At 59.4% G+C, this 115343-nt stretch carries 93 protein-coding genes, 4 tRNA genes, 2 pseudogenes and 1 other annotated feature (1 of these 100 running past the window's edge); of the genes and pseudogenes, 64 read left to right on the top strand and 35 right to left on the bottom strand.

The genetic code is table 11. The features are described 5' to 3' along the window. The first annotated feature begins 260 nt into the window (after positions 1-260). From GKQ23_RS20745 to GKQ23_RS24000, 8 genes are all read left to right on the top strand, one after another. Positions 261-416 (top strand): Hok/Gef family protein, encoded by a 156-nt coding sequence (locus GKQ23_RS20745; RefSeq protein WP_212409320.1) that lies wholly within the window; start codon positions 261-263, stop codon positions 414-416. Between the two features lie 113 nt (positions 417-529). Beyond that, on the top strand, positions 530-1576 hold the full coding sequence (locus GKQ23_RS20740) for a dipeptidase (RefSeq protein ID WP_212409319.1): 1047 nt from the start codon (positions 530-532) through the stop codon (positions 1574-1576). A gap of 181 nt (positions 1577-1757) precedes the next feature. After that, positions 1758-1829, top strand: coding sequence for a pyrroloquinoline quinone precursor peptide PqqA (gene pqqA / locus GKQ23_RS20735; RefSeq protein WP_072166356.1), 72 nt, complete (start codon positions 1758-1760; stop codon positions 1827-1829). 80 nt (positions 1830-1909) lie between these two features. Further along, positions 1910-2821 (top strand): pyrroloquinoline quinone biosynthesis protein PqqB, encoded by a 912-nt coding sequence (gene pqqB, locus GKQ23_RS20730; RefSeq protein ID WP_056235612.1) that lies wholly within the window; start codon positions 1910-1912, stop codon positions 2819-2821. Beyond that, positions 2818-3573: a pyrroloquinoline-quinone synthase PqqC gene (pqqC, locus tag GKQ23_RS20725; protein ID WP_212409318.1), complete on the top strand. Its 756-nt coding sequence runs from the start codon at positions 2818-2820 to the stop codon at positions 3571-3573. Before pqqB ends, pqqC begins: the two co-directional genes overlap by 4 nt. Further along, positions 3570-3851 (top strand): pyrroloquinoline quinone biosynthesis peptide chaperone PqqD, encoded by a 282-nt coding sequence (gene pqqD, locus GKQ23_RS20720; protein WP_056235618.1) that lies wholly within the window; start codon positions 3570-3572, stop codon positions 3849-3851. The genes pqqC and pqqD overlap by 4 nt, the downstream gene beginning before the upstream one ends. Further along, a complete protein-coding gene (gene pqqE / locus GKQ23_RS20715; RefSeq protein ID WP_101505459.1) occupies positions 3838-4986 on the top strand; it encodes a pyrroloquinoline quinone biosynthesis protein PqqE in 1149 nt (382 codons plus the stop codon). Before pqqD ends, pqqE begins: the two co-directional genes overlap by 14 nt. Positions 4987-5031: 45 nt before the next feature. After that, a complete protein-coding gene (locus tag GKQ23_RS24000; RefSeq protein ID WP_249168441.1) occupies positions 5032-8124 on the top strand; it encodes an insulinase family protein in 3093 nt (1030 codons plus the stop codon). Between the two features lie 170 nt (positions 8125-8294). Here GKQ23_RS24000 and GKQ23_RS20705 read toward each other — a convergent pair whose 3' ends face one another. Continuing rightward, positions 8295-9602: an MFS transporter gene (locus tag GKQ23_RS20705; protein WP_212409317.1), complete on the bottom strand. Its 1308-nt coding sequence runs from the start codon at positions 9600-9602 to the stop codon at positions 8295-8297. An 886-nt stretch (positions 9603-10488) separates the two neighbouring features. Here GKQ23_RS20705 and GKQ23_RS20700 point away from each other — a divergent pair. After that, positions 10489-10644: a Hok/Gef family protein gene (locus tag GKQ23_RS20700; protein WP_146005448.1), complete on the top strand. Its 156-nt coding sequence runs from the start codon at positions 10489-10491 to the stop codon at positions 10642-10644. Positions 10645-10834: 190 nt separating this feature from the next. On the opposite strand, the gene GKQ23_RS20695 is transcribed toward GKQ23_RS20700, so the two are convergent. Continuing rightward, positions 10835-11314: an Lrp/AsnC family transcriptional regulator gene (locus GKQ23_RS20695; protein WP_212409316.1), complete on the bottom strand. Its 480-nt coding sequence runs from the start codon at positions 11312-11314 to the stop codon at positions 10835-10837. A 145-nt stretch (positions 11315-11459) separates the two neighbouring features. Between GKQ23_RS20695 and rarD the strand changes: the two genes are divergently transcribed. The 3 genes from rarD to GKQ23_RS20680 all read left to right on the top strand — a co-directional run bounded on the left by rarD (position 11460) and on the right by GKQ23_RS20680 (position 13680). Further along, positions 11460-12362, top strand: coding sequence for an EamA family transporter RarD (gene rarD, locus GKQ23_RS20690; protein ID WP_212409315.1), 903 nt, complete (start codon positions 11460-11462; stop codon positions 12360-12362). Positions 12363-12655: 293 nt separating this feature from the next. Continuing rightward, positions 12656-13390: an AzlC family ABC transporter permease gene (locus GKQ23_RS20685; RefSeq protein WP_056235635.1), complete on the top strand. Its 735-nt coding sequence runs from the start codon at positions 12656-12658 to the stop codon at positions 13388-13390. Then, the gene (locus GKQ23_RS20680; RefSeq protein ID WP_056235637.1) at positions 13387-13680 is read left to right on the top strand and encodes an AzlD family protein; all 294 of its coding nucleotides are present in this window, start codon (positions 13387-13389) and stop codon (positions 13678-13680) included. The genes GKQ23_RS20685 and GKQ23_RS20680 overlap by 4 nt, the downstream gene beginning before the upstream one ends. A gap of 166 nt (positions 13681-13846) precedes the next feature. Here the strand turns inward: GKQ23_RS20680 and GKQ23_RS20675 are convergent, their stop codons facing one another. Next, a complete protein-coding gene (locus GKQ23_RS20675; RefSeq protein ID WP_056235641.1) occupies positions 13847-14311 on the bottom strand; it encodes an Lrp/AsnC family transcriptional regulator in 465 nt (154 codons plus the stop codon). A 342-nt stretch (positions 14312-14653) separates the two neighbouring features. On the opposite strand from GKQ23_RS20675, the gene GKQ23_RS20670 reads away from it, so the two are divergent. Beyond that, the gene (locus GKQ23_RS20670) at positions 14654-16237 is read left to right on the top strand and encodes a methyl-accepting chemotaxis protein (protein ID WP_249168440.1); all 1584 of its coding nucleotides are present in this window, start codon (positions 14654-14656) and stop codon (positions 16235-16237) included. 138 nt (positions 16238-16375) lie between these two features. Here GKQ23_RS20670 and GKQ23_RS20665 read toward each other — a convergent pair whose 3' ends face one another. Continuing rightward, positions 16376-16525 (bottom strand): hypothetical protein, encoded by a 150-nt coding sequence (locus tag GKQ23_RS20665; protein ID WP_212411976.1) that lies wholly within the window; start codon positions 16523-16525, stop codon positions 16376-16378. Here GKQ23_RS20665 and GKQ23_RS20660 point away from each other — a divergent pair. Next, positions 16482-17768: a Fic family protein gene (locus GKQ23_RS20660; RefSeq protein WP_212409313.1), complete on the top strand. Its 1287-nt coding sequence runs from the start codon at positions 16482-16484 to the stop codon at positions 17766-17768. The two genes, GKQ23_RS20665 and GKQ23_RS20660, sit on opposite strands and share 44 nt — an antisense overlap. Here the strand turns inward: GKQ23_RS20660 and GKQ23_RS20655 are convergent. From GKQ23_RS20655 to GKQ23_RS20630, 6 genes are all read right to left on the bottom strand, one after another. Next, positions 17753-18268 (bottom strand): GNAT family N-acetyltransferase, encoded by a 516-nt coding sequence (locus GKQ23_RS20655; protein ID WP_212409312.1) that lies wholly within the window; start codon positions 18266-18268, stop codon positions 17753-17755. The genes GKQ23_RS20660 and GKQ23_RS20655 overlap by 16 nt on opposite strands. Before the next feature lie 210 nt (positions 18269-18478). Continuing rightward, positions 18479-18637, bottom strand: coding sequence for a hypothetical protein (locus GKQ23_RS20650; protein WP_212409311.1), 159 nt, complete (start codon positions 18635-18637; stop codon positions 18479-18481). 118 nt (positions 18638-18755) lie between these two features. Next, positions 18756-21884: a DEAD/DEAH box helicase gene (locus GKQ23_RS20645; RefSeq protein WP_212409310.1), complete on the bottom strand. Its 3129-nt coding sequence runs from the start codon at positions 21882-21884 to the stop codon at positions 18756-18758. Further along, complete coding sequence (locus GKQ23_RS20640) at positions 21881-23212, bottom strand: EH signature domain-containing protein (protein WP_101505452.1); 1332 nt, start codon at positions 23210-23212, stop codon at positions 21881-21883. Before GKQ23_RS20640 ends, GKQ23_RS20645 begins: the two co-directional genes overlap by 4 nt. After that, the gene (locus GKQ23_RS20635) at positions 23209-24072 is read right to left on the bottom strand and encodes an OmpA family protein (RefSeq protein WP_101505451.1); all 864 of its coding nucleotides are present in this window, start codon (positions 24070-24072) and stop codon (positions 23209-23211) included. Before GKQ23_RS20635 ends, GKQ23_RS20640 begins: the two co-directional genes overlap by 4 nt. Next, complete coding sequence (locus tag GKQ23_RS20630; RefSeq protein ID WP_101505450.1) at positions 24069-26111, bottom strand: hypothetical protein; 2043 nt, start codon at positions 26109-26111, stop codon at positions 24069-24071. The genes GKQ23_RS20635 and GKQ23_RS20630 overlap by 4 nt, the downstream gene beginning before the upstream one ends. A gap of 254 nt (positions 26112-26365) precedes the next feature. On the opposite strand from GKQ23_RS20630, the gene GKQ23_RS20625 reads away from it, so the two are divergent. Further along, the gene (locus GKQ23_RS20625) at positions 26366-26545 is read left to right on the top strand and encodes a hypothetical protein (RefSeq protein ID WP_101505449.1); all 180 of its coding nucleotides are present in this window, start codon (positions 26366-26368) and stop codon (positions 26543-26545) included. Positions 26546-26689: 144 nt separating this feature from the next. Here GKQ23_RS20625 and GKQ23_RS20620 read toward each other — a convergent pair. Further along, positions 26690-26766: transfer RNA gene (locus GKQ23_RS20620), tRNA-Ile, on the bottom strand. 215 nt (positions 26767-26981) lie between these two features. Then, positions 26982-27794 (bottom strand): SDR family oxidoreductase, encoded by an 813-nt coding sequence (locus GKQ23_RS20615; RefSeq protein WP_212409309.1) that lies wholly within the window; start codon positions 27792-27794, stop codon positions 26982-26984. A 152-nt stretch (positions 27795-27946) separates the two neighbouring features. Here GKQ23_RS20615 and GKQ23_RS20610 point away from each other — a divergent pair, with 152 nt between their 5' ends. Continuing rightward, on the top strand, positions 27947-28531 hold the full coding sequence (locus GKQ23_RS20610) for a TetR/AcrR family transcriptional regulator (RefSeq protein ID WP_212409308.1): 585 nt from the start codon (positions 27947-27949) through the stop codon (positions 28529-28531). A 115-nt stretch (positions 28532-28646) separates the two neighbouring features. Here GKQ23_RS20610 and GKQ23_RS20605 read toward each other — a convergent pair whose 3' ends face one another. Continuing rightward, a complete protein-coding gene (locus GKQ23_RS20605; RefSeq protein ID WP_056235748.1) occupies positions 28647-29198 on the bottom strand; it encodes a histidine phosphatase family protein in 552 nt (183 codons plus the stop codon). Positions 29199-29859: 661 nt separating this feature from the next. Here GKQ23_RS20605 and GKQ23_RS20600 point away from each other — a divergent pair. The 3 genes from GKQ23_RS20600 to GKQ23_RS20590 all read left to right on the top strand — a co-directional run bounded on the left by GKQ23_RS20600 (position 29860) and on the right by GKQ23_RS20590 (position 33346). Further along, the gene (locus GKQ23_RS20600; RefSeq protein WP_212409307.1) at positions 29860-31251 is read left to right on the top strand and encodes an MFS transporter; all 1392 of its coding nucleotides are present in this window, start codon (positions 29860-29862) and stop codon (positions 31249-31251) included. A gap of 77 nt (positions 31252-31328) precedes the next feature. Continuing rightward, complete coding sequence (locus GKQ23_RS20595) at positions 31329-32363, top strand: LacI family DNA-binding transcriptional regulator (RefSeq protein WP_212409306.1); 1035 nt, start codon at positions 31329-31331, stop codon at positions 32361-32363. Further along, positions 32360-33346, top strand: coding sequence for a nucleoside hydrolase (locus tag GKQ23_RS20590; RefSeq protein ID WP_212409305.1), 987 nt, complete (start codon positions 32360-32362; stop codon positions 33344-33346). The genes GKQ23_RS20595 and GKQ23_RS20590 overlap by 4 nt, the downstream gene beginning before the upstream one ends. Before the next feature lie 93 nt (positions 33347-33439). Here the strand turns inward: GKQ23_RS20590 and GKQ23_RS20585 are convergent, their stop codons facing one another. Both GKQ23_RS20585 and GKQ23_RS23995 read right to left on the bottom strand, forming a co-directional pair. Beyond that, the gene (locus GKQ23_RS20585; protein ID WP_212409304.1) at positions 33440-34855 is read right to left on the bottom strand and encodes a PepSY domain-containing protein; all 1416 of its coding nucleotides are present in this window, start codon (positions 34853-34855) and stop codon (positions 33440-33442) included. A gap of 83 nt (positions 34856-34938) precedes the next feature. Then, complete coding sequence (locus GKQ23_RS23995) at positions 34939-35640, bottom strand: DUF2946 domain-containing protein (protein WP_249168438.1); 702 nt, start codon at positions 35638-35640, stop codon at positions 34939-34941. Positions 35641-36195: 555 nt separating this feature from the next. Here GKQ23_RS23995 and GKQ23_RS20575 point away from each other — a divergent pair. From GKQ23_RS20575 to GKQ23_RS20550, 6 genes are all read left to right on the top strand, one after another. Then, on the top strand, positions 36196-37908 hold the full coding sequence (locus GKQ23_RS20575) for a ShlB/FhaC/HecB family hemolysin secretion/activation protein (protein ID WP_056235763.1): 1713 nt from the start codon (positions 36196-36198) through the stop codon (positions 37906-37908). Positions 37909-37910: 2 nt separating this feature from the next. Beyond that, the gene (locus tag GKQ23_RS20570; RefSeq protein ID WP_056235765.1) at positions 37911-38429 is read left to right on the top strand and encodes a toxin-activating lysine-acyltransferase; all 519 of its coding nucleotides are present in this window, start codon (positions 37911-37913) and stop codon (positions 38427-38429) included. Positions 38430-38446: 17 nt separating this feature from the next. Continuing rightward, on the top strand, positions 38447-46636 hold the full coding sequence (locus tag GKQ23_RS20565) for a hemagglutinin repeat-containing protein (protein ID WP_212409303.1): 8190 nt from the start codon (positions 38447-38449) through the stop codon (positions 46634-46636). Beyond that, positions 46626-46916: a hypothetical protein gene (locus GKQ23_RS20560; protein ID WP_212409302.1), complete on the top strand. Its 291-nt coding sequence runs from the start codon at positions 46626-46628 to the stop codon at positions 46914-46916. Before GKQ23_RS20565 ends, GKQ23_RS20560 begins: the two co-directional genes overlap by 11 nt. Before the next feature lie 20 nt (positions 46917-46936). Beyond that, positions 46937-47509, top strand: a complete 573-nt coding sequence (locus tag GKQ23_RS20555; protein ID WP_101505440.1) for a hypothetical protein — start codon at positions 46937-46939, stop codon at positions 47507-47509. A 309-nt stretch (positions 47510-47818) separates the two neighbouring features. Next, on the top strand, positions 47819-49024 hold the full coding sequence (locus GKQ23_RS20550) for an MFS transporter (protein ID WP_101505439.1): 1206 nt from the start codon (positions 47819-47821) through the stop codon (positions 49022-49024). A 74-nt stretch (positions 49025-49098) separates the two neighbouring features. On the opposite strand, the gene GKQ23_RS20545 is transcribed toward GKQ23_RS20550, so the two are convergent. Beyond that, positions 49099-50193 (bottom strand): diguanylate cyclase, encoded by a 1095-nt coding sequence (locus GKQ23_RS20545; RefSeq protein WP_056235780.1) that lies wholly within the window; start codon positions 50191-50193, stop codon positions 49099-49101. A 295-nt stretch (positions 50194-50488) separates the two neighbouring features. Between GKQ23_RS20545 and GKQ23_RS20540 the strand changes: the two genes are divergently transcribed. Continuing rightward, positions 50489-50725, top strand: a complete 237-nt coding sequence (locus tag GKQ23_RS20540) for a DUF1435 domain-containing protein (protein WP_212411910.1) — start codon at positions 50489-50491, stop codon at positions 50723-50725. Positions 50726-51059: 334 nt separating this feature from the next. On the opposite strand, the gene GKQ23_RS20535 is transcribed toward GKQ23_RS20540, so the two are convergent. From GKQ23_RS20535 to rsmC, 4 genes are all read right to left on the bottom strand, one after another. Then, a tRNA-Leu gene (locus tag GKQ23_RS20535) sits at positions 51060-51146 on the bottom strand. Between the two features lie 31 nt (positions 51147-51177). Next, positions 51178-51264 (bottom strand) — tRNA-Leu (locus GKQ23_RS20530). A 35-nt stretch (positions 51265-51299) separates the two neighbouring features. Continuing rightward, positions 51300-51386: transfer RNA gene (locus GKQ23_RS20525), tRNA-Leu, on the bottom strand. Between the two features lie 169 nt (positions 51387-51555). Continuing rightward, complete coding sequence (rsmC, locus tag GKQ23_RS20520) at positions 51556-52587, bottom strand: 16S rRNA (guanine(1207)-N(2))-methyltransferase RsmC (protein WP_056235782.1); 1032 nt, start codon at positions 52585-52587, stop codon at positions 51556-51558. Between the two features lie 106 nt (positions 52588-52693). Here rsmC and GKQ23_RS20515 point away from each other — a divergent pair, with 106 nt between their 5' ends. The 3 genes from GKQ23_RS20515 to yjjG are packed head-to-tail and all read left to right on the top strand — an operon-like array spanning position 52694 to position 54215. Next, positions 52694-53113 (top strand): DNA polymerase III subunit psi, encoded by a 420-nt coding sequence (locus tag GKQ23_RS20515; protein WP_212411908.1) that lies wholly within the window; start codon positions 52694-52696, stop codon positions 53111-53113. Beyond that, complete coding sequence (gene rimI / locus GKQ23_RS20510; protein WP_056235786.1) at positions 53076-53516, top strand: ribosomal protein S18-alanine N-acetyltransferase; 441 nt, start codon at positions 53076-53078, stop codon at positions 53514-53516. The genes GKQ23_RS20515 and rimI overlap by 38 nt, the downstream gene beginning before the upstream one ends. An 18-nt stretch (positions 53517-53534) precedes the next feature. Next, positions 53535-54215, top strand: a complete 681-nt coding sequence (yjjG, locus tag GKQ23_RS20505) for a pyrimidine 5'-nucleotidase (RefSeq protein ID WP_056235789.1) — start codon at positions 53535-53537, stop codon at positions 54213-54215. A gap of 3 nt (positions 54216-54218) precedes the next feature. Here the strand turns inward: yjjG and yghU are convergent, their stop codons facing one another. Further along, positions 54219-55064, bottom strand: a complete 846-nt coding sequence (gene yghU / locus GKQ23_RS20500) for a glutathione-dependent disulfide-bond oxidoreductase (protein WP_056235792.1) — start codon at positions 55062-55064, stop codon at positions 54219-54221. Positions 55065-55308: 244 nt separating this feature from the next. Between yghU and GKQ23_RS20495 the strand changes: the two genes are divergently transcribed. The 11 genes and pseudogenes from GKQ23_RS20495 to GKQ23_RS23990 all read left to right on the top strand — a co-directional run. Beyond that, a complete protein-coding gene (locus tag GKQ23_RS20495; RefSeq protein WP_212409301.1) occupies positions 55309-55977 on the top strand; it encodes a DNA-3-methyladenine glycosylase I in 669 nt (222 codons plus the stop codon). 252 nt (positions 55978-56229) lie between these two features. Further along, positions 56230-57819 (top strand): peptide chain release factor 3, encoded by a 1590-nt coding sequence (prfC, locus tag GKQ23_RS20490; protein WP_212409300.1) that lies wholly within the window; start codon positions 56230-56232, stop codon positions 57817-57819. 185 nt (positions 57820-58004) lie between these two features. Further along, positions 58005-58613: a molecular chaperone OsmY gene (gene osmY / locus GKQ23_RS20485; protein WP_056235800.1), complete on the top strand. Its 609-nt coding sequence runs from the start codon at positions 58005-58007 to the stop codon at positions 58611-58613. A gap of 127 nt (positions 58614-58740) precedes the next feature. Further along, positions 58741-58902: a DUF1328 domain-containing protein gene (locus GKQ23_RS20480; RefSeq protein WP_072166347.1), complete on the top strand. Its 162-nt coding sequence runs from the start codon at positions 58741-58743 to the stop codon at positions 58900-58902. A 101-nt stretch (positions 58903-59003) separates the two neighbouring features. Continuing rightward, positions 59004-60365 carry a patatin family protein gene (locus GKQ23_RS20475; RefSeq protein ID WP_371820036.1) on the top strand — a complete coding sequence of 454 codons (1362 nt, stop codon included), beginning with the start codon at positions 59004-59006 and terminating at the stop codon, positions 60363-60365. Between the two features lie 18 nt (positions 60366-60383). Continuing rightward, on the top strand, positions 60384-61160 hold the full coding sequence (locus GKQ23_RS20470; RefSeq protein WP_212409299.1) for a TatD family hydrolase: 777 nt from the start codon (positions 60384-60386) through the stop codon (positions 61158-61160). Positions 61161-61442: 282 nt separating this feature from the next. Next, positions 61443-62222: a deoxyribose-phosphate aldolase gene (gene deoC / locus GKQ23_RS20465; RefSeq protein ID WP_056236381.1), complete on the top strand. Its 780-nt coding sequence runs from the start codon at positions 61443-61445 to the stop codon at positions 62220-62222. An 18-nt stretch (positions 62223-62240) separates the two neighbouring features. Next, entirely contained in the window at positions 62241-63563 is a 1323-nt protein-coding gene (deoA, locus tag GKQ23_RS20460) for a thymidine phosphorylase (protein ID WP_056236382.1), read from the top strand. A 63-nt stretch (positions 63564-63626) separates the two neighbouring features. Further along, the gene (gene deoB, locus GKQ23_RS20455; RefSeq protein WP_212409298.1) at positions 63627-64850 is read left to right on the top strand and encodes a phosphopentomutase; all 1224 of its coding nucleotides are present in this window, start codon (positions 63627-63629) and stop codon (positions 64848-64850) included. A 63-nt stretch (positions 64851-64913) separates the two neighbouring features. Next, the gene (gene deoD, locus GKQ23_RS20450) at positions 64914-65633 is read left to right on the top strand and encodes a purine-nucleoside phosphorylase (RefSeq protein ID WP_056235810.1); all 720 of its coding nucleotides are present in this window, start codon (positions 64914-64916) and stop codon (positions 65631-65633) included. Positions 65634-65880: 247 nt separating this feature from the next. Further along, positions 65881-65955: pseudogene (locus GKQ23_RS23990) on the top strand (hypothetical protein); the annotation flags it as partial. A gap of 351 nt (positions 65956-66306) precedes the next feature. On the opposite strand, the pseudogene GKQ23_RS20445 reads toward GKQ23_RS23990, so the two are convergent. Next, a pseudogene (locus GKQ23_RS20445) lies at positions 66307-66951 on the bottom strand (YtjB family periplasmic protein); the annotation flags it as partial. A 176-nt stretch (positions 66952-67127) separates the two neighbouring features. Here GKQ23_RS20445 and serB point away from each other — a divergent pair. From serB to nadR, 3 genes are all read left to right on the top strand, one after another. Beyond that, positions 67128-68105 (top strand): phosphoserine phosphatase, encoded by a 978-nt coding sequence (gene serB, locus GKQ23_RS20440; protein WP_056235817.1) that lies wholly within the window; start codon positions 67128-67130, stop codon positions 68103-68105. 9 nt (positions 68106-68114) lie between these two features. Beyond that, positions 68115-69500 carry a DNA repair protein RadA gene (gene radA, locus GKQ23_RS20435; protein ID WP_056235818.1) on the top strand — a complete coding sequence of 462 codons (1386 nt, stop codon included), beginning with the start codon at positions 68115-68117 and terminating at the stop codon, positions 69498-69500. A gap of 164 nt (positions 69501-69664) precedes the next feature. Then, positions 69665-70891 (top strand): multifunctional transcriptional regulator/nicotinamide-nucleotide adenylyltransferase/ribosylnicotinamide kinase NadR, encoded by a 1227-nt coding sequence (gene nadR / locus GKQ23_RS20430; protein ID WP_212409297.1) that lies wholly within the window; start codon positions 69665-69667, stop codon positions 70889-70891. Positions 70892-70927: 36 nt separating this feature from the next. Here the strand turns inward: nadR and GKQ23_RS20425 are convergent, their stop codons facing one another. Together GKQ23_RS20425 and GKQ23_RS20420 are read right to left on the bottom strand one after the other, a co-directional pair. Continuing rightward, a complete protein-coding gene (locus GKQ23_RS20425) occupies positions 70928-71806 on the bottom strand; it encodes a hypothetical protein (protein ID WP_249168437.1) in 879 nt (292 codons plus the stop codon). 833 nt (positions 71807-72639) lie between these two features. Further along, on the bottom strand, positions 72640-73641 hold the full coding sequence (locus tag GKQ23_RS20420; protein ID WP_212409295.1) for a zinc-binding alcohol dehydrogenase family protein: 1002 nt from the start codon (positions 73639-73641) through the stop codon (positions 72640-72642). A 95-nt stretch (positions 73642-73736) separates the two neighbouring features. Here GKQ23_RS20420 and GKQ23_RS20415 point away from each other — a divergent pair, with 95 nt between their 5' ends. From GKQ23_RS20415 to GKQ23_RS20405, 3 genes are all read left to right on the top strand, one after another. Beyond that, on the top strand, positions 73737-74633 hold the full coding sequence (locus GKQ23_RS20415) for a LysR family transcriptional regulator (RefSeq protein ID WP_056235825.1): 897 nt from the start codon (positions 73737-73739) through the stop codon (positions 74631-74633). Positions 74634-74758: 125 nt separating this feature from the next. Beyond that, positions 74759-75271, top strand: a complete 513-nt coding sequence (locus GKQ23_RS20410) for a fimbrial protein (protein WP_056235827.1) — start codon at positions 74759-74761, stop codon at positions 75269-75271. 37 nt (positions 75272-75308) lie between these two features. Further along, positions 75309-76355 (top strand): hypothetical protein, encoded by a 1047-nt coding sequence (locus tag GKQ23_RS20405; RefSeq protein ID WP_212409294.1) that lies wholly within the window; start codon positions 75309-75311, stop codon positions 76353-76355. Between the two features lie 54 nt (positions 76356-76409). On the opposite strand, the gene ettA is transcribed toward GKQ23_RS20405, so the two are convergent. The 3 genes from ettA to GKQ23_RS20390 form a co-directional block, all read right to left on the bottom strand. Continuing rightward, positions 76410-78077 carry an energy-dependent translational throttle protein EttA gene (ettA, locus tag GKQ23_RS20400; protein ID WP_072166348.1) on the bottom strand — a complete coding sequence of 556 codons (1668 nt, stop codon included), beginning with the start codon at positions 78075-78077 and terminating at the stop codon, positions 76410-76412. 246 nt (positions 78078-78323) lie between these two features. Continuing rightward, a complete protein-coding gene (gene deoR, locus GKQ23_RS20395) occupies positions 78324-79067 on the bottom strand; it encodes a DNA-binding transcriptional repressor DeoR (protein WP_212411906.1) in 744 nt (247 codons plus the stop codon). Between the two features lie 154 nt (positions 79068-79221). Next, positions 79222-83166 (bottom strand): non-ribosomal peptide synthetase, encoded by a 3945-nt coding sequence (locus tag GKQ23_RS20390; protein ID WP_212409293.1) that lies wholly within the window; start codon positions 83164-83166, stop codon positions 79222-79224. 389 nt (positions 83167-83555) lie between these two features. On the opposite strand from GKQ23_RS20390, the gene sltY reads away from it, so the two are divergent. Next, positions 83556-85478 carry a murein transglycosylase gene (gene sltY / locus GKQ23_RS20385; RefSeq protein WP_056235834.1) on the top strand — a complete coding sequence of 641 codons (1923 nt, stop codon included), beginning with the start codon at positions 83556-83558 and terminating at the stop codon, positions 85476-85478. Between the two features lie 89 nt (positions 85479-85567). Further along, the gene (gene trpR, locus GKQ23_RS20380) at positions 85568-85900 is read left to right on the top strand and encodes a trp operon repressor (RefSeq protein ID WP_056235836.1); all 333 of its coding nucleotides are present in this window, start codon (positions 85568-85570) and stop codon (positions 85898-85900) included. 4 nt (positions 85901-85904) lie between these two features. Here trpR and yjjX read toward each other — a convergent pair whose 3' ends face one another. Next, complete coding sequence (gene yjjX, locus GKQ23_RS20375; RefSeq protein ID WP_056235839.1) at positions 85905-86432, bottom strand: inosine/xanthosine triphosphatase; 528 nt, start codon at positions 86430-86432, stop codon at positions 85905-85907. Positions 86433-86482: 50 nt separating this feature from the next. Here yjjX and gpmB point away from each other — a divergent pair, with 50 nt between their 5' ends. Continuing rightward, positions 86483-87130, top strand: coding sequence for a 2,3-diphosphoglycerate-dependent phosphoglycerate mutase GpmB (gene gpmB / locus GKQ23_RS20370; RefSeq protein WP_056235842.1), 648 nt, complete (start codon positions 86483-86485; stop codon positions 87128-87130). Between the two features lie 41 nt (positions 87131-87171). On the opposite strand, the gene robA is transcribed toward gpmB, so the two are convergent. Then, entirely contained in the window at positions 87172-88050 is an 879-nt protein-coding gene (robA, locus tag GKQ23_RS20365; RefSeq protein WP_056235846.1) for an MDR efflux pump AcrAB transcriptional activator RobA, read from the bottom strand. A gap of 208 nt (positions 88051-88258) precedes the next feature. On the opposite strand from robA, the gene creA reads away from it, so the two are divergent. Then, a complete protein-coding gene (gene creA / locus GKQ23_RS20360; protein WP_056235849.1) occupies positions 88259-88732 on the top strand; it encodes a protein CreA in 474 nt (157 codons plus the stop codon). A gap of 48 nt (positions 88733-88780) precedes the next feature. Here creA and arcA read toward each other — a convergent pair whose 3' ends face one another. After that, positions 88781-89497, bottom strand: a complete 717-nt coding sequence (gene arcA / locus GKQ23_RS20355; RefSeq protein ID WP_056235850.1) for a two-component system response regulator ArcA — start codon at positions 89495-89497, stop codon at positions 88781-88783. 601 nt (positions 89498-90098) lie between these two features. Here arcA and GKQ23_RS20350 point away from each other — a divergent pair. The 5 genes from GKQ23_RS20350 to thrC all read left to right on the top strand — a co-directional run bounded on the left by GKQ23_RS20350 (position 90099) and on the right by thrC (position 95826). Continuing rightward, entirely contained in the window at positions 90099-90797 is a 699-nt protein-coding gene (locus GKQ23_RS20350) for a tRNA/rRNA methyltransferase (RefSeq protein WP_056235853.1), read from the top strand. Between the two features lie 189 nt (positions 90798-90986). Beyond that, positions 90987-91058: a thr operon leader peptide gene (gene thrL, locus GKQ23_RS20345; RefSeq protein WP_105594825.1), complete on the top strand. Its 72-nt coding sequence runs from the start codon at positions 90987-90989 to the stop codon at positions 91056-91058. Beyond that, positions 90994-91116 (top strand) — a sequence feature (Thr leader region). It overlaps the preceding gene by 65 nt. Positions 91117-91141: 25 nt before the next feature. Beyond that, the gene (gene thrA, locus GKQ23_RS20340; RefSeq protein ID WP_212409292.1) at positions 91142-93604 is read left to right on the top strand and encodes a bifunctional aspartate kinase/homoserine dehydrogenase I; all 2463 of its coding nucleotides are present in this window, start codon (positions 91142-91144) and stop codon (positions 93602-93604) included. 2 nt (positions 93605-93606) lie between these two features. Further along, the gene (gene thrB, locus GKQ23_RS20335) at positions 93607-94536 is read left to right on the top strand and encodes a homoserine kinase (protein ID WP_056235857.1); all 930 of its coding nucleotides are present in this window, start codon (positions 93607-93609) and stop codon (positions 94534-94536) included. Between the two features lie 3 nt (positions 94537-94539). Then, positions 94540-95826 carry a threonine synthase gene (gene thrC, locus GKQ23_RS20330; RefSeq protein ID WP_056235860.1) on the top strand — a complete coding sequence of 429 codons (1287 nt, stop codon included), beginning with the start codon at positions 94540-94542 and terminating at the stop codon, positions 95824-95826. Positions 95827-96029: 203 nt separating this feature from the next. On the opposite strand, the gene GKQ23_RS20325 is transcribed toward thrC, so the two are convergent. The 4 genes from GKQ23_RS20325 to yaaA all read right to left on the bottom strand — a co-directional run bounded on the left by GKQ23_RS20325 (position 96030) and on the right by yaaA (position 101905). Next, positions 96030-98663, bottom strand: coding sequence for an alpha-L-rhamnosidase (locus tag GKQ23_RS20325; RefSeq protein WP_212409291.1), 2634 nt, complete (start codon positions 98661-98663; stop codon positions 96030-96032). After that, positions 98650-99960 carry an MFS transporter gene (locus tag GKQ23_RS20320; RefSeq protein WP_212409290.1) on the bottom strand — a complete coding sequence of 437 codons (1311 nt, stop codon included), beginning with the start codon at positions 99958-99960 and terminating at the stop codon, positions 98650-98652. The genes GKQ23_RS20325 and GKQ23_RS20320 overlap by 14 nt, the downstream gene beginning before the upstream one ends. A 209-nt stretch (positions 99961-100169) precedes the next feature. After that, on the bottom strand, positions 100170-100988 hold the full coding sequence (locus tag GKQ23_RS20315) for a helix-turn-helix domain-containing protein (protein ID WP_212409289.1): 819 nt from the start codon (positions 100986-100988) through the stop codon (positions 100170-100172). Between the two features lie 143 nt (positions 100989-101131). Beyond that, a complete protein-coding gene (gene yaaA / locus GKQ23_RS20310) occupies positions 101132-101905 on the bottom strand; it encodes a peroxide stress protein YaaA (RefSeq protein ID WP_212409288.1) in 774 nt (257 codons plus the stop codon). Positions 101906-102163: 258 nt separating this feature from the next. Here yaaA and tal point away from each other — a divergent pair, with 258 nt between their 5' ends. The 6 genes from tal to nhaA all read left to right on the top strand — a co-directional run bounded on the left by tal (position 102164) and on the right by nhaA (position 110366). After that, on the top strand, positions 102164-103117 hold the full coding sequence (gene tal / locus GKQ23_RS20305; RefSeq protein WP_056235871.1) for a transaldolase: 954 nt from the start codon (positions 102164-102166) through the stop codon (positions 103115-103117). A 211-nt stretch (positions 103118-103328) separates the two neighbouring features. Next, complete coding sequence (mog, locus tag GKQ23_RS20300) at positions 103329-103916, top strand: molybdopterin adenylyltransferase (protein ID WP_056235874.1); 588 nt, start codon at positions 103329-103331, stop codon at positions 103914-103916. 122 nt (positions 103917-104038) lie between these two features. Further along, positions 104039-105343, top strand: coding sequence for an MFS transporter (locus GKQ23_RS20295; protein ID WP_212409287.1), 1305 nt, complete (start codon positions 104039-104041; stop codon positions 105341-105343). A 238-nt stretch (positions 105344-105581) separates the two neighbouring features. Continuing rightward, entirely contained in the window at positions 105582-107492 is a 1911-nt protein-coding gene (gene dnaK / locus GKQ23_RS20290; RefSeq protein WP_056235878.1) for a molecular chaperone DnaK, read from the top strand. Between the two features lie 252 nt (positions 107493-107744). Further along, on the top strand, positions 107745-108887 hold the full coding sequence (gene dnaJ, locus GKQ23_RS20285) for a molecular chaperone DnaJ (protein ID WP_056235881.1): 1143 nt from the start codon (positions 107745-107747) through the stop codon (positions 108885-108887). A gap of 318 nt (positions 108888-109205) precedes the next feature. Further along, positions 109206-110366, top strand: coding sequence for a Na+/H+ antiporter NhaA (gene nhaA, locus GKQ23_RS20280; RefSeq protein ID WP_200929782.1), 1161 nt, complete (start codon positions 109206-109208; stop codon positions 110364-110366). Positions 110367-110640: 274 nt separating this feature from the next. Here the strand turns inward: nhaA and rpsT are convergent, their stop codons facing one another. Further along, a complete protein-coding gene (rpsT, locus tag GKQ23_RS20275) occupies positions 110641-110904 on the bottom strand; it encodes a 30S ribosomal protein S20 (RefSeq protein ID WP_056235887.1) in 264 nt (87 codons plus the stop codon). A gap of 316 nt (positions 110905-111220) precedes the next feature. Between rpsT and ribF the strand changes: the two genes are divergently transcribed. The 3 genes in view from ribF to lspA are tightly spaced (at most 28 nt apart) and all read left to right on the top strand, a layout consistent with a single transcriptional unit that may run on beyond the window. Next, positions 111221-112159, top strand: coding sequence for a bifunctional riboflavin kinase/FAD synthetase (ribF, locus tag GKQ23_RS20270; protein ID WP_212409286.1), 939 nt, complete (start codon positions 111221-111223; stop codon positions 112157-112159). A 28-nt stretch (positions 112160-112187) separates the two neighbouring features. Beyond that, on the top strand, positions 112188-115007 hold the full coding sequence (gene ileS, locus GKQ23_RS20265; protein WP_212409285.1) for an isoleucine--tRNA ligase: 2820 nt from the start codon (positions 112188-112190) through the stop codon (positions 115005-115007). Beyond that, positions 115008-115343 carry the 5' portion of a signal peptidase II gene (gene lspA / locus GKQ23_RS20260; RefSeq protein WP_212409284.1) on the top strand. It continues 171 nt past the right edge of the window, so the window shows 336 of its 507 coding nt (coding positions 1-336); its start codon is at positions 115008-115010; the stop codon falls past the right edge of the window. It abuts the gene before it with no gap.

Here is a 115343-nt window from a genome sequence, read left to right as displayed (position 1 = left end):
TTCTAGAAAATTAATCGCTATCTCATTCGGTTGCAATAATTTAGGAATAAGTGCGTCAAAAAAACGGATTGCATGGCGGGTAAAGAAGAAGGGAGTACACTGCGCGACGGGTGCTCAGGATCTTTTGGTTCTGAGTATTGCCAGGGCCGAAAGAGAAAGAGCCCCACCGATATAGTCATTAACTATTGGTGAGGCCACTCTCATGCCTAGACAACATGACGGTAGCCTTTTACCTGCCGCGAGGCAAGGATAAGGAGGCCATGATGGCACAAAAGATGCTCGTTTTTGGGGTGATTGCACTCTTAATCGCACTGCTGGTGTTGATTGAGATCCCACGCGGTTCGTTGTGTGAACTGCAAATCAGCCAGGGCAGTTTACGGATTGTCGCCAGAATGGCCTGCGAGTCTGCAAGGTAAGGCAATCTGCGGCGGGAGCAATCCCGCCGGTTGCTGAAGGCAGGATCTGTGAGCACCCTTTTTTGTACAATGCGTTATGCTAATACGTCTGATTCCCCGAAGGATATTCCGCCATGTACGCCCCGCAACTTACGCCGGTGTATGACGGCCACAACGATCTGCTGCTGCAGCTGTGGCTTAAGCACCCGGAAAACCCCGCGCAGGCGTTTCTCAGCCAGCGCCTGAGCGGCCATCTCGATCTGGCCCGCATGCGTCAGGGCGGTTTTGCCGGTGGCCTGTTTGCGGTGTTTGTGCCGCCTTCTGATTACGTGGCGAAGTTCCACGGCCGCGATGCCGCCGCTGAAGCGCTCACTCACGATCCGCTGGCGATCACCGAACGGCAGATCGCCATCCTGCTGCAGATTGAAGCGCAGTCCGCCGGGCAGGCGAAAATCTGCCGCAGCGTCGGTGAAATTGAGCAGTGTATCGCGCAGGGCGTGCTGGCAATGGTGCTGCACATTGAAGGGGCAGAGGCGCTGGATGCCGATCTCAGCCAGCTGGAGGGCTGGGTGGCGGCCGGGCTGCGCAGCATCGGGCCGTTCTGGAACCTGCCCAACTGCTTTGGCAGCGGCGTTAACGGCAGCTTCCCCGGCTCGCCGGATACCGGCGATGGTCTGACGGATGCAGGGAAGCGACTGATCCGCGCCTGCAACCGGCACCGGCTGCTGATCGACCTGTCGCATATGAATGAGAAGGCCTTCTGGCAGACCGCCGAACTCAGCGATGCGCCGCTGGTGGCCACCCACTCCAACGTGCACGCGCTCTGCCCGCAGCCGCGCAACCTGACCGACGCACAGCTGGCGGCGATAGCGCAGAGCGACGGGCTGGTCGGGCTGAACTTCGGCACCGCCTTTCTGCGCCGCGACGGCCAGCGCGGCGCGGATATGCCGCTCAGCGTGATGGTGCAGCATCTCGATTACCTGCTGGAAAAGCTGGGCGAGGAGCGGGTGGCGTTCGGCTCCGACTTTGACGGCATTACCGTGGCGGAAGAGCTGGGCGATGTGACCGGCCTGCCGCGTCTGCTGGCGGCGCTGCGCGCGGCGGGTTACGGTGAAACGCTGATCGACAGGCTGACACGCGGCAACTGGCTGCGGGTGCTGAAAAAAATCTGGCGGCAATAACTCCTGTATTTTGAACCAAATAGTACATTGGTAGTGAAACCTTACACTATTCAGGGTTGATATCGTTTTAGCACAGGCGCAACATCTTAGCCGCCAAAAATCGTAAATCTGGTAACATGCGCGTGTTGCCAACGTTGGCAACGTTCGTTGTTGTTGTTTTGCCAAGCTTAAGGAGCTGACTATGTGGACTAAACCAACCTTTATTGATATGCGTCTGGGCTTAGAAGTAACCCTGTATATCTCTAACCGTTAATCCCTGCAGCCTGCGCGCCCACATCGTTCCGGCCTGCCGGGCGGGCGCGCAGGTTTTTCCGTTTTCTTACCGGTCTCCCCATGAAAATCAAAGTACTCGGCTCTGCGGCCGGCGGTGGTTTCCCGCAGTGGAACTGCAACTGCCGTAACTGCCAGGGCGTGCGTGACGGCAGCATTCCCGCCACCCCGCGCACCCAGTCCTCGATCGCGGTCAGCGACAACGGCACCGACTGGGTGTTGTGTAACGCCTCGCCGGATATCAGCCAGCAGATTGCCGCCAACCCGGAGCTGAACCGGCACGGTGTGCTGCGCGGTACCGCAATTGGCTCGATTATTCTCACCGACAGCCAGATTGACCACTGCACCGGCCTGCTCAATCTGCGCGAAGGCTGCCCGCACCACGTCTGGTGCACGCCGGAAGTACACGGCGACCTGACCAGCGGCTTCCCGATCTTTACCATGCTGTCGCACTGGAACGGCGGGTTGATCCACCATCCGATCGCGCCGGCCGAGCCGTTTTCCGTCGCCGTTTGTCCGGCGCTGCAGTTCACCGCCATCCCGATCCTCAGCAACGCGCCGCCGTACTCGCCGTATCGCGGGCGTCCGCTGCCCGGCCACAATATTGCGCTGATGATCGAAAACCGCGACAGCGGCGCTAAGCTGTTATACGCCCCGGGGCTGGGCGAACCGGATGCCGCACTGCTCGCGCTGATGGCCAGCGCCGACTGCCTGCTGATCGACGGCACGCTGTGGCAGGATAACGAGCTGGCGAATACCGGCGTCGGCCGCAATACCGGCCGTGATATGGGCCACCTGGCGCTGGGCGAAGAGCAGGGGCTGATGGGCGTACTGAGCCAGCTGCCGGTGAAACGCAAAATTCTGATCCATATTAATAACACCAACCCTATCCTTGATGAGTCATCGGCCGAGCGCGCAGCGCTGACCCGCCGGGGCATTGAGGTCAGCTACGACGGCATGAGTATTGAACTATGACCCAACCCGCACTGATGACGCCTGAGCAGTTCGAGCAGGCGCTGCGCGCCCGCGGCGCGTACTACCATATTCATCACCCGTACCATATCGCCATGCATAACGGCGAGGCGACCCGTGAACAGATCCAGGGCTGGGTAGCGAACCGCTTTTACTACCAGACTAATATCCCGCTGAAAGACGCGGCGATCATGGCCAACTGCCCGGATGCGCTGACGCGCCGCAAGTGGGTGCAGCGCATCCTCGATCACGACGGCCATGACGACAGCGACGGCGGCATTGAAGCCTGGCTGCGGCTGGGCGAAGCAGTGGGGCTGGAGCGTGACGTACTGCTCTCCGAGCGGCTGGTGCTGCCCGGCGTGCGCTTTGCGGTGGATGCCTATGTCAACTTTGCCCGCCGTGCGGTGTGGCAGGAAGCGGCCTGCAGCTCGCTAACCGAGCTGTTTGCCCCGGAGATCCACCAGTCGCGCCTCGACAGCTGGCCGCAGCACTACGGCTGGATCGAAGAGGAGGGCTACGGCTACTTCCGCGGCCGCCTGAGCCAGGCGCGGCGCGACGTGGAGCACGGGCTGCAGCTGGCGCTGGAGTACTGCAATACGGTGGAAAAACAGCAGCGCATGCTGGAGATCCTGCAGTTCAAGCTGGACATCCTGTGGACCATGCTGGACGCGATGACCATGGCCTACTCCCTGAACCGTGCGCCTTATCATACCGTTACCGACCAGCCGGTCTGGCATAAAGGAAAACTGCTGTGAGCAACCCGCAAACTATCCCGACGTTCCGCCGCGGCTACCGCCTGCAGTGGGAAGAGGTACAGAACTGCCATGTGATCCTCTACCCGGAAGGCATGGCGAAACTCAACGAGAGCGCGGCGATGATCCTCGAACTGGTCGACGGCAAACGCAGCCTGGCAGAGATTATTCAGGCGCTGAACACCCGTTTTCCGGAGGCGGGCGGCGTCGATGATGACGTGACCGATTTCTTCGCGGCGGCGCGTGAGCAGAAGTGGATTATTTTACGTGAAGCAGACTGATACCGGCGTAAAGCCGCCGCTGTGGCTGCTGGCCGAGCTGACCTATCGCTGCCCGCTGCAGTGCCCGTACTGCTCTAACCCGCTGGACTTCGCGCAGCAGGAAAAAGAGCTGACCACCGCCCAGTGGATCGAGGTGTTTAAACAGGCGCGGGCGATGGGCGCGGTGCAGATCGGCTTCTCCGGCGGTGAACCGCTGGTGCGTAAGGATCTGCCTGAGCTGATCCGCGCCGCCCGCGATCTCGGCTTCTATACCAACCTGATCACCTCCGGCATCGGCCTGACGCAGAAGAAGATCGACGCCTTTGCCGAAGCCGGGCTGGATCATATTCAGATCAGCTTCCAGGCCAGTGACGAAACGCTGAACGCCGCGCTGGCAGGATCAAAGAAAGCCTTCCAGCAGAAGCTGGAAATGGCGAAAGCGGTAAAGGCGCACGGCTACCCGATGGTGCTTAACTTTGTGCTGCACCGCCACAATATCGATCAGATCGACCGGATTATTGAGCTGTGCATCGAGCTGGAAGCAGATGACGTTGAGCTGGCCACCTGCCAGTTTTACGGCTGGGCGCAGCTTAACCGCGAAGGGCTGCTACCGACCCGCGATCAGCTGGAGCGTGCCGAAGCGGTGGTGCACCGCTACCGCGAGAAGATGGCGGCCAGCGACAACCTGGCCAACCTGCTGTTTGTGACGCCGGATTACTACGAAGAACGGCCGAAAGGCTGCATGGGCGGCTGGGGGGCAATCTTCCTCAGCGTCACGCCGGAAGGCACCGCGCTGCCGTGCCACAGCGCCCGCCAGCTGCCGGTGCAGTTCCCGTCGGTACTGGAGCAGAGCCTGGACGACATCTGGTTTAACTCGTTCGGCTTTAACCGCTATCGCGGCTTTGACTGGATGCCGGAGCCGTGCCGCTCCTGTTCAGAAAAAGAGAAGGATTTCGGCGGCTGCCGCTGCCAGGCCTTTATGCTGACCGGCAACGCCGATAACGCCGACCCGGTATGCAGCAAATCAGAGCATCACGGTAAAATTCTGGCGGCGCGCGAGCAGGCCAACTGCACCAACGTGCAGATTAACCAGCTGCAGTTCCGCAACCGGGCTAACTCTGAGCGGGTCAACTCGCAGCTGATCTTCAAGGTCTGACCGGTGGTGACGCAGCAGCGGCAGCTGGATAACGGATTGCGGATCGTGGTGATTCATGATCCGCAGGCGACCCGCGCTGCTGCGCTGCTGCGGGTGGACGCAGGCAGCCTGCATGAACCCGCTGAGTGGCCCGGGCTGGCCCATCTGCTGGAACACGTGCTGTTTGCCGGTAGCCAGAACTTCCGGTGCGACGAAAGGCTGATGGCGTGGCTGCCCGCCCGGGGCGGCAGGCTCAACGCCACCACCCGTGAAGCTGACACCGCTTTCTTCTTTGAGTGCGCGGCTTCGCTGCTGCCTGACGCGCTGCTGCGTATGAGCGATATGCTGGCCGTTCCCCTGCTTGAGCAGCAGGCCATCGCGCAGGAGGTGGCGACCATCGATGCCGAATGCCGCCTTCTGGCCGACCGCGCCGAAACCTTATGCGACGCTGCGCTGACTGCCGCCTTTGAAACGCACCCGTGGCAGCGCTTTCGCGTTGGCGATCGCGACCATTTTGGTGAAGATGCGGCCGTATTGCAGCAGGCGCTGCGGCAGTTCCACCGGGATCACTACAGGGCGGAGAACTGCACCCTGTGGCTACAGGGACCGCAGCCGCCGGATGAGTTATGGCAGCTGGCGCAGGATGCGGCCCGGCTGTTTTCTGCAAACGATATGCCGCCGGACGATCGGCCGCTTTCAGTACCCGGTGATGCGCTGCAAGGCGAACGCTTGCTTTCAGTACCTGGTGACGGGCTGCACGGCGATCGCTTGCTTTCAGCACCCGGTAATGTGCTCAACAGTCATTGGTTGCATTCAGTACCCGGTGATGCGCTGCACGGCGATCGTTTGCTTTCAGCACCTGACGAATCGCAGTGCAGCGAACCGCGTTTTTCAGCCGCTGGCGTTGCCGGGATATCGCCACTGCCCGGACTGCGGCTTAGCAGGCAGCGGCGTCTTACGCTACGGCTGCCTGCCGGCGAATGCCTGCGCTTCGCATTCCTTGTTGAAGGGCGGTTTGCAGAGGAAATGACCCTGCTGCGCCAGCTGCTGCTGGATGAGGCGGAAGGCGGCCTGATGGCCGCGCTGCGAGAAGAGGGGCTGGCTGACGGCGTGCGGCTGCTGCTGCCTTATCAGAGCCCGCAGCAGCAGCTGGTGTGCTTTGAATTCATCGGCGGCGAGCGCCAGGATGGCGTAATGCTGGCAGCGCGTCTGCACCACTGGCTGGGGCAGCTGGCGCTGCTGAGTGAGACGCAGCGGGCGCATTACGCCGGGCTTGCCTTACGCCAGTTCAGCCGGCAGGCACCGCTGGAGCAGCTGCGTGACCGGGCGCTGGCCTTCCCGCCGCCCGGGCACTCCATCTGGAGTACCCTGGCCTTCCCGTCGCCCGCGCATTCCACCGGGAGTTCACTGGCCTTCCCGCCGCCCGGGCATTCCACCGGGAGTTCGCTGGCCTTCGCACTGCGCGAGTGTGAAACCGATCGCTGGCTGGCCCTGCTGGGGCAGTTTTCACCGCAGGGGATGATTAGCCTTATCGTCTCCGATCGTGCGGTGGATGCGCGGCAGACGCAGCAGGGTTTCCTGCTGGCACTGGCGATAGAATCGGTAAAGCCTGCAGAGTCCGCAGAGTCCGCAGAGTTGGCAGAGTCCGCAGAGTCCGCAGAGTCCGCAGAGTCCGCGGAATCGGCAGATAACGCCGCCCCCGGTCGGCTGCGTTTCTTCCCACAGGCGCAACGGTCAACGCCAATCGTCTTACCGGATAACGCGGTGGCGTTGCCGCATCATGGGCTGCACCCTCCCAACGACACAGAAGCTGCCGTATTGCTGTTATCCCCCATCCTCCCGCTACCCGCGCCATGGGGTGATATCCTGCTGACCGCGCTGCGTCCGCTGGCGGGAAGCCTGGCGCATCAGGGTGGAGAACTGCTGTTCAGCAACCAGCAGGGGCTGTGGCTGCTGCAGCTGTCCGCCCCGGCGGCGTTAATGCAGACGGCGCTGGCGGCAATCAACGCCCGGCTGAATAATCTGCCTGCGGCGGCGCTGGCCGCCGGGCAACGTGAGGCGCAGCGCCGCAGGGGGAGGGATCGTGGGGACATTGCGGTCAGGGCACTGCTGGCGGAGTTTCCTGCACTGCTGCAGGAGAGCGCAGGCTCCCTGAACGACGACGTTTTTCCCGGCGGGGCGTGGCAGGCAGCGCTTTACGGCGGCAGCGAGGCGCTGCACGCCGATCTGGCCCGACTGCTGACGGCATTCCCTGCTGCGGTTAATCCGCCCTCACAGGTTCCTGACGCGTCTGCTGCTGCGGTAAACCTGTCTTCACAGGTTCCTGACGCGTCTGCTGCTGCGGTGAACCTGTCTTCACAGGTTCCTGATGCGTCTGCTGCTGAGGTGGACCTGTCTTCACAGGTTCCTGATGCGTCTGCTGCTGCGGTGAACCTGTCTTCACAGGTTCCTGATGCGCCTGCTGCTGCGGTGAACCTGTCTTCACAGATTCCTGATGCGTCTGCTGCTAAGGAGAATCTGACCTCGCCAGAGCCGTCGACGTCGGCGACGGATAAAGTTGGTGCGGCAGGGATACAGGCAACAATGCCGTTTTATCGCGGAGTTCATCGCTCAGTCACCACCGACAGCCGGGAGCATGCGCTGCTGCTGTTCTGCCCGCTGGTGGAGCAGAGCACCGAGTGCCTGGCGGCCTGGCAACTGCTGGCCGCCTGCTATGCGCAGCCGTTCTTCCAGCAGCTGCGGGTGGAACAGAACATCGGCTATGCGGTCAGCTGCCGCTTTTATCAGGCGGCGGGGCGTTGCGGCGTGCTGTTTATTCTGCAGTCGCCGCGGGTGTTGGTCGATGAGCTGGCGGGGCGGATTGAGGCTTTCCTGCAGGGTATGACGCCACAGCTGGCGGCCCTGACGCCACAGAGCCTTGCCGCGCGCAGCGCCAGCCTGCTGGGCGAACTTGCAGAGCAACCGGCGGGTGCCATGGCGCAGTCGCTGAAGCACTGGCTGCAGCAGCGCTACGGTCAGGATGACCTGTCAGCGGCGCATTTCAGTCGGATCACGCCGCCGCAGCTGCTGGCCTGGCACCGGCAGTTGATCGCCGAACGGGCTGGCTGGTGGTGGGTGAATAACGCCACGCAGGACCGGTTCGTCGCAGGTGAATCCTGAACGATGGGTAGCGCACAGTCACCAGCGGGCGATCGGCGGTTCACCCGCTTTACCGGTAGCGCAGTCACCAGCGGACGGTCGGCGGTTCACCCGCTTTGCCGGTAGCGCAGTCACCAGCGGGCGATCGGCGGTTCACCCGCTTTACCGGTAGCGCAGTCACCAGCGGACGGTCAGCGGTTAACCAGCTTCGCCGGTAGCGCAATCACCAGCAGGCAGCTGAGCAGCAGGCAGGCGGCGAAGAACCACAGCGCGCCGCTGCTGCTGCCGGTCAGATCCAGCGCCAGCCCCATAATTGAGTTACTCACCAGCCCGGCAATATTCGCCAGCGAACAGGCCAGCGCAAAACCGGCCGCCGCCGCGGTGCCCTGCAGGAAGGTGGCGGGCAGGCTGAAAAACACCGGTACCGCACCGATCACCATCGCCTGAGCAACGGCGAACAGCAGTACCGTCACCGCCACACTGCCGCTGAAGAAGGTACTGGCCGCCAGCGCCGCCGCCGCAACGATAAACGGCACGATAATATGCCAGCGCCGCTCGCGCAGCCGGTCAGAGCTGTAACCGATCAGCAGCATGGCCAACACCGCTGCCAGGCCGGGAATAGCGGTCAGCCAGCCGATCAGGCCGATATCGCTGACGCCGGCGTTTTTAATCAGCGTGGGTAACCAGAAACCAATCGCATAGGCGCTGAGCAGAATGGAAAAGTCGATGCCGCCCAGCATCAGCACGCGGATATTTAGCAGGCCATCGCGCAGGCGTGATTTACTGCCGGTCGCCTGCTGCTGGTCGGCGGCAAGTTCCTGGGTAATCTGCCGTTTCTCCTCACCGTTCAGCCACTTTGCCTGCATCACGCCATCGGGCAGCAGCCACAGCGTCATCACGCCCAGCACCACGCTCGGCAGGCCCTCCAGCAGAAACATCCACTGCCAGCCGCGCAGGCCGTGCAGCCGATCGAAGTGGGTCATGATCCAGCCGGACAGCGGCCCGCCGATCAGGCTCGACAGCGGCAGGCCAAGCATAAACAGCGCGATAATCCGCCCGCGCCGCCACGACGGATACCAGCGGGTCAGGTAGAACAGCACACCCGGCAGGAAACCGGCTTCCGCCACGCCAAGTAAAAAACGCACCCAGTAGAACTGCGTCGGCGTCTGCACCAGCAGCGTCGCCGCCGAGAGCAGGCCCCAGCTGATCATAATGCGGGCGATCCACACACGGGCACCGACCTGCTGCAGGATCAGATTGCTCGGCACTTCAAACAGGATATAGCCGACAAAAAACAGCCCGGCTCCGAGGCCAAACGCGGCGTCGCTGAGCTGCAGATCGCTGGACATCTGCAGCCGCGCCAGCCCGACGTTGATGCGGTCAAGGTAGGCCGCCAGATAGCACAGGCATAAAAACGGGATCAGTCGCCAGGTGATCCTGCGGTAGAGAGCTGCCATATCCGCTGTTGCAGTAGCGGGCTGCGCGTGCGCGTCGGTCATCGTCTTCTCCGGGTGAGGCGTGTTCAGTGTTGTTATTGTTGGCCGGGATAATACGCGAAAAAATGGACAGATGTTGAGTGTGAATTGGGCCGAAAAGGGAGGTTAAAAACAAGGTTATTAAGTAAATTTCAATAATTACATGGAGTTGTATGATTAAAATGTTTGCAGCATTTGTTTTATATATTAAACATGCGCTGAGGTGCTGAGGTGCTGAGGTGCTGAGGTGCTGAGGTGCTGAGGTGCTGAGGTGCTGAGGTGCTGAGGTGCTGAGGTGCTGAGGTGCTGAGGTGCTGAGGTGCTGAGGTGCTGAGGTGCTGAGGTGCTGAGGTGCTGAGGTGCTGGAGCTTATCGCGCTGGGGGCAAGAGGGCTGATACCTGTATGAACATCAACGATTAATTTTATTGTGAGAGAAGTAAATTATTTTTTATAATTAATATTACACGTAAAGCGATGATGTAAAAGATTACTCTTTATTTCATAAGTAAAAAGTGTTATTTGCTTAGTATATTTTTATGTTATGCAGACGACTATGTGTATTTGAATTAATATTTAGGGTTGTTATTGGCTGGGGTTATAACGCAATCCTGTTAATGGTTTTTTTAAAAGGCAGTGATATTATCTTTGAAGTTATCATTTTCTTTCATTTTTTTTGCGATGTATATTATAAAATTGAAAGATAAAATAGCCAGGCGGTTTTAATTTATTCACACTGGAAGGTTTACGCGTAGACTCTCTGGCGGGTGCTCTGGATCTTTCTGTCCTGAGCATGTTGCAGGTCAGAAATGTGAAAGCCCCGAATTAATTTTCATTAACCCGGGGCTAACCTGCTAGCCTCAACAACTACAGGTTAGTTCTCTGCTGGCCGAAAGGCAAGGAGTAAGAACGATGAAACCGCATGAAACGGATACTATCAGTCTGGTCGCGATCTGCGTGATGATTATTATCATCACCATGATTGCAAAAAATGCCCGCTGCGGCGTGTCATTCAGTCAGAACAGTATCCGGGTTGTTGCCGAAATGGCTTACGAATCCATTCGGTAAAACAACCTGTCGGCGGGGCTTCGGCTCCGCCTGTCAGTTGCTGAAGCTGCGATCTGTGAGCACCCTTTTCAATTTATTCTGTTTAAATCCATGTCCGTCAGGGCAGGGCTAATTAATAAAATCGCTAAGCTGGCGGGTTTTACTACGTCATCTTCTGCCAGCTCGTTCAGTTATCCGCTATTAACGGAAGTCAGGCGGGTCTCTTTAAAGGCACCTGCAGCGTGGCTTTAATCCGCTCCAGCACTACCGTGGTTCTGAACCATTTGACGTTGCTGTTATCGTGGAACAGCCGCTGCGTCAGCTGCTGGAATTCGGTCATGGTGGCCACCGTGATCACCAGCATAAAGTCCGCATCGCCGGTGACGTAATAGCACTGCTGCACCTCCGGGATGGCAAACTGCTGCTTCAGCGCTGCCAGATCGTCTGCATGGGTGCGATCGACGTGCACTTCAACGATCAGCGTGATCGCCTGGCCGACCTTATCCGGATCCAGCACCGCCGTGCTGGCCAGAATAAATCCCGCCTTCTTCAGCCGCTGAATGCGCCGCTGCACCGATGCCGTGGAGAGATGCACTTTTTCTGCCAGCTCGCGCAGCGGCAGGCTGTTGTCCTGTTGCAGCAGCGCCAGCAGGGCCAGGTCGAAGCTATCCGGGGCCGGGTTTTTATTCATTGCGGGAAAATTTCTCATTTTGAGTACGTATTTTGCGCCCAATTATCGGCCTGAATGCAATAAATTGCCATGCCCGTAGCATGCGGGTAAGCAGCCTGGTCGTGACCAGGCTAAACAACAGGACACGGACAGGAGTAACGGCATTATGGCGCAGAGCGGTGGGTTAAACAGTTCAGGCGGCGTGCTGCTGAACGTGATGGGGTCGGCGCTGTTCGCGCTGCTGTATGCCTGGACGCACCTGCTCGCCCCGCTAAACGGCGACGCCATCTACGGCTGGCGGATGCTGCTGACCGTGCCGTGCATGGCGCTGTTTGTGCTGGCCAGCGGGCGCTGGCACGAGGTGCGGCTGATTACCCGCCTGGCGTGCCGTTCCCTGCGCTATCTGGCGCAACGCCTGCTCTCGGCGCTGCTGCTCGGTGCCCAGCTGTGGCTGTTTATGTGGGCTCCAATCAACGGTTACGGCCTTGACGTTTCGCTCGGCTATTTTCTGCTGCCGATCAGCATGGTGATCATCGGCCGTCTGGCCTTTAAAGACCGCATCAGCCGTCTTCAGCTGCTGGCCTGCGTGCTGGCGGTGATCGGCATTGCCTGCCAGCTGGCGGTGGCGCGTATGCTCTCATGGCCAGCGCTGGTGGTCTGTCTTGGCTATCCCGGGTATTTCTGGCTGCGGCGCGTTACCGATACCAACACGCTGGGGGCGACCTGGATCGATATGGCTTTCAGCCTGCCGGTCAGCCTGCTGTTTGTGCTGCACAGCGCGGCGTCCACCGAGTGGACGGCCGCTCTGCCGTGGTTGATTGCCGGTCTGGGGACGATCAGCGCCGCGGCGCTGGTGTTGCAGGCGCTGTCGGCACCGCGTCTCAACCTGTCGCTTTTTGGCCTGCTGATCTACGTGGAACCGGTGCTGCTGGTGGTCGTGTCGCTGCTGCTTGGGGAGAGCATTCCCGCAGCCCAGTGGCCAACCTATATCGCTATCTGGCTGGCGGTACTGGCGCTGGTGGCGGAAGGCGCGGTGACCCTAAAGCGGAAATCCGCCTTCCAAAGATAACTGTCGGGCTGGGCGAGGCACCTGGTGCCAGCCCGCCCACCGTCATAAGCTGGCGGAATGTATCCTGTGCGGTTCTGGAAGAAGGTGATCAAAAGGATGACTGGCCCAAGCGTGAAGAAAAAGTCAGGCTCTTTAGCACAAGGTATTTCGATGGGCGTATACCAGCGCAATTATCTTTTGCTTTTACTGCACTATGCGCATTTTTATTCCTGCTTACGCGCGCTTTTTGTCAACAATCGCAACCCGATTCTAAGAGGATTCTCTTATAATAGCGGGCCTTAACGGAGGCCCCGATGTCGATTTCAGAGTCCTGTAGTAGCCGAACGGCCGGATTATCCGCCGAAATCTCTCGCGGCGCGATCGCCGCCCTGCCGGTAATGCTCGGCGTGCTGCCTTTTGGTCTGCTGCTCGGTGCGCAGGCGGCGCAGAAAGGCCTTTCCGTGGCCAGCCTCGGGCTGATGACCGGCCTGAACTTTGCCGGCGGCTCAGAGTTTGCGGCGCTGGCGCTGTGGACTTCGCCGCCGCAGGTGCTGACCATCGTGCTGGTCAGCCTGCTGGTTAACAGCCGCCATCTGGTGATGGGGGCGTCGCTGGCGCCGTACCTCAGCCATCTGCCCGCCCGTAAAGTTCTGCCCGCGCTGTTCTTTATGTGTGATGAGAGCTGGGCGATCAGCATGGCCGACAGCGCGCGCCGCAGAGCCGCCGGTATTGGGCCGGCCTTCAGCGGCGGCTTTTACGCCGGGCTGGCGGGGGCGCTGTGGCTGGTGTGGATCACCTCCACCACCGCGGGTGTGATCGTCGGCCCGGCGCTGGGGGATATCAGCCGCTGGGGCTTTGATATGGCCTTCCCGGCGGTGTTCTTTGTGCTGCTGCGCGGAATGTGGAAGGGGATGCGGGCGGCGCTGCCGTGGCTGGTCAGCCTGGTGGCGGCAGCCACCACCTACCACTACGTGCCCGGCGCGGCCTATGTGCCGGTGGGGGCAATCAGTGGGCTGGCCGCGATTCTGCTGTTCGGGAAGAAGTCATGATTTCGCTGACCACCCTGACCATTGTGCTGATGGCGCTGACCACCTATCTGACCCGCGTCGCCGGCTATCTGCTGCTGCGGCGGCGCACGCTGGGGCCGCGCACCCGCGCGGTGATGGATGCCGCGCCCGGCTGCGTGCTGATTACCGTTATCGCGCCGCACTTTGTCACCACTAACCCGGCCGACCTGCTGGCGCTGGCCGTGTCACTGCTGGCCGCGATGCGCTTCTCGCTGCTGCCGGTGGTGGCGATCAGCGTGGCCGCCACCGCCGTGCTGCGCGCGCTGCTGTAAGCCGCTTCGCGCCGTACTGCCTGCGCTGTAGTCGCTCACTTCACCGCCGTACGGTGTGCGCGACTGTAGTCCGCTTCGCCACCGTACTGCCGGGCTGCCAGCCCACTGCGGATTTGCAGCCGTTGACCCGGTCAGCGATGGCCGGTGACGGGCCGCCGGGCGCGGCTTAACGCAGCGGGATCTCGGTGGTCTGCTTGATGGTCTGCATCGGCAGGTCGGTCTTTACGCTCTGCACGCCGCGAATGCGGGTCAGATACTCGGTCTGGAAGCGGCGATAGGCGGCCAGATCGGCGGTCATCACCCGCAGGATAAAATCACAGTCGCCGACCATCAGATGGCACTCCACCACCTCCGGCATCGCCCGCACCTCACGCGAGAAGTGATCCACCGTATCGGCATCCTGGCTGGTCAGCCAGATGCGCACAAACACCGTCATCTCCATCCCCACCGCCTTCGGGTTGAGGATCGCCGCGTAGCGCTCGATGGCGCCCGCCTCCTCCAGCGCCTTCACCCGCCGCAGGCAGGGGGAGGGGGAGAGGCCGACTTTCTCGGCCAGCGCATTATTGGCGATGCGGCCATCCTTTTGCAGTTCGGCCAGAATCGCCCGATCGGTTTTATCCAGTTTTAACATCGTTTATGCCAGGGTTTTCATGAAGGGCGACATCATAACCTGAAGCGCGGTGCCGATGGATGAGTAAATCGATCGCGCCGCGCGGTAAAACACTTCATTTATGCTGAAGCGGCCTGCCGCTAATCACCGCAAATTCGCCTGCCGGAGATCGCCGATCGGCAAACTGACGCGATCGGTTGGCTGATTAACCATCGATAGCGACTTCGTTTAATAAAGTCGTAACATTATCATTTATCGTTACTTTTTCTCCCTCTCACTATTAAGTTCAGCGCCTGACTGCCGATAACTTCAGCAATTTTCCTCATTTTACGGATGATCCCTGCCATGTCGCTATTGAGTAATTTGTCTGTTTCCAGAAAGTTGCTGGTGGGGTTCGGCACCCTGCTGGCGTTTATCGTGCTGCTGTTTGCCGTTAACCAGTACAGCTACTCGACCATTAAAGGATCGATGGCGCGCACGGCGACGGTCAACGATCTCTACGACAGCAACCTGGCCATCGCCGGGGTGAATAAAAACTACGTCACCAGCCGCGATCCGCAGGCGATGAACGCCTATCGCGAACTGCAGGGCAGGATCGCCGCGATGATCGACAGCGTGGTGCCGGAAGATCTGCAGGGTGACCGCCAGGTGTGGGAGAAATTCGTCAGCCAGCAGCAGCACTACTTCAAAACGCACGCGGAGACGCTGGAAAAAACCGCCGTTGCCGGTGCGCTGGAACAGCTGGACGCGCAGCAGAAGCTGCTGCTGGACGACCTCAACGTGGTGCTGGCCGGCGAGATGGACCGCCTGGCCGCCGGGCTTGACCGCAACAACCTGATTTTCTCGCTGGTGGCGCTGCTGGCGGCGATCGCCGGCGTGCTGGTGATGCGTGCGATTTCGCGCAGCATTACGCGGCCGCTGGCCGAGGCGCTGGCGGGGATTGAAGCGAGCGGGCGCGGCGATATGACCACCGCGTTTAAGGAGCGCTATCACCGGGATGACGTTGGCGCGCTGCTGACTGGCCTGAAAAATACCGCGATTAACGTCAGCCAGATGCTGGGCCAGATCCGCAGCGGCGCCGGTTCGGTGGCCAGTGCCGCCTCACAGATCGCGGCGGGCAATCAGGACCTCTCCTCACGCACCGAAGAGCAGGCCAGCGCGCTGGAGCAGACCGCCTCGGCGCTGGGGCAGCTGACCGCCACGGTGGAAAACACCGCCGACAACGCCCGCCAGGTGCAGCGGCTGGTGGCGGAAGGGAGCGGCATTATGCAGCGCAACACCGCCATGATGCAGAAAACCACCGAACAGGTGCAGGGCATCCACCAGTCTGCACAGAAAATGTCGGAGATTATCAACGTCATTGAGGCAATCGCTTTCCAGACCAATATCCTTGCCCTTAACGCGGCGGTGGAAGCCGCCCGCGCCGGCGAGCAGGGCAAAGGCTTTGCGGTCGTCGCCGGAGAAGTGCGCAGCCTGGCGCAGAAGAGCGCCACCGCCGCGAAAGATATCAAAGCGCTGATCGACGCCTCGGTAACCCAGGCCGGAACCGGGCGGCAGCTGATTGAACAGACCGGTGCGGTGATCCGCGAGATGGTCGGCAACGCCGGCGACGTGGAACGGCTGATCAACGACATCGCCCGCGCCGCCCACGAACAGAGCGACGGCATCCGCCAGATTAACCAGGCTATCGGCCAGATCGACACCACCACCCAGCAGCACGCCGCGCTGGTGGAAGAGTCCGCCAGCGCCGCCCACGCCATGTCGGCACAGGCCGCGGTAATGGCGGAGCTGGTGGGCGAATTTAAGCTGCGCGAGAGAAGCGGTGACGCGGATGCGGGCCGATCGGCCGGGCCCGGCGCAGGGCGTAAGCCTGAGCTGAAAAGACCGCAGCCGGCGCTGATTGCGGCGAAGACCGGGGGCGGGGATGAGAACTGGAGTTCGTTCTGATTCATTACGCTAAAAGACTAATCAAGGCCCCTGTGGGGCCTTTTTTCATTTGCCTGCACACAGGAAGAGGCTGAACATGAATAACCAGCAGGTGCACGACTCTCTGCAGGCCCAGATGAGGGAGCTGGCGGCTAAACGTTAAGAGAGAGTTTGCGAACCTTTATCATCAATGAAGCGAAAATTTTGCTGTAACCGCTCTTCAATGTCTAAACTAGAACCAATATTCAATTTTTGAGCGTAGTTTATGGCAATCACCCGCCCCCCCTCACCTCCGTTGAGCTCAGACATCAGCATGGCGACGCTGACGCATTACAACCGCTATAACCGGCTGGTTGATGATAAAGGCCGCTATCTGCCGTTTGATGATTTTCAGTATCGTCTTGCGCCTGGCGACGATCCCGCGATGGCGTGGCACTTTACGCGTATGGCCCGCGACGCGGCCATCCAGCGCATTGCGTACCGCAACGAACGGGGGCAGCAGGCCGGGTTTAACCTGACGCAGAGCATCCTTGCCGCGCTGGAGCAGGTCGACAGATACACCACCCGCCCCGCCCTGGATGATATTCGCCGCCGCCTGAGCGCCAGCGGCGCAGAGCTGGCCCCGCTGCGGTTCAGTGAGGCCATCACCAGTTCACAGCTGGAAGGCGCGAACACCACCACGCTGGTGGCGCGGGAGATGCTCTCCAGCGGACGGCGCGCGCGCACGGAAGGCGAGCAGATGATCGCCGGTAACGCCCGGCTGATGAGTGAGATTGCGGAGCATCTGCAGCAACCCCTGACCGTGGATCTGATCCGCCACTTTCACGCGGTGGGGATGAGCGGGATTAATGACAAAACCTACACGCCGGGGCTGTTCCGCGAGACTGACGACGTGGTGATTGCCGGCCGGGACGGTGAGATTATTTATCGGCCACCGGCGGCAGACAGCATTCTGAGCCGGCTGGAGGCCGTCTGCGCCTGGGCTAACGAATCGACCGACTACGTTCACCCGATGATCCGCGCCAGCATCCTGCACTTTATGATCGCCCACGAACACCCGTTCCGCGACGGCAACGGCCGCACCAGCCGCGCGCTGTTCTACTGGTTTATGCTCAGGTCGGGTTACGAGGCCTTTCGCTACCTGTCGATCAGCAGCCTGCTGCACAACGCGCCGGTACGCTATGCGCACAGCTACCAGTACACCGAAACCGACGGGATGGACCTGACCTACTTCCTTGATTATCAGGCCACTATCATCACCCGGGCGGTTAACGGACTGCTGGAACATATCGACTCGCTGGTCAATCGCCGCGCCGCGCTGGACCGCCGCCTGTTCGAATCCGGCGCGCTCAGCCGCCTGACCCCGCGCCAGGTGACGCTGGTTAACGTGCTGTCAGCCACGCCCGGCAAAACCTTCACCGGCGCGGAAGTCGCCGAGGCGCTGGGCATCTCCCCACAAACCGCGCGGCGCGATCTGCGGGTGCTGGTGGGGGAGGGGCTGGTGGTGGCGGTTAGCGCGAATGAGCAGCTGGTGACTTACAGGGCTTTGTAAAAAAAGGTGGTGCCATCCAGCGTGCCCGCCGAGCTGCGTGCAAAGCCGGGGATATGGCCTGCCTCCTGATAGCCCAGCTTGCGATACAGCGTTGACGCCGTATCCCCCGTTCGGGTATCCAGTATCAACAGGGTGCGCTGATTAGCCTGCGCCTGTCGTTCCAGTTCGGCCATCAGCTGTTGTGCCACGCCACGCTGACGAAACGCCGTATGCACCATCAGTTTTTCCACCTCGGCGCGGTGGCTGCCGTTTTTCTTTCCGCAGTAGCTAATCTGCACGGCTCCGGCGATACGGCCTGCATCACGGGCTATCAGCAACGTGCGCCCCCCTTCAGCCAGATCGGCGGCAACCCCCTGCCAGTAGCGTTGTGCTTCTCCGGTTTCCAGCGGGGCGAGAAAGCCAACAGAGGCGCCGCTTTCCACGCAGTCGGTTAACAGGGATACCAGTTCGTTTAACTCGTTATGGCTGGCCGAGAGAGTGTTTAGTTGCTCGATTTGCATTTGCTCTTCCTTGAGGGGGAATTTGTTGGGATTGTGCGGAGTTCGCTGGTGAGGGATGACTGGTCGCTCGTTTCGAACCGCATGCCGTGGGATTAAGATTCGTTTTGCAGCAAAACTACGCTCATATTCCGAAATTTGGGCATACTTTTTTTGTATGACTTATTCATCCAGAGGCAAAGAGATACGCTGGAGGAGCGCTTTTCTGCCAGATTAGCGGGCAAGTCCAACGGCTTTCGCCAGTGCCAGGTTTTGTTTGAGTTGATGCTCTATTTTTTGCACGGAAGCACCCGTCTCAATTGCGGTTGAACTGGCAATGGCACGGCAGATTTGGGATTGGGTGATCTGACTCTTTGTGGTTTTTTTTGCCATGTTGCAAGCCTCGTTGGTTTAGTGCTGATTCTGGATCGGTGAGGTACGGTGCACAAGGCTTAATAGTTATGTAAACATCCTTGTTCACATTATCTGTTTACTAAGAAGATCATGAAAGCTAACTAATTCGATAAGATCCATCTTCCATCTTAGTTCCGTCCGTCTCAGCATCCCTTTCAAACATCATTTGAATACTCGTCTCCAAAACTTCTCCGCCAGGTTCAGATTGATCTTCTCTTAAAGCAGCCTGCAACTGTGAGATATCACCTGCACTGTCACCCATTGGCCAGAGCGCCGCGCGTGCCAGGTTTCTTTTGCGTGACATAAGTCCCTGGAGTAAGCAGTCGAAAGAGTGCTCCTGATAACCAGCGTGTATGGCCATCGGCATATGGATCTGAACCTGATGCCGTTGGCCGATGCGGTGCACGCGGTCATTACACTGTTCTTCTACTGCCGGGTTCCACCAGCGGGACAAGTGAATAACATGAGTAGCAGCCGTTAACGTTAAGCCTGTTCCCGCGGCTTTTGGACCAAGCACTAACAGATCGAAACCACGATCGTGTTCCAGATGACCCTGGAATCGTTTTACAATTTCATGTCGTTTCTTAATTGGCGTATCACCATTAATATGGTCAATACTTTCAAGGCCAAATTCCTGGCGGGCCAGCTCCATAAAACGGAATTGCATTTTTCGGTGTTCAATGAAAACCAGCACGCGTTCACCTTTCTCCTTGATACGATGCAGGATTTCAAAACAGGCGTTGAGTCGTGCTGACGCATCAATAAAGCTCTGATTGTCGCCACGCATTTCCATCGCAGGATGAACGGAAACACCGCGTATGTGCTGCAGCATTTTCAGTGCGGCACCTGCACCACCCTGTGAGAGTTTTAGCCTGGCTGTTTCGTAAGCAATTGCTTGCCCCTCAGGCATCAGGCGTGGATGAAGGAATCGTGTTTTTACTGGCAGCTCTTTCGCAACATCTTCTTTTAAGCGACGGAACGCTAAAGGCGGTAGCTGATTGCGAGATTCAAAGACCTGCTGATACAGTTGCAGCATATTCTGCTCATCAGGTGCGCTATAAATGGTATGGAATTCACGCTGTGTCTTCAGGGAACCAGGAGCCAGCTGATCCATAACCGCCCACAGATCCATCGTCGTATTCTCGATGGGTGTACCTGTCAGACCAATTCGGTAGCCAGCATTTATGGCACGAGCTGCACGGGCACGTAGTGAGTCAGGGTTTTTGATCGCCTGAATCTCATCAAAAACCACGGCCGAAAAGTGAATTCTTGCCAGGGAGTGCTGATAATTCGTCAGGGTGGTGTAGGTCGTTAATATCCAAAAACGATGACCTTTACCCTCACTGATTGATTCATTTAGCTGTCGAAAATTAAGAAGTGTATTGCCATCTTTTGTTTCGATACCCTTCGCATTGAAGTCCTTAAACTGACTCAATGATGAACCATATAATTTAAGTAAACAGCCGAGCCCTTCGCCATCAACGTGCTGTTTCACCTCAGCGCTCCAGTTTTCCAGCAGAGAAGTCGGGGCCACAATCAATACTGGGCCACGATCTTTATTGCTGGCTGTGCTGAGGTTATTGTTCTCTTTTAACCAGCGCAAAAAAGCAATGGTTTGCAGCGTCTTACCCAATCCTTGCTCATCTGCATTCAAAATGCCGGGCATGCCGGATTTCCACGACGAAAGTTGCAGGTTAAAGCTTTCCAGCTGATGTGGTCGTAACGCAGTTTTCACGCCAGCTGGCAGTTGATCACCAATAAACACTGGGCGTTCTTTACGGTTGGGCTGCCAGGATAATTCTTCGAAGTTGTCTTTAGTATCCAAAATAACCGTAGCGGGAGGAAGGTCATCTACTGCTGGATCATCTTCGTAACTGCTTTTTTCCGTAATGTCTTCCATCTCTTTAAGAGCAGCCAGGCGCTTTTCAAGTGCGCGTAACGTATCTTCTGAAGCATGAAGTGGATAAGAAGCAACCTCCACTTCACCCTGCAAGGCGTCTATAGCATCGCGAATCTGTTCGCAGACGCCCGCCAGCTCCCAGCTATCCATCGCATCTATAATTTTGGCGAGGGCATCAGGGATGACCTCCGGCAACCATACCGTTTCTGTGGTCATGGATGCGGAAACAGCTCCTTTGCGGTAATGCAAAATGCCTTTAACGCGCTCAGAATACTCAATGGTTTCGATAAATGCCGGACCTGCTGCGGCTTCAATCGCTTCCTCTTCTTCAGCATCATCGAGCCCTTCCAGCTTGCCTGATTGCCTCAGATACTTCTCGACAGCATCGGTGATCGCAGGTCGCGGGTTTTCGATAAATGCACGTCGCTCTTCAGGTGAAGACTTTTGCTTCTGCACCATGACATCAAGAATGGGGCGAACGCTTCGATCAATGACCAGATAGTTGCCCTCGCCAACGCGATAAGCGGAAAGTGCCCCTTGAGTTCTGACACGCTGCTGGAAACGACGTAAGGTTTGATGATTCAGTTCTCCCGCCGTTTCGCTAACCGCTTCTCCGTTATTTTCCAGTTCCTCTACGCTCCTGGCAGAGAAAGGGACGATCTCGAAATCGTCTGTGCCATTTTGGCTGGTGGAAATGGAAAAACGATCGGCAATACGGACTTCTAAACCCTGCATAAAGTCGGTCATTGAAACGCGAACGGCATCGATCTCACTGCCCATCTGGACGCCGGGATCGAGGGCCTGACGGAAGCGCGCCAGCGATTCCCAGTCGGACGCCTCTCCGCCGCCTTGTGTAAAGTTTTCAGCAACGTCAACGGCCTCCATCATCCACAATGGCAGCCGGCGGTAACCCTGGGATGTGGATAAAATTGATCCGGTTCGGCGTGGTAACTGGCGGACTCCGTTACGTAGCCACTCATGCTGGAGACGGAACGTCTCGCTGCCAATTGAACCCTCAATATCCGTTTTCAACGTCAAATCGACGAGAGGAGGCAGGCCAAGTGTCTGAGCCGTTTCTGAATCTAGCCGCCCTGCCAGTGAATGGCTCATGACAATAGCATCACCACTGATGTGCAGGGATTCTGAAAATTCTTCTGCCAGCGCTTTTAAATCGGCAACGGCGAAAGCTAAGGCGCGATCGTCATGGGTCAGTCCAGAGATTGTCGCAGATTGCTGTTTCTTTAACAGGCGACTAATGAAGCTCTGTTTTTCCACGGCAATACTGAGGGTAATTGCTTCTGCATTATGATCGAAGGTGAATGTCATGAAAGATGCCCAATTTGATTACGTACTTTGTCAGTCCAGCTCTGGCCGAGATGTGCAATGCGTGTTACGTCAGGAATGGTTTTAATTAAATTTGCATCGTATTTTTCCTGAAACAGGGCAGGTGCTTTTTTATCTTCACTTCTAAAAATATGGACTTTGTAAGTATGGGAACCTTCGACAACAATACATTTACCAATCTGCAGAATGAGCAATGAGGTATTATCCCGATAGCCTCCGGCAGTTTGACTGCCAAAATTCAGCGTTGAAGAATCTTTCATGGAACTTTTCATTTCTTTCGCTTTTCGAGATGCCATGTCACTAAATGCAACCCAGGCTGCCGTGATTTTGCCTTCGTTATAAAGCCCCAACCAAAATTTACGCCGTGGTTCCCACATATGGCTGTCTTCGACTTTCGATACGACATCGAGGAAGAACATAATATTCTCACGCGTCAGCCAATTGATGATTAGATTCCTGCAGAGCTCATCGACACTGCCCCATGCACCACCGCGACTCAGGCGCGGATCCCCGTAAAAATTCACAAGCGTTTCGGTCAGATAGCGCGACAATTCTTCATCAGGCTGTTTATGCACCCAGTGTGATAATAATGCGTTGATGGCTTCAGCTGCACCATTCATCAACGCGTTACTTCTTCCATCGGGTTTCAACCAGTCAAAAAGTTTCTCAATGGCGGATCTTTCCTGCAACTCTGGAGCGATCAACGCGATATACGCAATGTGAGCATATGACATCAACCCCGGATCGTGCGGCCGTGTAATGCCAAACTGCTTAAGCTCCTTCCAGGGGGAAGCCATGTTTACCATCTTTCCTGCCAGCGCCTGATGCGCCTGCTCAGCATCAAAGAATTCTGGTAACTGGCCAAGAACCTGTTTCCATTTATCGCTCATATGCACACTGGCAATATCCAGGCCGTTTTTTATTTTTTTTGTGTGTGCTGAACCCGGTTCGTAACTGCGGATATAGGCCGATATCATTGCAGAAATGAAGGATGGTGAATCCGTCACTATCGTTTCCCGCAGATAGAACGCCTGTAGTGCAGAAAAGTCATCCCGATCTCTGAACTCTTTATCGAAAACAATCGGTGCGCCTGAGCAGATCAATGACATCTTTACATCATCCCACAGCCAGTTCTCTACATAGCTAAGCAGCTTGCGTAGCACCTTTTCACGATCGCGTTCGGCAACCTCTCTCACCACATCGGGCCAGCGCTCGTGAATAGCATGAACTTTCGCTGACAGGCCTTTTGAGACGGGCAAAGCAGGCTGGAAAAGGGATGCTGGCTTTAGAAAGACATCGCTCAGTTTCATGGCGCACTCTTCTTTAAGGGGTCTATCAGGCGTTTGCGTATCTCTTCAATCTCAGCGGCATTAGCAGGTGTATGCATAATGATGCGAAGATCGATGCGACGATTCATCGCCATATTCTGCGGTGTGTCATTGGGCTGAACCGGTCGCATTTTTCCGTAGCCTGCCACAGAGAGCACCGGCTGCCTGCGCATATTAAAATGCGCGACCAGATTGGGTGCAGCAGAGAGCATGGTGGTGAAGGTGGTGATAGCACGGTTAGTCGAAAGATTCAGGTTGTAAACGTCTTCTCCCTTTGAGTCCGTATGCCCCTCTATCTGAACGGCTTCGATGATGGCAAATGAAGGGTTACAGCCTGGATTCCATCCTCCGTTCTGGCTGAAGGTGTAGCAGGGCAGGAGTGAGTTAAGCGTTTTCGCCAGCGCTTCAACAATATTTCGTTTGTCATCACTCAGCGTAAAGCTGTTACTGGTGAACAACCCCTCACCCTGGAAACGCAGTGTCCCTTCTTCCGGAACAACGTCGACCGGCAATTCAGGAAATGACCGCTTAAGGTTATTGCGCAGTTGGTACAGCAAATTGAGACGGGCAGCGGCCGCCTGTGACATATACTGCTCCAGAGGGTCGACCTGCTTCAATAATGCAACCTCGGCGCGCAGGTCTTCGATGGTTTTATCACGTGTCTGCACGGCCTGAACATATTCATCACGCGGTACGGTGTTTTTATCGTTGTAGCGGCTGGCAAAGAAAGCGAGCAGGATCATAACGATAAAAAGAAAACTTACCGTCATGTCCGTCATTGAGACAAAGACGGACTCTTCTTCCTCGTCATTTGAACGCTTGCGGCTGGCGCTGGCCCTCATGACATCCGTTCCTGTTTAGGCGCGAAGTTTTCAGCCTGATCGACAATACTCTGCATCGTGTCCAGAGCTGGCATTAGCTCAGCCTGCATGGTCTTCACATGATCAAAGAGCGTTTCTACCGATGTTGCGACCTGCTGTTGATAGTTATCGAACGCTTTACCCAGTTTCTCATCAATACTATCCAACCGTTCTCCCTGGCCGCCTAGCGCCGAAATCAAAGATTGCAGATTTTTCAGCGTAGATTCAATCGCACGATGCTGCCCACCCAGCGTTTCCTGTGCCGCTGATAGCGTCATCGCGGATTGCTCAGCGTTGGTTTTGGCTGCGCTGGCAATAGCGGAAAGGCTATTTTCACTGCTCTCGCGCAGTTGACGCGTGCTGACCTCAATCCGTTCAACCATCGCTCGTACTGGATTAGTTGCATCGGTTAATGACTGGGCCGAGATACGGAAACTGCCGGATGCATTTTCTGAGGCGACAGCCCCTTCTTTTATTCCGTCAGAAGCACGACGTAAGGCCGTGCTGGTTTCTGTCAGCATCTCTGTTACGCCTTCAAGCTTTTCCGCAATGGTTGAAAGCGGTGAGAGCAATTCGCTGCTCGCTTTCTGTGTCATCAGGTCTGTCGCTTTGCTGATTTCCCCAGCCGTGTGACTAAAAGCACCCAACACCTGAGTTGCTGCCATGTCAATTGCCCCGCTGGCCTGAGACGCCGATTCTGACATACGCGCGTGCGCCGCTTCTGCACCCTGTTTTGCTGCAGTTTCCAGCTCGGTGCGAATACCCAGTGCAGCAGCCTTCATATCCGCAGCGGCTTCACCCATAGCACGTGCGCCATCACCGGTATTATCCCGGATGCCTTGCAGGGTGGTGTTCATGGTTGCCAGCAGGTTTTCGGCACCCTGATTAAACGCTGTGGTTGCCGTTTCTGTTGTTTGCTGCATACCTTCACGCAAAGTTTCAACCGCCTGACCCAGGCGCCCAATCGCGCTCTCCATCTCGTTACCCATTTTTCCGGAGCTTTGATCCATACGCTCCGCCAGCAGTTTAATCTGATCCCCTGCCAGGGAAATACGTTCGCTGGCTTGAGCCAGGGCCCGGCCGACATCTTCAGAGAAGCGCGAGGAGAGGTTTTGCACCATTTCTCCAACGCCATCATTGCCCATCCGGCTCACCTGCTGGATGACGGGAGTAATCGCTGCGCTGATTGATTCAGATATCGCTCTGGGCAGATCTTCGCGAAGTGGGCGTCCAATCTCCGCCACCATTTCCAGGCCAAGCTTGCGAAAATGCTCGCGGCTTTCAATTGTCGCCTTAAGCTGGCGAATCGAGAGATCTTCCAGGCTGATAAAGGTCAGACGTTTTTCAATCAGACTGTTAAGGCTGTGTACGGCGTTTTCCAGCTGCGTCGTTCCCCGACGCAGCCCTATAGTAAAGACGATTGAACAGCACAGGCCTGTCAGCGACATGATGAATTTAGCGGAAGCTATAGTCAGCAGCCCTTCCAGCGCTGAACTGCCGCCATCGTCCAGAGAGGTGCTCATCGAGTTAAGCGCGGAAATCAGACCGAGGAAGGTCAGTGACAGACCAACCGTCACGAACAGACCGGGCACAATGCGCCAGAAACCCTGCGTGAAGTGCAAATCGTCGAGATTAAAAAACTGACTGGGGCGAACCGCATTGCGTACGATCGTATCACCGTCCCGATCGTCAACAACGTGGGTTTCGCGATATTCACGCCAGGCGTCGGCCACGTTTTTCTGCTCTTCAGTACCTTGCAGGCCAGCAATACCAAAATCCACTTCATCGATATGCTGGCTGAATTCCCTCTCCTGTTCGGGCGAGCGTGCAATGATGGCATGAATGCCATTCAGGGCTGCCCGGCGGCGCTTAACTAGCCGTCGCCACTGTACAACCGCACCGCAGAGGACAACGACCAGTAAAATAGTCATATAGCCGGGAACGGGATCATACTTAAGCCATGAAGCGAGGAACAAAATGCCGTCGCGTACCAGAATGCCAGGAGCCGCTAAAAATTCCATCTTCTACACCATCAATCACTTAAAAGGAGGGTTTTTTCTTTTGAGATTACTCTAATGGATTTCTTTGTCTTTATCTATAATCCGCTATTTCAACTTGTCTTTATGGCAGGTTTTTATTTTTTTATTTTAAATCAGAAGATTATGACTATGTGGTAGGATTTGATTCTTCAGTGGAATTTGACTTATAAGCTTTTCTGTCTTGTGTTCGTAGATGTATCGCTCTTATACACACATTTGTAGCTTGTGCTCACGCATTGCAGATTGCGAACAATACCCGTGAGCAAGCCATGCTGGGCGATTTTCCGAAAGCGATTGACGATGCGGTCATGGATAGCAATGACGCGCATCAGGATATAATGGCGCAATATCTTAACAATCCTGAGATCGCCAGAGGCTTTGCCCGAGTTGTATTCGACAGGTTGAAAGGTTCATAAGGAGTCAGGAGCTGATTGTGGCCCAATGATTTAGCCATTGTCAGCCGTGATATCCCTGCCGCCATTTTGCCGCCACTCAGAACGCACCAAAAAAAAGCCACCCTCTAAAGGGTGGCTTAATATTCTGATTCTAAAGCTAAAATTTGGTGGCCCCAGCTGGACTTGAACCAGCGACCAAGCGATTATGAGTCGCGTGCTCTAACCAACTGAGCTATGGGGCCTGAGACGCAGGATTATAAAGTAACTGAGCGATGCGATCCAGCGTTTAGCAGCCAGATGATGCTTTTTAAGGTAAAAACGTGCGATTGAAACGGGTTAGATTTCAACCGCTTCTACCGTTTCCGACACGGACTACAGTTGTCACAGCCCACAGCCTGCATCCTACAGATCACTCCCATCGTCACCATCGTCACAGCCACAGCCACAGCCCCGCCCATTATTGTTGGTTGCTGTCACCATCACCATTCCGATACCGCGAAGCGGGCTGGCTGAGCGACAGGTCGGGCAGCAGCGCGCCGCGTGCGGCGTCGAACGCCTGCCAGTTTTCCAGCCGCTCCAGCGACGGAATGGTGACGCTTTCACCCAGGTCCAGACCGGCCAGCGCGGCGTCGACCAGCGTTTCCACTTCCATAATCATCTGCGGTGGGATGTTGTCCAGCGACTGGCCGGCGCGGTCAAATATCTCGGTGCGGGTAATACCCGGCAGCACCGCCTGCACCTGCACGCCGTGCGGGCTGAGCGTCTGCGTCAGCGAGCGGCTCAGGGTCAGCACGAAGGACTTGCTGGCGTTATAGGCGCCGTTGGCCTGTTCATGCACCAGCGCCAGCACCGAGGCGACGTTAATCAGCGTTCCCGCGCCGCGCGCTCTGAAGGCGTTGCCCGCCGCGTGGGCGAGGCGGGTGGGGGCCAGCATATTCAGCGTCAGCATGCTCTGCACCCGTTCAATGTCGCTGTCGAGGAAATCCCCCTCCACGCTCATCCCGGCGTTATTGACCAGCAGGCTGATGCTGGCGTCATCGCGCAGGCGCTGCCCGACTGTCGCCAGATCCTCCGGGCGGGTCAGGTCCGCCACCAGAACCTGGCAGCTGACGCCGTAGTCGTGCGCCAGTTTTGCGGCGAGCTGTTCCAGCCGCTGGCGATCGCGGGCGATCAGCAGCAGATCGTAGCCGCGCTGTGCCAGACGTTGTGCGTAGGTGGCGCCGATGCCGCTGGATGCGCCGGTGATCGCTGCTGTGCCTTGCTGAGTCATGGGTCTCTCCTGAATATGATGGTTATCATTTTTGCCTGTGGCTTAATATGATGGTCATCATATTGAATGTCAATACGCGGCTGCGGTTGAATATGACGGTCATAATAATTACTCTGATAGCTCCGCCCTGTCAGGCATACAGCAGGTGAACAATGTCAGAGACCAGCCACAAACAACGCACCCGTCAGCGCATCCTTGAGGAGGCGGCGGCGATTATGCGCGTCGTCGGTACGGAAGGGATTGGCGTTGCGGCGCTGATGAAGCGCGTCGGGCTGACCCACGGCGGGTTTTATGCCCATTTCAGCTCGCGTGACGATCTGGTGGCGCACGTTATCGACCAGATGTTTAGCGACGCTGCGCAGAGTCTGCAGGGGCTGTCTGCCGCCGGTTCCGCCGCTGAAAGGCTGCGGATGCTGATTGACCTGTATCTCTCGGACGTGGCGCGCACCGGGCCGCAGGCCAGCTGCCCGCTGCCGTCGCTGGCGGGGGAAGCGGGGCGTCTGCCGGAGGCGGCAAGAGAGCGTTTCGATCTCGGTATTCAGGCGCTGGAAGAGCTTCTGGCGAGGGAGATTGCCGGGCTGGGGCTGGCTGACCCTAAGCGGCAGGCGCGTTCGGTGCAGGCGGAGATGATTGGCGCGATGGCGCTGGCGCGCGCCATCCCGGATGACCTGCGCGCAGCCGAACGGCTGGCCGACTCGCGGCTGGCGCTGCGCCAGCGGCTGGGGATCGCAGATTAAATCACATCGGGACGCATCATATACTCCGCGCTGAACCCTACAACCTACTCGCTACCTGTAGTCTGTGTTGTATCAGCGGCAGGTGATTGATTTAAACACGTCCCTGTTATCGCACTCATTCCCCAGGCCCGCGATACACCGCACACCCCCAGTGGCGACGGCCGGGCTTCTCCCCCTGCCAGCCGCGCTTACGCAGCTCCCGCGCGATCAGCCGGTTCATTACCCCATGCCCTACCAGCAGCACGTCACCCTGGGTGGCGTAGTCGGCCAGCTTATCCGCCGCGCGGGCGGCACGCGCGCAGGCAGCCTTGTACGACTCAGCCTGGCGGGCGTAGCCGCACAGCCACAGCAGGCGCAGCAGCACCAGCCACAGCACCGGCGGCAGGGCGGGGAAGCGCAGCGGCGGCACCGGCAGTTCGGCCTCGCGGTAGAGGGTGGCGACCTCCTGCGCCTGTCTGCCGAGCGCCTTCAGCGAGGCGCGGGCACGCGGCAGCGGGCTGCACACCAGGATGCCGGCCTGCTGAGCGGCCTGCAGGCTGGATGCCGGTGGCTGGTCGCAGATGCCGGCGCGATCGTAGGCGATGCACCAGGCCACCATCTCGCCGCAGGAAAAGCGGCCGCTGGTCGGGTGGGCGGACTTGCCGTGGCGCATCAGCGTAATGGTCATGGTTATTGGTCCGTTAGCGACAAAGGCAAAGAGCTTAACGGTTGGGGAGTGGGATGACAAACCCCAAAACTAACCCGTTGTTCTGCGTAGCCGTAAATCCGATCGCTGGCGAAACAGCCCCGCCATCCACTTCCGGCATACCCAAAAAAACGCCGCAGTTTTCCTGAACTGTCATCTGGCTGAAATCTGTGCGGGGTACAACGTGCGTGCAGCGGCCGGGGGCGGCGGGGAAATTTGCCTTAAACAGGGGCATTTCCCCGCAGCAGGAAAAAAATGCATATTTTTCACGCAGATCATTGCATTGATTTTATTCGTTTTTCCCGTTTTCCGTTGTTGTGAATGTCAAGAAAAACTGATCATTACCCTCTTGCTGCCTTGATTTATCTACACGCGTAGATACAATAGTGGCGTAGTGAAAATTCACGGTGCCGGAGGGTTAATCGCGGCGTGAAGGTTAAGAATTTGTTTCGCGTTACTTATATGACTGGCTAATTATAAAGCCGGCAGACGCGTAGCGGATATGTGTTCCAACACCAGGGAACCTTACTTTCACCTTTCGTCGTAATGATTGAACCAGTCCTCTCACTGGCACCTTTCCCGACGGGAAGCGGTGGTGCCAGCGGCAGGGCGAACCGTACTTCTCACATCAGGGATACTTTTCATGTCTACACCTCAGCACGTTGCGCAGGAAGCAGCATCGCCGGCCGGTTCGGCGGCAGATGAACGTTTAGCCACCCCGGAAGGCCGCAAGGATTTCTGGCGGGCCACCTTCTCCTGCTGGCTTGGCACGGCGATGGAATACGCCGACTTCGCACTCTATGGTCTTGCCGCCGGTATTATCTTCGGCGACGTCTTCTTCCCCAACGCCACCCCGGCGATGGCGTTACTCTCCAGTTTTGCTACCTGGTCGGTTGGCTTTGTTGCCCGCCCGATCGGCGCGCTGTTCTTCGGCTGGCTGGGTGACCGCAAAGGCCGCAAGGTGGTGATGGTCTCCACCATTATCCTGATGGGCCTCTCCACTACCTTAATCGGTCTGATCCCCAGCTACGCGTCAATTGGCCTGTGGGCACCGGCCTGTCTGGTGATCCTGCGCTTCAGCCAGGGCTTTGGTGCCGGTGCGGAACTCTCCGGCGGTACGGTGATGCTGGGGGAATATGCCCCGGCGCAGCGTCGTGGCCTGGTGTCGTCGATTATCGCCCTCGGCTCGAACAGCGGTACGCTGGTGGCGTCGCTGGTGTGGCTGGCGGTGCTGCAGATGGATCAGCAGTCGCTGCAGGAGTGGGGCTGGCGTATCCCGTTCCTCTGTAGTTCGCTGATTGCGCTGGTGGCGCTGTGGATCCGCCGCAACCTGCGCGAAACCCCGGTGTTTGAGCGTAAACAGGCCGAAGTGCTGGCGCAGCGTCAGCAGGTGCTGTCCCGCCCGCCGGTGGCCGACACCCGTGGGTTCTGGCGCCGCAGCCGCGCCTTCCTGGTGATGGTCGGCCTGCGCATCGGTGAGAACGGCCCCTCCTATCTGGCGCAGGGCTTTATTATCGGTTACGTGGTGAAGGTGCTGGCGGTGGATAAATCTGTCGCCACCACCGCGGTGTTTATCGCCTCGCTGCTTGGCTTCCTGATTATTCCGCTGGCCGGCTGGCTGTCGGACCGCTTTGGCCGCCGCATTACCTACCGCTGCTTCTGTCTGCTGCTGATCCTCTACGCCTTCCCGGCCTTTATGCTGCTCGACTCGCGTGAGCCGGCGATCGTCATCGCCACTATCGTTACCGGGATGGGGCTGGCCTCGCTGGGGATCTTCGGCGTGCAGGCGGCGTGGGGCGTGGAGATGTTTGGCGTGCACCACCGCTACACCAAGATGGCGACGGCGAAAGAGCTGGGATCGATCCTCTCCGGCGGCACCGCGCCGCTGGTTGCCGCCGCGCTGCTGGCCTGGACCGGCCACTGGTGGCCGATCGCCGCCTACTTTGCGCTGATGGCCTCGGTTGGCTTCCTGACCACCTTTGTTGCCCCGGAAACCCGTGGTCGCGATCTCAACGCGCCGGAAGATGCGATCTGAGGGCGAACGCAGGGGGGGAGTTAAGCTGGCCGGGGTTTTCCCCGGCCAGCTTTGTTGTTTTCACAAGGAACTGATAATTGGATAAACCTCTACCCCGACGCGCCACCCGCGCCGATGTTGCCCGCGAGGCCGGAACCTCGGTTGCCGTGGTCAGCTATGTGGTGAATAACGGCCCGCGCCCGGTAGCACCGGCCACGCGGAAGCGGGTGCTGGCGGCGATTGAAAAAACCGGTTATCGCCCGAACAACGTGGCGCGGGCGCTGGCCTCCGGCACCAGCAAGACCTACGGTCTGGTGCTGCCGAATGTCAGTAACCTGTTCCTCGCGTCACTGGCGCATGCGCTGCAGCAGGAGGCGCTGGCGAACGATATGGTGATGCTGCTCGGCGACTCCGGCGACAGCCGCCAGCGCGAGCTGCAGCTGCTGAATACCCTGCTCAGCCAGCAGGTGGACGGGCTGATCTACATCAGCGTCGACCGCCACCCGTGGATCGAACTGCTGCAGGAGAGCGGAACACCGTTCCTGATGCTGGACAGCGTCGATCCGGCGCTCGGCGTCAGCGTACTGCGGGTGGATGAGCAGGCGGCATCGCGCCAGCTGACCGCGCACCTGCTCAGCCACGGCTATCGGCAGGTGGGCATCGTCACCGGCCCGCAGGAGATGCTGAATACGCAGGAGCGGCTGACCGGCTGGCGTGAAGCGCTGGCCGATGTGGGTCTGCAGGAGAACCCGGCGTGGATGTATACCGCCCCCTTTACCCGCGAAGGCGGTTATCAGGCGGCGCAGCAGATGCTGCAGGGGCAGACCCGGCCACGGGCGCTGTTTACCTCCAACGAAGCGCAGGCGATCGGGCTTATTCGCGGGCTGGCCGAGCAGGGCCTGCGGGTACCGGAGGACGTGGCGCTGGTCTGTTTTAACGGTACCGGGCTGGCCGCCTTCCAGGTACCGTCCCTGACCTGCGCGCGTCAGCCGGTGGAAGAGATGGCCAAAGCCGCTATCAGCATGCTGCGCGGCTGGAAAGGTAAGCCCACGCTGCGTGAGTTCTCTCACCGGCTGGAGCCTGGTGAATCCTGTGGCTGCCAGTCAGCCCGAAAAGATGATAACGATAAATGAAACGCATAATTATTGATTGTGACCCAGGAAATGGTATTGCCGGTGCTAACGTCGACGACGGGCTGGCCATCGCGCTGGCGCTCGCCGCGCCGGAAGTGAAGCTGGAGTTGATCACCACGGTGGCGGGCAATACGCCCAGCCAGCAGGGTTTCAACGTGGCGAAAGATCTGATCGAGCGCCTTGGGCTGTCGGTGCCGGTGGTGAAGGGGGCGGACGCCGCGCTGGCGGAGCCCGTCGAACCCTGGCGTCAGGCGCTGGACGGGCGGGTGGATAACACCCCTCAGGCAGAACTGTGGCGCGGTGTACGCCAGCCGCAGCCGTTCAGCGCGCCGGATATTGACGCCGCCGATGCCATCGGCCAGCTGATCTGTGGCAATCCGGGAAAAATTACCCTGGTGGCGATCGGACCGCTGACCAACGTGGCGCTGGCGCTGGAGCGTTATCCGGAGATGGCCGAATCGGTGCAGGAGATCGCCATAATGGGCGGAGTGTTTGCGCTGGACGACTATATCAAGGACACCAACTTCGGCATCGATCCGGAGGCGGCGCAACGGGTGCTGAGCAGCGGGGCGAATATCACCCTGGTGCCGATGGACGTGACCAGCCAGACGCTGCTGACCCATCAGGATCTCAACCGCATCGCGACCATCGACACGCCGCTGGCGCGCTTCGTGACCGAGACGCTGCGGCCGTGGATTGATTACTCGATCCAGGTGCGGCAGCTGCCCGGCAGCTGGATCCACGACGCGCTGGTAGTAGCCTGGCTTCTCAATCAGCAGGTCGCCACCGCCGCCGATTTCTACGTTGAGGTGGAGCTGCGTCCGGGGATGACGCGCGGCAAGTCATGGCGTTTCCGCCCGCCGCTGCGGCTGGACGTGGGCATTACGCCACCGACCGGCGGGCTGATCCACGTGCTGCAGACGGTGGATAACCAGCTGCTGGTGGCGATGCTGGAACGCTATCTGGCAAAGCCGCCAGGCTGACCAGCACACGTAAATCGCCGTTCACCGCGGTAACAAAAAGGGCGGCGCATCATAAATGCGCCGCCCTTTTTTATGGCTGGTGCGGTCGGCAGATTATTTTGCCGTCGCTCTGCGCCAGCGCCACCCGTCAATCACCAGCAGCACCAGCAGGCTGATGCCCATCACCGGCAGGCTGAACGCGACGATCGCGGTAACCACCAGCAGCAGGAAGCGGGGGCCGGTCGACAGCGGCTGCCAGCAGCCAGCCAGCGTATCCAGCGGCGACAGGCGCCCGCTCTGCGGACGCCTAAGCCACCACATGCGGTAACCGATGATAATCATCAGGCAGAGCCCAAGGCCAAAGGCCGCCATCGCCAGCTGGTTCGCCAGGCCAAACAGCACCCCCATATGGGCGTCCACCCCCCAGCGCGTCAGTCTGGCCAGCAGGCCGAAATCCTTAAACTCCACCTTATCCAGCACCCGGTTGCTGTTCGGGTCGACCGCCACGCTGTCGACCTGTACCGGCCAGCGATGGTCGATCTCGCCGACCTTCCAGCCTTTGTCGGCGGTGTAGGATGGGCGGATCTCCAGCTTCGCGGCGTCAATGCCGGCGGCGCGGGCGGCGGCCAGCACGCTGTCAAACTGGGCCGGATCCACGCGCGCAGCCTTAACCCCGGCTGGCATGTTCATCACGTGGCCGTTGTGCGCGGCGTGTTCATCGTCGCTCATATTCATCATCGCTGCGGTGGGCTGCAGCGCGGTGTTGACCGACGGGGTCAGCCAGCCGAAGTGGGCGCGCATCTGTGAAATATTGTCCCCCGCCCAGCGTGACCAGGTGAGGCCGGTGGCCGAGGTAAACAGCATCCCGGCCAGCAGCAGCAGGCCGAGGGTAACGTGGCGGCGGCGCTGGCGGGCGGTCTGCTGTGCGCGGGTCGGTTTACCCTGCGTCGCTCTGAGCCGCGGCGTGCGGCTGGTGGCCCACAGCAGCGCGCCGCCCAGCGCGGCAATCCACAGCCAGCTTGCCGCCAGTTCGCTGTAGTGGCGGCCAAAATCGCCCAGCAGCAGGCTGCGGTGCAGGTTATCCAGCGTGGTGCGCAGCGGCAGGATGCCGCTGGTGCCGTACACCGTCAGCGTGCCTTTGATCGCCAGGGTTTTCGGGTCGATAAACACCGCCAGCGTCTCTGACGCGTTCAGTTCGGGGCGCGAGAACATGACCCGGGTGGTGTCACCGTCGTATGGTGCGGGGCGCACCGCGGCGATGCGCGCATCCGGCCCCATCAGCCGGGTCGCCTGCGCCACCTGATCGGCCAGCGGGTGGTCGGGGCCGCTGGCGGTGGTAAACAGCTGGTCGCGGTAGAGCATGTTTTCCAGCTGCGGCGTCAGCACGTAGAGGGTGCCGGTCAGCGCCGCCATAAAGATAAAGGGGGCGATAAACAGCCCGATATAAAAGTGCAGACGGCGCAGCAGCGGCAGCACGCTGCTCTGGCTGCGGGTGGCCAGCGCGATGGCTGGCCCGTGTTGTTCAGACATGATTATTCCTTCCGCCCGGATAACAGGCATAAAACCCCGGCCGTGGCAGGGCCACGACGCAAAAAAGCGCGATTCAGATCGGATTAGTGAACGGCGGGCGGGGCGCGCGGATGGAAGAAGCGGGGAACAAAACGGGCGACCACGGCCTGAACCAGCGGCACGGCCGGGGGGGCGGCGCTCTGCCGCAGGCACCACAGCAGGGAGAGTACGGTCAGCGTCAGTGCCAGGTGGATCAGCAGCACGCAGTAGCCGCAGGCGCTGTCATCCATCATCGACATCGGGTGATGGAACGGCATCATCATGCCCATCGCCATCATCGCACGGTGTTCTGCTGCGGACATCTGATGCGCGGGGCTACGGGGCTCAGCGTCAGATGCCTGATGTGTTGCGGTACTGTGCCCGGAAGAGCTGTGCTCAGCAGGTATTGGGTGTGAAGAAACGTGGTACTCAGCGGCAGTCATCGGGTATGACGTTGCGCTGTGCTCAGCGGCAGTCATCGGGTGTGAAGCCGCGTTGTGCTGACTGGCGGATATCAGATGCGCCGGCTTACTATCGTGATCCGTATCCGGTCGATGTGGTCCGCTGGCATGGCCGCCAGCGCCAGTGACCGTGCCAGTGACCGTGGCTGACGACGCAGCGCGATCGTCGTTCATCGTCATCTCATCGCCACGCAGCTGTGCCAGTGATTTGGAAATCACCGGGGCAACAAACAGCAGCAGTACGGCCATCAGCGCCAGCCAGGCGGCTGCGCGGCTGCGGGTGGCCGAAAATGAGATCAGTGACACGCCAGTCCCTTCAGTAGCAAATGCCGGGGGATTGTACCCGAAAGCTTCCGGCAAGGGGTACAGCAAATCCACATAACGTCTGCCGTTTAAAGGGGCTTAAAGAGGTAAAAACGCCGGGACTGCGGCGGAGGAAATAATCACCGCCGGGCATTATTATTCGCGTGAAATAACCACGGATAATAAGCGGAAATATTAACGTCTGCGCTGCAACATTGCCGGTCAGGGGCGGTTGTGCCGGTGATTCGGCGCGGGCCGTTCAGCAGGTTAAGGCCATGTTTTAAGATATTTCTGTATATTACAGTTTAGCTCAGGTTATGAACGAGCGTTCAGGGGTATCATTTTTTTTGCTGCGAATTTTTTACCAGTCACTTGTTTTTATTTGTTTTTTTTATTTATCGATCTTATGACTGTTGCGCTCTCCCTCCCATCCGCCCGCCGCTGAATTGTCAGTAAATTGTCAATAAAACGTAAGTTTAAGAACATTCCTGGTAAGCGAGGCGATAAGGTATCCGGCAAACACCCATACCCGTTAATAATTAGACTCAGGGCATCACTATGCTACGGAATGCGTCTGTCAAGTTGCGGATACCCCCTGTCCGCCTTAGCCAGCTGGCTGCACTGTTATTATTTCACACCGCCGCCTCTGCCGCGGCCGACGTGGATCGCAACCTGGGTAATCAGCAGCAGATTAACCAGCAGGAGCGCCAGCGCGCGGCCGAACGCCAGCTGGCCCCGACAGCGCCCGACGTGCGCCTGCAGGCGCCTGGCAGCTTCTTCAGTACGCTGACCTTCCCCAGCGAGCAACCGTGCTTCGCGCTGCAGCGCGTTGAGCTGAGCGGCACCGACGCATTCCCGCACTGGCTGCCGCTGCAGAAGCTGGCTGACCAGGCGCGCGGCCAGTGCCTCGGCGGCAAGGGCATTAACCTGCTGATGAGCGCGCTGCAGAACCGGCTGGTGGATCACGGCTACGTTACCGCGCGGGTGCTGGCACCGCCGCAGGATCTGAATAAGGGCACGCTGAAGCTGCTGCTGGTGCCGGGTAAGGTGCGAAAAATCGCCCTGACGCCGGACAGCGACCGCTACGTGCAGCTTTACAGCGCGCTGCCGGCGCGTGAAGGCGAGCTGCTGGACCTGCGTGATATCGAGCAGGGGCTGGAGAACCTGCAGCGGCTGCCGACGGTAAAGGCGGATATGCAGATCGTCCCCGGTGAGCAGCCCGGCGAGAGCGATATCAACGTTAAGTGGCAGCAGGATCGCCACTGGCGGCTTGGCGCCTCGCTGGATGACGCCGGTGACAAAACCACCGGCCGCTACCAGGGGTCGTTAACGCTGTCGGTGGATAACCCGTTCTCCCTGAGCGACCTGTTTTACGTCTCCGGCGGCCACGACCTGCAGTCCGGCGGCGGCAAGAGCAGCAAGAATTACCTCGCTCACTACTCGGTGCCGTTTGGCTACTGGATGGCGGGCGTCACCGCCAGCGACTACGACTACCGGCAGACCCTCGCCGGCCTTAACGGTGACATCAGCTATCGCGGCAAGAGCAAGTCGCTCAATTTCCAGCTCAGCCGCGTGCTGCACCGCAGCGGCAGCCAGAAAACCTCGTTTAGCTACGAGGTGCTGACCCGCGAAACCCGCAACTACCTGGAAGACACCGAAATCGAAGTGCAGCGCCGCCGCACCGCCGCATGGCGGCTTGGGCTGCAGCACCGCCACTACATTGGCGAGTCGACGCTCGACCTGGCGGCCAGCTATCAGCGCGGCACCCGCTGGTTCGGCGCGATGCCGGCCCCGGAAGAGAGCTTTGGTGAGGCCACCGCGCTGGCGAAAATCGTCCAGCTCTCCGCGCAGTACAATCTGCCGTTCCACCTCGGCGACCAGACCTTCCGCTACAACGTGCAGTATCAGCGCCAGATGACCCACGACGCGCTGACCCCGCAGGATCAGCTGGCGCTGGGCAACCGCTGGACGGTACGTGGCTTCGACGGCTACCGCACGCTGAACGGCGATGAGGGCTGGTTCGTGCGTAACGACATCGCCTGGCGCACGCCGCTGCCGAACCAGGAGCTGTACCTGGGTGCCGACTACGGCGAAGTGAAAAACAGCCGCGAGCTGCTGCCGGGCCAGCACCTGGCGGGCGGGGTGATTGGCCTGCGCGGCAACGCCTTCAACACCGGCTATGACCTGTTCGCCGGGGTGCCGTTCTCCAAATCCGACGACTTCGACACCAGCCCGGTCAGCCTCGGCTTTAACCTGAGCTGGGAGTACTGACCATGCGCGTACCGGTTAACGAGTTGCGGGTGATCTGCCCGCTGCTCGGCGGGAATTTCAGCGAGGCGGAGGTGCTGGGGGCCAGCAGCTGGCTGTGGATGCACTCAGAGCGGCACCGGCATATCCCGCTCAGCGCGCTGCCGACGCTGCTGCTGCCGGCCATCAAGCACCGCCAGTTTGCGCTGGCGCTGCGTGACGAGCAGCCGCTGTTCTTCCTCAGCTGGGCGTGGAAGGACGAGGAAGCGGAGCATCGTTACCTGACCCAGTCCGGCATTCACGTGCAGGAGCGCGACTGGCACAGCGGCGACCGGCTGTGGTTCCGCGACTGGATCGCACCCTTTGGCGAGATGTTTGCCCTGCGCCGTCTGGTGGGCGGCACGCTGTTTCCCCACCTCTGCGCCCGCGCGCTGGATCACAAAGGTGACCAGCGCGGCCTGCGCGTTAACCATTTTCGTGGCGATGCGGTATCGCATCAGGACTTTGACCGCTGGCAGCGCGAGACGCCGCTGGCCAGCCGTTAACTGAAGGGGATCCCCCGGTGAACAACAAACTTTATCGCGTTATTTTCAATAAGGCGCGCGGCCTGCTGATGGTAGTGGCAGAAAACGGCCGCGGGCACGGTAAGGGCCCGGCCAGCGGCGAAGGCCATACCCTCAGCCAGCTGATCGGCAAATTGTCGCCGGTGGCGTGGGTGACGCTCAGCGCGCTGGGGATGGTGGCGCTGCTGCCTGCCGCCAGCGCCGCCGGCATCGTCGCCGACGGCCGGGCACCGGGGAACCAGCAGCCGACGGTGGTGCAGTCGGCCAACGGCACGCCGCAGGTCAATATCCAGACCCCGAGCGCGGCGGGCGTCTCGCGCAATACCTACAGCCAGTTTGACGTTGATAAGAAAGGGGCGATCCTCAATAACTCGCACCGCAACGTGCAGACCCAGCAGGGCGGCTGGGTGGCGGCCAACCCGTGGCTGGCAAAGGGCGAGGCGAAGATCATCCTCAATGAGGTCAACTCGCGCGATCCGAGCAAGCTTAACGGCTATATCGAAGTGGCCGGGCAGAAGGCGCAGGTGGTGATCGCCAACCCGGCGGGGATTGGCTGCGACGGCTGCGGCTTTATCAACGCCAGCCGCTCAACGCTGACCACCGGTAAACCGGTGTTTGACGGCCAGCAGCTGCGCGGCTATCAGGTCGACGGCGGCGAGATCGTGGTGCAGGGCGCGGGCATGGACAGCAGCCGCCAGGACTACACCGATCTGATTGCCCGCACGGTGAAGGTCAACAGCGGCGTGTGGGCCAACGATCTGAAGGTGACCACCGGCAGGAACCGGGTGGATGCCGAAAGCGGCAGCGCCACGAAAACCAGCGCCACCGCCGACAGCGCGGCGGATGACGCCGCGCGGCCGGGCGTATCGCTGGACGTGGCACAGCTGGGCGGCATGTACGCCGGAAAAATTCGCCTGGTCGGTACCGAAAACGGCGTCGGCGTGCGTAACGCCGGGTCGATCGGTGCCCAGGCGGGCAGCGTCACCATCAGTGCCGACGGCCATATTGAGAACAGCGGCGCGATCGGCGCCAGCCAGGACGTGCAGCTTAACGGCAAAAGCCTGGCCAACAGCGGCACGCTGTACGGCCAGCGCGACGTGGAGGCGAAAGTCAGCGGCAGCCTGAGCAACAGCGGCACGGTGGCGGCGCAGCGTAACGCCCGCGCCAGCGCACGGCAGATTAGCGGTAGCAGCGGTTCGGTATTTGCCGCCGGCGTGAACAGCGACGGCAGCCTCGGCCAAAGCGGTGACCTCTCGCTGACCGCCAGCGGCCAGCTGACCAGCAGCGGGCAGCACCTCGCGCCCGGCAAACTCAGCGTGCAGGCGGCGGCGGTGGATCTCAGCGGCAGCCAGAGCGCGGGCAGCGACGTCAGCGTGCAGGCCACCAACGGCACGCTGGCCAGCCGGAACGCGGTGTTGCAGAGCAGCGGCAGGATGGAACTCAGCGCCCGGGGCGGCGTGGATAACCGTGGCGGCAAGCTGGTCAGCGGCGGTGCGCTGGCGCTCACCAGCGACCAGCCGGCTTCGGGCGCTGACGCGGTTAACCGTAACAGCACATCTGCAGCAGCCAGTACCGAGGCTAACGGTACCGCCGGGCAGGCAACGGCTGCCGCAGATGTGAAGGGTACCGCCGTGCAGGCATCCGCCGCCGCAGATTTGAAGGGCACCGCCGCGCAGGCATCCGCTGCCGCAGATGTGAAGGGCACCGCCGCGCAGGCATCCGCTGCCGCTGACGTGAAGGGCACCGCTACGCAGGCAACGGCTGCCACCGCACAGAACGCTGCCGCTGAACCGGCCGCTGTCACCGCCGGGCTGAACAACGACGGCGGGCTGATCTCTGCCACCGGTGGCGATCTCTCCGTCAGCAGTGCAACCCTGACCAACCGCAGCGGACGCCTGGAGTCCGCCGGGGACGTCACCGTTAACAGCGGCAGTCTGAATAACGCCGGCGGCATTATCGTCGGCCAGCAGCTCACCCTGAACGGCGGCGACAATACGCTGAATAATCAGGCGGGCATCGCGGTGGCCGCCAAAGGGCTGACGCTGAACGCGGCGTCGCTGGCCAACCAGGGCGGTACGCTGATGGCGACCGGTTCTCTGAACCTCAACGCCGCCGGCGTCGATAACCGCAGCGGCACGCTGCTCAGCCAGCAGGACTTTACCCTTAATACCGCGCAGCTGAATAACCAGCAGGGGCGCGTTGCCGGCAGTAACCTGACGGTGAACAGCGCGGTGCTTAACAACCAGCAGGGCCAGATCTCAGCCGATAACGCGCTGCACCTGCAGAACGGCGACAGCGGCATGGCCATCGCCAACGACGGCGGCACGCTGATTGCCGGCAAATCCCTGACCGCCGACGCGCAGAGCCTCAGCGGCAGCGGCGATATTCTCTCGCTGGGCGATCTGCGGCTCGGCGTGCGCGGCGACTTCGCCAGCGGCGGCAGCACCATCGCCAACGGCAATCTCGATCTGAACGTACAGGGCACGCTGGATAACGGCGGCAAAGTTGCCGCCGGTCAGCAGCTGAACCTCAGCAGTGCGGCGCTGAACAACCGGCAGAGCGGTGAAATCAGCGGCCTGCGCACGCTGGTTAACGTGGCCGGGGCGCTGACCAACCGTGGCCTGATCGACGGCGTGGAGACGGTGCTGCGTGCCGCCAGCGTCAGCAATATCGGCAGCGGCCGGCTTTACGGTGACCAGCTGTCGATCCAGGCGGCTGAACTGAATAACCTCGCCGAAGGCGGCAGCAGCGCAACGATTGCCGCGCGCCAGCGCCTGGATCTGGGCGTCGGCACGCTGAACAACAGCGAACACAGCCTGATCTACAGCGACGGCGATATGTCGATCGGCGGCTGGCTGGACGAGAACTTCGCCGCCGGCGGCCGCGCCGGGGTGATTAACAACCACAGCGCCACCATTGAGTCAGCGGGCAATATGCTGATCAATACCACCCGGCTTAACAACATCAACGATCGCTTCAGTACCCGGCTGGTGCACGTCTCCGGCCAGCAGAAAAACGAATATATGGTGGTGGCGCTGAACAACGGCGTGCACTACGACGACGCGGACTACGACATCACCTTCTACAAGGATGAGGTGCAGCATATCTGCATCGCCGGGGTGGTGTGTAATCAGGATCACTATTACCAGTACAGCTACACTCAGAGCATCTGGCAGGATCAGATCGTGGAAAGCGATCCGGGCCAGATCCTCGCCGGCGGTAGCCTGGCGATCAACGCCGACCAGACGCTGAACGACAAGAGCCGGATTATCGCCGGTGGCGATCTGCTGCTGGCCGGCGCCGGGCTGCAGGACGCCGACGTGCCCGGCCAGCAGATTATTTCGCAGGTCGGCCAGGTGATCGAGTGGGATCGCATCCATAAGAAGGGCAAAGACAGCCAGAAGGCGTCGGCCTCGCCCTACACGCCGCCGGATGTTATCCAGCAGATCACCCTGAAGCCGAACGTGGTGCAGGGCAACTCCCAGGTGAACCTCTCCGGCCCGGTGGCAGAGGGCTTTACCGCCAGCCAGGCCGGCGCGGTGCCGGTTAACAGCGGCGATCTCTCCTCGCTGCCGGGCGGCCAGCGGATTGAAATCGCGGGTAAAGATAACCTGGTGGTGCGCTCGCAGATCCCTGACGCTTCGGTGCCGGAGGGCAGCCTGTTCAGTACCCGGCCCGCAACCGACAGCGGCTACCTGATCGAAACCGATCCGCGCTTTACCAACCAGAAAACCTGGCTCAGCTCCGACTATATGCTGGCGCAGCTGGCCAGCGATCCGGGCGCCACGCAGAAGCGCCTTGGCGACGGTTTTTACGAGCAGCGGCTGGTGCGCGAGCAGATCGTCGAACTGACCGGCGATCGCTACCTCGCGGGTTACGACAGCGATGAAGAGCAGTACAAGGCGCTGATGGAGTCCGGCGTCGCCTTTGCGAAACAGTTCGGCCTGACGCCGGGCGTGGCGCTGACCGCCGATCAGATGGCGCAGGTGACCAGCGATATGGTGTGGCTGGTCTCCCGCGAAGTCACGCTGGCCGACGGCAGCCGCCAGCAGGTGCTGGCACCGCAGGTCTACGCTCAGGTACAGCAGGGCGATATTGACGGCAGCGGCGCGCTGCTGGCCGGGCGCAACGTGGCGATCGGCGTCAGCGGCGGCATGCTTAACCAGGGCAAAATTAACGCCAGCCAGCTGCTGGACATCAGCGGCGACACCATCACCAACGTCGGCGGCATTATCAGCGGCGGCAAGGTGCAGCTGCTGGCCGGTAACGATCTGGTCAACAATGGCGGCCTGATCCAGGCGCAGACCGCGCTGACCGCCAGCGCCGGGCGCGATATCACCCTGGCCTCGCCGACCACCCATGCGGAAAGCACTAACGGCAGCAACAGCTTCAGCCGCGACAGCGTGTCGCGGGCGGCTGGCATGTACGTGCAGCAGGAGGACGGCACGCTGGCGCTGCAGGCCGGGCGCGACGTTACCCTGCAGGGCGCGACCCTGAATAACAGCGGCAGCCAGACCACGGTGCTCGCCGGGCGCGATATCACGCTCGCCAGCGTCGGCACCGCCCGCAGCGATACGCTGGTGTGGGACAAAGACAACCATGTCAGCCAGGCGAGCAGCACCCGGGTGGTCAGCGACGTCACCGGCAACGGTGATGTGGCAATGCAGGCCGGGCGTAACCTGACCAGCGAAGGGGCGACGGTGAATGCCGCCAGCGCGCTGACCCTGACGGCGGGCAACGATCTGCTGATCGACAGCGCGCGCAACAGCGCTTCGCTGGACATGGCCTCGAAGGTGAAAGGCTCCGGCTTCCTGTCGAAAAATACCACCACCACCCGCGCCGGGTACGATGAGCAGACCGCCGCAGGCAGCAGCCTCGGCGGCGCGACCCTTACCGCCGGTGCCGGCCATGACCTGACCGTGCGCGGCAGCGACGTGGCGGCAGATGACGCGCTGACGCTGCGTGCCGGTAACGATCTTAACGTCACCACCGCGGAACAGGAGCGTGATGCCTGGTCGATGACGCAGAAGACCAAATCCGGGCTGATGAGCAGCGGCGGCATCGGCTTTACCCTCGGCTCGACCCTGAATAAGGTCACCGAAGAGAGCACCGGCACCACCGCGCGCGGCAGCACCGTCGGTGCAGTAAACGGTGACGCGACGCTGACCGCCGGGAACGATCTTCGCGTGCAGGGATCGCAGCTGATCGCCGGCAACGATATCAGTCTGGTGGGTAAAAACGTCACCATCGAATCGGCAGAGAATAGCGCCAGCAAACGCGGCACCAGCGAACAGCGCTCCAGCGGCCTGACGCTGGCGCTCTCCGGTGCGGTGGGTACTGCGCTGAACACCGCGAAAACCATCTCCGAGCTGGAGACCGACAAGCAGGATAAGCGCGTGGCGCAGCTGCAGCAGGTGAAAGCCGGGCTGGACGGTTACCAGGCGGTGCAGGGAGTGCGCAGCGCGCTGCAGGATCCGATGAACCAGAGCTTTGTCGGCATTGAGCTGAAGCTGGGGGCCAGCCAGAGCCACAGCGAAAGCCAGAGCGACGCGATCACCTCGGCGGCCAGCGCCATCCAGGCGGCGCATGACCTGAATATCTTCGCCACCGGCAGCGACGGCACCGCCGCCGACGGCGATATCAGCGTGCAGGGCAGCCAGCTGCAGGCCGGTAATGCGATGCTGCTGTCGGCAGCGCGCGATATCAGTCTGCGCTCATCGCAGGACAGCCAGCTGAGCAGCAGCAAAAACAGCAGCAGCAGCGGCGAAGTTGGCGTCGGCATCGGCGTTGGCAGCGACGGCTGGGGCATTTCGGTGTCGCTCAGCGGCAGCAAAGGCAGCGGCAAAGAGCACGGCGACGGCGTGACCCATAACGAAACCACGCTGGACGCCGGTAACCAGGTGACGCTGCTCAGCGGCCGCGATACCACCCTGACCGGGGCGCAGGTCAGCGCCGATCGGGTGGTGGCCGACGTGGGCCGCGATCTGACCCTCACCAGCGAGCAGGACAGCAACAACGTCGACTCGAAGCAGAAAAACGTCAGCGGCGGGCTGAAGTTCACCTTCGGCTCGATGACCGTCAGCGGTAATCTGTCGGTGAACAACAGCAAGCTGGACAGCAACTACCAGAGCGTGCAGGAGCAGAGCGGCATCTTCGCCGGGGACGGCGGCTACGACGTCACCGTTGGCAACCACACCCAGCTGAACGGCGCGGTGATTGGCAGCACGGCCGCTGCGGCAAATAACCGGCTGGATACCGGCACGCTGGGCTTTAGCGATCTGATTAACCAGGCCGACTTCAGCACCTCCAGCGTCGGCGTCGGGCTGAGCAGCAGCTTCGGCCTGCCGAAGGATGACAAGAACGACGGCGCCGCGCCGAAGGATCAGATTGCCGAAACCAAACCGGTCACGCCGATCCTCACCCAGCTGGGGCAGAACGTGGCACCGGACGCCATGTCAGCGTCTCAGCGATCCGGCGACGGCTCCAGCACCACCTACTCGGCCGTTTCTGACGGCACGCTGATCGTGCGTAACGCCGGCCAGCAGCAGCAGGACGTCAGCACACTGAGCCGCGATGTGGAACACGCCAACCAGACCCTCAGCCCAATCTTCGACAAAGCTGCTGAGCAGAAGCGCCTGCAGAAAGTGCAGCTGATCGGTTCGGTCGCCAGTTCGGCGGTGAACACCGTGCTGACCGAACATGAGCTCTACGCGCAGCGTCAGGGCATTGCGGAGCTGGGCGAGGATGCACCGGGCTGGGGCGCGACCCATGAAGCGCACAAAGCGTACTGGGACGCGGTGCAGGCTACTTCGGCGTACAAGAAAAGCATGGACGGCTACGAGGCCGACGGCACCTATAAAATGGCGGCCAACGCGGCGGTGACGGCGATTGGCGGCCTGGCGGAGGGTGACCCGGCGAAGGCGCTGGCGCAGGCTTCCGCGCCTTATCTGGCCGGTAAGATCAAAGATCTGACCTATAACGATCCGAAAAACCCGACCGCGCAGGAGATCGCCACCAACGCCTTCGCCCACGCCATTCTGGGCGGCGTGGTGGCGCAGATGAGCGGCCAGAACGCGACGGCCGGGGCGATCGGAGCGGGGGGCAGCGAGCTGGCGATCCGCGCCATCCATCAGGCGCTGTATCCGGACGTGAAGGTGGCCGACCTGAGCGGCCAGCAGGAGAAGACCATTAAGAACCTGGCGCTGATCGCCGCCAGCCTGAGTGGCGCGCTGGTCAGTGATGACACGGCCGGGGCGGTGGATGCCTATAACACCGGCAAAAACGCGGTGGAGAACAACTATCTGCGCGCCGATCAGCTGGATAAGTTTGCCGCCAAAGCGCAGGGCTGTAAGCAGCGCGGTGACTGCGACGCGATCAGGAAAGAGATGCAGACGCTGAGCCTGAAGCAGCAGGACCAACTGGTGGCAGTCTGCGCCACCGATCCGACGGCCTGTAAGGCCAACTTCGGCGACGTGGCCGCCAACGGCATGCTGGTACGCGAAGCGATCGACCGGGTGCTGGGCAACGACGACGTGCCGTGGCAGATGAAGAGCGATATGTCGGCGCTCTATGCCCAGCAGATTGAGGCCGAAGGCGTGGTCTCCAGCACCGAGTTCGCCAGACAGCTGCAGAGCCGTTACGGCATCGATGAGCAACGGGCGCAGCTGCTGGCCGGTGCGGCGCTGAGCGCAATGAGCGGTGGTATTAAGCTCGGCGGGCGCAGCCCGGCGGCCGTCAGCAGCGGCGGTAAGGGATCCAGCACTGCCACCGGCAGCGGCAAAGGGAATACTACCGGCAGCGGTGCTACCGGCAGTTCCGGCAGCGGCACGGCGGGCAACGGCGGCAGCAGTAACGGCAGCAGCACCGGGGGCACGGCAGCAACGCCGGCGACCAGCGAAGCCGCGCTGCCGCTTGGTGGTAAGAACAACCAGATGAACCAGCCGAAAAATCCGTCCTATCAGCCGGTGCGTAACCAGACCAGCACCGTGGGTAACCGGGAGTATTCCGGCCACGCTTTAGATAGAATGCAGGATCGCGGCATCATGCCTTCGGTGGTGGAAAACACCATTAAAACCGGCGCCGCGACCTCCAGTCGGGGGAACACCACGGTGTATTACGATGCGACCAATAACGTGTCGGTGGTGACCAACAGTTCCGGAAAAGTGGTAACGGTGAAATATGGTAAGTAAGGCGCAGTTAGTGGCGTGGGGCGCGGTAGCGCCCGCCGATCTGTTTAGCTGGGCGCAGTTTGTGGCGCAGACCGAAACGCTGTGGCAGGACGACGCGCTGGTCAGCGACGCCGATGCCTGGCAGAGCCTGTGGTTTGAGCTGGAGATCGTCAACGGCCTGGCGCTGGCCGAGTGGGAAGAGCAGGGGCGGCCGGGCGACTGGTCGGCCTGCTGGCAGGCGAATTATCAGCAGGATGCGGCTGAGCTGGCGGCTGAACTGCTGGCGCTGCTGCGCGACTAATTTATACAGGAGCAATCAACATGCGTTATCCCCTTATGGTCAGCACGCTGCTGCTGGTGACTACCGGCTGCAGCCAGTTTCCTCATCATGCGTTTTTCGTGCCGCCCGAGGCCGGGGATAATACCGCCTGGGTGCGCATCGTCGGCGGTACCGAGTCCGCCTCGATCCAGCAGCAGGTAAACGGCAAAACGCAGGGCGGCATGGTGCGCAGCAGCGAATGGATCCTCACCCATACCCGTGACGGCGGCATGCCGGTTGACAGCCGGCAGAACAAGTCCGCCTGGGGGGATTACTATGAAACGCCGGTAATTGCCGGCCGTTCGACCCATATCGGCCAGGTCTATGATGACGGGAAAAATTCCTGCGTCAGCGGCATCACCTTTACGCCGAAAAAAGGCCACTACTACCAGTTCAGCCTGCAGGTCGATCTGCGGCTCTATCAGTGCCGTGGCCTCGCCTACGAGCTGAAAAAGGATGCGCAGGGCAACTGGCGGCTGGAGGATCTGCAGGGCGTCACCTGGGGCGGGAAATACGATGCCACTGAAAACGGTGACTGGCGCAGGATGTCTTATCGTGAGAAGCCCGGGATCTGAGCGGTGAAAAAACGGCACCATCTTCCGATCGGCTGACCGCGTCAAAAATCGCCGTTGCCGCTCTGGCAGCTGTCGTTCTGGCCGCTGTCGCCCTGGCAGCGGCTGCCGTGCCCGGAAGCACATCGTTATCGCTAAAAGCATATCGGGCTAATTATTAGCACGGTAACAGAATGAAACTCGCCCTTACACACTGACCCTTCGCCTGACAAAAGCTGCCGCAAATACGCCTGTCTTACATGCTATAAACAAATCCTTAACATTTAGGCAGCGCCGCCCCTTTGTACCCACATCCAGACAGGATACCCGACTATGCTCAACTGGACCCCGACCCAGCGCAACGTGGCCTTCGCCAGCGTGGCCAGCTGGATGCTGGACGCCTTCGATTTTTTCATTCTGGTCTTTGTGCTCAGCGATATCGCCGATAACTTCCACACCTCCGTCTCCGACGTGTCGATCGCCATTATGCTGACGCTGGCGGTCAGGCCGATCGGTGCGCTGCTGTTTGGCCGGCTGGCGGAAAAATATGGCCGCCGACCGATTCTGATGGTCAATATCGTCACCTTCGCGCTGTTTGAAGTGCTGTCGGCGTGGTCGCCGTCGCTGGCCTGGTTCCTCGCCTTCCGGGTTATTTACGGCGTGGCGATGGGCGGCGTGTGGGGCGTGGCGTCGTCGCTGGCGATGGAGACCATCCCTGACCGCTCGCGCGGGCTGATGTCCGGCGTGTTTCAGGCCGGTTACCCCTGTGGTTACCTGCTGGCATCGGTGATCTTCGGCCTGTTCTACAGCCTGGTCGGCTGGCGCGGCATGTTCCTGATCGGCGCGCTGCCGATCCTGCTGCTGCCGTTTATCTGGTTTAAGGTGCCTGAGTCGCCGGTGTGGCTGGCCGCCCGCGCCCGTCAGGAGAGCACCGCGCTGCTGCCGGTGCTGAAAAGCCACTGGCGGCTGTGCGTTTACCTGGTGCTGCTGATGGCCTGCTTTAACTTCTTCAGCCACGGCACCCAGGATCTCTACCCGACCTTCCTGAAGGTGCAGCACGGCTTCAGCCCCCACCTGATCAGCATTATCGCCATCGGCTATAACATCGCCGCCATGCTCGGCGGCGTGCTGTTCGGTGCGATTTCTGAGAGGGTGGGGCGTAAAAAAACCATGATGGTGGCGGCGTTCCTCGCGCTGCCGGTGCTGCCGCTGTGGGCGTTCTCCAGCGGTTCGTGGGCGGTGGGGATCGGCGCGTTTCTGATGCAGTTTATGGTGCAGGGCGCGTGGGGCGTGGTGCCCACTTACCTCAACGAACTGGTGCCGGCCAACGCGCGGGCGGTATTACCGGGTTTTGTTTACCAGCTGGGTAACCTGATCGCCTCGGTCAACGCCACGCTGCAGTCAAAAATTGCCGAAGCGCACGGCAATAATTACGGCCTGGCGATGGCGATTGTCGCCGGCACCGTCGCGGTGCTGATCTGCATTCTGGTCGCCTTTGGTCGTGAGACGCGTGGTGTGAAAATTTCCGGCCAGGGGTAGCCGCAACGCCCGCGTAAAAATAAATAATGCCGTGCCGGTCGACAATAATGGCCCGCTTAGCGGGCCAGATTATTTTAAGCCGTCTCCGCCACCGGCGCTTCGCTGGCAATAATATCCTGGTACGAATAGAAGGTATTACGACCGTGGCTTTTGGCCAGATAAAGGGCGCGGTCAGCGTTACTCAGCGCGCTGTCAAAATCATCGTTCATCAACGGGGCAATACCGGCGCTGATGGTGACGTGGGTGGCCACGCTGGCGTTAAAGTGGTGGGGGATTTCAAGATCGAGGACGCACTGGCGAATACGCTCGGCCAGCTTCATGGCAATATTTTCATTGACGTTGGTCAGCAGCACCAGGAACTCTTCGCCGCCGTAGCGGGTGACGATATCGCGCGAGCGCACGGCGTCCCGAATGGCGTAAGAGACCCGCGCCAGCGCCTGATCGCCCATGGTGTGGCCGTAGTTGTCGTTGTAGGCCTTGAAGTTATCAATATCCATCAGCAGCAGAAAGTGGCTACCGACGTGATTTTCCAGCGTGTTCTCCAGCCGGTTTTTCAGCCCGCGGCGGTTGTACAGGCCGGTGAGCGGATCGAGCATGCTCAGGTCGCTGTAGGTCTCTTTTTCGGCGGCGAGTCGGCTGACCAGGTGACGGGTAAAGCGGTCACGCCGCTGCAGCATCAGGTGGTGCAGGGTAAACCCCAGCAGCGGCAGGGCCATGGTAAACAGGATCAGCGCGATGTTACGGCCGCCGTCCAGCACAATCACCGTCAGCGATGCCGGGGCGGTATGCAGGCAGAACGCCAGCAGATGATCGCCCAGCGCAATCGCGCTGATAAAGTAGACGCTGACCAGCGCCACCAGCAGATAGCTGTCGCTGAACGAAGCGCTCAGCTGATATTTAACCAGAATATAACCGGCCCACAGCAGGCCGGTCAGCAGCGCCACGCTATTTAATCGCGGCAATTTGGCTAAAGGCCTTAAAAACATCCGCAAAATGATCGTCAGGCTGAGCAATATTACCGCCAGCGTCAGGGCCAGCGCTAAAGGGACAACCGAACCGTTAATACGTAGCGTGAAAAAAGAGGCGGTAACCGTGTTTAAAAATAAAAATAGCATCAGCGACAGCCGATGCTTGCTATGCAGCAATTCATCGTAACTTTGGATGGTCATTATATTTACTCGTGACTGCCCTGAAATAGCAAAGCCCCTCCCGAATTAACGGATGGAAACTTATCATCTGGAATAGTGTAGAGCTGTTATTTTTGGATTTTACTGAATAGAGATCGCCTTCAATCTACCACTTCAACACTGGACTGTCATCCCACGGCATAAAGTTTCAACAATGTTGCTGCAAAATGATAAGAACTATCATATGCTATTGGTAATCATTATCATTTAAGTTTGTGTGGACACCCTGCTGCTGGCGGCAACGGTGGCCGCGTCTGGCAAGACAGAGGGGATCGCGATGTTGGGTAAACGACTGGATAGCGGCTGGGGCGTGCTGTTGCCCTGCGCACTGATGCCGTTAATGACGATGATGGAACTCTCTTTTAGCGAGTGGCGGTGGCTGATGGTGGTGGCGCTGCTGGCGACGGTAGTGATGCTCTGTCACAAGCGCCTGCGTCACTATCTGCTGCTGCCGTCGTGCCTTGCGCTCGCCGGCGGCGTGGCGGCGGTCTCGCTTAATTTCAGTACCCTGTAGTCGCTTCTGCGGCCACCCCGAACGTCAGCCCGCCGTGTGGCGTCTGCATCAGGCCGCGCTTTTCATCCGGCGGAATAAAGCCGCGGCAGATGGGAGCAAAAAGGCGACAGGCATAAAACCAGCATGCGTGAATCAACGTCAGCAACATCCAGACGGAAGTGCGATAAAGCGGAAGTACGATCGGAGAAAAATATCGCTGAGGATATAACAGTACAGAGCAGGTCGTTAAGAAATCACATCAGGGGAAATCAGAGTCGGTCAGTGCAGGGAAGCGTAAAGCGGGTGTTACGGGGAGTACTGGCTGGTCATCACTGACCAGAAAGAGTATTCAACATGGTGCGAAGAGAGGGACTTGAACCCTCACGTCCGTAAGAACACTAACACCTGAAGCTAGCGCGTCTACCAATTCCGCCACCTTCGCGTCCTGTTGAATCAATTCATATCACCGCATTTGGTGCGAAGAGAGGGACTTGAACCCTCACGTCCGTAAGAACACTAACACCTGAAGCTAGCGCGTCTACCAATTCCGCCACCTTCGCGCAGATGCTGCGTAATATGAATCTCGTGGTATTTATGGTGCGAAGAGAGGGACTTGAACCCTCACGTCCGTAAGAACACTAACACCTGAAGCTAGCGCGTCTACCAATTCCGCCACCTTCGCATACCAGCAACACAACCTGCGTTGTATCGCTACCACGGAGGCGCATTCTAGAGATTTTCAGCAACAGGTCAACAGTTATTTCATCAACCTTAAACGATCGCTGCAAAAACCGCCATCCTGCTGCGATTATGCCCGTTCAGGCGGTATGAAGGCCGCCTGAACGCGGGATTTACTTGCCTTTCGGCGGGCGGCCCTTCACGGCGCGATAGACTTTAAAGCGGCCGTTCTGCAGCAGCACTTCATGGCTGCCGAAGGTTTCATCCAGCACCTGCGGGTACGGCAGGAAGGCGTTGGCTACAATGCGCAGCTCGCCGCCGGTGTTCAGGTGCTTAACCGCGCCGCGGATCAGCGTCTGAGCCGCATCCAGGCTGGTCTGCATACCGTCGTGGAACGGCGGGTTAGAGATAATCATGTCATAGCGGCTGGTGACGTCGGAGTAGACGTTACTCGCAAAGACTTCCCCTTCCAGGCCGTTCGCCGCCAGCGTGGCTTTACTGGCTTCAATCGCCGCCGCGCTGACGTCGGTCAGGGTCAGACGCACCTTCGGCGAGTGGCTGGCCAGCACGGTGGAGAGCACCCCGGCACCACAGCCGACGTCGAGGATCTTGCCTTTGGTATGCGGAGTAAAGGTGGAGAGCAGCAGCTGGCTACCGATATCCAGGGCGTCACGGCTGAACACGCCCGGCAGGGTCTTGATGGTGAATTCACCCAGCTGATAGGCGTCGCGGAAGCTGTCAGCGTCGAACGTCGGCTGCGTATCCAGACGGCCGTGATAGAGACCGCAGCGGCGGGCGCTGTCGATCTTTTCAAGCTTCGCCCAGCTCTCCAGCATGGTATCGGCGCTGCGCACGCCGCTGCGGTTTTCACCGATCACGAAGATATCGCTGCCGACCGGCAGCAGCGACAGCAGGTTCTGCAGCTGGAACTGCGCTTCCGGCTTGTTCTTCGGCCAGTAGTAGACCAGCGTGTCACAGTCAGCGACCATACCGGCGCTGGCTACCAGCCCGAAGTGCGCATTGTCACCCAGCGAACGGCTCAGGTTCTGCCAGTGATGATACTGCTGGGTGTGCACCCGGCTCAGCGCGGTGTCCAGTTGGGCGGGCAGGTCATCCTGCAGGTCGCCAGCAAACAGCACGCGGCGTTGAGTAAATTCATCACTGTGGCGCAGTATCACTTCACTGGCCGGGGTAAATGCGGACATCGGTAACTCCTCAAAAATTGAGCGGCGATTATAGTCGTTTGTTGGCGCAGAATCACCGGGTTTGCTAGCATAGGCGCGCAATCAGGCGACCAGACGGGAATTAATGATGTCTTCCAGACGTGACTGGTTATTACAGCAGATGGGCGTGACGCAGTATCAGCTGCGGCGGCCGCGCGCGCTGAAGGGGGAGATTGCGGTGACCTTACCCGCAGAGACTCGCCTGGTGATTGTGGCGGCGGTGCCGCCTGACCTGCATGAGCCGCTGGTGGCGGACGTGCTGCGTACGCTGGCGCTGCATGAGCCACAGGTGCTGGTGCTGACGCCAGACCAGCTGGCGATGCTGCCGGATGATGCCCGCTGCGCCAGCTGGCAGCTGGGGCTGGCGTCTCCCGGCGCGCTGAACGGCCCGCAGCTGACCACGCCGCCGCTGGCGGACCTTTACAACAACGCCGACGCCAAACGGGCGTTCTGGCAGCAAATTTGCCACTATGAATCTGATTTCTTTACTCACTCCGCACGATCTTGACGCCGCGTTTGCCATTGAGCAGCGCAGCCACGCTTTTCCCTGGTCAGAAAAAACCTTCGCCAGCAATCAGGGGGAGCGCTATCTCAACTATCAGCTGCGGGTGGACGGCGTGCTGGCGGCATTTGCCATCACCCAGCTGGTGCTGGATGAGGCGACGCTGTTTAATCTGGCGGTGGACCCGGCCTTCCAGCGCCGTGGCCTGGGGCTGCAGCTGTTGCAGCACCTGATCGCCGAGCTGGAAGCCCGCGGCGTGATGACGCTGTGGCTGGAGGTTCGCGCCTCGAATCGTGGGGCGATCGCGCTGTATGAGCGGCTTAATTTTAATGAAGTGTCGATCCGCCGTAATTACTATCCCACGGCGGACGGTAAAGAAGATGCCGTGATGATGGCACTCACTATTTAACAGGGAACCTGAACAACGATGCTTAAAGACTGGGACTGGATTTTATTTGACGCGGACGACACGCTGTTTCACTTCGACGCATTTGCCGGTTTACAGCATCTGTTTCAGCACTACGACGTCGCCTTCAGCCAGGCGGACTACGACGCCTATCAGGCGATCAACAAGCCGCTGTGGGTGGACTACCAGAACGGTGTGATCAACGCCCTGCAGCTGCAGCATCAGCGCTTTGAGGGCTGGGCGGCCCGGCTGAACGTCACCGCCGCCGATCTCAACCACCGCTTCCTGCTGACCATGGGGCAGATCTGCGTGCCGCTGCCGGGGGCGGTTGAGCTGTTAACCGCGCTTAAAGGGCGGGTGAAGATGGGCATTATCACCAACGGCTTTACCGCTATGCAGCAGGTGCGCCTGGAGCAGACCGGTTTTGCGGATTTCTTCGATCTGCTGGTGGTGTCTGAAGAAGTGGGCGTGGCCAAGCCGCATCCGGCGATTTTCGACTACGCGCTCAGTGAAATGGGCAACCCGCCGCGCGATCGCGTGCTGATGGTCGGTGATAATCCGGATTCGGACATTCTCGGCGGCATCAACGCCGGCCTTGCCACCTGCTGGCTGAACGCTGACGGCAAGCCGGCGCGGGACACCATCGCGCCGACCTGGCAGGTTGCTTCACTGAGCGAGCTGCAGGAGAAGCTGCTCGCGTAGATTTTACAGCCCCAGCGCGTCGAAATCGGACGCAGCGTGGCGTTCGGCCAGCTGCACGTCTCCCCAGGTACGGTTGACGATGCGCCCGCGTTTGACCGCCGGGCGCTGCGCAATCTCATCCGCCCAGCGCAGCAGGTTTTTATACGAGGCGGCATCAATAAACTCACCGGCCTCGTACAGCAGACCCTGCACCAGCGCGCCGTACCACGGCCAGATGGCGATATCGGCTATGGTGTACTCATCGCCGGCAATATAGCGGTGTTCAGCCAGCTGTTTGTCCAGCAGGTCCAGCTGGCGCTTGGCCTCCAGGGTAAAGCGGTCAATGGCGTACTCGATCTTCACCGGCGCATAGTGATAGAAGTGGCCGAAGCCGCCGCCGACGTAAGGGGCCGCGCCCTGCAGCCAGAACAGCCAGTTCAGCGTTTCGGTGCGCTTCGCCGCGTCTTTTGGCAGGAAATGGCCGAATTTCTCCGCCAGATAGAGCAGGATCGCGCCAGATTCAAACACGCGAATTGCCGGCTGTGCGCTGGTGTCCAGCAGCGCCGGGATCTTCGAGTTAGGGTTGACCGCCACAAAGCCCGACGAGAACTGCTCGCTTTCACCAATACGCACCAGGTGCGCGTCATACTCCGCACCGTTAACGTTCAGCGCCAGCAGCTCCTCCAGCAGGATGGTCACCTTCTGGCCGTTTGGCGTGCCCAGCGAGTAGAGCTGCAGCGGGTGCCTGCCCTGCGGCAACGTGGCGTCGTGACGCGCGCCGGCGGTCGGGCGGTTGATACTGCCCCAGGTGCCGCCGGTGCCTTTGTTTTCGCTCCAGACTTTTGCTGGCTGATAATCGTTATTGCTCATAGCTGTACAGGCCCTTTTCGTCGAAGAGTACCGGCGGATGTCGCCAGCAATGCGGTAAAAATAGCGGATGGCCGCACGGAAATCCAAATGCCCGATTGTCGGATGCTTAGGTATAGCACTGCTAACGGGGAGGCACTTGTCCGCAACGAGCAGTGGCTGAAGTCGCGATGGGGGAGCTGCCGCTTTTTGCGTGCATCACACAGCGGCTTTCAGCAATGGGTTGTTGACGCAAAGAGGCGGGAATATGTCTGAGAAACAGTTTCAAATTTTGACCGATCGCGACGACGGTTTGCGCCAGCAGGGGCTGATTACCACCGCCGATGGTCAGGTATGCTGTGCCTGGCAGGCGCAGATGCCGGACTATCACGACCACGAGTGGGGACGCCCGGTGGTGGACGATCGGCTGCTGTTTGAGAAGGTGTGTCTGGAGGGGTTTCACTCCGGCATGTCCTGGCAGCTTATCTATAACAAGCGCGACAACTTCCGCCGCGCGTTTGAGGGCTTTGATTTCCACCGCGTGGCGGCTTACGGCGAGCCGGAGGTGGCGCGGCTGCTGGCGGACAGCGGCATCGTGCGTAACCGAGCCAAGATCCTCTCGGCGATCAACAATGCGCAACGGGCGATCGAACTGCAGGAGGAAGCCGGATCGCTGGCCGCCTGGTTCTGGCAGTTTGAGCCGACGGCGCAGCAGCGGCCAGCCAGCGTCGATCTGCACTACTGGCAGCAGGTGAAAACCTCACCGCAGGCCGAAGCGATGTCTAAGGCGCTGAAAAAGCGCGGCTGGAGCTGGGTTGGGCCGGTGACCGCGTATTCGCTGATGCAGGCGCTGGGGCTGGTAAACGATCATCTCGACGGCTGCTGTCGCCGTGTTGAGTGTGAAGCCGAACGGTCGCAGTTAATGCGTCCGGGCTGAGCCTGCGCGGATCGCTTTACGGATGACGGGACGATCCCTCAGCCTGAGTCCCGGATTTGCAGGTTAAACGGATCGGCAGCGAACTCCGCCTGCCGGGGCTGCGCCCCCCTTTTGCGTGATTAAGCGCCGTTCTGCATTGTTTCTGAGGGCACAATCAGCGAAAATGCCCGCCATCTAACGAAGAACCGGCTGTGCCAGCCGTTGCGCGAAAGGCGTAACCCGGCGGTACGGCGCCAAACCAGAAGAATTTTCATGTCAAATGCGCCCTTTATGCAAGAGGTGGCACGCCGCCGCACTTTTGCCATTATTTCTCACCCGGATGCCGGTAAAACCACTATTACCGAGAAGGTTCTGCTGTTCGGACAGGCTATCCAGACCGCCGGTACGGTAAAAGGCCGTGGCTCTAACCAGCACGCCAAATCGGACTGGATGGAGATGGAGAAGCAGCGTGGCATCTCGATCACCACCTCGGTGATGCAGTTCCCGTACCGCGAAAGCCTGGTCAACCTGCTGGACACGCCGGGGCACGAAGACTTCTCCGAAGATACCTACCGCACCCTGACGGCGGTCGACTGCTGTCTGATGGTGATCGACGCCGCGAAAGGCGTTGAGGATCGTACCCGCAAGCTGATGGAAGTGACCCGTCTGCGCGACACGCCGATCCTGACCTTTATGAACAAGCTGGACCGCGATATCCGTGACCCGATGGAGGTCATGGATGAAGTGGAGAGCGAGCTGAAGATCGCCTGTGCGCCGATCACCTGGCCGATCGGCTGCGGCAAGCTGTTTAAGGGCGTGTACCACCTGTATAAGAATGAAACCTACCTCTATCAGACCGGTAAGGGCCATACCATTCAGGAAGTGCGCATCGTTAAGGGGCTGGATAACCCGGAACTGGACGCGGCAATTGGTGAAGATCTCGCGGCGCAGTTGCGCGATGAGCTGGAGCTGGTGCAGGGTGCCTCCCACGAATTTGACCACGAGCTGTTCCTGGCAGGCCAGCTGACCCCGGTGTTCTTCGGCACCGCGCTGGGTAACTTCGGCGTTGACCACATGCTGGATGGCCTGGTTGAGTGGGCACCGGCACCGATGCCGCGTAACACCGATCTGCGCACCGTCACCGCCGCCGACGAGAAGTTCACCGGCTTCGTGTTTAAGATCCAGGCCAATATGGATCCGAAACACCGCGACCGCGTGGCCTTTATGCGCGTGGTCTCCGGCAGGTATGAGAAGGGTATGAAGCTGCGCCAGGTGCGCACCGGCAAAGACGTGGTGATCTCGGACGCGCTGACCTTTATGGCCGGTGACCGTTCCCACGTGGAAGAGGCGTATCCGGGCGATATTATCGGCCTGCATAACCACGGTACTATCCAGATCGGCGACACCTTTACCCAGGGTGAAAATATGAAGTTCACCGGTATTCCGAACTTCGCGCCGGAACTGTTCCGTCGTATCCGCCTGCGTGACCCGCTGAAGCAGAAGCAGCTGCTGAAAGGGCTGGTGCAGCTGTCGGAAGAGGGCGCAGTGCAGGTGTTCCGCCCGGTACACAACAACGACCTGATCGTCGGTGCGGTGGGCGTGCTGCAGTTTGACGTGGTGGTCTCGCGCCTGAAAAGCGAATACAACGTCGAAGCGATTTATGAGGCGATCAACGTCTCGACCGCCCGCTGGGTGGAGTGTAATGACGTGAAGAAATTTGACGAGTTCCAGCGCAAGAACGAAGTGAACCTGGCGCTTGATGGCGGTGATAACCTGACCTACATCGCTCCTACTATGGTCAACCTGAATATCACTCAGGAACGTTATCCTGACGTGGTATTCCGCAAAACTCGCGAACATTAATTCCGCGACTACACTTGAGGGTGGGACGTTAACGCGTCCCACCCTTTTTTTTTCACTGATATTACAGACTACTCTTAAAACCTCGTATTTCTGCTGATTTTTTCCTCTTTTTCACCTTCCTGTCCGGTAAAAACGCTATCTGCGACTATATTTATTGTCAGGACGCAAACAAAAGGAACAAATCGATGAAGACCACAATGACGAAAACCCTGATGGCACTGGTAGTCGGTTCAGCTCTGTTAAGCGGAACCGCGATGGCAGAACAGACGATGACCGGTAAAGCGGAATCAGCTGCCGACAGTGCGGGTTCAAAAATCGATAGCTCAATGAAGTCAGTAGGTAACTACATGGACGACAGCGGCGTAACCGCCAAGGTGAAAGCCGCGCTGGTCGACAATGAAGCGATTAAAAGTACCGATATTTCCGTGAAAACCCACGATGGCGTGGTGACCCTGAGCGGTTTTGTGACCTCACAGGATCAGGCTGAACTGGCGGTTGCAGCGGCCAAAAAGGTCGAAGGCGTGAAGTCAGTTAGCGACAAACTGCACGTGAAAGACAGCACCAAAGCGACGGCCAGCGGTTATGCCGGTGATGCGGCAACCACCACCGAAATCAAAGCTAAACTGTTAGCGGATGACATCGTACCGTCGCGTAACGTGAAGGTGGAGACCACCAACGGCGTGGTGCAGCTTTCCGGTTCGGTAAAAACTGAGGCGCAGTCTGAACGCGCTGAAGGCATTGCCAAAGCCATTGATGGCGTGAAAAGCGTCAAAAACGATCTCACCGTTAAGTAACGGTAGAAAACCGGTGACGGCGGCTGCCGTCACCGGACAAGTCCGCTAAGAGCAACATTCCGGCGCGATGACTGCGCTTACGTGAATGATAAAGACGTTCGATTTTCACTATGGTAAGGAGAGGCGTATGTTTCGTTGGGGTATTATCTTTCTGATTATTGCACTGATCGCTGCGGCATTAGGCTTCGGTGGTCTGGCGGGTACGGCAGCGTGGGCAGCAAAAATCGTCTTCGTGGTCGGTATTATTATCTTCCTGGTCAGCCTGTTCACCGGCCGTAAGAAACTTTAGCGACTGCTGTCACACAGCGTAGCAAAACAGCAACAAGCGCCTCACCGGCGCTGCTGAGAACGGGTATCCTCTGCACTCACTTTGTGTGGAGGATACCTGACTTGGGCAGCCGCATCCCGATTACCCTCGGTAATATCGATCCCCTGAATTTGTCCCCTTTTTCCCCCGGAAATCTCGCCCTGGTATGCGAGGGCGGCGGGCAACGCGGCATTTTTACCGCCGGCGTGCTGGATGAATTTCAGCGGGCGCGCTTTAATCCCTTCGATCTGCTGATCGGCACTTCCGCCGGGGCACAGAACTTATCCGCTTACGTCTGCGGCCAGCCAGGTTATGCCCGCCGGGTGATCACCCGTTATACCACCAGCAAACAGTTTTTCGATCCGCTGCGCTTTGTTCGCGGTGGGCACCTGATCGACCTGGACTGGCTGGTGGACATTACCCGTGCTGAAATGCCGCTGGCGCTGGCGGCCGGGGATAAGCTGTTTAAGGCCGGCCGCGAATTCTATATGTGCGCCTGTCGCAGCGACGATTACAGCCCCTCTTATTTTACCCCCACGGCAGATAACTGGCATGACATCATTAAGGCGTCCAGCGCCATTCCGGGTTTGTACCGCAATGGTGTCGATCTCAGCGGCGAGTTCTGGCTGGACGGCGGCATCAGCGACGCCATCCCGGTGCGCGAGGCGGCGCGGCGCGGTGCTGATACTATCGTGGTGATCCGCACCGTCCCCTCACAGATGACCTATACACCGCAGTGGATCAAACGGCTGGAGCGCTGGCTGAGTGACGGGGCGTTGCGCCCGTTAATCAATATTTTACAGCTGCACGAGCAGAGCTACAGCGAAACCCAGCAGTTTATCGATGCACCGCCGGGCGGCCTGCGGATCGTTGAGATCTACCCGCCGCGCCCGCTGGCCAGCAATGCGCTGGGCAGCCGGGTGACGGCGCTGAATCAGGATTATCATCTGGGCCGCCGCTGCGGGCGTTACTTCCTTGCGACGCTGGGCCAGTGGCTGGGCGGTGGCAAGGGTGTCATGCCCGTCTCTGCCAGGCCCGCTCTCATTAATGCGGTGGCTGGCACGGCGCCAGTTGTGCCGGGCACAGGCGCAGACAGCGTGCTGAATCCGGCAGATGTCGTGGTTATGCCGGAACGGACAACAAGGCGTACAATGCAGCAACCAGCCACGGCTGCCGTGGCGGATCCGTTGCTCAATCCGGCCCTGGCTGCCGTGGCGGATCCGTTGTTCAACCCGGCCACGACTGCCGTGGCGGATCCGTTGCTTAACCCGGCCCTGGCTGCCGTGACGGATCCATTGCTCAATCCGGCCATAACTGACGTTATGGAGTCTGCTGCCGCGCCTGTTGCTGATGCAGATGCGCTGTCGGGACGGACGATCGCGGAGGACACGTTTACTCCGGTCAGCGCAGACGGGAGAGTGGCTCCTGATAGTTTAAAACTCTGAAGATAGAGGAGTGCTGGCATGCAGCCTGTGTTTGTGGATACCCACTGTCATTTTGATTTCCCGCCGTTTGTCGGCGATGAGGCGGAGAGCCTGCGGCTGGCGCAGCAGGCCGGGGTGGAGAAGCTGATCGCCGTCGGCGTGGCCGCCGATCGCTTTGCGGGCGTGATGGCGCTGGCGCACGCGCACCCGCCGGTGTACGCCGCGCTGGGCATGCATCCGATGGCCATCGCAGAACATAGCGAACAGGGGCTGGCGGCACTGCGCCAGCAGCTGGAGCTGCGTGACCCGAAGCTGGTGGCGATCGGTGAGATCGGCCTCGATCGCTACATCGACGATCCGCAGTTCGATCGCCAGCAGGCGCTGCTGGACGATCAGCTGCGCCTGGCGCGCGATTACGATCTGCCGGTGATCCTGCATTCGCGGCGTACCCACGACACGCTGGCGCAGCATCTGCGGCGCATCGACGTGCCGCGGCGCGGCGTGGTGCACGGCTTTGCCGGCAGCGAACAGCAGGCGCTGGCGTTTATCCGCGCCGGTTATGCCATCGGCGTCGGCGGCACCATTACCTACCCGCGAGCCAGCAAAACGCGTAACGCTATCGCCCGCCTGCCGCTGAGCGCGCTGCTGCTGGAAACCGACTCGCCGGATATGCCGCTGCAGGGCTGGCAGGGGCAGCCCAACCGCCCGGAGCGGCTGCGCGAGGTGTGGCGGGTGTTGTGTGAGCTGCGCCCGGAATCCCCGCAGCAGATCGCGGAAGCGATCCGTGAAAATACCCGCCTGATCTTCCGCCTGTAAAACTCGCCTGTTAAAAAATGCGCCTGGGTGGCGCAGACACCCTTACAAAATGTTATTATATTAACATTGCGGGCTGCCGCCGGTGATCGCGCTGTCTGCGGCTGCAGCTGGGTAGTTATTGTGATGAAGATCACTTTAACTGTAACGCTTATGAAAACGCTTTCTTTCAATCGTGACTTTCGTCGCAAAACCACTCTGGGTGAATTGTTATAATTATAACATTCCCGCTCCGGTAGGGCGGCGACAACGCCACGCCAACGTAATCCGCTTTTGGAGAAAATGATGACTGATGTAACCCAGGCCGCGGTACGCGCGCTGAAGCTGATGGATCTGACCACCCTCAACGATGACGATACCGACGAGAAGGTGATCGCGCTGTGCCACCAGGCCAAATCCCCGGCGGGCAATACCGCGGCGATCTGCATCTATCCGCGCTTTATCCCGATCGCCCGCAAAACGCTGCGCGAGCAGGGCACCCCGGACGTGCGCATTGCCACCGTCACTAACTTCCCGCACGGTAACGATGATATCGACATTGCGCTGGCCGAAACCCGCGCGGCGATCGCCTACGGTGCAGATGAGGTGGACGTGGTGTTCCCGTACCGCGCGCTGATCGCCGGTAACGAGACGGTTGGTTTTGAGCTGGTAAAAGCCTGTAAAGCCGCCTGCGCAGACGCCGGCGTGCTGTTAAAAGTGATTATCGAAACCGGTGAGCTGAAAACCGAGGCGCTGATCCGCCAGGCGTCAGAGATCGCCATCAACGCCGGTGCCGACTTTATCAAGACCTCTACCGGTAAAGTACCGGTGAACGCCACGCCGGAAGTGGCGGAGATCATGATGCGCGTTATCGCCGAAAAAGGCGTGCAGCAACAGGTTGGTTTTAAACCTGCCGGCGGCGTGCGCACCGCCGACGACGCGGCAGTTTACCTGAAGCTGGCCGACGACATTCTCGGCAGCGAGTGGGCCGACGCGCGCCACTTCCGCTTTGGTGCTTCAAGCCTGCTGGCCAGCCTGCTGAACGCGGCCGGTTTCAGCGGTGCCAAAAGCGACAGCAAGTACTGATATTAACCGGGGGTGACCGTGTTTCTGCCGCAGGAAATTATTCGTAAAAAACGTGATGGTCAGGCGCTGAGTGAAGAGGAGATCCGTTTCTTCATCAACGGCGTACGTGACAATACGGTGTCAGAGGGGCAGATCGCCGCGCTGGCGATGACCATCTTCTTCCATGATATGTCGCTGCCCGAGCGGGTGGCGCTGACCATGGCGATGCGCGACTCCGGCTCGGTGCTGAACTGGCAGGGGCTGGGGCTGAACGGACCGGTGGTGGATAAGCACTCCACCGGCGGCGTCGGCGACGTGACCTCGCTGATGCTTGGCCCGATGATTGCCGCCTGCGGCGGTTATGTGCCGATGATCTCCGGCCGCGGGCTGGGGCACACCGGCGGCACCCTCGACAAGCTGGAAGCGATCCCCGGGTTCGATATCTTCCCGCAGGACGATCGCTTCCGTCAGATTATTAAGCAGGTGGGTGTGGCGATTATCGGCCAGACCCAGTCGCTGGCCCCGGCGGATAAGCGTTTCTACGCCACCCGTGATATCACCGCCACCGTGGATTCGATCCCGCTGATCACCGCCTCGATCCTCGCCAAGAAGCTGGCCGAAGGGCTGGATGCGCTGGTGATGGACGTTAAAGTCGGGTCCGGCGCCTTTATGCCGACCTTTGAGCTGTCGCTGGCGCTGGCAGAATCGATCGTCGGCGTGGCTAACGGCGGCGGCTGTAAAACCACCGCGCTGCTGACCGATATGAACCAGGTGCTGGCCTCCAGCGCCGGTAACGCGCTGGAGGTGCGGGAAGCGGTGCAGTTCCTCACCGGCAGCTACCGCAACCCGCGCCTGCTGGAAGTGACCCTCGCCCTGTGCAGCGAAATGCTGATCTCCGGCGGGCTGGCGACCTCAGCGGCAGACGCACAGCAGCAGCTGATGACGGTGCTGGATAACGGCCGCGCGGCCGAAGTGTTTGCCCGCATGGTGGCGGCGCAGAACGGCCCGGCTGACTTTATTGAACGCATGGACAGCTATCTGCCTGCGCCAACGCTGAGCAAAGCGGTTTACGCGCAGCGTGCCGGCGTGGTCGGCGCAATGGACACCCGCGCGCTGGGAATGGCGGTGGTCGCGATGGGCGGCGGCCGCCGCCAGGCCAGCGACAGCATCGATTACAGCGTCGGCTTCAGCGAGATGGTGCAGCTGGGTGATTCGGTAGATGCTGAACGTCCGCTGGCGATTATCCACGCGTCGAGCGAAGCCAGCTGGCAGGAAGCGGCGCTGGCGGTGCAGCATGCCGTGCAGGTCGGCGATACCGCACCGGCTGCGACGCCAGTTATCTATCGCAGAATTACGCAATAAGCGGTATTCTGTTCTGATCGCATTTTTTTAATGCTCACCGCGACAATCGCGCAGGAGACCAGGATGAAACGTGTATTTATCATGGTGCTGGATTCGTTTGGAATCGGCTCCAGTAAAGACGCCGATCGCTTTGGCGATGCAGGCTCGGATACCCTTGGCCACATCGCCGAGGCGTGCTTCAACGGGGAAGCGGATAAAGGACGTCAGGGGCCGCTGCATTTGCCGAATCTGACGGCGCTGGGGCTGGGTAAAGCGGCGGAGGCCTCCACCGGTCGCTTCCCGCCGGGGCTGGATAAACACGCTGAAATTACCGGCGCTTATGCTTACGCCAGCGAGCTGTCGTCCGGCAAAGATACGCCGTCCGGCCACTGGGAAATTGCCGGCGTGCCGGTGCTGTTCGACTGGGGCTACTTCAGCGACGTCGAGAACAGCTTCCCGCAGGCGCTGCTCGACGAGCTGGTGGAAAAGGCGCAGCTGCCGGGCTATCTCGGTAACTGCCACGCCTCGGGGACGGTGATCCTCGACAGGCTGGGCGAAGAGCATATGAAAAGCGGCAAGCCGATTTTCTATACCTCCGCGGATTCGGTGTTCCAGATTGCCTGCCATGAAGAGACTTTCGGGCTGGATCGTCTGTACGAACTCTGTGAAATCGCCCGTGAAGTCCTCACCGAAGGCGGCTACAACATTGGCCGGGTGATCGCCCGTCCGTTCGTCGGCGACAAGGCCGGCAGCTTTGAACGCACCGGCAACCGTCACGACCTGGCGGTAGAGCCGCCGTCCGCCACCGTGCTGAAAAAGCTGGTGGACGAGCAGGGCGGTGAGGTGGTGTCCGTCGGTAAAATCGCCGATATCTATGCCCACGTCGGCATCACCAAAAAGGTGAAGGCCACCGGGCTGGACGCGCTGTTTGACGCAACGGTGAAAGAGATGGCGATTGCGCCGGATAACAGCATCGTGTTCACCAACTTCGTTGACTTTGACTCCACCTGGGGCCACCGTCGCGATATTCCTGGCTATGCCGGCGGGCTGGAGCTGTTTGACCGCCGCCTGCCGGAGCTGATGGCGCAGGTGAAAGAGGGTGATATCCTGATCCTCACCGCTGACCACGGCTGCGATCCAAGCTGGCCGGGCACTGAACACACCCGCGAACATATTCCGGTGCTGATCTACGGCCCGGGCGTCAAGCCGGGTTATCTGGGCTACCGCGATACCTTCGCCGATATCGGCCAGACCGTGGCACGCTATTTTGGCCTCTCCGATATGGATTACGGCAAATCAATGCTGTAAAACAGCGCACCTCATTCTGTAACCGGGGCGAAAGCCCCGGCATGACTTTAAAAGGATAACAACATGGCTACGCCTCATATTAACGCTGAACTGGGTGATTTCGCCGACGTGGTACTGATGCCGGGCGATCCGCTGCGCGCTAAGCACATCGCGGAAACCTTCCTGGATGGCGCGGTTGAAGTGAACAACGTGCGCGGCATGCTCGGTTACACCGGCACCTATAAAGGCCGTAAGATCTCGGTGATGGGTCACGGTATGGGCATCCCGTCCTGCTCGATCTACGCCAAAGAGCTGATCACCGACTTCGGCGTGAAGAAGATCATCCGCGTGGGTTCCTGCGGCGCGGTGCGTGAAGACGTGAAGCTGCGTGACGTGGTGATCGGGATGGGTGCCTGCACCGATTCCAAAGTGAACCGCATGCGCTTCAAAGACCACGATTTTGCGGCGATTGCCGACTTCGACATGGTGCGTAACGCGGTTGACGCGGCCAAAGCGCTGGGCGTGGACGCGCGCGTCGGCAACATCTTCTCCGCCGACCTGTTTTACAGCCCGGATCCGCAGATGTTCGACGTGATGGAGAAGTACGGCATCCTCGGCGTTGAGATGGAAGCGGCCGGTATCTACGGCGTGGCGGCAGAGTTCGGTGCGAAAGCGCTGACCATCTGCACCGTGTCGGACCATATCCGCACCCACGAGCAGACCACCGCTGCCGAACGCCAGACCACCTTCAACGATATGATTAAGATCGCGCTGGAGTCGGTACTGCTGGGCGACAACGCCTGATAAACCGGTGAGGCCGGCCCCCGGCCTCACCGTTCACCCGGCTCACCCGTTCGGCGGGCTGCCGCCGGGTAATTCGCCGTACCCCCCTTTCTTTCAGCAATCCCCCTCGGCTTTTCAGCCGGATCGCCGGTCATCACGCGTTTTTTGATCCACTCTGCCTTTCAGTCGCGGCCTCAGGCTGTTCAGCTACGATCGCGGGCGGGCCGCTGGATGCGGCCACCCTGCAGGCCAGGCTGGACGTCAGCCAGGCGACTGGCAGCACTTTGCCGGTCTGCCCTGGTACCTCAGCGATTTGCGGCCGCAGGGGTTTCTCGGGCGGGCCATGTGGCCACTCCGCTGGCGACGGATGGCATTGCCAAAGCTTTAGTCGTTGCTGATGGGGTTTCGGCACAGGGCCGTACCCTCAGCCTTTGTGGATGTCTTAACGGCTGTGCCCGCTGCCGCGCTTATTCATGTCGTCATCGCGGCCTTTAGCGCTGCCGGCGTTTCCTTTATCGTTCTCTGCGCTGACGCCGTCGAAGCTGACGGCATTGTTGCCCTCTTTGTTGAGGATGGCACCGATGCTCTCTTTATTGCCGCCGCCGCTGCTCCCGGCGCTGATGCTGGTCTCTTCAGCCTGGTCGTCCTGCGGGTCGCCATCATGGATGCGAATGGTCAGGCCGCTGCCCTGGCTGGCATTGTCCGGCTCCTCTTCATCATCCTCTCTGACCGGATTATTGGCGGTTAACAGGAACGGTGACTGCTGCCAGCGGGTGCGGCGGTCGCGCAGCAGGGTACGGGTGAGAATAATGCCGATGGCCAGCGCCAGCAGCAGCATCAGGCGCAGAATATTGGTGGTGTTATCCACCTGGCGGGATTCGGTGACCAGCACGTGGGTATCCAGCGTCACGCGCAGAAAGCCGCGCGGCCCCTCTTTGCTGGCCAGCGGCTGCACAATCTGATGGTTGAAGTAGCTGCCGGCCCGCTGACCGTCCAGCGCCAGCCTGTCGCGCACGTTGATGCTCTCGCCGCTGTGCGCCAGCAGCGAGCCTTCATCGTCGTAGACCGAGGCGTCAAGAATGCGGCTGTCGTGGGTCAGCTGGTCGAGGGTATCGACGATTTTCTGGTGGTTATCGTCGCTGTTATCCATCAGCGGCGTCAGGCTCCACGCCACCTGGCGCGTCAGAGTGTGCGCCAGCTCTTCCACCTGCTCCGAGCGCGCCATCTGGTGGCCGAGGCTGAACCAGGAGGCACCCTGCATCAGCACCACCAGCAGCGCCAGGCTGATCAGTACGATCACCGTGCGGTGCAGGCGAAATTTCAGTTTGGCTTTAGCCATCACAACCCTTCAAAAATGGTGGAACGATCCTCGCTTTATGTTGCCAGAAGGCGGCCTGACAAGGTAGCCTTTCGCCAGGTTTTATACTGGTCCGGTGAGCGGGCGGCGAGGCGCGAGGCGCTCTGCACGCTCATCCACCGCATAACAATGCTTAATCAGTCCCTGCAGGAGCCGTAATGCCGAATAGTCTGACCTGGTGCGATCTGCCCGCCGATGTTTCCGAATGGCCGGGTTTACCCCTTTCCCTGAGCGGCGATGAAGTGATGCCGCTGGACTACCGTGCCGGGCGCACCGGTTGGTTACTGTACGGACGCCAGCTGGATAAAGCGGCGCTGACCGCCTACCAGCACCGCCTGGGTGCCGCGATGGTGATCGTCAGCGCGTGGAGCATTGAGGATTATCACGTGGTACGCCTGGCCGGCTCACTGACGCCGTTTGCCGCGCAGCTGGCCCACGACGCCGGGCTGGACGTGGCGCCGCTGGGTAAAATCCCGCACCTGAAAACGCCGGGCCTGCTGGTGATGGATATGGACTCCACCGCGATTGAGATCGAGTGCATCGACGAGATCGCTAAGCTGGCCGGCAGCGGCGAGCTGGTGGCAGAAGTGACCGAACGGGCCATGCGCGGCGAGCTGGACTTTGCTGCCAGCCTGCGCCAGCGCGTCGCCACCCTGAAGGGGGCGGACGCCAATATTCTGAAGCAGGTGCGCGACGAGCTGCCGCTGATGCCGGGGCTGACCTCGCTGGTGCACAAGCTGCAGGCGCTGGGCTGGCAGGTGGCGATCGCCTCCGGCGGCTTCACCTACTTTGCCGAATACCTGCGTGACAGCCTGCACCTGTCGGCGATTGCCGCCAACGTGCTGGAGATCCGCGATGGCAAACTGACCGGTGAAGTGCTGGGCGATATCGTTGATGCACAGTACAAAGCGAACACCCTGCGCCAGCTGGCTGAACGTTTCGGCATCGCGCCGGAGCAGACCGTGGCCGTGGGTGATGGCGCTAACGATCTGCCGATGATCAAAGCCTCCGGGCTGGGCATTGCCTACCATGCCAAGCCAAAAGTGAACGAACAAACCGAAGTGACCATTCGCCACGCCGATCTGATGGGGGTGTTCTGCATCCTCAGCGGCAGCCTGATCCACGAAGAACGTTAAGGGGAAGCTTTGGCCAAAGCGGTAAAACGTGCCTTTGTCTGCAACGAATGCGGTGCAGACTACCCACGCTGGCAGGGGCAGTGCAGCGCCTGCCAGGCCTGGAACACCATCACCGAGATGCGGCTTGCCGCCTCGCCTGCCGCGGCGCGTAACGAGCGCCTCTCCGGCTATGCGGGCAGCGTCGCCGGCCCGAGCCGGGTGCAGAAACTCTCCGAAATCAGCCTCGAAGCGCTGCCGCGCTTCAGCACCGGTTTTAAAGAGTTTGACCGCGTGCTCGGCGGCGGCGTGGTGCCCGGCAGCGCCATTCTGATCGGCGGTAACCCCGGCGCGGGGAAAAGTACCCTGCTGCTGCAGACGCTGTGCAGGCTCTCTGAGTCGATGAAAACTCTCTACGTCACCGGTGAAGAGTCGCTGCAGCAGGTGGCGATGCGCGCCCACCGGCTGGGGCTGCCGACCGAAAACCTCTATATGCTGTCGGAAACCAGCATCGAGCAGATCTGCCTGATCGCCGAACAGGAGCAGCCGAAGCTGATGGTGATCGACTCGATCCAGGTGATGCATATGGCCGACATCCAGTCGTCGCCGGGCAGCGTGGCGCAGGTGCGCGAAACCGCCGCCTATCTCACCCGTTTTGCCAAAACCACCGGCGTGGCGATCGTGATGGTCGGTCACGTCACCAAAGACGGCTCGCTGGCCGGGCCCAAGGTGCTGGAGCACTGCATCGACTGTTCGGTACTGCTGGACGGCGACGCGGACTCGCGTTACCGCACCCTGCGTAGCCATAAAAACCGCTTCGGCGCGGTGAATGAGCTGGGGGTGTTTGCCATGACCGAGCAGGGGCTGCGCGAGGTCAGCAACCCGTCGGCGATCTTCTTAAGCCGCGGCGACGAAGTAACCTCCGGCAGCTCGGTGATGGTGCTGTGGGAGGGCACGCGGCCGCTGCTGGTTGAGATCCAGGCGCTGGTCGATCACTCGATGATGGGTAACCCCCGGCGCGTGGCGGTGGGGCTGGAGCAGAACCGGCTGGCGATCCTGCTGGCGGTGCTGCACCGTCACGGCGGCCTGCAGATGGCCGACCAGGACGTGTTCGTTAACGTGGTTGGCGGCGTCAAGGTCACCGAGACCAGCGCCGACCTGGCGCTGATGCTGTCGATGGTCTCCAGCCTGCGCGATCGTCCGCTGCCGCAGGATCTGGTGGTGTTCGGTGAAGTGGGGCTGGCCGGAGAAATCCGCCCGGTGCCGAGCGGCCAGGAGCGCATCTCTGAGGCGGCCAAGCACGGCTTCCGCCGGGCGATCGTGCCCGCGGCCAACGTGCCGAAGAAGATGCCGGAAAACATGAAGGTGTACGGCGTAAAAAAACTGGCGGATGCGCTGTCGATCCTTGACGACCTGTAATCATACGCGGACGCGCTGTTGAGCCCCGACGACCTGTGATTACACGCGGATGCGCTGTCGGGCCCCGGCGTTCGGTAATGACAGACTGATGTGCCGCCGGTGCCCGGCAGACTATACTCAACGGCGGGCTGTGATCGCCCGCCATCCCCCGCAGGAGGCTTGTTGTGTCGTCATTTGACTATCTGAAAACGGCTATTCGTCAGCAGGGCTGCACGCTGCAGCAGGTGGCGGATGCCAGCGGTATGACCAAGGGCTACCTCAGCCAGCTGTTGAACGCCAAGATTAAAAGCCCCAGCGCACAGAAGCTGGAAGCCCTGCACCGGTTTCTCGGGCTGGAGTTCCCGCGCCGTGAGAAGACCATCGGCGTAGTGTTCGGCAAGTTTTACCCGCTGCATACCGGCCATATTTACCTGATCCAGCGCGCCTGCAGCCAGGTGGACGAGCTGCATATCATCATGGGCTATGACGAGCCGCGTGACCGCCAGCTGTTTGAAGACAGCGCCATGTCGCAACAGCCGACGGTCAGCGATCGCCTGCGCTGGCTGCTGCAGACCTTTAAGTACCAGAAAAATATCCGCATCCATTCCTTTAACGAAGAGGGGATGGAGCCCTATCCCCACGGCTGGGACGTCTGGAGCCGCGGCGTGAAGGCGTTTCTCGACGATCGCGGCATCGTGCCCGACCGTATCTACACCAGCGAAGAGGGGGACGCCGAACAGTTCAGCGCCCATCTGGGCGTAGAGACGGTAGTCATCGACCCAAAGCGCACCTTTATGAGCATCAGCGGCGGGCAGATCCGTCAGGACCCGTTCCGCTACTGGGAGTATATTCCTACCGAAGTGAAGCCGTTCTTTGTGCGCACCGTGGCGATCCTCGGCGGCGAGTCGAGCGGCAAGTCGACGCTGGTCAACAAGCTGGCAAACATCTTCAACACCACCAGCGCGTGGGAGTTTGGCCGCGATTACGTCTTCTCGCACCTGGGTGGCGACGAGATGGCGCTGCAGTACTCCGACTACGATAAAATCGCGCTGGGCCAGGCGCAGTACATCGACTTCGCGGTCAAGTACGCTAACAAGGTGGCGTTTATCGACACCGACTTTGTCACCACTCAGGCATTCTGCAAAAAGTACGAGGGACGTGAGCACCCGTTCGTGCAGGCGCTGATCGACGAATACCGCTTTGACCTGGTGATTCTGGTAGAGAACAACGTGCCCTGGGTGGCCGACGGCCTGCGCAGCCTCGGCAGCTCGGTGGATCGCAAAGAGTTCCAGGAGCTGCTGATCGCCATGCTCAACGAGAACGACATCAGTTTTGTACGCGTCGAGCAGGATAACTACGACGAGCGCTTCCTGCGCTGCGTGGAACTGGTGAAGGAGATGCTGGGGGTGTAACGGGCAGGGCGGATCGACGATCCGCCCGCTGGCGGCCTAAAAGTAGTAACCCATGTTCAGATTGCTACGAAAATACCATTTGTCGCTGCCCGCCGAACGGGTGGACGTCCACCCGGTGGCGTTCAATGCACCTCCCCACGGATTGGCATTGGTTGACCAGGTAAAGTCGAGCCAGAACATCACCGGTAGCGCGAACAGCTGTACGCCCAGCGTTTCCATCTGTGAATCAGACCAGCCCTTTTTATCCTTCCACAGCACGCTGTAATCGGTATAAAAGCGCAGCTTGCTGACCGGCCCCCAGCGCACCCCGAGATCGCGAGCCAGGTTAAGTGAGGCCGTGGTGGCTTTAGCCGGAATCAGATAAGCGGGCGTCAGCCCGTTGCCACCCATCAGGATCGTCGATCGATCGCTGCCCGGGGGATCCTTCGGCGCGTACTGGTAGCGGATCAGCTGGCTGGTCAGGTGCCAGTCGTCGATATTCAGCATGGTGTGCGCACCCGCCGCCCAGAACGTCCCGTTGCCACCGCTGCTGTGGTTAACCAGACGGGCGGCCGCCAGCGAAGCGCCAAACTCATTGTTCCAGCGCCCGCTTTTCACCGTTCGTGCCAGCCGCAGATTGAGCTGGTCACGCTTCTCGTTAAACTGCCGGTGGTGCGGGCCATACAGCGTATTTTTCAGCTCCCCGTAGTAGCCGGTATCAGGGGCGTAGCGCACCCCTGGCGGCAGCATTTCCGGAAACCAGGCGGCATCCAGTGTCCAGTCCGCATCCTGATAGCGATAGCGGGCCCCCAGTCCGCTGTTAACGGCAAAACCGAGAAAGAACGGAATATGGTAGGACCAGCCAAACTGCGGGTAGGGCATCAGACCAAAAGGTTTATAAGGTGCCCCCAGCTGCACCTGCTGTTGCTGAGTCACATGCCAGGCAATAAAGGTGCGATCAATCGCATATTTATGATTTTCCTGAAACCAGAATCCGGAATCAAAGGACAGGTTATTATAATAACCACTACTGTCAACGCGGAACGTGTCAAAACGCAAGTGTGGTGGGTTACGATTATTACTGGTGTTCCAGTCCTCATAGCGATAATTCGACCGCAGGGCACCGCCAATATCCACCCCCGAATGGTTATCCGTGCTCTGCCAGTGCAGGTGGGGAACGGGGGGCGGGCCAGCCTGTGCAGGGATAGTGTGTGTTATAATAAAAATAATGAATAAAATCGTATGGTTGCGCATAAAGCCTCCTGTTTATTATCAATCAGCATCCGTAGCAGGTACAGCGATGAACACAGTTATATCTGGCATTCTCCAGCATGGCTTACTCTGTAAGATTAAGGTTTTTGTGAGTTTCATATATAAAATTGCAAGGCTGTTTCTGGTGAGTTAAATAATTTCACTGTGTTCTTTCATATCACCATCAATTAAAGATGTCAGAGTGTCAAGATGAATAAAGGTGAAGTGCGGGCGGCGTTCAATTAAAACGCGTCAATAACAGGGCGGGGGATTATTGAATCATATAATAAGATGATTAACCTTAAAGAGTGAAGAGTGAAGAGTGAAGAGTGAAGAGTGAAGAGTGAAGAGTGAAGAGTAACGGGTGAGGAATTACGGTGACAGATGGAAGGGAGAAAAGTGAAGGGTTAGGGGGACGTGGGGAGTATCAAGTGTGAAACGGGCGGATGGCATCCTGCCTGGGCCGGGTGCGGGTACCCGTTTCACATTGATCCGGCACCGTTAGTGCCGGATCAGAATCAGTACACCATCACCACTTTCCCACGCATATGCCCTTCCAGCACCAGCCGGTGGGCCTCGGTCAGCGTCTCAACGCTCAGGCCGTGCAGGGTGGTGCTCAGCGAGGTGCTGATTTTGCCTCCATCCAGCAGTTTTGCGGTGGCGTCGAGGATCTCTCCCTGACGGGCGATATCCGGCGTGGTGAACATGCTGCGGGTGTACATAAATTCGAAGTGCAGCGCGGCGCTTTTCAGCTTCAGCTGATCCATCGCCAGCGGCTTTTCGTTCTCAACGATGGTGCAGATCTGCCCCTGTGGCGCAATCAGCTGGCCGATCGCCGGCCAGTGACCGTCGGTGTCGTTCAGGCAGAAGATATAGTCGACCTGCTTAATGCCGTGTTTTTCCAGCTCGCCTGCCATATCTTTATAGTCGATCACCAGGTCGGCACCGCGATCGCGGCACCACTGCGCCGAATCGGGGCGCGAGGCGGTGGCAATCACTTTCACCTGACTGTGCAGCTTCGCGAAAGGAATGGCCAGTGAGCCGACGCCGCCCGCACCGCCGATAATCAGCAGGGTTTTGCCTTCGCCATCGCGATCTATATGCAGGCGGTCAAACAGCCCTTCCCAGGCGGTCAGCGCGGTCAGCGGAATGGCCGCCGACTCTGCCCAGTTAAGCGTTTCAGGTTTGTGGCCGGTGATGCGCGCATCGACCAGCTGTTGCGTGGCGTTGCTGCCGGGGCGGGTGATATCCCCGGCATAATACACCTCATCGCCGGCCTTAAAGCCGCTCACTTTGCTGCCGACGGCCAGTACCACGCCGCTGGCATCCCAGCCCAGCACGCGCGGCTGCTGCAGGCCGTTTTTCTGCGCGCCCTTATGTACCTTGGTATCCACCGGGTTAACGGAGGCGGCTTTTACTTCCACCAGCAGGTCGTACTCGCCCGGCTGCGGCAGTGGTTGTTCAATGGCGATAAACTGCTGTGGGTTTTTCGGGTCAATGGCAATAGCTTTAACAGTCATTCTGATTCTCCTTGATTGATACACAGAGTGTAGAAGCTGCACGGCTGGATGATAATATGGACAATAACGCAAACACTGTTCTTTCAGGGTGAACAATCATGTTTAAGCAGCTGCAGGATATGGCGCTGTTCGCGCTGGTCGCCGAATGCGGAAGTTTCACCGCCGCCGCCGCGCGCGCAGGCCTGCCGAAGTCCAGCGTCAGCCAGCGGATCGGTCAGCTGGAGCAGTCGCTGGGGCTACGTCTGATTAACCGCACCACCCGCCAGCTGAATCTGACCTTCGCCGGCGAGCGCTACCTGGTACACTGCCAGGAGATGCTGCAGGCCAGCGAGCGGGCCGGCCAGGCGATTGAGCGGCTGCGCGATAATCCCAGCGGCCGCCTGCGCATCACCTCTCCCGCAGGGATCGGTGCCACGCTGCTGGCGCGGGTGAATGCCGCTTTTCAGCGTGAATACCCGGACGTGACGCTGGAGGTGTTTGTCTCAGATACGATCCGCGATCTGGTGCAGGAGGGCTTTGATATCGCCCTGCGCACCGGGCAGCCGCAGGATTCATCGCTGATCGGGCGACGGGTTGGCTACTGCGACCGGCTGCTGGTGGCCTCGCCGGATTATCTGGCCGCGCATGGACCGTTGCTGCACCCGCGCCAGCTGGCAGAACACCGCTGTATTGCCCATCAGGCGTGGAATGAGTGGCTGTTAAAGCGTGAAGACGACTACTATCGCTGGTTGCTGCCGCCGGCGCATATGACCGACAACCTGGTGTATGCCCGCGAGTGCGCGCTGCACGACGCCGGTATTACCCTGCTGCCGCGCTTTCTCAGCGAAGAGTCGGTGCAGGCGGGTCGTCTGGTGCAGGTGCTGCCGGCGTGGCAGATGGAGGGCAACGAACTGTGGCTGGTCTACCCGAGCCGCAAGCTGAATTCGCCGGCGCTGGCCTGTTTTATCGACTTTGCGCTGCAGTCACCCCAGTTGCGCCAGTTCTATTGTTGAAATGCGATATTTAATACTGATGTCATTAATATATTAACCCTCATCATCCTGGTCTGAATTCTACCAGGCTGATAGTATCTGATTGTAATTATGCTTTACTATCTGGTTATTTGGGTTTTTTTATTATGATGAAGATTTTAACCGCGCTCTCAATTTCAATTTTTACTTTGCCTGTGTTTGCGGTTGATTTAAAGGTTAATGTCAGTGGTGAGGTTTTTTTTCCTCCGTGTGTTATTAATAACGGCAAGGCAATTGATGTCGATTTAGGTAGCATCAACTATGATGACATCAATGGAATTAATAATGCCAAATCAGTAGATATCCCGGTTAGCTGCACTTATTATGAACCTGCTCCTTATGTCACCTTCATGGGGGCGGTGCTGCCTGGTGCCCCGAACAATGTTCTTAAAGCAGATAAAGATGTCGACAGTGCAGTTAGTATGGGTATTGCACTTTACGAGGGGGAGGGGGTAGCTAAAGATCGTGCTATTAATATTACTGGCCTGACCTCAGGCTTTCCCCTGCAGAATGGCGCTATTAAAGGATTTACGCTCACCGCTGTTCCCTTTAAAAATAGCACCAAACCCTTTAGCGGAAATTTCAGGGCAACGGCTGTGATGACAGTAAAGTATCTGTGATTTATCCGTGTCTGTACATTAAATTAGTGGGTTTATAATGAGCATTTTAAAAACACCAGGTTTTTTAAATGTCCTGGTTCCTTTGATGTCTGTTATCAGTTCAGCAGCCGTTGCCGGCTATAACAATATCCTGTGGGTGCCGGTCAGTAAGGATATCATTCCTCAGGTAACCTTATCTGATAACCAGAGTAGTAATTTAACAAAAATGATTTCGATTAAGCCGTTCTCTGGCTATGCGCAAATGAAGGCCGTGGATGCTGAGTGCGTCAGTTTTTCAAAGAACGGCACTAAAATGTCGACCCAATGGATAAAATATCCTAATAGCGGTGAGTTACCGGGTGGTCTAAAGTGGTCGTTAACGTTAAATCCAGCTGGAGCCGGTGGACCTTATCCTGGGAACGAGGTCGGTGGAACAAATGACTACAAATTCATGCCTTTTGCACAAAAAACAGAACCTTATAAAAATCAGTCTTGCATAAAAACAGGGGGTATAGTCAGCTGGACGATATCTTCTGGTGGGATACTAACCGGTACGCTGAGTTTTGATGAGGCTCAGGCTCGGCCTGGTGTTTATAACCTGGTTATACCGCTGTCCTGGGGTTATGAAGAAAATAAAATTTCGGGTGGTGACAGCGGCAACGTTTGGCAAAGGATTGGGGGAGCACTCAATGAAGGCACCATGGTTATGGCGCAGACAACATTTACGCTGCAGTCTCAATGCAGTTATAATATGAACGATATTAATCTGTCCCATGGATCGATAACTCTTGATGGCCATACTACTTCCTATCCTTCCAACAACTATCCGTTGCAAATTAAATGTAAGAACGGAACGACCACTGTTAACGTGTCCATTGTTGGCAACAGCCTGGTACCTGGTAAAACGGAGAACTTCACGCCCTGTGGCGAGGGTGGGAATTGTGAACTGACATTTGATACATCAATAAAAAATGACGTGTGGAACGAAAAAATTGATGTTAATGGTCATGAAACCATCAACGTTAAGTCCAGTTACCACCCTGGCAGCAGTCCGGTAGCGGGAAAATTTAATGGCAGTGGCATCTTAAAAATCAGAGTAGAGTAATTCTCACCCTGCGCGTTTTCAGTAAAAAAAAAGCGGGTTTCCCCGCTTTTTTCATTACTTGGTCATACGCTTATACTTGATACGCTTCGGCTCCAGCGCTTCGGCGCCCAGCGTGCGTTTCTTGTACTCTTCGTACTCGGTAAAGTTACCTTCGAAGAACTCGATCTTACCTTCATCCTGGTAGTCCAGAATGTGGGTGGCGATACGGTCAAGGAACCAGCGGTCATGCGAGATCACCATCGCGCAGCCCGGGAACTCCAGCAGGGCGTTTTCCAGCGCGCGCAGGGTTTCGATGTCCAGGTCGTTGGTTGGTTCATCCAGCAGCAGCATGTTGCCGCCAACCTGCAGCAGCTTCGCCAGGTGCAGACGACCGCGCTCACCACCGGAGAGTTCACCGACGCGTTTGCCCTGGTCGACGCCTTTAAAGTTAAAGCGGCCGACGTAGGCGCGGCTTGGCATCTCGGTGTTGCCGATACGCATAATATCCTGTCCACCGGAGACTTCTTCCCACACGGTTTTGCTGTTATCCATACTGTCGCGGAACTGATCGACGGAAGCCAGCTTAACGGTTTCACCCAGCACGATATCGCCGGAGTCAGGCTGCTCCTGACCGGACATCATGCGGAACAGGGTGGATTTACCCGCGCCGTTCGGGCCGATGATGCCGACAATCGCGCCCTTCGGTACAGAGAAGGAGAGATCGTCAATCAGCAGGCGGTCGCCGTAGGATTTACGCAGGTTGCTGACTTCCAGCACTTTGTCACCCAGACGGGCACCCGGCGGAATAAACAGTTCGTTGGTTTCGTTACGCTTCTGGTATTCGGTGTTGTTCAGCTCTTCAAAGCGGGCCAGACGCGCCTTACCTTTCGACTGCTGGCCTTTGGCACCTTTACGCACCCACTCCAGCTCTTTCTCAATCGATTTGCGGCGGGCGGCTTCGGAAGAGGCTTCCTGCGCCAGACGTGCGTCTTTCTGCTCCAGCCAGGAGGAGTAGTTACCTTCCCACGGGATGCCTTCGCCGCGGTCCAGCTCGAGGATCCAGCCGGCTACGTTGTCGAGGAAGTAACGGTCGTGGGTGATCGCCACCACGGTGCCCTCGAAGTCGTGCAGGAAGCGTTCCAGCCAGGCCACGGATTCTGCATCCAGGTGGTTGGTAGGTTCGTCCAGCAGCAGCATGTCCGGTTTTTCCAGCAGCAGGCGGCACAGTGCCACGCGGCGGCGTTCACCACCTGACAGGTTAGCCACTTTCGCATCCCAGTCCGGCAGGCGCAGCGCATCGGCAGCACGCTCCAGCTGAGTATTCAGGTTGTGGCCGTCGTGGGCCTGGATAATCTCTTCCAGTACGCCCTGCTCTTTGGCCAGTTTGTCGAAGTCGGCGTCTTCTTCCGCGTACAGTGCGTACACTTCATCCAGACGCTTCAGCGCACCGACCACTTCGGCTACCGCCTCTTCCACCGACTCGCGCACGGTGTGTTCAAGATTCAGCTGGGGTTCCTGCGGCAGATAGCCGATTTTCAGGCCCGGCTGCGGACGTGCTTCGCCTTCGATATCTTTATCGATGCCGGCCATGATGCGCAGCAGGGTGGATTTACCCGCACCGTTCAGACCCAGTACGCCGATCTTGGCACCCGGGAAGAAGCTGAGGGAGATGTTTTTTAAAATATGACGCTTCGGCGGAACGACTTTGCCGACGCGATGCATGCTGTAGACGAATTGAGCCACGGTAGGGAGAGCCTCTTTTCTGGTTGCCCGTTCAAACCACGGAGTTTAGCTGTTTTCCCCGCTTAATCACAGCCGGATGACGGTGGAATATCCTGAATTCAGCGGCGAGGGTTTGAGGGATAAACACCTGCCACTATGCCGTTTTTATTGACGTACAGATCATGGTGATATCGATGGGGGGGTGAACGTGGCGGAGAGCCAGGCCGGCGTTGAGATCCCTGTGTGGGTCACTCTCCGGCGAGGCGGTTAAGGTGTCAGCACCGGAATGCCCGCATCCCACGCCGGTACGCTGTCGCTTATCAGCGTGTCAAAGGCACCGAGTTCGGCGATGCGGGCGGGCAGAACCTTGCCAAACTTGCTGCTGTCGGCCACCAGGTATTTGATGCGGGCGCGTTGAAGCGCCAGGTGTTTAATCGGCAGTTCGTTAAGGTTGTAGCAGCTGGCACCCTGCTGCGGGTCGATGCCCGCCGCTGAAATAAAGGCCTTATCCGGGCACAGGCTGTCCATCACCTGCGGCTGCCCCAGCGGAGTGAAGATGGCGTTATCCGGGTGGAACTCGCCGCCGCAAAGGATCACCCGGCAGGCCGCTTTCTCCTTCAGCGCCAGAAAAGTGTTCATCGCACAGCAGACGGCGGTGAAGGGCAGCGCGTCGTCAATCGCTTCAATAATCCAGGGTACGGTGGTGCCACAGTCAAACCACACCGTATCACTGGCGACAATCAGGCTGGCGGCCAGTTCGCCGAGCGCTTTTTTCTCTGCGATATGCTGCCCCTGCTGATCGGAGACAAAATAGTGCACCTGGTTACGCAGCGGATCGCCGACCACATAGCCGCCCAGCAGCACCACCGGTGCCTGGCCATCGCTGAGATCGCGGCGAATGGTCATCTCCGAGACGCCCAGCTGGCGGGCGGCCTCCCGCAGATGCAGTTTGTCGGTGCGTTTCAGCAGCTGAGCCAGCTTTGAGATACGCTCGTCGCGCCGGGTTTCCATTGTGCTTTTAATTTCCATTGTCGCCGCTGAGAAGTGAAGGTGAACGATTGTTGTGAGCAACAGCCAGCCTGCAGTTTACCCGCAGAGAGAGAGTGGCGTAAACCGTCGGGGAAGAAAGGTGGGGAGGAACAGGGCGGCGGGCCGCCCTGTTGGCTTAGGCCGCCGTAGTGCGGGTGAGCGGGCGGGGGGGCAGCAGCGCGGCGCGGATGGCCTCATGGCAGAGGATGATCGAGTGATGGCTGGCGGCCAGCGGGATCACCTGCAGCTGCGAGCAGATCTGACCCAGACCGTTGTCAGTGATGGCCAGTAGTTCAGCGCCGTCCATGCCCTCCAGGCTGAGGTCGGCAAACTCGGTGGCTTTAAACAGCGTGACGCGGCTGTGGCACAGCGGAGCGCTGAGCGGCTGGTTGTTCATCGCCAGTTCGGTGGCCTCGGCCCGCAGCGCCCGTTCTGCGGCTTCGCCTTCAATACCGAGCATCGCCAGGATCGGCGCCAGCATGCCGGGAACGATACGCTGCTGCAGCGGGGTCTGGTAAAGACTGTCCAGCAGGCACAGGTGGATATTCCGGTAGCCGCGCTGCTCCAGCTGTGACGCCATCTCCAGCGCGATGACTCCACCCAGAGACCAGCCGAGCAGGCGGATCGGCTGGTCCGGCGGCGTCCCCTCCGTAAGCAAATGCTGCAGATAGTAGCCCGCCAGCGCCGACAGGCTGGCGATCGGTGGCTGGTGGAACAGGTTGTAATTGTTAACGCCGATGGCGTTGAGCTGCCCCGTCAGGGCGTCGGCCAGCTCGCGGTAGATTTCACAGCCAACCACCGCCGGATGCACCATCCAGACTTCACCGCCGGCGGTCGGCGGATTGAGCCGCTGTGTCAGGCGAAAGGCCTGCGGCGGCTGATTGAGCTGCAGCAGGAGTTTTTGCAGCGGCAGCGGCGTGGCGGCGCTGGCATCCGTCGTGGGCTGTATACGCCGTTGCGTAATCATCTCCGCCTGCGCGCTCAGCGTAGCGTGGGCAAACAGGTTTTTCATCTGCAGCGCCACCCCGTCGCGTTTCAGCCGTACCATCAGCTGAATAGCGTGCAGCGAGTGGCCGCCGAGCGCGAAGAAGTCATCGTCGCGGCCAACCCGATCAACCTGTAAAATTTCCTGCCACAACGCGGCCAGCTGACATTCGTCTTCCCCCTCCGGCGCCTGCCATGCGCGCTGCAGCGGCTGCAGGGTCGGCTGCGGCAGCGCGTTACGATCCAGCTTGCCGTTGGGCGACAAAGGTAGCGCCTGCAGGGGGATAAACAGCGCCGGGATCATCGACTCCGGCATCACCTTTTTCAGCTGCTGCCGCAGCGACTCCGCCTGTACGTGCTGCTCCGCGGCCACCAGCCACGCCACCAGACGCTTATCGCCGTGGCCGTCGTCGCAGGCGCTGACCACCGCATCCTCCACGCCCTCCAGCGCGAGCAGCTGCTGTTCAATTTCCCCCAGCTCAATGCGCACGCCGTGGATCTTGACCTGAAAGTCGTTGCGGCCCAGGTACTCAATGCTGCCGTCGGGCAGGCGGCGCGCCAGGTCGCCGGTTTTGTACAGCCGGGCAGCGGGGTCGTTGCTGAACGGATCGGCAATAAAACGCTCGGCGTTCAGCTCCGCGCGGTTCAGGTAGCCGCGCGCTACCTGCACGCCGCCAATGTGCAGCTCTCCGTGGGTGCCGGGGGGCAGCGGTTGCAGCTGGCGATCGAGAATATAGAGGCGGGTGTTGGCGACCGGCCTGCCGATCGGCACCTGCGCATCGTCCGCGCGGCAGTGCCAGTATGAAACGTCGACGGCGGCTTCGGTGGGGCCGTAGAGGTTATGCAACTCTGCCGCCGGCAGCAGCTGATAGAAACGCTGTACCACCGTCAGCGGCAGGGCTTCGCCGCTGCACATCACTTTTTTCAGGCTGGCACACTGAGCCATCTCCGCATGGCGTAAAAACAGCTGCAGCATTGACGGCACAAAATGCAGCGTGGTGACCCGCTGTTCGGCGATAAAGGCGCTCAGATAGTCCGGATCCTGATGGCCGCCGGGGCGGGCGATCGCCAGCCGGGCGCCGACCATCAACGGCCAGAAGAACTCCCACACCGAGACGTCAAAGCTGAACGGGGTTTTCTGCAGTACGGTATCGGCGGCGGTCAGCTGATACTGCTGTTGCATCCACTGCAGCCGGTTCATCACCCCGAGGTGCTCGTTCATCACCCCCTTGGGTTTGCCGGTAGAGCCGGAGGTATAGATGACATAGGCCAGCGAGCGCTGTGGCTGCTCCGCAACGTCAGGCAGGTTGTCCTGCGGCAGAGTCTGCCAGCGGTGCGCGTCGCGCTGCAGATGATAGTGGTGGATATCGGCGGGTAGCAGCGGCAACAGCGCCTGTTCGCCGGCATCATCCAGCAGCGCCAGCCGGGCACCGCAGTCGCCGATCATATGGCGCAGACGGTCGGCCGGGTAGTCAGGATCCAGCGGTACGTAAGCGCCACCGGCTTTCAGGATAGCCAGCAGCGCCACCACCATCTCAGCGCTGCGGGCGGCACACAGCGCTACGCGCTGGTCGGGTACGACGCCGCTGACGCGCAGCTGCGCGGCCAGCTGATTAGCCTGCTGGTTAAGCGACAGGTAGCTGAGCGCCAGCCCTTCGCCGCACAGTGCGGGGGCGTCTGGCGTGCGCAGCACCTGCTGTTCAAACCAGCGGTGGATGCCGCCGGGCAGCAGCCAGCGGCGATCCGTCTGGTTCCACTGGCCGAAGACCCGTTGCTGTTCGTCCGGCAGCAGCAGCGGAATGGTCGCCAGCGGCACCTCTGCGTTGCTGTCCAGAACGTGGGCCAGCATCTGCATCAGGCGGTTGGCGCTGCGCTCTGCCTGTTCGGCGCTGAACCAGGCCTGGTTGAAGTTGAACTCGACCAGCGGCTCATCCTGCGGATGGTAGTGGCGCAGATAGACGCCCAGCGGCAGTTGCTCAAAGCCGTGGTGCATAATTTCCACCTTCAGACGGCTGCCCTCCAGCTCAATATCGGTAGGAAACACCTCCAGCGAAAAACTCAGGTCGAACAGCTGGCGGCGGCCCTGCTGGCCGAGTTTCAGGTGACGGTTAAGTTCGGCGACAGGGAAACGCTGGTGGCGGTAGCAGCGGCGCAGCTCGGCAGCGATCTGTTGCATCAGGGCGCTGAACGGCTGGCGGTGGTCGATCTGCAGGCGCAGCGGGATCATCGACGAGAACATGCCCAGCGTCTGCTTGTGCTGCGCTCCGCTGCGGTTGTGCACCGGGATGCCGATGATCGCCTCATCCACCTGCTTCAGGCGCGCCGACCAGCAGGCCAGCAGCGCGACCATCAGATGCATCGGCGAACAGCCGTGGGCGGCAGACAGCGCGCTGAGCCGGGCGAAGGCGGCCAGCGACAGGTGACGGTTGATCTGCTGGCTGGGGCAGGGACCCGCCGTTTCATACCCCGGACGGCGTTCCAGCGGGTGAAGCTGTACGTCGCTGAAGCGGCTCAGCCAGAAGGCGCGGTCCCGTTCATAGCGGGTGGAGGTCTGGTAGGCGCAATCGTTGGCGATAAATTCACCGTAACCCACGATCGGGCCATCGTCCGCCTGCACTCCGCTTTTTAATTTTTTATAACGCTCCACGATGGTTGCGCTCAGCAATGATATAGACGTGCCGTCGGCAATCAGATGATGAGCGCTGATTAACCACAAGTGGTGGTTCTCATCTGTTTTAATCATCAGGCAGCGCCAAAGTAATTCATCGTACAGTTTGAAGGGAGAATTAAATCGTTCTTTCAGGAAATAACGGGCTTTCGCGGCAGCCTCTTTTTCCTGACTAAAGTTGTGGTATTCAAGATGAATGTCTTTTGTTGGTACTGTCGTCTGCACAATGCCGGACTCACTCTCTTCCAGCCGGGTCCTCAGCGCATCATGCTCGGCAAGGGTTTGATTTATTGCCTTATTAAACAGTTGGATATCAATATCTCTCTCAATTCGCCACAGTGTGCCGACGTTATAGCAGGGTGTTTCCGGGGTCAGCAACTGGTCGAGCCAGACGGCCTGTTGTACGCTAGTTAACGGATAATTAGACACGCGGGGGCCTCCATTAAAGGATCGGTAATTTTTTATCGCTACAGTACGGGAAAGTAGTATAGGAATATTTCTGAAATATGAAATGAAATTAGTTTATTTCGTTATGAGCATTTTTCAGTTTCCATGCGGGATAATATTTTTCGTTATGAGATTTAAGTCTCATAATGAGATTTCAGTTTAATTAAAATTAAAAAATGAGAATTATCAGGACGCGGCTAACCTGGGATTATTTCGTTTTCGGCAGCCGAACGCCGCCGGTGCGGCAGGCGCATTCGCCAGATTATCAGGGACAATTCCGTAAATATTTGTGCAGTGCATGGCAGAAGCTGCCAGGGCACGTTAGCATGAGAGGGGTTATTCAGGATCAATCAGGTAAAGTGGGGAGCGTCATGGCAGACAAGTGGCAGTGGTGGCTGGCGGCAGCCTGTGTAGCGGCAACGGTGGGCAGCGCCCGCGCGGATTCGCTGGATGAACAGCGGGCGCGTTATCTGCAGATTAAGCAGGCGTGGGACAGTAAACAGATGGACACCGTTGAGCGGCTGATGCCGACGCTGCGCGATTATCCGCTGTACCCCTATCTTGAATATCGCCAGCTCACTCAGGATCTCGGGCAGGAGACCGGGCTGGCGATCAACGCCTTTATTCAGCGTTATCCGACGCTGCCGCCGGTGCGTTCGCTGCCGGCACGATTTGTGAATGAACTGGCCCGCCGCGAAGACTGGCAGGGGCTGCTGGTGTTCAGCCCGCAGGAGCCAAAACCGGTGGCCGCCCGCTGTAACTGGTATTACGCCAAATGGGCCACCGGCCAGCAGCAGGTCGCCTGGGACGGAGCCAAATCGATCTGGCTGACCGGCAGTTCGCTGCCCGCCAGCTGCGACAAGCTGTTTACCGTCTGGCAGCAGGCGGGGCAGCAGAATCCGATCACCACTCTGGAACGCATCCGGCTGGCGATGAAGGCCGGCAACGGCAGCCTGGTCAGTTTCCTCGCTAAACAGCTGCCGGAGGATTACCAGACTATCGCCAATGCGGTGATGGATCTGCAAAATAATCCGGCCAACGTTGAAGGATTCGCCCGCAGCGTCGGCCCGACCGACTTTACCCGCCAGGCGACGCTGATTGGCTTTACCGCGCTGGCACGTAAGGACGCGGAGAGCGCCCGCCAGATGGTCCCGTCGCTGATTCAGCTGCAAAAGCTCGATGAGCAGCAGGCGCAGGAGTTTAAAGAGGCGGTAGCCTGGCAGCTGATGGGCAAGGATGTCACCAGCGATCAGGCGCGCTGGCGTGATGACGTGGTGATGCGCACCGAGTCGACCACGCTGCTGGAGCGCCGGGTGCGCATGTCGCTGGGCAATAACGACCGCCGCGGCCTGAACACCTGGATCGCCCGCCTGCCGCTGGAAGCGAAAGCGAAAGACGAGTGGCAGTACTGGCAGGCCGACCTGCTGCTGGAGCGCGGACGCAAGGAGGAAGCCGGGGATATTCTGCGCAAACTGATGAAAGAGCGCGGCTTCTATCCGATGGTGGCCGCCCAGCGCCTCGGTGTCGACTATCCGTTGCAGATTGACCGCGCGCCGGCTGTTGACAACAGCCTGACCGGCGGCCCGGAGATGGCCCGCGTGCGCGAGCTGATGTACTGGGGGATGGATAACCTGGCGCGCAGCGAGTGGAGCTATCTGGTGACCAGCCGGCCGACCGCGCAGCAGCAGATGCTGGCCAGCTACGCCCGTCAGCAGAACTGGTGGGATCTCAGCGTGCAAACCACCATCACCGGCAAGCTGTGGAACAGCCTGCAGGAGCGCTTCCCGCTGGCCTGGCAGCCGCAGTTCACTCGTGCGGTGAGCGATAAGAGCATCCCGCCGAGCTACGCAATGGCCATCGCCCGTCAGGAGAGCGCGTGGAACCCGAAAGCCCGTTCGCCGGTCGGGGCCTCCGGGCTGATGCAGGTGATGCCGGCCACCGCGCAGCATACGGTGACCAAATTCGGCATCCCGGGCTACAGCAACAGTAGCCAGCTGCTGGACGCCGAGACCAATATTCAGATCGGTACTCAGTATCTGGAGTCGGTCTATCAGCAGTTCGGCCAGAACCGCATCTTTGCCTCGGCGGCCTACAATGCCGGGCCGGGCCGGGTGCGCACCTGGCAGGGCAACAGCGCCGGGCAGCTGGACGTGGTGGCGTTCATTGAAACCATTCCGTTCTCGGAAACGCGTGGCTACGTGAAGAACGTACTGGCCTACGACGCCTATTACCGATACTTCCTCGACAAACCTGACCGGCTGTTCTCCGACAGCGAATGGCAACAGCGCTACTGACCGCCTGCGCCGCAGATGCGCGGGCGGCTTCACGTCCTTAAACGAAAATGGTAAGCTGCTGTACTAGTTCAATAGTATGGCGGCTTACGATGACCGATAACCACCCTGTTCCCGTAACGGCTGAACCTGCAAATGCGGAGTGGCAGCGCTTTGTCACGCTGCTACAGCGGGCTTTTGAAGGCGAACTGCACCTGCCGCTGCTGCAGCTGATGCTGACCCCGGACGAGCGTGATGCGCTGGGCACCCGGCTGCGGATTATTGAAGAGTTGATGCGCGGCGAGATGAGCCAGCGCGAGCTGAAAAACGAGCTCGGCGCCGGTATTGCCACCATTACCCGCGGCTCAAACAGCCTCAAAAGCGCGCCACCTGCCTTAAAAGCCTGGCTGGACGCGCAGTTGCTGAATGGGCCAGATAAAGTGTGAGCCGCTAGTCTGCGGGCAACTGATACACCGGGTTGTGGAACGGGCACAGCGCCAGGATCAGCGCCTGATGATAGACGCTGCTGCGCGTCAGCTGGCCGGCGGTAAAGGCACCGATCGCGCCCCCTTTATGTTTAATATTCTCAATCCCGGTCAGACGTGACATCTCTTCGCCCAGCTCCCGACCCTGATTAATACCCTGCATGACGATCGCCGGCAGGGTGAAGCTGGCCGAACGGGACTCGCCGCGCTGCTGGCCGTCTTCAATCACCATCCACGCAAACGCACTGTCACCCTCAATGCCGGCTTCAATCGCCACCCAGAAGTCGGCATCCGGGCGGATTTCGCGGGCGTTAATCACGCGCTGACGTGCGCCAGTTCGCGTTTCTGTATCGCTGAGCGGCTGTGGCGCTACGCCGCTGTCGACCTCCACACCCTGAATATGGCAGGATCCTTCGCCGAAGATATCGCTGAACGCCTGGGAAATTGCCTTAATTTTGGCTGGATTCATGGTAGCCGCGACAACATTGTGCATAATTGTTTGGACCCTCTACGCAAATTAGCTGCAGTATAACGGAAAATAGCATGTTACAAGTCTATCTTGTTCGCCACGGAGAAACCCTCTGGAATGCCGCACGCCGCATTCAGGGGCAGTCAGACAGCGCCCTTACGGCTAAAGGAGAACAGCAGGCGCATCAGGTGGGAGACCGGGTAAAACATCTCGGCATTACCCACGTGATCGCCAGCGATTTGGGGCGTACCCGTCGTACCGCTGAAATTATCGCTGACGCCTGCGGCTGCGAGGTCAGACTCGATCCGCGCCTGCGTGAGCTGAATATGGGCGTGCTGGAACAGCGGCCGCTGGATTCACTGAGCGCAGAAGAGGAAGGCTGGCGTAAGACGCTGGTGGACGGAACCGAAGGGGGCCGCATTCCGCAGGGTGAATCGATGTCTGAAATGGCGGAACGTATGCATCAGGCGCTGAACACCTGCCTGCAGCTGCCTGAAGGTAGCCGGCCGCTGATCGTCAGCCACGGTATGGCGCTCGGGGTGCTGGTCAGCACCATTCTCGGTCTGCCCGCCAGTTCAGAGCGTCGCCTGCGCCTGCGTAACTGTTCCATCTCTCGCGTCGATTATCAGCAGAGCCCGTGGCTGGCTTCCGGCTGGGTGGTTGAGACGGCAGGGGACGTGTCGCATCTGCATGACGTGGCGCTGGACGAACTGCAGCGTTAACCTGAAGGGCCGGCAGGACCGGCCCTGATGAGTTGCCTGGATTACAGCGGTCTGGCCCGGATCGGGATCAGGTATTCACAGCGAATATCGATCGGCGGTTCGGGCCGTTTCTTGCCGCCGTGGGTGTGGAAACGTTCGATATCCTGGCCGTGACGACGGGTCAGATTCAGTAACGGCATACAGGTGCCGTACAGCAGCAGGACAAAATCCTGCAGTCCGCTCCGCAGGCCCTGATAGTTGAACTGGACATACTCTCCACCCTCCAGCAGGACGGTCTGGGTTGACTGCAGCTGATCCGACAGGTGATCTATCGGTACTGCAGTGGTGTAGAAGATCTCCTGTTCGTCGTCTTTGTCGTGGCTCGGTCGAGCCTGATGCAGGCCATACAGCACCGGGGGAACCGTGTCGGTTTCCGTCAGGAACTGACGCCAGAAGTGCAGGCGCATCTGATCGCGGAAACGGGAGATCTGTTCCAGGGTACAGGTATAGCTCTGCGTCTGACCGGCCAGCAACATCTCCGGCAGCGTGACCCATGCGGGTTGTGGCAGGGCGGTGTCGCCAAGGCGGATCGGTGGCCGTAAACCAAAGGCATTCCAGTCGGATGACCGGCGATACCAGGCTGGCGTCTGGGTAAACTGCTTTTTGAAAGCCCGGGTGAAGGTCTGCTGGGAATCAAACCGGTACTGTAAAGCAATGTCCAGGATCGGGCGGCTGGTGAGGCGCAGAGCCACAGCGGCCTTCGACAGGCGTCGGGCGCGAATATAGGCGCCGATAGCGTGGTCGGTTACTTCCTTGAACATTCTCTGCAGATGCCATTTTGAATATCCTGCTTTGGCCGCCACGTTGTCCAGTGATAGTGGCTGGTCCAGATGGCTCTCCAGCCAGACAAGCAAATCTCGAATGATACCGGCTTTGTCCATAAATCGTCCTCATTCTACTCGGTGTTAGTGCATGAATTGCAAAGTCGACAAATGTTAGCATTATATGCAAATGCAAAATATTGGGGATTTATTGTAAAAACGTGCTTAATCACTACGCGTTGACCAGACGTTTTGTGTGACCAGCCGTAACGCTCTGTATTGCAAGATAGCTTACAATGTCATCTATTCTCATTGAAATGGTAACGTCATGACAATTAAAAAAGTGTTAATAGTCGCTTCAATCCTGAGCGCAACATTTGCTTCTCATGCTGAAGAAGTGGGTTCTGTCGACACGGTATTTAAAATGTTCGGCCCCGATCACAAAATTGTGGTTGAGGCGTTTGATGACCCGGACGTGCAGAACGTCACCTGCTATCTGAGCCGTTCGAAAACCGGCGGCATCAAAGGTGGGCTGGGGCTGGCAGAGGATACGGCCGATGCGGCGATCTCCTGCCAGCAGGTCGGCCCGATCGCGCTCAGCGATAAGATCGCGCAGGGCAAAGCCGAAGGCGAAGTGGTGTTCCGCAAGCGCACGTCACTGGTGTTTAAGAAGCTGCAGGTGGTGCGTTTTTATGACCAGAAACGCCACGCGTTAATCTATCTGAGCTATTCGGACAAAGTGGTGGAAGGGTCGCCAAAGAATGCACTGAGCGCGGTGCCGATCATGCCCTGGGGTAAGTAATGCAAAAGGGCGAGGTTAACCTCGCCCTGAACCTGAACGCAGAAATAATTAGTCCTGCAGATCGCCGCAGAAACGATAACCTTCACCGTGGATAGTGGCGATAATTTCCGGGGTGTCCGGCGTCGATTCGAAATGCTTACGGATGCGACGAATGGTGACGTCAACGGTGCGGTCGTGCGGTTTCAGCTCGCGCCCGGTCATTTTCTTCAGCAGGTCGGCACGGGTCTGAATTTTACCTGGGTTTTCGCAGAAGTGCAGCATGGCACGGAATTCACTGCGCGGCAGCTTGTACTGCTCGCCCTGCGGACTGACCAGCGAGCGGCTGTTGATATCCAGTTCCCAGCCGTTGAAACGGTAGCTTTCAACCAGTTTGCGCTCTTCACTGACGACCGCCAGATTCATGGTACGTGACAGCAGGTTGCGTGCGCGGATGGTCAGCTCGCGTGGGTTGAAGGGCTTGGTGATATAGTCATCCGCACCAATTTCCAGGCCAAGGATCTTGTCGACTTCGTTATCACGACCGGTCAGGAACATCAGTGCAACATTTGCCTGCTCGCGCAGTTCACGCGCCAGCAGCAGTCCGTTTTTGCCCGGCAGGTTGATGTCCATAATGACCAGATTGACGTCGTTATCCGTCAGAATCTGATGCATTTCGGCACCGTCCGTCGCTTCGAAAACCATGTAGCCTTCGGCTTCAAAAATACTTTTGAGCGTATTACGAGTGACTAATTCGTCTTCAACGATAAGTATGTGCGGGGTCTGCATGTGTTCGCTACCTAATTGCCAACAAAATCGAAACAGGGCATACGGCTGTTACCGGCGGCGCCGGCGAAAAACCGGTAACGCTGACAACGTAACAGCAGTACAGAATGATGTTCTTGATACACACTTCAGGGCCGTCAACAACATGGTTACCCGTACGGGGGGCGACAGGGGCTTTTACTGCCGCAACGGCGTGTATCCTAACTGCATTAACAGCAACATAACAGCACAGGCAACAACCCGTACGCAACAAAACAACGCTTAGTTGACTTATATCAAACCAAGTGTAGCACGTTAACACTTTTGTGAAAAACCCTTCCCATAATGCCGGGTTAGCTCACAAATAGCCGGGCCGATTGACACATCAGGCTGAAAAGTTAATAAGCCGTAGATAGTGTTTTTAACAATTGTTAATTATTTGATAAAAAACACTTTAATTATTGAGACAGCGGCTTATGCGGCTTATTCAATAAAGGATGAGTATACCATCTGATAGCAGTAATTTGTATTCGCCGTGGGGCGGATCGTCGTACCGCGCCGCACCTGTTATTTCCCCGGCTGACATGGCAAAGTAAGCGCCCATTTTACGATTCTGAAGGCCGCTATGCGTTTTCCACTGATTCTTGTCTCTCCCGCCCGTGCTGAAAACGTCGGTGCGGCCGCCCGCGCGATGAAAACCATGGGGTTTAGCGAGTTACGTATCGTTAACAGTCAGGTGCATCTGGAGCCGGCGGCGCAGCGGGTGGCGCACGGGGCCGGCGAGATCCTCGACGCGGCCAGCCACTGGGACTCGCTGGCAGAGGCGCTGGCGGATATTGATTTCAGCATTGCCACCACCGCGCGCAGCCGGGCGAAGTTCCGCTACTACGCCACCCCGCAGCAGGTGCAGACGGTGCTGGAAGAGAAGGTGCAGTGGATCAACAGCGCCGCGCTGGTGTTTGGCCGCGAAGACAGCGGGCTGACCAACGACGAACTGGCGCAGGTCGACCTGCTGACCGGCATCCCGATGGCGAATGACTACCCTTCGCTTAATCTCGGCCAGGCGGTGATGGTGTACTGCTATCAGCTGTCGGCGTTGCAGCAGGTGAGCGCAGGGTCTGCGCCAGTGGCCGATGCCCCGCAGCTGGCCGCGTTACGACAGCGCAGCCAGGCACTGCTGCAGCAGTTAGAGGTGGCGGGGGATGAAAAACTGGCCGACTGGCTGCAGCAGCGGCTGGGTCTGTTGCAGCAGCGGGATACGGCGATGTTGCACCGTTTACTGCACGATGTGGAAAAAAAGCTGGCAGATAAAAACGCTGGTTAAGTGACAATCCACGGCGGGAATAACTACGATTATTTATACCAGGCACAGAACCACCAGGCCGTTGCGGCAGAACCCGCCTCGGGCTGTCGCACCCCGTCCGGGCCGTAAAACATAAAAAAATTGACTTACCCGGCCGTTTGCTTTACTTCTGGAGGCCGACAGATTTTACAGACAGACGATAAATCTAAAATGCGTAAAAACAGCCTGATTACCACAATCATTATTACCACCACCATTACTACAGGTAACGGTGCGGGCTGACGCATACAGGAAAAACAAAAAAATAAGCCCGCACCTAACCAGTGCGGGCTTTTTTTTCGGCAAAAATTCAGGAGAGCTTTAACATGCGAGTGCTGAAATTCGGTGGGACCTCAGTAGCCAACGCGGAACGTTTTCTGCGGGTGGCGGACATTCTGGAGAGCAATGCACAGCAGGGACAGGTCGCTACCGTATTGTCCGCCCCGGCCAAAATTACCAACCATCTGGTGGCGATGATTGAGAAAACCATCAGCGGCCAGGACGCCACGCCGAATATCAGCGACGCCGAGCACATTTTTGCCAGCCTGCTGCAGGGACTGGCTGAGGCCCAGCCGGGCTTTGCGCTGGAGCGGGTAAAAACGCTGGTCGATCAGGAGTTCGCTCAGCTGAAGCAGGTGCTGCACGGCATCAGCCTGCTGGGCCAGTGCCCGGACAGCGTGAATGCGGCAATCATCTGCCGTGGCGAGAAGCTGTCGATCGCGATCATGGAAGCGCTGCTACAGGCGCGCGGCTGGGGCGTCAGCGTGATCAACCCGGTTGAGAACCTGCTGGCGGTCGGCCACTATCTTGAATCCACCGTCGATATCCCTGAATCCACCCGCCGCATCGCCGCCGGCAAAATCCCGGCCGGCAATATGATCCTGATGGCCGGTTTCACCGCCGGCAACGACCGCGGTGAGCTGGTGGTGCTGGGCCGTAACGGCTCCGATTACTCTGCCGCCGTGCTGGCCGCCTGCCTGCGCGCCGACTGCTGTGAGATCTGGACCGACGTGGACGGCGTCTATACCTGCGATCCGCGCCAGGTGCCCGACGCGCGGCTGCTGAAGTCGATGTCTTACCAGGAGGCGATGGAGCTCTCTTACTTCGGTGCCAAAGTCCTCCATCCCCGCACTATCGCGCCCATCGCCCAGTTCCAGATCCCTTGTCTGATTAAAAACACCGCTAATCCGCAGGCCCCCGGCACGCTGATCGGCGGCGAGGGCAGCGATGAAGAGAACCCGGTGAAGGGCATCACCAACCTGAACAATATGGCGATGTTCAACGTCTCCGGTCCGGGAATGAAAGGGATGATCGGCATGGCCGCGCGGGTGTTCAGCGCGCTGTCACGCAGCGGCATCTCGGTGGTGCTGATCACCCAGTCCTCCTCGGAATACAGCATCAGCTTCTGCGTGCCGCAAAGTGACCTGGCGCGTGCGCGTCGGGTGCTGGAAGATGAGTTCCACCTGGAGCTGAAGGACGGCCTGCTGGAGCCGCTGGACGTGATGGAGCACCTGGCGGTGATCTCGGTGGTGGGTGACGGTATGCGCACCCTGCGCGGTATCTCCGCCAAGTTCTTCTCGGCGCTGGCCCGCGCCAATATCAATATCGTGGCGATCGCGCAGGGATCTTCCGAGCGTTCGATCTCGGTGGTGGTGAATAACGATGAAGCGATCACCGGCGTGCGCGTGGTGCACCAGATGCTGTTCGCCACCGACCAGGTGATCGAAGTATTTGTGATCGGCACCGGCGGCGTCGGCGGCGCGCTGATCGACCAGCTGCACCGCCAGCAGGCGTGGCTGAAGAACAAGCATATCGACCTGCGCGTCTGCGGCATCGCCAACTCGCGCGCGCTGCTGACCGGCGTGCACGGCATCGCGCTGGAAAACTGGCAGGAGCAGCTGCAGGCGGCGCAGGAGCCGTTCGATCTCAGGCGCCTGAACCGGCTGGTTAAGGAGTATCACCTGCTGAACCCGGTGATCGTCGACTGTACCTCCAGCCAGCAGGTAGCCGATCAGTACGCCGACTTCCTGGCGGACGGCTTCCACGTGGTGACGCCGAACAAGAAGGCCAACACCTCTTCCTGGAGCTACTACCAGCAGATGCGTGCGGCGGCGGCAAAATCCCGCCGTAAGTTCCTCTACGACACCAACGTCGGTGCCGGGCTGCCGGTGATTGAAAACCTGCAGAACCTGCTGAACGCCGGCGACGAACTGCTGCGCTTCTCCGGCATCCTCTCCGGTTCACTCTCCTTTATCTTCGGCAAGCTCGACGAAGGCGTTTCCCTCTCGGCCGCCACCAGCATGGCGCGCGAGATGGGCTTTACCGAGCCGGATCCGCGTGACGATCTCTCCGGCATGGACGTGGCGCGCAAGCTGCTGATCCTCGCCCGTGAGGCAGGCCATCAGCTGGAGCTGAGCGACATTGAGATTGAAGCGGTGCTGCCGGAAGAGTTTACCGCCATCAGCGACGTGGAAGCGTTTATGCAGCGTCTGCCGGAGCTGGATGACGCCTTTGCCGCGCGGGTGGTCACTGCCCGTGACGCCGGAAAAGTGTTACGTTTTGTCGGCGCGATTGAAGAGGGCGGCCGCTGCCGCGTGAAGATTGACGCGGTAGACGGCAACGACCCGCTGTATAAAGTGAAAAATGGTGAAAACGCGCTGGCCTTCTACAGCCGTTACTACCAGCCGATTCCGCTGGTGCTGCGCGGCTACGGCGCCGGTAACGATGTGACCGCCGCGGGCGTGTTTGCTGACCTGTTACGTACCCTGTCCTGGAAGTTGGGAGTTTGAAGATGGTTAAAATTTATGCCCCTGCCTCAATTGGCAACGTCAGCGTCGGCTTCGACGTCTTAGGGGCGGCGGTGTCGCCGGTGGACGGCACGCTGCTGGGTGACTGCGTCAGCGTAGAGGCGGCGGAAAGCTTCAGCCTGCGCAATGAAGGCCGCTTCGTCAGCAAGCTGCCGGCAGACCCGAAAGAGAATATCGTTTACCAGTGCTGGCAGCGCTTTTGCGAAGCCATTGGCCGCGAAGTGCCGGTGGCGATGACGCTGGAAAAAAACATGCCGATCGGCTCCGGCCTCGGTTCCAGCGCCTGTTCAGTCGTCGCCGGGCTGATGGCGATGAACGAGCACTGCGGCAGGCCGCTGAATGACACTGAAATGCTGGCACTGATGGGCGAGCTGGAAGGACGGATTTCCGGCAGCGTACACTACGACAACGTGGCACCCTGCTTCCTCGGCGGCATTCAGCTGATGCTGGAAGAGAATGGCATTATCAGCCAGGCCGTGCCAGGGTTTGCTGACTGGCTGTGGGTAATGGCTTATCCGGGCATTAAGGTGTCGACCGCGGAAGCGCGCGCGATTCTGCCTGCCAGCTACAGCAAACAGGACATTATTCGTCACGGGCGCTACCTCGGCGGCTTTATTCACGCCTGCCACAGCCAGCAGCCGGAACTGGCGGCGAAACTGATGCAGGACGTGATTGCCGAACCGTACCGCACGCAACTGTTACCGGGCTTTGCCGCGGCCCGGCAGGCTGCCGCCGATATCGGCGCGCTGGCCTGTGGTATCTCCGGCTCCGGGCCGACGCTGTTTGCCGTGTGCAACCAGCCGGAGACGGCCCAGCGGATGGCGGACTGGCTTCGCCAGAACTATCTGCAAAATGATGAAGGCTTCGTTCATATTTGCCGCCTCGACACGGCTGGCGCACGTAAACTGGGATAACGCATGAAACTGTATAACCTTAAGGATCACAACGAGCAGGTCAGCTTTGCACAGGCGGTAAAGCAGGGGCTGGGCAAGCAGCAGGGCCTGTTCTTTCCACTGGAACTGCCGGAATTTGAGCTGACCGACATCGACGCACTGCTGGAGATGGATTTTGTTACCCGCAGCAGCAAAATTCTCTCGGCCTTTATCGGCGATGAAATTGCCGCGCATCAGCTGAATGAGCGCGTGAAAACCGCCTTTACCTTCCCGGCACCGGTGGTCAGCGTGACCGACGACGTTGCCGCGCTGGAACTGTTCCACGGACCGACGCTGGCATTTAAAGACTTCGGCGGCCGTTTTATGGCGCAGATGCTGGCTTACGTCAGCGGTGCCGACGAGCAGATCACCATTCTGACCGCGACCTCCGGTGATACCGGTGCCGCCGTGGCCCACGCCTTCTACGGCATGGAAAACGTGCGCGTGGTGATCCTCTATCCGCAGGGCAAGATCAGCCCGCTGCAGGAAAAACTGTTCTGCACCCTCGGTGGCAACATTGAAACCATCGCCATCGACGGCGACTTCGACGCCTGCCAGGCGCTGGTCAAGCAGTCGTTTGACGATGAAGAGCTGAAGAAGGCGATTGGCCTGAACTCGGCTAACTCAATCAACATCAGCCGCCTGCTGGCGCAGATCTGCTACTACTTTGAAGCCGTGGCGCAGCTGCCGCAGGAAAAACGCAACCAGCTGGTGATCTCGGTGCCGAGCGGCAACTTCGGCGACCTGACCGCCGGCCTGCTGGCGAAATCACTGGGTCTGCCGGTGAAGCGCTTTATCGCCGCGACTAACGCCAACGACACCGTACCGCGCTTCCTTGCCGACGGCCAGTGGACGCCAAACCAGACCGTAGCCACCCTCTCTAACGCTATGGACGTATCGCAGCCGAACAACTGGCCGCGCGTGGAAGAGATCTTCCGCCGTAAAACCTGGCGTCTGCAGGATCTTGGCTTCGGCGCGGTGAGTGATGAGACCACCAAAGCCACCATGCGCGAGCTGGCGGATCTCGGCTATATCTCCGAGCCGCACGCGGCGATCGCTTACCGTATGCTGCGCGATCAGCTGCAGGAGGGCGAATTCGGCCTGTTCCTCGGCACCGCGCACCCGGCCAAGTTTATCGAGAGCGTGGAAGCGATCCTCGAGCGCAAGCTGCCGGTACCGGAAGCGTTGGCAGAACGTGCCGATCTGGATCTGCTGTCGCACAACATGAAAGCGGACTTTGCTGAACTGCGGGCGTTTCTGCTGAAGAAGTAGGATTGCCTGCAGCCGGGGAAACGGGGGGGATGATACGGAACCCTCCGCCGGCGGGCATGTTAATGCGTAAAGGAGTCCCGGGGTGGGGCTCCTTTTTTTACGCCTCTGCTGCCGGTTTACGGCTGATTAACGGGCATGCCACCGTTTTGCGCAGCAATAAATAGAGCGCCATGACGTCCGGTCATGCTCTGCAGCGGGGAAGTTCAACGGTCAGCCGCCCAGCGACACGCATAACGATGCTCTCCGTTGGTCAGCGTGTGGCGCGTGCCGTCCGGCATCACCAGCTCCGCGCCGGCCCCTGGCGGCACCTCCACCGTCACTGAGAAGGTGCCATCGGTAATTTGCCAGCCTGAGGCAATACGGCCATAAGGCGACGCCAGTTCGCATTTCGCGTGGCTGACGCCGCCGCCGGGGCGCGGACGGAACAGAATGCGATCGTAGCCGCTGCCCGCATTCTCAATGCCCCCGACCACCCGGTGCAGCCAGTCGGCCACCGCACCGAGCGCGTAGTGATTAAAGGATGTCATCTCACCGCTGTTAACCGTGCCGTCCGGCTGCATACTGTCCCAGCGCTCCCAGATGGTGGTCGCGCCCATATCCACCTGGTAGAGCCATGACGGGCATTCGCGGCACTGCAGCATCTGCCAGGCTTCGCTCAGGTGGCCGGTCTGCGTCAGTGCGTCCAGCACCAGCGGCGTACCGGCAAAGCCGGTGCCGATGCGGCCGCGGTTATCGCGAATCAGCGTCGCCAGCCGCTCCCCGGCCGCCTGCCGTTCGGCGGGCTCGTGGATAAGACCAAACACCAGCGCAATACTCCATGCGCACTGCGTATTGTTGCTCCCCGTATCACCCGCCGGGAACCAGTGGCTGAGGAAATCCCGCTGCACCCGTTCCGCCACCTGTGCGTAGTACTCTGCCTGCTCCGGGCGGCCGGTGATCTGCGCCATCTGCGCCATAATCTGTAGTGACTTAAAGGCGTAAGCGGTGGCAATCAGCTCAGGATCGGTCATCGCCTCAATCGGGTTATCCGGCGGGGCCAGCGGGTCAAGCCAGTCGCCCAGCTGCATATCGGCGCTGACCCGGTGTTCGCCCGGGGCAAACTTTGCGATCAGCCGGTCACACCACATTTTCGCGCTGTCATACTGCTGGTGCAGGATGCCCGGATCCTTGTAGCGCTGGTACAGCACCCACGGCGTAATGGTGGCGACATCGCCCCATACGCTGCCCGCCTCGGCAATGCTCCAGGCATTACCGGGGATCCAGGGCACGTACCAGGGCACGTTGCCGAATTCGCGCTGTTCCGCGGCCAGATCCTTCAGCCAGCTGGCAAGGAAGCCACGCACGTCATACAGGAAGGTGGCGGTGGGGGTGAACACCTGAATATCGCCGGTCCAGCCCAGCCGCTCGTCGCGCTGCGGGCAGTCGGTGGGCAGATCAACGAAGTTTGAGCGCATCGACCACTGCACGTTGCTGTGCAGCTGGTTGATACCGGCATCTGAACAGGAGAAGTGTCCGGTTTCCGGCATCGCCGAGTAGTACACCCGGGCGGTAATGTCTTCGGGATCCAGGTTCTCACCCGGCCAGCCTTCGACTTCGGCGTAACGGAAACCGTGGATCGTAAAGCGCGGCTCCCAGCATTCGGTGACGTTATCCTCGCCGATTATGTAGCGATCCTCGCTGGCGGCACCGCGCAGCGTGCGGCGGTAGAGTTTACCCTCCTGCAGCACTTCGGCGTGTCGCAGAACGATCTGCTGTCCGCGCCGGCCGCTAACCCGGATCCGCAGCCGCCCGCTGAAGTTCTGACCGAAATCGAGCAGCCAGTTGCCGTCCGGCTGACGCACGATTTCTACCGGCGTCAGGCGGTGCTGCGCCCGCACCGGCGGGCCATCCGGGGCGACCAGCCGCGCGTAATTGAAGTACTCTGCTTCCTGCACCCTGAACCAGTCGGTATCGTCAAAACCTGCCGTTGACCAGCGGGTGGTGTAACGGGTGGCGTCAAAGGTTTCACCGTTATAAAGATCGGCGCTGAGGATCGGCGCGGGCTGACAACGCCAGCTGTCATCGCTAACGATCAGGCTCTGACTGCCGTCGCTGTGCAGGATCTCCAGCTGTGCCAGCAGTCCGCTACGGTCGCCATACAGCCGGGCGTTGCCGCCATGAAAGCCGATACGTCCGCTGTACCAGCCGTCGGCCAGCCAGGCCCCGATCGCCTGTTCCCCTCCGGCGGAGAGCAGGCCGGTTACATCATACGTAAAGTAGCGCAGGCGGTGGTGATAGGAGGTCCAGCCCGGCAGCAGTGCATCCTCGCCGACCTTATGGCCGTTAATCTCCACTTCGGCCAGCCCCAGCGCGCTGAGGTAAAGTCGTGCGCGCACCACCGGCTGGTGCAGGGTAAACGATTTACGCAGCTGAAAGACGCGGCCTTCCCTGAAACGATCTTCCGGGATGGCGCTGTGGATCATTTTCGCCTGCCACTCCGTCTCGTCCAGCAGGCTGGTTTCGGCGCAGGCCGTATCGCTCCAGGCTGACCAGCTCGCGCCATCGCTGACGCGTACCCGCAGCGTAATGCGATCCCGCGACTGCAGGTCGGGGCCGGGCCACGGCAGCAGAATTTGCTGTGGCCCGCTCAGGGTATACGTGAGCTGTTCACAGCGGCCGTCGGCGTGGGTCAGGGTAATCGCCAGCTCACTGGCCTGCTGTTGGTAGTGCGCCGGCGCCTGCGGCAGCTTCCACGACAGACGCGGACGGCGGCTGCCGATGCCGGTAGTATGCTGCGGCGCATGGTATTCAAACTGCACATCGTCCGGTTTGATGCTGCTGAGATCAGTTAGTGACATGGTCTTTGCGCTCCTGGTGAGTCAGTGAAGGATCGGACTGTGCTGACCTGCTCTGCAGCACGCTGGCCTTAGGCAGACGGGCAACCCAGAAGATGCCGATCAGCATGGCTGCCGACATCACAATAAAGATGAATATGTAGAGGTTCCGCAGGCCGCTGCTGAGGATTTGCGGCGTGAACAGGGCGACCACGGCGGCCACCACGCGGGTAAAGGCGATGGTCATGCCCTGCGCCGAGCTGCGCAGCAGGGTGGGGAACAGCTCCTGCGACCAGATTTTGTACATCGGTTCACCGGCCAGCGCGCCGCCTATGGAGCAGAGGATCAGCATCGTCAGCATGGCGGGCAGCTGCACGCCGAAGATCACCACCATCAGCGGGCCAGTGACCTGCAGTGCGGCGGCAAACAGGAACCAGCGGAAGCGGTTCTCACCATCAACCACCCGCATAAACAGCAGCACGAAGGTAAAGCAGATGCAGGTGTTGAGCAGGTTGAGGCCGGAAGCCAGGCTGACCGAGACGCCAATAATTTCGGTGTAGATATAGGTGGCGAACTGGCCGTTAGTGTTGGCCGAAATATTGGCCAGCGAATAGAACAGGCCGGTCGCCACCATTGCCGCCAGCCACGGCAGTCTGAACAGATTTTTCCATGCGCCTGAGGCGATAATACCGGCTGCGGCAGCAGCGGGGCGGGTTCTTTCCAGCTCTCTCGCTCGCAGCCACTCTTTTGACTCGCTGAGGGTCAGACGCGCCAGCAGTACCGCAATGCTGACCAGCAGAATATGACCGTAAAGCCAGCGGCCACCGCTGAGGCCCAGATGACCAAACATCGCGCCCAGCGCGGCGGTGGTGGCAATGCCGAGGATCCACAGCATATGGCTGAACTGCAGCAGCTTCGCCCGCGCACCGTCCGGGGCTTCTTCGGCGATCATCGCCAGCGACACCGGCAGGTCGGCACCGACGGCAAAACCGAGGATGATAATGCCGCACCAGATGGCGGGCATGCCGCCGGCCAGCACCAGGATGGCGGAACCGATGATGTAGATAAGCATGGTCAGGGTGAAAATGGTTTTACGACCGTAGCGATCGCCCAGCCGCCCGCCGACCACCGCGCCAACGGCGATCATCAGCGTCAGCAGCCCGGAGAGCGGGCCAATCAGCGCGGTATTTCCCCACTCGCGCAGATAGATCACCAGCGCAATGCTGGTGGTAACGATGGCGGCGGCGTCCAGATAGGAGACCATGCCGGTGACACCGGCACGCCACCACATCGCCAGACTGATGTCAGGTTTCGTCTGCATAAAGACCTCGGGTACAGGAAGTATTGTTGTTATCAGAGGCACTGATGCCTGTTTATGCGGGCTGACCGCCCGGATGCCACCGTTAGCAGGTAACGTTCTGATTATAAAAATGCCCACTGCAGCGGCCACCGCCGCGTCGCCAAATGCGTACCGCGGGTGGCACTGAGGGAAAGATTGCCATGCTGCCGCTCACAAATGGCGTGCGGGCTTTATGGCTGAAGGGGTTCCTGTGAGGGAGCGTAGCCGAACAGATTTTTGTAGCTGGAGGAGAAGTGGTTGCTGCTGCTAAAACCGCAGCGGAAGGCGATGTCCGTAACGCTCGCTTCCCCGCTGCGCAACCAGACGCGCGCGGCGAGCAGGCGCTGTTTACGAATAAACTGGTGCGGAGAAAGCCCGGTAATCTCTTTCACCTGGCGATACAGCGTGCGTTTACTGAGCAGAAAATGGCTGCACAGCGTGTCCCAGTCGATCTCTTCAAAACAGTTGGCCTGCAGCCAGTGGATCAGACGATGGGCTTTAAAATGGGTATGGCCGCGACTGGCGCTGCTCAGGGAACGATGAAGGGAGAGCAGCAGCTCTAACCAGACCACCTCCCGGGCGGCGTCATCCAGCAGCGCGTCGCTGGAGGGCGCGGTCAGGCGGGCAATGGTCTGACGGCAGGCCAGACGCTCCTGTGGCGTCAGCCAGCCCGGCTGCTGGTCGGGGGGGCGGTTAATACCGTTCAGCAGCGGCTGAAGATTGCTCAGATAGCGTAACGGCCGACGGGTGTTGATCAGCAGGTTGGTTAATCTGAGCGTGCCCAGCCGGTCGTAAAAATGGCTTTCCTGGCCGTGTACGAAGAACACATCGCCCTGCTGGACAAAGCTGGGCTGGCCGTTGAGCACGTGCAGGCCGTGCCCGCTTTCAACAAACACCAGTTCGTCGAATTCATGGCTGTGCTCGCAGTTATTGCGTTCCGGATCGCTGACGTAGAGCGCGAACGGCTGGCTGTCGGCGCTGAAGTATTTTTCCATACAGAGCGTGTGCATCAGACAGGCTTCCTGTCGGGGACTGAATGATGACAAGCCTGGACAACCGTTGCCGGGCGCGCGAGTGGTGATGCAAAATTTGTGAGCGGGTTAACGAACAGCAGGTGAAAGGGGGCCGGGCAGGGGCGCTGCCCGGCGTGGCATTACGCTTCGCGGCGCTTAAACACCAGCTCGTTACCGCTGCTGCCGTCGGCGTCATAGAAGTAGCCGTCGATGTTGAATTTCTTCAGCTGTTCCGGCTGCGTCAGGCGGTTCTGGATGATATAGCGGCTCATCAGGCCGCGCGCCTTCTTGGCGTAGAAGCTGATCACCTTGAACTTGCCGTTCTTCTCATCGAGGAACACCGGCTTGATAATGTCGGCGTTAAGTTGCTTCGGCTTAACCGATTTAAAGTATTCGTCGGAGGCGAGATTAATCAGCACGCTGTCGCCCTGTTCCGCCAGCGCGGCGTTCAGTGCCGTAGTAATGCGATCGCCCCAGAAGCCGTAAAGGTCCTTCGCGCGCGGGTTCTCCAGCCTGATGCCCATCTCAAGGCGGTAGGGCATCATCAGATCCAGCGGGCGCAGCAGGCCGTACAGCCCGGAGAGCATCCGCAGGTGGCTCTGGGCAAAGTCAAAATCCGCCTCGCTGAAGGTTTCCGCCTGCAGGCCGGTGTAAACGTCGCCCTTAAAGGCCAGAATCGCCTGACGGGCGTTGTCCGGGGTGAAATCCGGCTGCCAGTCGTTGAAGCGCTCTGCGTTAAGCAGCGCCAGCTTGTCGCTGATGTGCATCAGCGTACCCACCTGCGCCGGGGAGAGCTGGCGTGCCACCTCAATCAGCTGCTGCGACTGATCCAGCAGCGCCGGTTGCGTGAAACGCGCCGTCGCCAACGGGCTTTCATAGTCCAGCGTTTTAGCCGGGGAAATTACCATTAACATCGTCGTTTCCTTGTGATGACTCGTTGCGATAAACCTCAGCGCTTACTTTACCAAAAAAGCTCGCCGGACGGGTAAATCACTGCCATAGGCCAGGGGTATTACCCGCATAAAATAGTGGATAAATAGCCATTTGTGCTGCGATGTTCGTCACTGGTGTTACGGGGAACGCTGCTGCTTGCATGGTGAGTTGCGCGTGCTATCATCCGGGGCAGACATTTTCAACACCCTATCAAATCAACCTCGATGAGAATGACAAACATGACGGACAAATTAACCTCCCTGCGTCAAGTCACTACCGTAGTTGCCGACACCGGCGATATCGCGGCAATGAAACTCTACAAACCTCAGGACGCGACCACTAACCCGTCGCTGATCCTGAGCGCAGCGCAGATCCCAGAATACCGTAAGCTGATCGACGAAGCTGTCGTCTGGGCGCGCGAGCAGAGCAGCGATAAAGCAGAGCAGGTCGCTTACGCCGCTGACAAGCTGGCGGTAAACATCGGTCTGGAGATCCTGAAGCTGGTTCCGGGCCGCATCTCTACCGAAGTTGATGCGCGTCTGTCTTACGACACCGAAGGCAGCGTAGCCAAGGCACGCAGCCTGATCAAACTGTACAACGATGCCGGCATCAGCAACGACCGCATCCTGATCAAGCTGGCGTCCACCTGGCAGGGCATCCGTGCCGCCGAGCAGCTGGAAAAAGAAGGCATCAACTGTAACCTGACCCTGCTGTTCTCCTTCGCTCAGGCGCGTTCCTGCGCAGAAGCGGGCGTGTTCCTGATCTCTCCGTTCGTGGGCCGTATCCTCGACTGGTACAAAGCCAACACCGACAAGAAAGAGTACGCGCCGAATGAAGATCCGGGCGTGGTGTCAGTGACCGAAATCTACGAATACTACAAGCAGCACGGTTACGAGACCGTGGTGATGGGCGCCAGCTTCCGTAACGTTGGTGAGATCATCGAACTGGCCGGCTGTGACCGTCTGACCATCTCCCCGGGCCTGCTGAAAGAGCTGGCGGAGACCGAAGGCACCGTTGAGCGCAAGCTGTCTTACACCGGTGAAGTGAAAGCGCGTCCGGCTAAAATGACCGAGGCTGAGTTCCTGTGGCAGCACAACCAGGATCCAATGGCGGTACAGAAACTGGCTGAAGGCATCCGTAACTTTGCCATCGACCAGGGCAAACTGGATAAAATGATTGCCGACCTGCTGTAATCGTTAAGCGCGGCCGGGTCACCGGCCGCACTGCCTCCACTGCCTCCACCCGCTCTGGCCCGCTAACGCCTCTGTGCAGACCTGGCGTCTCTCTGGCAGCTGTCCCCGGTAACACGAACCTCCCCCCGCCTTCCTGCTCTCTGTGCCTGCCACTCATGGTGCTTTGCGGTTATACTGCCTGCCTCTCTTCTTTGCTGACGGCGAACCCAATATGAACACACTCCGCATAGGACTGATCTCCGTTTCCGACCGCGCCGCTAACGGCATCTATCCCGACCTGGGGCTGCCGGCGCTGGAAGCCTGGCTGAGACGCGCGCTGACCACGCCGTTCGAAATAGAAACGCGTCTGGTGCCCGATGAGCAGCCGATGATTGAGCAGGCGATCTGTGAACTGGTCGACGAGCTGTTCTGTCATCTGGTGCTCACCACCGGCGGCACCGGCCCGGCGCGGCGCGACGTGACGCCGGACGCCACGCTGGCGATTGCCGATCGCGAGATGCCCGGTTTTGGCGAGCAGATGCGCCAGATTAGCCTTAACTTTGTACCCACCGCGATCCTCTCCCGCCAGGTGGGGGTGATCCGCAAACAGTCTTTAGTGATCAACCTGCCCGGCCAGCCGAAGTCGATTCAGGAGACGCTGGAAGGGCTGAAAGATGCCGACGGCAAAGCGCTGGTGGCGGGCATTTTTGCCAGCGTGCCGTACTGCATCCAGCTGCTGGAGGGCCCATACGTCGAGACAGATCCGCAGGTGGTAGCAGCTTTTCGGCCTAAAAGTGCCAGACGTGAAACAAACGGCTAAAAATCTGCTATTTCACGGATAAGATCCAGCTTGCAATGGTGTGTCAGTAAATTGACGATATAGTACGTTTAGCTTTACACAACGGACTATATGAATTTCATCTGACACTGGACTTATCAGCAATGGCATCCGAAACCGCGCATCGCCTTACCGGGCAGGACTATAAAACGTTATCTCTGGCCGCCCTCGGTGGTGCGCTGGAGTTCTACGACTTCATCATCTTCGTCTTCTTTGCCGCCACCATCGGCCAGCTGTTCTTCCCGGCGGATATTCCCGAGTGGCTGCGCCAGCTGCAGACCTTTGCGATCTTTGCCGCCGGCTATCTGGCGCGGCCACTGGGTGGGCTGATTATGGCGCACTTCGGCGACAGCCGCGGCCGCAAGAAAATGTTCAGCCTGAGTATTCTGATGATGGCGCTGCCGACGCTGGCGATGGGGCTGATGCCGACCTACGCCACCATTGGTATTGCCGCACCGGTGGCGCTGTTGCTGCTGCGCGTGCTGCAGGGGGCGGCGATCGGCGGTGAGGTACCGGGTGCCTGGGTGTTTGTCGCCGAGCACGTGCCGCAAAAGCGCGTCGGTTTTGCCTGCGGCACGCTGACCGCCGGGCTGACCTTCGGTATTCTGCTGGGATCGCTGGTCGCCACGCTGCTGACCAGCGCGCTGACCCCGCAGGCGATCCTCGACGGCGGCTGGCGCATTCCGTTCCTGCTGGGCGGCATTTTTGGCCTTGGGGCAATGTATCTGCGCCGCTGGCTGCATGAAACCCCGGTGTTTACCGCCATGCAGCAGCGCAAGGCGCTGGCCGCCGGGCTGCCGCTGAAAACCGTGCTGCGCGATCATAAGGGCAGCGTGGTGCTGTCGATGCTGCTCACCTGGATGCTATCGGCCTGTATTATGGTGGTGCTGCTGATGGCACCGACCCTGCTGCAGAAGGTGCACGGCATTCCGGCCACGGCGGCGCTGCAGGCTAACAGCGTGGCGACCGTGATGTTGATTATCGGCTGTATCGTCGCCGGGGCGCTGGTGGACAGGTTCGGTGCGGCGGTGGTGCTGATTGTCGGTAGCCTGCTGCTGGCGATCTCCTGCTGGTCGTTTTTCCAGGTAGCGGCGCTGGCGCCGGAGCAGCTGATGGTGGCCTATGCCATCGCCGGCCTGTGCGTGGGCGTGGTGGGGGTGGTGCCGTTCGTGATGGTTGGGGCGTTCCCGGCCGAGGTGCGTTTTACCGGCTTCTCCTTCTCGTATAATCTCTCCTACGCGATTTTTGGCGGCCTGACGCCGGTCACCATCACCCTGCTGATGAAGTGGACGCCGATGGCACCGGCTTATTATGTGGTCGGGCTGGCGGCGATCGGGCTGCTGCTCGGTTTCTGGCTGCTGCGGGACGCGGGCCAGCGTACGTCACTGAAGCAGGCCGACGCCCGCTAAAAGGCATCGCCATCTCCTGAAAACCCGCTCCGCCGCCGCGCAGCGGGTTTTTTTATAGCGAAAGTGAAATTTTTTTCGTCATCCCCCTTGATGCCGGGGCACTCGGCCCCATCTTATCTGGCATCCGAGGCGAGGAACCTGGAAAAAAAGCGCAGGGCGCGCAGTTGAAACTGCCGGAAACGCCCGCATTTAAGGTTCATAACCTGATTTGAAACAAATTTAAGTGGGAGACGTTTAGATGGGTAAGATTATTGGTATTGACCTGGGCACCACCAACTCTTGTGTGGCTATTATGGATGGCGGTAAAGCGCGTGTGCTGGAGAACGCCGAAGGCGATCGCACCACGCCATCGATCATCGCGTATACCCAGGACGGTGAAACGCTGGTCGGTCAGCCTGCTAAACGTCAGGCGGTGACTAACCCGCAGAACACCCTGTTTGCGATCAAGCGCCTGATTGGCCGTCGCTTCCAGGACGAAGAAGTACAGCGTGATATCAAAATCATGCCGTTCAAAATCGTCGGTGCCGACAACGGCGATGCCTGGCTGGACGTGAAAGGCCAGCGCGTGGCGCCGCCACAGATTTCAGCCGAAGTGCTGAAAAAAATGAAGAAAACGGCAGAAGATTACCTGGGTGAGCCGGTAACTGAAGCGGTAATTACCGTTCCGGCCTACTTCAACGATGCGCAGCGCCAGGCAACCAAAGACGCCGGCCGTATCGCGGGTCTGGAAGTAAAACGTATCATCAACGAACCGACCGCTGCCGCGCTGGCTTACGGTCTGGACAAAGGCCAGGGCAACCGCACCATCGCGGTATATGACCTGGGCGGCGGTACTTTCGATATCTCCATTATCGAAATCGACGAAGTTGACGGCGAAAAAACCTTCGAAGTACTGGCAACCAACGGTGATACCCACCTGGGTGGTGAAGACTTCGACAGCCGTATGATCAACTACCTCGTGGCTGAATTTAAGAAAGATCAGGGCATCGATCTGCACAACGACCCGCTGGCAATGCAGCGTCTGAAAGAAGCGGCAGAGAAAGCGAAAATCGAGCTCTCTTCTGCGCAGCAGACCGACGTTAACCTGCCGTACATCACTGCAGATGCCACCGGTCCTAAGCACCTGAACATCAAAGTGACCCGTGCGAAACTGGAATCACTGGTAGAAGACCTGGTCGCGCGCTCTATCGATCCGCTGAAAGTTGCGCTGCAGGATGCCGGCCTGTCGGTTTCTGACATCAACGACGTGATCCTGGTCGGTGGTCAGACTCGTATGCCAATGGTGCAGGCGAAAGTGGCCGAGTTCTTCGGTAAAGAGCCGCGTAAAGACGTTAACCCGGACGAAGCCGTCGCCGTAGGTGCTGCGGTGCAGGGTGGCGTGCTGGCCGGTGAAGTCAAAGACGTTCTGCTGTTGGACGTTACCCCGCTGTCGCTGGGTATTGAAACCATGGGCGGCGTGATGACCTCGCTGATCACCAAGAACACCACTATCCCGACTAAACACAGCCAGGTGTTCTCAACGGCAGAAGACAACCAGTCTGCGGTGACCATCCATGTGGTGCAGGGCGAGCGTAAACGTGCGGCGGATAACAAATCGCTGGGTCAGTTTAACCTCGACGGTATTCAGTCAGCGCCGCGCGGCATGCCGCAGATCGAAGTGACCTTCGATATCGATGCTGACGGTATCCTGCACGTGTCTGCCAAGGACAAAAACAGCGGTAAAGAGCAGAAGATCACCATCAAGGCCTCTTCCGGTCTGAACGAAGAAGAGATCGCAAAAATGGTGCGTGATGCGGAAGCGAACGCAGAATCTGACCGCAAGTTTGAAGAGCTGGTGCAGACCCGTAACCAGGGTGATCAGGCTGCGCACAGCACCCGTAAGCAGCTGGACGAAGCCGGCGATAAACTGCCAGCAGAAGACAAAGCACCGATCGAAGCGGCGCTGGCCGAGCTGAACACCGCGCTGAAAGGCGAAGACAAAGCGGAAATCGAAGCTAAGATTCAGGCGCTGATGGAAGTGTCCGGCAAGCTGATGGAGTTCGCTCAGCAGCAGCAGGCCGCCGGCGGTGCAGCTGACGCCACCGACGCAACGAAGAAAGATGACGACGTGGTTGACGCCGAATTCGAAGAAGTTAAAGACAAAAAATAATCGCCCTTGAGCGGGCTCGTCACTACTGATACATACAACCATTCAGGTCCCTTCATGGGGGCTACACTGGGTGCATCAAGGCGGTAAACGCGTGAATCCCCGGCAGCACAGAGATCTGTGTGACTGGGGTGAGCGAGAGCAGCCAACGCAGAGGCAGCCTGAAGCATGATGTATCGTAGTGGCGGATTTAACCAGCACGGGCGTGGAGAGATCTCCTCGCCCGTGCACGCATGTTAAGGGCTGAAAATTACCATGGCGAAGCAAGATTATTACGAGATTTTAGGCGTTTCCAAATCAGCGGAAGAGCGTGAGATCAAAAAGGCCTATAAGCGCCTGGCGATGAAGTATCACCCGGACCGTAACCAGGGCGATAAAGAAGCCGAAGGCAAGTTTAAAGAGATTAAAGAAGCCTACGAAATTCTGACCGATGCGCAGAAGCGTGCGGCCTACGATCAGTACGGTCACGCGGCCTTCGAGCAGGGCGGTATGGGCGGCGGTCACGGCGGCTTTGGCGGCGGCGGCGCAGACTTCAGTGATATCTTTGGCGACGTATTCGGCGATATCTTCGGCGGAGGCCGCCGTCAGCAGCGCGCCGCGCGCGGTGCTGATTTACGCTACAACATGGAGCTGTCGCTGGAAGAAGCGGTACGCGGCGTGACCAAAGAGATCCGTATCCCTACGCTGGAAGAGTGTGACGTCTGCCACGGCAGCGGGGCGAAGGTGGGAACCAAGCCACAAACCTGTTCCACCTGTCACGGTGCCGGCCAGGTGCAGATGCGCCAGGGCTTCTTTACCGTGCAGCAGGCGTGCCCGACCTGCCAGGGGCGCGGCTCGATCATTAAAGATCCGTGCAACGCCTGCCGCGGCCACGGCCGGGTAGAGAAATCTAAAACCCTGTCGGTGAAAATTCCGGCGGGCGTGGACACCGGCGACCGCATTCGCCTTACCGGTGAAGGTGAAGCCGGCGAGCAGGGCGCGCCGGCGGGCGATCTCTACGTTCAGGTGCAGGTGCGCAAGCACCATATCTTCGAACGTGAAGAGAACAACCTCTACTGCGAAGTGCCGATCAACTTTGTGATGGCGGCGCTCGGCGGCGAAATTGAAGTGCCGACCCTCGATGGCCGGGTGAAGCTGAAGGTGCCGGCGGAAACCCAGACCGGCAAACTGTTCCGCATGCGCGGCAAGGGCGTTAAATCCGTCCGTGGTGGCGCGCAGGGCGACCTGCTGTGCCGCGTGGTGGTGGAAACCCCGGTCAGCCTTAATGACAAGCAGAAAGCGCTGCTGCGCGAGCTGGAAGAGAGTTTTGGCGGGCCGAGCGGCGAGCACAACAACAGCCCGCGTTCAAAAAGCTTCTTTGACGGCGTGAAGAAGTTCTTTGATGACCTGACGCGCTAACCGCGCCTGTAAACGGTCAACGCTAAAAGCGGAGGGGAAATCCTCCGCTTTTTTGTTTTCCGCGCCGCCCTTATTCGCCGTGCAGATTAAGTACGCTTTGTCAGCCTTAAGCCCTTAAAAGCTTCCCTTCTTTTCTGACCCTCTGAACGGTCATCCCCGTTCTTTTTACCGGTGTTGCTGGCCCTCGTGGCGCGCGCGCTCACTTCGCTGGTTTCTGGAAGCCGGTAAATGCCGGTAAAAGCCGTTTTTCCCCGCGCGTTAAAGACGTATGCTAGACGCCATTCTGACAACTCTTGTCACATTCAGCGGAGCCTGGAATTGAAAAGCATGCTAAAAAAACTGTTTAACAATGATGCGACCGGTGGCGTCGTACTGATTATCGCGGCGGCGATCGCCATGTTTCTGGCTAACCACGATGGCACCCGCGACGCCTATCAGGCGCTCCTGGCCACCCCGGTGCAGTTCCGCTTCGGCAGCCTCGACATCAATAAGGACCTGCTGCTGTGGATTAACGATGCGCTGATGGCGCTGTTCTTCCTGCTGATTGGTCTGGAAGTCAAACGCGAGCTGATCACCGGCTCGCTGAACAGCCGCCAGCGGGCGGTGTTCCCGCTGATCGCCGCACTGGGCGGGATGCTGGCCCCGGCGCTGATCTACGCGGCGTTTAACCACGCCGACGGGCTGGCGATCCACGGCTGGGCGATCCCCACCGCTACCGATATCGCCTTTGCACTGGGGATTCTGGCGCTGCTCGGTAGCCGGGTGCCGGTGCAGCTGAAGATCTTCCTGATGGCGCTGGCGGTGATCGACGATCTCGGCGCCATCGTAATTATTGCCTTCTTCTATACCAGCAACCTGTCGCTGGCCTCGCTCGGCGTTGCCGCTGCCGCCATCGTGGCGCTGGCGCTGCTTAACCTGTGCGGCGTGCGCAAGACGTCGCTCTATCTGCTGGTGGGAATGGTGCTGTGGGTGGCGGTGCTGAAGTCGGGGGTGCACGCCACGCTGGCCGGGGTGGTCGTTGGTTTCTTTATTCCGTTGAAGAACCCGGACGGCCCGTCACCGGCGGTTGAGCTGGCGCACGGCCTGCAGCCGTGGGTCAGCTGGCTGATCCTGCCGCTGTTCGCCTTTGCCAACGCTGGCGTCTCGCTGGCTGGCGTACCGGCGGGTGGGCTGTTCTCGGCGGTGCCGCTGGGCATCGTGCTCGGTCTGTTTATCGGCAAGCCGCTGGGCATTACGCTGATCTGCTGGCTGGCGGTGAAGCTGAAGCTGGCAGCACTGCCGGAAAAAACCCGCATGATCGATATCGCCGCGGTCGGCGTGCTGTGTGGGATTGGCTTTACCATGTCGATCTTCATCGCTTCGCTGGCCTTTGATGCGGCGCACGAGGAGCTGGTGACGCTGGCTAAGATCGGTATTCTGACCGGATCGGTGGTGTCGGCGGTAGTGGGGTATCTGCTGCTGCGGGTGAAGCTGCGCTAAGTGAGTGACAGACAGGCCGTGCTGACAACAGACGGTCTGTGCAAGGCTTAACTGAAAGACACTGCAATGGATTATTTTTTTTCAGACAGGCTGCCGGAGGCAGTGTAGCGGGCAAAGGCCGCCGAAAAAGCGCACTTTACTGAGGGCAGGTGAGCATTTTGAGGCGGCCTTTAACGCAGCATGACCGCAGTGCAGCAAACGGCAGCAAACCCGGAAAATAAAAAAACCGCCGTAAGGGCGGTTTCTTTATCAAAGCTCGACTAACAAGCAGGCATTAAGCCAGTTTGCTGATCTGTGCAGCCAGGTTTGCTTTATGGCGTGCAGCTTTGTTTTTGTGGATCAGGCCTTTAGCTGCCTGACGGTCCACAATTGGTTGCATTTCATTGAATGCATTCTGCGCCGCAGCTTTGTCGCCAGAAGCGATAGCAGCGTATACTTTCTTAACAAAGGTACGCATCATTGAACGACGGCTAGCGTTGTGCTTACGACGCTTCTCAGACGTTACGGCGCGTTTCTTAGCTGATTTGATATTAGCCAAGGTACAACTCCCAAATAGTTCTATGAGGACAATTCAAAGGCCGAGGAATATGCCCTTTTCGCCTTTGGTTGTCAATGGATTTGTGCAAATAAGCGCCGGTGGAACGATGGCACTTCATTACGTTTCGATGGCGCAAGATTCTACCAGCTTCGTCCAGGCGAATACAGCTTATTCACAATAAAAATCACATCCCCTGCCCGGTCAGCGACCTGCGGCAGTAAATGGCAGCAAGAAAGCGCGAAAGCGCGCATTCGCGGGTTAACCTTACGGGCTGTACAAGGTATAATCCGCCGATTTCCACAAATTTGAGCCAGCCATGAAGTTTATCCGCGGCATACACAATCTGAGAGAACACCATCGCGGCTGCGTGCTGGCCATCGGTAATTTTGACGGCGTGCACCGCGGGCATCAGGCGCTGCTGGCGCGTCTGAGCGAAGAAGGGAAGCAACGCAACCTGCCGGTGATGGTCATGCTGTTCGAACCCCAGCCGCTGGAGTTGTTTGCGCCAGGCAGTGCGCCCGCCCGCCTGACCCGTCTACGGGAAAAACTCTGCTACCTTGAGCAGGCCGGCGTCGACATCGTGCTGTGCGTGCGTTTTGACCACCGCTTTGCTGCCAACACCGCCGAGAGTTTTGTCTCCGACCTGCTGGTCGGGAAACTCGGTGTGCAGTTTCTGGTGGTGGGGGATGATTTCCGTTTTGGCGCTGGTCGCCAGGGGGATTTCCTGTTATTACAGAGGGCTGGTGCCGAATATGGCTTCAGTGTCATCAGCACCAAGACCTTTTGCGACAACGGGCAACGCATCAGCAGCACCGCCGTGCGTCAGGCGCTGGCGGAAGACGACCTGCCACAGGCCAGTGCGCTGCTGGGGCACCCCTTCAGCATTTCTGGCCGCGTGGTGCACGGTGATGCGCTGGGGCGTACTATCGGTTTCCCCACCGCCAACCTGCCGATGCGGCGTTCAGTCTCCCCGGTGAAAGGGGTGTATGCCGTTGAAGTCCGTGGCCTTGGCGACCGCCCGCTGCCCGGCGTGGCCAATATTGGCACCCGGCCGACGGTGGCCGGTATCCGCCAGCAGCTGGAAGTGCATCTTCTGGACGTAACGGCCGATCTTTACGGGCGCCACATTGAAGTGGTGCTGCGCAAAAAAATACGTAATGAGCAGCGTTTTGCCTCGCTTGACGCGCTGAAAGAGCAAATTGCTAACGATGTGGTGACTGCCCGAACTTTTTTTGGGCTGCAAACACCGGTTTAAAGAACCGAAATACGGAATCGAGAATCTGATGAGTGACTATAAATCTACCCTGAACTTGCCGGAAACGGGGTTCCCGATGCGTGGCGATCTGGCCAAACGCGAACCGGGAATGCTGCAACGTTGGTATGATGACAAGCTGTACGGCATCATCCGCGAAGCCAAAAAAGGGAAAAAAACCTTTATCCTGCATGATGGCCCTCCGTACGCGAACGGCAGCATTCATATTGGTCACTCGGTTAACAAGATTCTGAAAGACATTATCGTTAAGTCGAAAGGCATGGCGGGCTATGACTCGCCGTACGTCCCAGGCTGGGACTGCCACGGCCTGCCGATTGAGCACAAAGTGGAGCAGACGATCGGCAAACCGGGTGAGAAAGTCACCCCGGCCGAATTCCGCGCCGCCTGCCGTAAATACGCCGCCGAGCAGGTGGAAGGGCAGAAAGCCGACTTTATCCGCCTCGGCGTGCTGGGTGACTGGGATCGCCCGTACCTGACGATGAACTTCAAAACCGAAGCCAACATCATCCGTGCACTGGGTAAAATCATCGGTAATGGCCACCTGCACAAAGGCGCTAAGCCGGTGCACTGGTGCCTCGACTGCCGCTCTGCGCTGGCGGAAGCCGAGGTCGAGTACTACGACAAAACTTCACCGTCGATCGACGTGGCGTTTAACGCCGTGGACAAAGCCGCCGTGCTGGCGAAATTTGGCGTGGCGGATGCCGCAGGTCCGGTATCGCTGGTGATCTGGACCACCACCCCGTGGACCATGCCGGCGAACCGCGCCATCTCCCTGCACCCGGAATTTGACTACCAGCTGGTGCAGATTGACGGCCGTGCGCTGATCCTCGCCAAAGACCTGGTGGAGAGCGTACTCAAGCGCGCCGGCGTCAGCGAGTGGACGGTGCTGGGCGAAGCCAAAGGTGCGGCGCTGGAGCTGCAGGGCTTCCAGCACCCGTTCCTGGAGCAGATCGTCTCCCCGGTGGTACTCGGCGAACACGTCACGCTGGATGCCGGTACCGGTGCGGTGCATACCGCGCCAGGCCACGGCCCGGACGACTACGTGATCGGCCAGAAATACGGCATTGAAGTGGCCAACCCGGTCGGCCCGGACGGCAGCTATCTGCCGGGTACCTATCCGACGCTGGATGGCGTTAACGTCTTTAAAGCCAACGATATGATCGTTGAGCTGCTGCGTGAAAAAGGCGCGCTGCTGCACGTTGAGAAACTGCACCACAGCTACCCGCACTGCTGGCGTCACAAAACCCCGATCATCTTCCGTGCCACCCCGCAGTGGTTTATCAGCATGGATCAAAAGGGCCTGCGTGCGCAGTCGCTGAAAGAGATCAAAGGCGTGCAGTGGATCCCGGACTGGGGCCAGGCGCGTATTGAGTCGATGGTTGCCAACCGCCCGGACTGGTGTATCTCGCGCCAGCGTACCTGGGGCGTGCCAATGGCACTGTTCGTTCACAAAGAGAGCGAAGAGCTGCACCCGGACAGCCTGGAGCTGATGGAGAAAGTGGCCCAGCGCGTTGAGCAGGACGGCATTCAGGCGTGGTGGGATCTCGACCCGCGCGAGCTGATGGGCGATGACGCTGACCATTACGTTAAGGTGCCGGATACGCTGGACGTGTGGTTTGACTCCGGTTCTACCAGCTTCTCGGTGGTGGACGCGCGTCCTGAGTTTGGCGGGCATACGCCGGATATGTATCTGGAAGGTTCCGATCAGCACCGCGGCTGGTTTATGTCCTCACTGATGATCGGCACGGCGATGAAAGGCAAAGCGCCTTACCGCCAGGTGCTGACCCACGGTTTCACCGTCGATGGTCAGGGCCGCAAAATGTCCAAGTCGCTCGGCAATACCGTGTCGCCGCAGGACGTGATGAACAAGCTGGGTGCTGACATTCTGCGCCTGTGGGTGGCATCCACCGACTACTCCGGCGAGATCGCCGTGTCGGACGAGATCCTCAAACGCTCCGCCGACAGCTACCGCCGTATCCGTAACACCGCGCGTTTCCTGCTGGCTAACCTGGCCGGCTTTAATCCGGAAACGGACCTGGTGAAACCAGAAGAGATGGTGGTAGTCGATCGCTGGGCGGTGGGCCGCGCGCTGGCCGCGCAACAGGATATCGTGGCGTCCTACGAGGCCTATGATTTCCACGAAGTGGTACAGCGCCTGATGCAGTTCTGCTCGGTAGAGATGGGGTCCTTCTATCTGGACGTGATCAAAGACCGTCAGTACACCGCTAAGGCCGATGGCCTGGCGCGTCGCAGCTGCCAGAGCGCGCTGTGGTATATCGTTGAAGCGCTGGTGCGCTGGATGGCACCGATCATGTCCTTCACCGCTGACGAAATCTGGGGCTACCTGCCGGGCAAACGCAGCCAGTACGTGTTTACCGAAGAGTGGTTCGACGGCCTGTTCGCGCTGGACGCCAGCGAGCCGATGAACGATGCTTACTGGGACGAACTGCTGAAGGTGCGCGGCGAAGTCAACAAGGTTCTCGAGCAGGCGCGTGCCGACAAACAGATCGGCGGCGCGCTGGAAGCCAGCGTCACGCTGTATGCCGACGCGGAGCTGGCCGCGAAGCTGAACAGCCTCGGTGACGAGCTGCGCTTTGTGCTGCTGACCTCGGGTGCGCAGGTGGCTGAACTGGCGCAGGCGCCGGCTGAAGCTCAGCAGAGTGAGACGGTAAAAGGCCTGAAAATTGGTCTGCACAAAGCCGCAGGCGACAAGTGTCCGCGCTGCTGGCATTACACCACCGATATCGGTCAGAACGCTGAACATGCCGATATCTGTGGCCGCTGTGTCACCAACGTCGCGGGCAGCGGCGAACAACGTAAGTTTGCATAAATGAGCCGACCTGTACTCTCAACCGGATTGCGCTGGCTGTGGCTGGCGCTGTTGGTCATCGTTATCGATCTCGGCAGCAAGCAGTGGATTATGGATACGCTGATGCTGCATGAGACGATGCCGGTGATACCGTTCTTTAACTTCTTCTATGCGCACAACTACGGTGCGGCATTCAGCTTCCTTGCCGATCACGGCGGCTGGCAGCGCTGGTTCTTCGCCGGCATTGCCATTGCCATCGTGGTGGCGCTGCTGGTGATGATGTACCGCAGCCCGGCGAGCAAGAAGCTGAACAACATCGCCTACGCGCTGATCGTTGGCGGGGCGGCGGGCAACCTG

Source organism: Erwinia sp. E602 (genome assembly GCF_018141005.1).
GTDB lineage: Bacteria > Pseudomonadota > Gammaproteobacteria > Enterobacterales > Enterobacteriaceae > Erwinia.
This window is presented reverse-complemented; position numbering and strand designations above follow the sequence as displayed.

Excerpts from the sequence above, each read along its gene's own strand:
- GKQ23_RS20695 (WP_212409316.1), bottom strand. The coding sequence starts at position 11,314 with ATGAATAAAAACCCGGCCCCGGATAGCTTCGACCTGGCCCTGCTGGCG.
- robA (WP_056235846.1), bottom strand. The coding sequence starts at position 88,050 with ATGGACAAAGCCGGTATCATTCGAGATTTGCTTGTCTGGCTGGAGAGC.
- GKQ23_RS20325 (WP_212409291.1), bottom strand. The coding sequence starts at position 98,663 with ATGTCACTAACTGATCTCAGCAGCATCAAACCGGACGATGTGCAGTTT.
- GKQ23_RS20675 (WP_056235641.1), bottom strand. The coding sequence starts at position 14,311 with ATGTTAAAACTGGATAAAACCGATCGGGCGATTCTGGCCGAACTGCAA.
- GKQ23_RS20610 (WP_212409308.1), top strand. The coding sequence starts at position 27,947 with ATGTCAGAGACCAGCCACAAACAACGCACCCGTCAGCGCATCCTTGAG.
- thrB (WP_056235857.1), top strand. The coding sequence starts at position 93,607 with ATGGTTAAAATTTATGCCCCTGCCTCAATTGGCAACGTCAGCGTCGGC.
- rimI (WP_056235786.1), top strand. The coding sequence starts at position 53,076 with ATGAATCTGATTTCTTTACTCACTCCGCACGATCTTGACGCCGCGTTT.
- gpmB (WP_056235842.1), top strand. The coding sequence starts at position 86,483 with ATGTTACAAGTCTATCTTGTTCGCCACGGAGAAACCCTCTGGAATGCC.
- GKQ23_RS20555 (WP_101505440.1), top strand. The coding sequence starts at position 46,937 with ATGCGTTATCCCCTTATGGTCAGCACGCTGCTGCTGGTGACTACCGGC.
- GKQ23_RS20590 (WP_212409305.1), top strand. The coding sequence starts at position 32,360 with ATGAAACGCATAATTATTGATTGTGACCCAGGAAATGGTATTGCCGGT.
- GKQ23_RS20515 (WP_212411908.1), top strand. The coding sequence starts at position 52,694 with ATGTCTTCCAGACGTGACTGGTTATTACAGCAGATGGGCGTGACGCAG.
- GKQ23_RS20635 (WP_101505451.1), bottom strand. The coding sequence starts at position 24,072 with ATGAGGGCCAGCGCCAGCCGCAAGCGTTCAAATGACGAGGAAGAAGAG.
- GKQ23_RS20665 (WP_212411976.1), bottom strand. The coding sequence starts at position 16,525 with ATGTCTGAGCTCAACGGAGGTGAGGGGGGGCGGGTGATTGCCATAAAC.
- GKQ23_RS20605 (WP_056235748.1), bottom strand. The coding sequence starts at position 29,198 with ATGACCATTACGCTGATGCGCCACGGCAAGTCCGCCCACCCGACCAGC.
- yghU (WP_056235792.1), bottom strand. The coding sequence starts at position 55,064 with ATGAGCAATAACGATTATCAGCCAGCAAAAGTCTGGAGCGAAAACAAA.
- yaaA (WP_212409288.1), bottom strand. The coding sequence starts at position 101,905 with ATGTTAATGGTAATTTCCCCGGCTAAAACGCTGGACTATGAAAGCCCG.
- GKQ23_RS20420 (WP_212409295.1), bottom strand. The coding sequence starts at position 73,641 with ATGACTGTTAAAGCTATTGCCATTGACCCGAAAAACCCACAGCAGTTT.
- GKQ23_RS20540 (WP_212411910.1), top strand. The coding sequence starts at position 50,489 with ATGTTGGGTAAACGACTGGATAGCGGCTGGGGCGTGCTGTTGCCCTGC.
- deoC (WP_056236381.1), top strand. The coding sequence starts at position 61,443 with ATGACTGATGTAACCCAGGCCGCGGTACGCGCGCTGAAGCTGATGGAT.
- GKQ23_RS20320 (WP_212409290.1), bottom strand. The coding sequence starts at position 99,960 with ATGCAGACGAAACCTGACATCAGTCTGGCGATGTGGTGGCGTGCCGGT.
- dnaK (WP_056235878.1), top strand. The coding sequence starts at position 105,582 with ATGGGTAAGATTATTGGTATTGACCTGGGCACCACCAACTCTTGTGTG.
- GKQ23_RS20630 (WP_101505450.1), bottom strand. The coding sequence starts at position 26,111 with ATGGAATTTTTAGCGGCTCCTGGCATTCTGGTACGCGACGGCATTTTG.
- mog (WP_056235874.1), top strand. The coding sequence starts at position 103,329 with ATGAACACACTCCGCATAGGACTGATCTCCGTTTCCGACCGCGCCGCT.
- GKQ23_RS20745 (WP_212409320.1), top strand. The coding sequence starts at position 261 with ATGATGGCACAAAAGATGCTCGTTTTTGGGGTGATTGCACTCTTAATC.
- deoD (WP_056235810.1), top strand. The coding sequence starts at position 64,914 with ATGGCTACGCCTCATATTAACGCTGAACTGGGTGATTTCGCCGACGTG.
- GKQ23_RS20655 (WP_212409312.1), bottom strand. The coding sequence starts at position 18,268 with ATGCAAATCGAGCAACTAAACACTCTCTCGGCCAGCCATAACGAGTTA.
- GKQ23_RS20495 (WP_212409301.1), top strand. The coding sequence starts at position 55,309 with ATGTCTGAGAAACAGTTTCAAATTTTGACCGATCGCGACGACGGTTTG.
- GKQ23_RS20470 (WP_212409299.1), top strand. The coding sequence starts at position 60,384 with ATGCAGCCTGTGTTTGTGGATACCCACTGTCATTTTGATTTCCCGCCG.
- yjjG (WP_056235789.1), top strand. The coding sequence starts at position 53,535 with ATGCTTAAAGACTGGGACTGGATTTTATTTGACGCGGACGACACGCTG.
- GKQ23_RS20550 (WP_101505439.1), top strand. The coding sequence starts at position 47,819 with ATGCTCAACTGGACCCCGACCCAGCGCAACGTGGCCTTCGCCAGCGTG.
- GKQ23_RS20600 (WP_212409307.1), top strand. The coding sequence starts at position 29,860 with ATGTCTACACCTCAGCACGTTGCGCAGGAAGCAGCATCGCCGGCCGGT.
- GKQ23_RS20650 (WP_212409311.1), bottom strand. The coding sequence starts at position 18,637 with ATGGCAAAAAAAACCACAAAGAGTCAGATCACCCAATCCCAAATCTGC.
- GKQ23_RS20660 (WP_212409313.1), top strand. The coding sequence starts at position 16,482 with ATGGCAATCACCCGCCCCCCCTCACCTCCGTTGAGCTCAGACATCAGC.
- GKQ23_RS20685 (WP_056235635.1), top strand. The coding sequence starts at position 12,656 with ATGTCGATTTCAGAGTCCTGTAGTAGCCGAACGGCCGGATTATCCGCC.
- thrC (WP_056235860.1), top strand. The coding sequence starts at position 94,540 with ATGAAACTGTATAACCTTAAGGATCACAACGAGCAGGTCAGCTTTGCA.
- GKQ23_RS20545 (WP_056235780.1), bottom strand. The coding sequence starts at position 50,193 with ATGACCATCCAAAGTTACGATGAATTGCTGCATAGCAAGCATCGGCTG.
- GKQ23_RS20705 (WP_212409317.1), bottom strand. The coding sequence starts at position 9,602 with ATGACCGACGCGCACGCGCAGCCCGCTACTGCAACAGCGGATATGGCA.
- GKQ23_RS20410 (WP_056235827.1), top strand. The coding sequence starts at position 74,759 with ATGATGAAGATTTTAACCGCGCTCTCAATTTCAATTTTTACTTTGCCT.
- creA (WP_056235849.1), top strand. The coding sequence starts at position 88,259 with ATGACAATTAAAAAAGTGTTAATAGTCGCTTCAATCCTGAGCGCAACA.
- GKQ23_RS20350 (WP_056235853.1), top strand. The coding sequence starts at position 90,099 with ATGCGTTTTCCACTGATTCTTGTCTCTCCCGCCCGTGCTGAAAACGTC.
- GKQ23_RS20615 (WP_212409309.1), bottom strand. The coding sequence starts at position 27,794 with ATGACTCAGCAAGGCACAGCAGCGATCACCGGCGCATCCAGCGGCATC.
- rarD (WP_212409315.1), top strand. The coding sequence starts at position 11,460 with ATGGCGCAGAGCGGTGGGTTAAACAGTTCAGGCGGCGTGCTGCTGAAC.
- GKQ23_RS20405 (WP_212409294.1), top strand. The coding sequence starts at position 75,309 with ATGAGCATTTTAAAAACACCAGGTTTTTTAAATGTCCTGGTTCCTTTG.
- GKQ23_RS20570 (WP_056235765.1), top strand. The coding sequence starts at position 37,911 with ATGCGCGTACCGGTTAACGAGTTGCGGGTGATCTGCCCGCTGCTCGGC.
- deoB (WP_212409298.1), top strand. The coding sequence starts at position 63,627 with ATGAAACGTGTATTTATCATGGTGCTGGATTCGTTTGGAATCGGCTCC.
- pqqB (WP_056235612.1), top strand. The coding sequence starts at position 1,910 with ATGAAAATCAAAGTACTCGGCTCTGCGGCCGGCGGTGGTTTCCCGCAG.
- yjjX (WP_056235839.1), bottom strand. The coding sequence starts at position 86,432 with ATGCACAATGTTGTCGCGGCTACCATGAATCCAGCCAAAATTAAGGCA.
- prfC (WP_212409300.1), top strand. The coding sequence starts at position 56,230 with ATGTCAAATGCGCCCTTTATGCAAGAGGTGGCACGCCGCCGCACTTTT.
- GKQ23_RS20480 (WP_072166347.1), top strand. The coding sequence starts at position 58,741 with ATGTTTCGTTGGGGTATTATCTTTCTGATTATTGCACTGATCGCTGCG.
- arcA (WP_056235850.1), bottom strand. The coding sequence starts at position 89,497 with ATGCAGACCCCGCACATACTTATCGTTGAAGACGAATTAGTCACTCGT.
- ribF (WP_212409286.1), top strand. The coding sequence starts at position 111,221 with ATGAAGTTTATCCGCGGCATACACAATCTGAGAGAACACCATCGCGGC.
- rsmC (WP_056235782.1), bottom strand. The coding sequence starts at position 52,587 with ATGTCCGCATTTACCCCGGCCAGTGAAGTGATACTGCGCCACAGTGAT.
- dnaJ (WP_056235881.1), top strand. The coding sequence starts at position 107,745 with ATGGCGAAGCAAGATTATTACGAGATTTTAGGCGTTTCCAAATCAGCG.
- thrA (WP_212409292.1), top strand. The coding sequence starts at position 91,142 with ATGCGAGTGCTGAAATTCGGTGGGACCTCAGTAGCCAACGCGGAACGT.
- GKQ23_RS20315 (WP_212409289.1), bottom strand. The coding sequence starts at position 100,988 with ATGCACACGCTCTGTATGGAAAAATACTTCAGCGCCGACAGCCAGCCG.
- GKQ23_RS20740 (WP_212409319.1), top strand. The coding sequence starts at position 530 with ATGTACGCCCCGCAACTTACGCCGGTGTATGACGGCCACAACGATCTG.
- GKQ23_RS20700 (WP_146005448.1), top strand. The coding sequence starts at position 10,489 with ATGAAACCGCATGAAACGGATACTATCAGTCTGGTCGCGATCTGCGTG.
- GKQ23_RS20560 (WP_212409302.1), top strand. The coding sequence starts at position 46,626 with ATGGTAAGTAAGGCGCAGTTAGTGGCGTGGGGCGCGGTAGCGCCCGCC.
- GKQ23_RS20640 (WP_101505452.1), bottom strand. The coding sequence starts at position 23,212 with ATGAAACTGAGCGATGTCTTTCTAAAGCCAGCATCCCTTTTCCAGCCT.
- GKQ23_RS20585 (WP_212409304.1), bottom strand. The coding sequence starts at position 34,855 with ATGTCTGAACAACACGGGCCAGCCATCGCGCTGGCCACCCGCAGCCAG.
- GKQ23_RS20645 (WP_212409310.1), bottom strand. The coding sequence starts at position 21,884 with ATGACATTCACCTTCGATCATAATGCAGAAGCAATTACCCTCAGTATT.
- pqqC (WP_212409318.1), top strand. The coding sequence starts at position 2,818 with ATGACCCAACCCGCACTGATGACGCCTGAGCAGTTCGAGCAGGCGCTG.
- osmY (WP_056235800.1), top strand. The coding sequence starts at position 58,005 with ATGAAGACCACAATGACGAAAACCCTGATGGCACTGGTAGTCGGTTCA.
- sltY (WP_056235834.1), top strand. The coding sequence starts at position 83,556 with ATGGCAGACAAGTGGCAGTGGTGGCTGGCGGCAGCCTGTGTAGCGGCA.
- deoR (WP_212411906.1), bottom strand. The coding sequence starts at position 79,067 with ATGGAAACCCGGCGCGACGAGCGTATCTCAAAGCTGGCTCAGCTGCTG.
- GKQ23_RS20295 (WP_212409287.1), top strand. The coding sequence starts at position 104,039 with ATGGCATCCGAAACCGCGCATCGCCTTACCGGGCAGGACTATAAAACG.
- serB (WP_056235817.1), top strand. The coding sequence starts at position 67,128 with ATGCCGAATAGTCTGACCTGGTGCGATCTGCCCGCCGATGTTTCCGAA.
- ileS (WP_212409285.1), top strand. The coding sequence starts at position 112,188 with ATGAGTGACTATAAATCTACCCTGAACTTGCCGGAAACGGGGTTCCCG.
- GKQ23_RS20575 (WP_056235763.1), top strand. The coding sequence starts at position 36,196 with ATGCTACGGAATGCGTCTGTCAAGTTGCGGATACCCCCTGTCCGCCTT.
- trpR (WP_056235836.1), top strand. The coding sequence starts at position 85,568 with ATGACCGATAACCACCCTGTTCCCGTAACGGCTGAACCTGCAAATGCG.
- GKQ23_RS20680 (WP_056235637.1), top strand. The coding sequence starts at position 13,387 with ATGATTTCGCTGACCACCCTGACCATTGTGCTGATGGCGCTGACCACC.
- tal (WP_056235871.1), top strand. The coding sequence starts at position 102,164 with ATGACGGACAAATTAACCTCCCTGCGTCAAGTCACTACCGTAGTTGCC.